Annotated in this window: 112 protein-coding genes (1 of these 112 only partly in view); 39 read left to right on the top strand and 73 right to left on the bottom strand. The window is 65.4% G+C overall.

Features of this window, described 5'->3' with window-relative positions; genetic code table 11:
* The 13 genes from EUU22_RS09230 to EUU22_RS09300 all read right to left on the bottom strand — a co-directional run.
* A partial coding sequence (locus tag EUU22_RS09230; protein WP_165351127.1) for a hypothetical protein occupies nucleotides 1-240 on the bottom strand: 240 nt, incomplete at its 3' end.
* Nucleotides 233-646, bottom strand: coding sequence for a helix-turn-helix domain-containing protein (locus EUU22_RS09235; RefSeq protein ID WP_129331741.1), 414 nt, complete (start codon nucleotides 644-646; stop codon nucleotides 233-235). The genes EUU22_RS09235 and EUU22_RS09230, both read right to left, overlap by 8 nt.
* Before the next feature lie 403 nt (nucleotides 647-1,049).
* Complete coding sequence (locus EUU22_RS09240; RefSeq protein WP_129331742.1) at nucleotides 1,050-2,015, bottom strand: threonine/serine dehydratase family protein; 966 nt, start codon at nucleotides 2,013-2,015, stop codon at nucleotides 1,050-1,052.
* Between the two features lie 5 nt (nucleotides 2,016-2,020).
* Nucleotides 2,021-3,013: an ornithine cyclodeaminase family protein gene (locus tag EUU22_RS09245; RefSeq protein ID WP_129331743.1), complete on the bottom strand. Its 993-nt coding sequence runs from the start codon at nucleotides 3,011-3,013 to the stop codon at nucleotides 2,021-2,023.
* A gap of 380 nt (nucleotides 3,014-3,393) precedes the next feature.
* Nucleotides 3,394-3,822 carry a Ros/MucR family transcriptional regulator gene (locus tag EUU22_RS09255; protein ID WP_129331744.1) on the bottom strand — a complete coding sequence of 143 codons (429 nt, stop codon included), beginning with the start codon at nucleotides 3,820-3,822 and terminating at the stop codon, nucleotides 3,394-3,396.
* Nucleotides 3,823-4,250: 428 nt separating this feature from the next.
* Nucleotides 4,251-4,586 (bottom strand): monovalent cation/H(+) antiporter subunit G, encoded by a 336-nt coding sequence (mnhG, locus tag EUU22_RS09260; protein WP_129331745.1) that lies wholly within the window; start codon nucleotides 4,584-4,586, stop codon nucleotides 4,251-4,253.
* Entirely contained in the window at nucleotides 4,583-4,963 is a 381-nt protein-coding gene (locus EUU22_RS09265; RefSeq protein ID WP_129331746.1) for a cation:proton antiporter, read from the bottom strand. The genes mnhG and EUU22_RS09265 overlap by 4 nt, the downstream gene beginning before the upstream one ends.
* Nucleotides 4,960-5,433, bottom strand: a complete 474-nt coding sequence (locus EUU22_RS09270; RefSeq protein WP_129331747.1) for a Na+/H+ antiporter subunit E — start codon at nucleotides 5,431-5,433, stop codon at nucleotides 4,960-4,962. The genes EUU22_RS09265 and EUU22_RS09270 overlap by 4 nt, the downstream gene beginning before the upstream one ends.
* Nucleotides 5,430-7,013 (bottom strand): Na+/H+ antiporter subunit D, encoded by a 1,584-nt coding sequence (locus EUU22_RS09275; protein WP_129331748.1) that lies wholly within the window; start codon nucleotides 7,011-7,013, stop codon nucleotides 5,430-5,432. The genes EUU22_RS09270 and EUU22_RS09275 overlap by 4 nt, the downstream gene beginning before the upstream one ends.
* Nucleotides 7,014-7,230: 217 nt before the next feature.
* Nucleotides 7,231-7,608 (bottom strand): Na+/H+ antiporter subunit C, encoded by a 378-nt coding sequence (locus tag EUU22_RS09285; RefSeq protein ID WP_129331750.1) that lies wholly within the window; start codon nucleotides 7,606-7,608, stop codon nucleotides 7,231-7,233.
* Nucleotides 7,608-8,027 (bottom strand): Na+/H+ antiporter subunit B, encoded by a 420-nt coding sequence (locus EUU22_RS09290; RefSeq protein WP_129331751.1) that lies wholly within the window; start codon nucleotides 8,025-8,027, stop codon nucleotides 7,608-7,610. The genes EUU22_RS09285 and EUU22_RS09290 overlap by 1 nt, the downstream gene beginning before the upstream one ends.
* A 235-nt stretch (nucleotides 8,028-8,262) precedes the next feature.
* Nucleotides 8,263-10,671, bottom strand: coding sequence for a putative monovalent cation/H+ antiporter subunit A (locus EUU22_RS09295; RefSeq protein WP_129331752.1), 2,409 nt, complete (start codon nucleotides 10,669-10,671; stop codon nucleotides 8,263-8,265).
* A 271-nt stretch (nucleotides 10,672-10,942) separates the two neighbouring features.
* Entirely contained in the window at nucleotides 10,943-12,286 is a 1,344-nt protein-coding gene (locus EUU22_RS09300; RefSeq protein WP_129331753.1) for a ferredoxin reductase family protein, read from the bottom strand.
* A 213-nt stretch (nucleotides 12,287-12,499) separates the two neighbouring features.
* Between EUU22_RS09300 and msrB the strand changes: the two genes are divergently transcribed.
* On the top strand, nucleotides 12,500-12,913 hold the full coding sequence (gene msrB / locus EUU22_RS09305) for a peptide-methionine (R)-S-oxide reductase MsrB (protein ID WP_129331754.1): 414 nt from the start codon (nucleotides 12,500-12,502) through the stop codon (nucleotides 12,911-12,913).
* A 38-nt stretch (nucleotides 12,914-12,951) separates the two neighbouring features.
* Here msrB and EUU22_RS09310 read toward each other — a convergent pair whose 3' ends face one another.
* Entirely contained in the window at nucleotides 12,952-13,320 is a 369-nt protein-coding gene (locus EUU22_RS09310; protein WP_129331755.1) for a Pepco domain-containing protein, read from the bottom strand.
* Nucleotides 13,321-13,577: 257 nt separating this feature from the next.
* Between EUU22_RS09310 and EUU22_RS09315 the strand changes: the two genes are divergently transcribed.
* Complete coding sequence (locus tag EUU22_RS09315; RefSeq protein ID WP_129331756.1) at nucleotides 13,578-14,543, top strand: hypothetical protein; 966 nt, start codon at nucleotides 13,578-13,580, stop codon at nucleotides 14,541-14,543.
* Between the two features lie 7 nt (nucleotides 14,544-14,550).
* Here the strand turns inward: EUU22_RS09315 and EUU22_RS09320 are convergent, their stop codons facing one another.
* Entirely contained in the window at nucleotides 14,551-15,414 is an 864-nt protein-coding gene (locus EUU22_RS09320; protein ID WP_129331757.1) for a DMT family transporter, read from the bottom strand.
* Nucleotides 15,415-15,529: 115 nt separating this feature from the next.
* On the opposite strand from EUU22_RS09320, the gene EUU22_RS09325 reads away from it, so the two are divergent.
* Nucleotides 15,530-16,957 (top strand): aminotransferase-like domain-containing protein, encoded by a 1,428-nt coding sequence (locus EUU22_RS09325; protein WP_129331758.1) that lies wholly within the window; start codon nucleotides 15,530-15,532, stop codon nucleotides 16,955-16,957.
* A 132-nt stretch (nucleotides 16,958-17,089) separates the two neighbouring features.
* Here EUU22_RS09325 and EUU22_RS09330 read toward each other — a convergent pair whose 3' ends face one another.
* The 3 genes from EUU22_RS09330 to xylF all read right to left on the bottom strand — a co-directional run bounded on the left by EUU22_RS09330 (nucleotide 17,090) and on the right by xylF (nucleotide 20,488).
* Nucleotides 17,090-17,875 (bottom strand): ATP-binding cassette domain-containing protein, encoded by a 786-nt coding sequence (locus tag EUU22_RS09330; RefSeq protein WP_129331759.1) that lies wholly within the window; start codon nucleotides 17,873-17,875, stop codon nucleotides 17,090-17,092.
* A gap of 14 nt (nucleotides 17,876-17,889) precedes the next feature.
* On the bottom strand, nucleotides 17,890-19,215 hold the full coding sequence (locus EUU22_RS09335; protein ID WP_129331760.1) for a sugar ABC transporter permease: 1,326 nt from the start codon (nucleotides 19,213-19,215) through the stop codon (nucleotides 17,890-17,892).
* 235 nt (nucleotides 19,216-19,450) lie between these two features.
* The gene (gene xylF / locus EUU22_RS09340; protein ID WP_129331761.1) at nucleotides 19,451-20,488 is read right to left on the bottom strand and encodes a D-xylose ABC transporter substrate-binding protein; all 1,038 of its coding nucleotides are present in this window, start codon (nucleotides 20,486-20,488) and stop codon (nucleotides 19,451-19,453) included.
* A gap of 244 nt (nucleotides 20,489-20,732) precedes the next feature.
* Between xylF and EUU22_RS09345 the strand changes: the two genes are divergently transcribed.
* The 3 genes from EUU22_RS09345 (at nucleotide 20,733) to tam (ending at nucleotide 23,546) form a co-directional block, all read left to right on the top strand.
* A complete protein-coding gene (locus EUU22_RS09345) occupies nucleotides 20,733-21,959 on the top strand; it encodes an ROK family transcriptional regulator (RefSeq protein WP_129331762.1) in 1,227 nt (408 codons plus the stop codon).
* Between the two features lie 163 nt (nucleotides 21,960-22,122).
* A complete protein-coding gene (locus tag EUU22_RS09350; protein ID WP_129331763.1) occupies nucleotides 22,123-22,773 on the top strand; it encodes a haloacid dehalogenase type II in 651 nt (216 codons plus the stop codon).
* 2 nt (nucleotides 22,774-22,775) lie between these two features.
* Nucleotides 22,776-23,546, top strand: a complete 771-nt coding sequence (gene tam, locus EUU22_RS09355) for a trans-aconitate 2-methyltransferase (RefSeq protein ID WP_129331764.1) — start codon at nucleotides 22,776-22,778, stop codon at nucleotides 23,544-23,546.
* 572 nt (nucleotides 23,547-24,118) lie between these two features.
* On the opposite strand, the gene EUU22_RS09360 is transcribed toward tam, so the two are convergent.
* Nucleotides 24,119-26,911 (bottom strand): EAL domain-containing protein, encoded by a 2,793-nt coding sequence (locus tag EUU22_RS09360; RefSeq protein WP_129331765.1) that lies wholly within the window; start codon nucleotides 26,909-26,911, stop codon nucleotides 24,119-24,121.
* 5 nt (nucleotides 26,912-26,916) lie between these two features.
* Complete coding sequence (locus tag EUU22_RS09365) at nucleotides 26,917-28,044, bottom strand: FecR domain-containing protein (RefSeq protein ID WP_245484947.1); 1,128 nt, start codon at nucleotides 28,042-28,044, stop codon at nucleotides 26,917-26,919.
* A 279-nt stretch (nucleotides 28,045-28,323) separates the two neighbouring features.
* Here EUU22_RS09365 and EUU22_RS09370 point away from each other — a divergent pair, with 279 nt between their 5' ends.
* Nucleotides 28,324-29,148 carry an aldo/keto reductase gene (locus EUU22_RS09370; protein WP_129331767.1) on the top strand — a complete coding sequence of 275 codons (825 nt, stop codon included), beginning with the start codon at nucleotides 28,324-28,326 and terminating at the stop codon, nucleotides 29,146-29,148.
* 47 nt (nucleotides 29,149-29,195) lie between these two features.
* Here EUU22_RS09370 and EUU22_RS09375 read toward each other — a convergent pair whose 3' ends face one another.
* From EUU22_RS09375 to EUU22_RS09385, 4 genes are all read right to left on the bottom strand, one after another.
* Nucleotides 29,196-29,690 (bottom strand): hypothetical protein, encoded by a 495-nt coding sequence (locus EUU22_RS09375; protein WP_129331768.1) that lies wholly within the window; start codon nucleotides 29,688-29,690, stop codon nucleotides 29,196-29,198.
* 113 nt (nucleotides 29,691-29,803) lie between these two features.
* Nucleotides 29,804-31,213 (bottom strand): P-loop ATPase, Sll1717 family, encoded by a 1,410-nt coding sequence (locus tag EUU22_RS09380; RefSeq protein ID WP_129331769.1) that lies wholly within the window; start codon nucleotides 31,211-31,213, stop codon nucleotides 29,804-29,806.
* 567 nt (nucleotides 31,214-31,780) lie between these two features.
* Nucleotides 31,781-31,996: a hypothetical protein gene (locus EUU22_RS25245; protein WP_165351128.1), complete on the bottom strand. Its 216-nt coding sequence runs from the start codon at nucleotides 31,994-31,996 to the stop codon at nucleotides 31,781-31,783.
* Between the two features lie 12 nt (nucleotides 31,997-32,008).
* A complete protein-coding gene (locus EUU22_RS09385) occupies nucleotides 32,009-32,398 on the bottom strand; it encodes a hypothetical protein (protein WP_129331770.1) in 390 nt (129 codons plus the stop codon).
* 231 nt (nucleotides 32,399-32,629) lie between these two features.
* Here EUU22_RS09385 and EUU22_RS09390 point away from each other — a divergent pair, with 231 nt between their 5' ends.
* Nucleotides 32,630-34,186: a helicase HerA-like C-terminal domain-containing protein gene (locus tag EUU22_RS09390; protein WP_129331771.1), complete on the top strand. Its 1,557-nt coding sequence runs from the start codon at nucleotides 32,630-32,632 to the stop codon at nucleotides 34,184-34,186.
* Between the two features lie 20 nt (nucleotides 34,187-34,206).
* On the opposite strand, the gene EUU22_RS09395 is transcribed toward EUU22_RS09390, so the two are convergent.
* The 5 genes from EUU22_RS09395 to EUU22_RS09415 all read right to left on the bottom strand — a co-directional run bounded on the left by EUU22_RS09395 (nucleotide 34,207) and on the right by EUU22_RS09415 (nucleotide 37,865).
* Nucleotides 34,207-34,560, bottom strand: a complete 354-nt coding sequence (locus EUU22_RS09395) for a hypothetical protein (protein WP_129331772.1) — start codon at nucleotides 34,558-34,560, stop codon at nucleotides 34,207-34,209.
* Nucleotides 34,557-35,450, bottom strand: coding sequence for a D-alanine--D-alanine ligase family protein (locus tag EUU22_RS09400; protein WP_129331773.1), 894 nt, complete (start codon nucleotides 35,448-35,450; stop codon nucleotides 34,557-34,559). Before EUU22_RS09400 ends, EUU22_RS09395 begins: the two co-directional genes overlap by 4 nt.
* Nucleotides 35,447-36,286 (bottom strand): hypothetical protein, encoded by an 840-nt coding sequence (locus EUU22_RS09405; RefSeq protein ID WP_129331774.1) that lies wholly within the window; start codon nucleotides 36,284-36,286, stop codon nucleotides 35,447-35,449. The genes EUU22_RS09400 and EUU22_RS09405 overlap by 4 nt, the downstream gene beginning before the upstream one ends.
* Nucleotides 36,287-36,294: 8 nt before the next feature.
* Entirely contained in the window at nucleotides 36,295-36,678 is a 384-nt protein-coding gene (locus EUU22_RS09410) for a hypothetical protein (protein ID WP_129331775.1), read from the bottom strand.
* 119 nt (nucleotides 36,679-36,797) lie between these two features.
* The gene (locus EUU22_RS09415) at nucleotides 36,798-37,865 is read right to left on the bottom strand and encodes an acyltransferase family protein (RefSeq protein ID WP_165351129.1); all 1,068 of its coding nucleotides are present in this window, start codon (nucleotides 37,863-37,865) and stop codon (nucleotides 36,798-36,800) included.
* A gap of 220 nt (nucleotides 37,866-38,085) precedes the next feature.
* Between EUU22_RS09415 and EUU22_RS09420 the strand changes: the two genes are divergently transcribed.
* Both EUU22_RS09420 and groL read left to right on the top strand, forming a co-directional pair.
* Nucleotides 38,086-38,625 (top strand): HXXEE domain-containing protein, encoded by a 540-nt coding sequence (locus tag EUU22_RS09420; protein WP_129331777.1) that lies wholly within the window; start codon nucleotides 38,086-38,088, stop codon nucleotides 38,623-38,625.
* A 135-nt stretch (nucleotides 38,626-38,760) separates the two neighbouring features.
* Nucleotides 38,761-40,380 carry a chaperonin GroEL gene (gene groL / locus EUU22_RS09425; RefSeq protein WP_129331778.1) on the top strand — a complete coding sequence of 540 codons (1,620 nt, stop codon included), beginning with the start codon at nucleotides 38,761-38,763 and terminating at the stop codon, nucleotides 40,378-40,380.
* A gap of 5 nt (nucleotides 40,381-40,385) precedes the next feature.
* Here groL and EUU22_RS09430 read toward each other — a convergent pair whose 3' ends face one another.
* Nucleotides 40,386-40,628: a hypothetical protein gene (locus tag EUU22_RS09430; protein WP_129331779.1), complete on the bottom strand. Its 243-nt coding sequence runs from the start codon at nucleotides 40,626-40,628 to the stop codon at nucleotides 40,386-40,388.
* A gap of 143 nt (nucleotides 40,629-40,771) precedes the next feature.
* On the opposite strand from EUU22_RS09430, the gene EUU22_RS09435 reads away from it, so the two are divergent.
* Entirely contained in the window at nucleotides 40,772-41,452 is a 681-nt protein-coding gene (locus EUU22_RS09435) for a phosphatase PAP2 family protein (protein ID WP_129331780.1), read from the top strand.
* Nucleotides 41,453-41,662: 210 nt separating this feature from the next.
* Here the strand turns inward: EUU22_RS09435 and EUU22_RS09440 are convergent, their stop codons facing one another.
* The 3 genes from EUU22_RS09440 to EUU22_RS09450 are packed head-to-tail and all read right to left on the bottom strand — an operon-like array spanning nucleotide 41,663 to nucleotide 43,741.
* Nucleotides 41,663-42,448, bottom strand: a complete 786-nt coding sequence (locus EUU22_RS09440; protein ID WP_129331781.1) for a VOC family protein — start codon at nucleotides 42,446-42,448, stop codon at nucleotides 41,663-41,665.
* A 24-nt stretch (nucleotides 42,449-42,472) separates the two neighbouring features.
* Complete coding sequence (locus EUU22_RS09445) at nucleotides 42,473-42,961, bottom strand: DUF1579 domain-containing protein (protein WP_129331926.1); 489 nt, start codon at nucleotides 42,959-42,961, stop codon at nucleotides 42,473-42,475.
* A 57-nt stretch (nucleotides 42,962-43,018) separates the two neighbouring features.
* Nucleotides 43,019-43,741, bottom strand: a complete 723-nt coding sequence (locus EUU22_RS09450) for a DUF899 domain-containing protein (protein WP_129331782.1) — start codon at nucleotides 43,739-43,741, stop codon at nucleotides 43,019-43,021.
* A 68-nt stretch (nucleotides 43,742-43,809) separates the two neighbouring features.
* Between EUU22_RS09450 and EUU22_RS09455 the strand changes: the two genes are divergently transcribed.
* On the top strand, nucleotides 43,810-44,265 hold the full coding sequence (locus EUU22_RS09455) for a MarR family winged helix-turn-helix transcriptional regulator (protein WP_129331783.1): 456 nt from the start codon (nucleotides 43,810-43,812) through the stop codon (nucleotides 44,263-44,265).
* A gap of 8 nt (nucleotides 44,266-44,273) precedes the next feature.
* On the opposite strand, the gene EUU22_RS09460 is transcribed toward EUU22_RS09455, so the two are convergent.
* The 3 genes from EUU22_RS09460 to EUU22_RS09470 all read right to left on the bottom strand — a co-directional run bounded on the left by EUU22_RS09460 (nucleotide 44,274) and on the right by EUU22_RS09470 (nucleotide 45,971).
* Nucleotides 44,274-45,038 carry an RES family NAD+ phosphorylase gene (locus EUU22_RS09460; RefSeq protein WP_129331784.1) on the bottom strand — a complete coding sequence of 255 codons (765 nt, stop codon included), beginning with the start codon at nucleotides 45,036-45,038 and terminating at the stop codon, nucleotides 44,274-44,276.
* Entirely contained in the window at nucleotides 44,998-45,381 is a 384-nt protein-coding gene (locus tag EUU22_RS09465; protein ID WP_129331785.1) for an MbcA/ParS/Xre antitoxin family protein, read from the bottom strand. Before EUU22_RS09465 ends, EUU22_RS09460 begins: the two co-directional genes overlap by 41 nt.
* A gap of 167 nt (nucleotides 45,382-45,548) precedes the next feature.
* Entirely contained in the window at nucleotides 45,549-45,971 is a 423-nt protein-coding gene (locus EUU22_RS09470; protein ID WP_129331786.1) for an organic hydroperoxide resistance protein, read from the bottom strand.
* A gap of 177 nt (nucleotides 45,972-46,148) precedes the next feature.
* Between EUU22_RS09470 and EUU22_RS09475 the strand changes: the two genes are divergently transcribed.
* Nucleotides 46,149-46,598 (top strand): MarR family winged helix-turn-helix transcriptional regulator, encoded by a 450-nt coding sequence (locus tag EUU22_RS09475; RefSeq protein ID WP_129331787.1) that lies wholly within the window; start codon nucleotides 46,149-46,151, stop codon nucleotides 46,596-46,598.
* A gap of 122 nt (nucleotides 46,599-46,720) precedes the next feature.
* Here the strand turns inward: EUU22_RS09475 and EUU22_RS09480 are convergent, their stop codons facing one another.
* Complete coding sequence (locus tag EUU22_RS09480; RefSeq protein ID WP_129331788.1) at nucleotides 46,721-47,476, bottom strand: SDR family NAD(P)-dependent oxidoreductase; 756 nt, start codon at nucleotides 47,474-47,476, stop codon at nucleotides 46,721-46,723.
* A 140-nt stretch (nucleotides 47,477-47,616) separates the two neighbouring features.
* Between EUU22_RS09480 and EUU22_RS09485 the strand changes: the two genes are divergently transcribed.
* The gene (locus EUU22_RS09485; RefSeq protein ID WP_129331927.1) at nucleotides 47,617-48,534 is read left to right on the top strand and encodes an AraC family transcriptional regulator; all 918 of its coding nucleotides are present in this window, start codon (nucleotides 47,617-47,619) and stop codon (nucleotides 48,532-48,534) included.
* A gap of 60 nt (nucleotides 48,535-48,594) precedes the next feature.
* Here the strand turns inward: EUU22_RS09485 and EUU22_RS09490 are convergent, their stop codons facing one another.
* The 8 genes from EUU22_RS09490 to EUU22_RS09525 form a co-directional block, all read right to left on the bottom strand.
* Nucleotides 48,595-49,215, bottom strand: a complete 621-nt coding sequence (locus EUU22_RS09490; protein WP_129331789.1) for a hypothetical protein — start codon at nucleotides 49,213-49,215, stop codon at nucleotides 48,595-48,597.
* A gap of 403 nt (nucleotides 49,216-49,618) precedes the next feature.
* Nucleotides 49,619-50,005, bottom strand: a complete 387-nt coding sequence (locus EUU22_RS09495) for a RidA family protein (RefSeq protein ID WP_129331790.1) — start codon at nucleotides 50,003-50,005, stop codon at nucleotides 49,619-49,621.
* Nucleotides 50,006-50,032: 27 nt separating this feature from the next.
* Nucleotides 50,033-50,245 carry a helix-turn-helix domain-containing protein gene (locus EUU22_RS09500; RefSeq protein ID WP_205687886.1) on the bottom strand — a complete coding sequence of 71 codons (213 nt, stop codon included), beginning with the start codon at nucleotides 50,243-50,245 and terminating at the stop codon, nucleotides 50,033-50,035.
* A gap of 281 nt (nucleotides 50,246-50,526) precedes the next feature.
* Nucleotides 50,527-50,829, bottom strand: coding sequence for a type II toxin-antitoxin system RelE/ParE family toxin (locus tag EUU22_RS09505; protein ID WP_129331791.1), 303 nt, complete (start codon nucleotides 50,827-50,829; stop codon nucleotides 50,527-50,529).
* Nucleotides 50,830-50,833: 4 nt separating this feature from the next.
* Nucleotides 50,834-51,085: a type II toxin-antitoxin system ParD family antitoxin gene (locus EUU22_RS09510; RefSeq protein ID WP_129331792.1), complete on the bottom strand. Its 252-nt coding sequence runs from the start codon at nucleotides 51,083-51,085 to the stop codon at nucleotides 50,834-50,836.
* 110 nt (nucleotides 51,086-51,195) lie between these two features.
* Complete coding sequence (locus tag EUU22_RS09515; protein ID WP_129331793.1) at nucleotides 51,196-51,918, bottom strand: L,D-transpeptidase; 723 nt, start codon at nucleotides 51,916-51,918, stop codon at nucleotides 51,196-51,198.
* Between the two features lie 173 nt (nucleotides 51,919-52,091).
* Entirely contained in the window at nucleotides 52,092-52,904 is an 813-nt protein-coding gene (locus EUU22_RS09520; protein WP_129331928.1) for a L,D-transpeptidase, read from the bottom strand.
* 268 nt (nucleotides 52,905-53,172) lie between these two features.
* On the bottom strand, nucleotides 53,173-53,373 hold the full coding sequence (locus EUU22_RS09525) for a hypothetical protein (protein WP_129331794.1): 201 nt from the start codon (nucleotides 53,371-53,373) through the stop codon (nucleotides 53,173-53,175).
* 190 nt (nucleotides 53,374-53,563) lie between these two features.
* Here EUU22_RS09525 and EUU22_RS09530 point away from each other — a divergent pair, with 190 nt between their 5' ends.
* Complete coding sequence (locus EUU22_RS09530; RefSeq protein ID WP_129331795.1) at nucleotides 53,564-54,934, top strand: TIGR03808 family TAT-translocated repetitive protein; 1,371 nt, start codon at nucleotides 53,564-53,566, stop codon at nucleotides 54,932-54,934.
* Nucleotides 54,935-54,937: 3 nt separating this feature from the next.
* Here EUU22_RS09530 and EUU22_RS09535 read toward each other — a convergent pair whose 3' ends face one another.
* Nucleotides 54,938-55,480 carry a DUF2087 domain-containing protein gene (locus EUU22_RS09535; RefSeq protein WP_129331796.1) on the bottom strand — a complete coding sequence of 181 codons (543 nt, stop codon included), beginning with the start codon at nucleotides 55,478-55,480 and terminating at the stop codon, nucleotides 54,938-54,940.
* A gap of 305 nt (nucleotides 55,481-55,785) precedes the next feature.
* On the opposite strand from EUU22_RS09535, the gene EUU22_RS09540 reads away from it, so the two are divergent.
* Complete coding sequence (locus tag EUU22_RS09540) at nucleotides 55,786-56,442, top strand: glutathione S-transferase family protein (protein WP_129331797.1); 657 nt, start codon at nucleotides 55,786-55,788, stop codon at nucleotides 56,440-56,442.
* Nucleotides 56,443-56,521: 79 nt separating this feature from the next.
* Nucleotides 56,522-56,941 (top strand): VOC family protein, encoded by a 420-nt coding sequence (locus EUU22_RS09545; protein ID WP_129331798.1) that lies wholly within the window; start codon nucleotides 56,522-56,524, stop codon nucleotides 56,939-56,941.
* Nucleotides 56,942-57,293: 352 nt separating this feature from the next.
* Here the strand turns inward: EUU22_RS09545 and EUU22_RS09550 are convergent, their stop codons facing one another.
* On the bottom strand, nucleotides 57,294-57,650 hold the full coding sequence (locus tag EUU22_RS09550) for a DUF4406 domain-containing protein (RefSeq protein WP_129331929.1): 357 nt from the start codon (nucleotides 57,648-57,650) through the stop codon (nucleotides 57,294-57,296).
* A 127-nt stretch (nucleotides 57,651-57,777) separates the two neighbouring features.
* On the opposite strand from EUU22_RS09550, the gene EUU22_RS09555 reads away from it, so the two are divergent.
* Both EUU22_RS09555 and EUU22_RS09560 read left to right on the top strand, forming a co-directional pair.
* Nucleotides 57,778-58,530, top strand: a complete 753-nt coding sequence (locus EUU22_RS09555) for a DeoR/GlpR family DNA-binding transcription regulator (RefSeq protein ID WP_129331930.1) — start codon at nucleotides 57,778-57,780, stop codon at nucleotides 58,528-58,530.
* A 167-nt stretch (nucleotides 58,531-58,697) separates the two neighbouring features.
* Nucleotides 58,698-58,925: an Imm32 family immunity protein gene (locus EUU22_RS09560; protein WP_129331799.1), complete on the top strand. Its 228-nt coding sequence runs from the start codon at nucleotides 58,698-58,700 to the stop codon at nucleotides 58,923-58,925.
* A gap of 203 nt (nucleotides 58,926-59,128) precedes the next feature.
* Here EUU22_RS09560 and EUU22_RS09565 read toward each other — a convergent pair whose 3' ends face one another.
* A complete protein-coding gene (locus EUU22_RS09565; protein ID WP_129331800.1) occupies nucleotides 59,129-59,518 on the bottom strand; it encodes a DUF302 domain-containing protein in 390 nt (129 codons plus the stop codon).
* A gap of 101 nt (nucleotides 59,519-59,619) precedes the next feature.
* On the bottom strand, nucleotides 59,620-60,660 hold the full coding sequence (locus EUU22_RS09570) for a zinc-dependent alcohol dehydrogenase family protein (protein WP_129331801.1): 1,041 nt from the start codon (nucleotides 60,658-60,660) through the stop codon (nucleotides 59,620-59,622).
* Between the two features lie 146 nt (nucleotides 60,661-60,806).
* Between EUU22_RS09570 and EUU22_RS09575 the strand changes: the two genes are divergently transcribed.
* Together EUU22_RS09575 and EUU22_RS09580 are read left to right on the top strand one after the other, a co-directional pair.
* Nucleotides 60,807-61,691 carry a branched-chain amino acid aminotransferase gene (locus tag EUU22_RS09575; RefSeq protein WP_129331802.1) on the top strand — a complete coding sequence of 295 codons (885 nt, stop codon included), beginning with the start codon at nucleotides 60,807-60,809 and terminating at the stop codon, nucleotides 61,689-61,691.
* A gap of 562 nt (nucleotides 61,692-62,253) precedes the next feature.
* Nucleotides 62,254-63,381, top strand: coding sequence for an NAD(P)/FAD-dependent oxidoreductase (locus EUU22_RS09580; RefSeq protein WP_129331803.1), 1,128 nt, complete (start codon nucleotides 62,254-62,256; stop codon nucleotides 63,379-63,381).
* A gap of 400 nt (nucleotides 63,382-63,781) precedes the next feature.
* Here the strand turns inward: EUU22_RS09580 and EUU22_RS09590 are convergent, their stop codons facing one another.
* The 5 genes from EUU22_RS09590 to EUU22_RS09610 all read right to left on the bottom strand — a co-directional run bounded on the left by EUU22_RS09590 (nucleotide 63,782) and on the right by EUU22_RS09610 (nucleotide 70,802).
* Entirely contained in the window at nucleotides 63,782-64,789 is a 1,008-nt protein-coding gene (locus tag EUU22_RS09590; protein ID WP_129331805.1) for an asparaginase, read from the bottom strand.
* Between the two features lie 343 nt (nucleotides 64,790-65,132).
* The gene (locus tag EUU22_RS09595; protein ID WP_129331806.1) at nucleotides 65,133-67,058 is read right to left on the bottom strand and encodes an O-linked N-acetylglucosamine transferase, SPINDLY family protein; all 1,926 of its coding nucleotides are present in this window, start codon (nucleotides 67,056-67,058) and stop codon (nucleotides 65,133-65,135) included.
* A gap of 166 nt (nucleotides 67,059-67,224) precedes the next feature.
* Nucleotides 67,225-68,226 (bottom strand): NAD(P)H-quinone oxidoreductase, encoded by a 1,002-nt coding sequence (locus EUU22_RS09600; RefSeq protein WP_165351130.1) that lies wholly within the window; start codon nucleotides 68,224-68,226, stop codon nucleotides 67,225-67,227.
* A 111-nt stretch (nucleotides 68,227-68,337) separates the two neighbouring features.
* Nucleotides 68,338-70,146 carry a GGDEF domain-containing protein gene (locus EUU22_RS09605; protein WP_129331807.1) on the bottom strand — a complete coding sequence of 603 codons (1,809 nt, stop codon included), beginning with the start codon at nucleotides 70,144-70,146 and terminating at the stop codon, nucleotides 68,338-68,340.
* A 107-nt stretch (nucleotides 70,147-70,253) separates the two neighbouring features.
* The gene (locus tag EUU22_RS09610; RefSeq protein ID WP_129331808.1) at nucleotides 70,254-70,802 is read right to left on the bottom strand and encodes an HdeD family acid-resistance protein; all 549 of its coding nucleotides are present in this window, start codon (nucleotides 70,800-70,802) and stop codon (nucleotides 70,254-70,256) included.
* A 207-nt stretch (nucleotides 70,803-71,009) separates the two neighbouring features.
* On the opposite strand from EUU22_RS09610, the gene betI reads away from it, so the two are divergent.
* Both betI and betB read left to right on the top strand, forming a co-directional pair.
* Nucleotides 71,010-71,642, top strand: a complete 633-nt coding sequence (betI, locus tag EUU22_RS09615) for a transcriptional regulator BetI (RefSeq protein ID WP_129331809.1) — start codon at nucleotides 71,010-71,012, stop codon at nucleotides 71,640-71,642.
* Between the two features lie 106 nt (nucleotides 71,643-71,748).
* Nucleotides 71,749-73,212 carry a betaine-aldehyde dehydrogenase gene (gene betB / locus EUU22_RS09620; protein WP_129331810.1) on the top strand — a complete coding sequence of 488 codons (1,464 nt, stop codon included), beginning with the start codon at nucleotides 71,749-71,751 and terminating at the stop codon, nucleotides 73,210-73,212.
* 26 nt (nucleotides 73,213-73,238) lie between these two features.
* Here the strand turns inward: betB and EUU22_RS09625 are convergent, their stop codons facing one another.
* Nucleotides 73,239-73,568: a hypothetical protein gene (locus tag EUU22_RS09625; RefSeq protein WP_129331811.1), complete on the bottom strand. Its 330-nt coding sequence runs from the start codon at nucleotides 73,566-73,568 to the stop codon at nucleotides 73,239-73,241.
* Nucleotides 73,569-73,678: 110 nt separating this feature from the next.
* On the bottom strand, nucleotides 73,679-74,047 hold the full coding sequence (locus tag EUU22_RS09630; protein WP_129331812.1) for a hypothetical protein: 369 nt from the start codon (nucleotides 74,045-74,047) through the stop codon (nucleotides 73,679-73,681).
* A gap of 130 nt (nucleotides 74,048-74,177) precedes the next feature.
* Here EUU22_RS09630 and betA point away from each other — a divergent pair, with 130 nt between their 5' ends.
* Nucleotides 74,178-75,830 carry a choline dehydrogenase gene (gene betA, locus EUU22_RS09635; protein WP_129331813.1) on the top strand — a complete coding sequence of 551 codons (1,653 nt, stop codon included), beginning with the start codon at nucleotides 74,178-74,180 and terminating at the stop codon, nucleotides 75,828-75,830.
* A gap of 30 nt (nucleotides 75,831-75,860) precedes the next feature.
* On the opposite strand, the gene EUU22_RS09640 is transcribed toward betA, so the two are convergent.
* Complete coding sequence (locus EUU22_RS09640; RefSeq protein ID WP_129331814.1) at nucleotides 75,861-76,940, bottom strand: endonuclease/exonuclease/phosphatase family protein; 1,080 nt, start codon at nucleotides 76,938-76,940, stop codon at nucleotides 75,861-75,863.
* 440 nt (nucleotides 76,941-77,380) lie between these two features.
* Between EUU22_RS09640 and EUU22_RS09645 the strand changes: the two genes are divergently transcribed.
* The 3 genes from EUU22_RS09645 (at nucleotide 77,381) to EUU22_RS09655 (ending at nucleotide 80,363) form a co-directional block, all read left to right on the top strand.
* Complete coding sequence (locus EUU22_RS09645) at nucleotides 77,381-78,415, top strand: TRAP transporter substrate-binding protein (RefSeq protein ID WP_129331815.1); 1,035 nt, start codon at nucleotides 77,381-77,383, stop codon at nucleotides 78,413-78,415.
* 98 nt (nucleotides 78,416-78,513) lie between these two features.
* Nucleotides 78,514-79,053 carry a TRAP transporter small permease gene (locus tag EUU22_RS09650; RefSeq protein ID WP_129331816.1) on the top strand — a complete coding sequence of 180 codons (540 nt, stop codon included), beginning with the start codon at nucleotides 78,514-78,516 and terminating at the stop codon, nucleotides 79,051-79,053.
* Entirely contained in the window at nucleotides 79,053-80,363 is a 1,311-nt protein-coding gene (locus tag EUU22_RS09655) for a TRAP transporter large permease (protein WP_129331817.1), read from the top strand. The genes EUU22_RS09650 and EUU22_RS09655 overlap by 1 nt, the downstream gene beginning before the upstream one ends.
* Before the next feature lie 18 nt (nucleotides 80,364-80,381).
* Here the strand turns inward: EUU22_RS09655 and EUU22_RS09660 are convergent, their stop codons facing one another.
* The 5 genes from EUU22_RS09660 to EUU22_RS09680 form a co-directional block, all read right to left on the bottom strand.
* Nucleotides 80,382-81,416 carry a sulfate/molybdate ABC transporter ATP-binding protein gene (locus EUU22_RS09660; RefSeq protein ID WP_129331818.1) on the bottom strand — a complete coding sequence of 345 codons (1,035 nt, stop codon included), beginning with the start codon at nucleotides 81,414-81,416 and terminating at the stop codon, nucleotides 80,382-80,384.
* A 13-nt stretch (nucleotides 81,417-81,429) separates the two neighbouring features.
* Nucleotides 81,430-82,302, bottom strand: a complete 873-nt coding sequence (gene cysW / locus EUU22_RS09665) for a sulfate ABC transporter permease subunit CysW (RefSeq protein WP_129331819.1) — start codon at nucleotides 82,300-82,302, stop codon at nucleotides 81,430-81,432.
* The gene (gene cysT, locus EUU22_RS09670) at nucleotides 82,292-83,128 is read right to left on the bottom strand and encodes a sulfate ABC transporter permease subunit CysT (protein ID WP_165351131.1); all 837 of its coding nucleotides are present in this window, start codon (nucleotides 83,126-83,128) and stop codon (nucleotides 82,292-82,294) included. Before cysT ends, cysW begins: the two co-directional genes overlap by 11 nt.
* 110 nt (nucleotides 83,129-83,238) lie before the next feature.
* Entirely contained in the window at nucleotides 83,239-84,261 is a 1,023-nt protein-coding gene (locus tag EUU22_RS09675; protein ID WP_129331821.1) for a sulfate ABC transporter substrate-binding protein, read from the bottom strand.
* A gap of 270 nt (nucleotides 84,262-84,531) precedes the next feature.
* On the bottom strand, nucleotides 84,532-84,966 hold the full coding sequence (locus tag EUU22_RS09680; RefSeq protein ID WP_129331932.1) for an RrF2 family transcriptional regulator: 435 nt from the start codon (nucleotides 84,964-84,966) through the stop codon (nucleotides 84,532-84,534).
* Between the two features lie 289 nt (nucleotides 84,967-85,255).
* On the opposite strand from EUU22_RS09680, the gene EUU22_RS09685 reads away from it, so the two are divergent.
* From EUU22_RS09685 to cysN, 3 genes are all read left to right on the top strand, one after another.
* Nucleotides 85,256-86,005 carry a phosphoadenylyl-sulfate reductase gene (locus EUU22_RS09685; RefSeq protein ID WP_129331822.1) on the top strand — a complete coding sequence of 250 codons (750 nt, stop codon included), beginning with the start codon at nucleotides 85,256-85,258 and terminating at the stop codon, nucleotides 86,003-86,005.
* A gap of 168 nt (nucleotides 86,006-86,173) precedes the next feature.
* Nucleotides 86,174-87,130 carry a sulfate adenylyltransferase subunit CysD gene (cysD, locus tag EUU22_RS09690; protein ID WP_112687509.1) on the top strand — a complete coding sequence of 319 codons (957 nt, stop codon included), beginning with the start codon at nucleotides 86,174-86,176 and terminating at the stop codon, nucleotides 87,128-87,130.
* Nucleotide 87,131: 1 nt separating this feature from the next.
* Complete coding sequence (cysN, locus tag EUU22_RS09695) at nucleotides 87,132-88,613, top strand: sulfate adenylyltransferase subunit CysN (RefSeq protein WP_129331823.1); 1,482 nt, start codon at nucleotides 87,132-87,134, stop codon at nucleotides 88,611-88,613.
* A 66-nt stretch (nucleotides 88,614-88,679) separates the two neighbouring features.
* Here cysN and EUU22_RS09700 read toward each other — a convergent pair whose 3' ends face one another.
* Nucleotides 88,680-89,216, bottom strand: a complete 537-nt coding sequence (locus EUU22_RS09700) for a dihydrofolate reductase family protein (RefSeq protein ID WP_129331824.1) — start codon at nucleotides 89,214-89,216, stop codon at nucleotides 88,680-88,682.
* Between the two features lie 46 nt (nucleotides 89,217-89,262).
* Between EUU22_RS09700 and EUU22_RS09705 the strand changes: the two genes are divergently transcribed.
* Nucleotides 89,263-89,817 carry a TetR/AcrR family transcriptional regulator gene (locus EUU22_RS09705; protein ID WP_129331825.1) on the top strand — a complete coding sequence of 185 codons (555 nt, stop codon included), beginning with the start codon at nucleotides 89,263-89,265 and terminating at the stop codon, nucleotides 89,815-89,817.
* Nucleotides 89,818-89,953: 136 nt separating this feature from the next.
* Nucleotides 89,954-90,451, top strand: a complete 498-nt coding sequence (locus tag EUU22_RS09710) for a DUF2165 family protein (RefSeq protein WP_129331826.1) — start codon at nucleotides 89,954-89,956, stop codon at nucleotides 90,449-90,451.
* 27 nt (nucleotides 90,452-90,478) lie between these two features.
* Here EUU22_RS09710 and EUU22_RS09715 read toward each other — a convergent pair whose 3' ends face one another.
* From EUU22_RS09715 to nirK, 5 genes are all read right to left on the bottom strand, one after another.
* Entirely contained in the window at nucleotides 90,479-91,723 is a 1,245-nt protein-coding gene (locus EUU22_RS09715; protein WP_165351132.1) for a GGDEF domain-containing protein, read from the bottom strand.
* Nucleotides 91,724-92,169: 446 nt separating this feature from the next.
* A complete protein-coding gene (locus EUU22_RS09720) occupies nucleotides 92,170-92,607 on the bottom strand; it encodes a pseudoazurin (protein WP_129331828.1) in 438 nt (145 codons plus the stop codon).
* A 144-nt stretch (nucleotides 92,608-92,751) separates the two neighbouring features.
* Entirely contained in the window at nucleotides 92,752-93,450 is a 699-nt protein-coding gene (locus EUU22_RS09725) for a Crp/Fnr family transcriptional regulator (RefSeq protein WP_245484950.1), read from the bottom strand.
* A gap of 170 nt (nucleotides 93,451-93,620) precedes the next feature.
* On the bottom strand, nucleotides 93,621-94,538 hold the full coding sequence (locus EUU22_RS09730; RefSeq protein ID WP_129331829.1) for an SUMF1/EgtB/PvdO family nonheme iron enzyme: 918 nt from the start codon (nucleotides 94,536-94,538) through the stop codon (nucleotides 93,621-93,623).
* Between the two features lie 79 nt (nucleotides 94,539-94,617).
* Complete coding sequence (gene nirK, locus EUU22_RS09735) at nucleotides 94,618-95,751, bottom strand: copper-containing nitrite reductase (RefSeq protein WP_129331830.1); 1,134 nt, start codon at nucleotides 95,749-95,751, stop codon at nucleotides 94,618-94,620.
* A gap of 316 nt (nucleotides 95,752-96,067) precedes the next feature.
* Here nirK and EUU22_RS09740 point away from each other — a divergent pair, with 316 nt between their 5' ends.
* Together EUU22_RS09740 and EUU22_RS09745 are read left to right on the top strand one after the other, a co-directional pair.
* Nucleotides 96,068-97,291, top strand: coding sequence for an NnrS family protein (locus EUU22_RS09740; RefSeq protein ID WP_129331831.1), 1,224 nt, complete (start codon nucleotides 96,068-96,070; stop codon nucleotides 97,289-97,291).
* A gap of 271 nt (nucleotides 97,292-97,562) precedes the next feature.
* Nucleotides 97,563-97,991, top strand: coding sequence for an RrF2 family transcriptional regulator (locus EUU22_RS09745; RefSeq protein ID WP_129331832.1), 429 nt, complete (start codon nucleotides 97,563-97,565; stop codon nucleotides 97,989-97,991).
* A 12-nt stretch (nucleotides 97,992-98,003) separates the two neighbouring features.
* Here EUU22_RS09745 and EUU22_RS09750 read toward each other — a convergent pair whose 3' ends face one another.
* The 5 genes from EUU22_RS09750 to EUU22_RS09770 all read right to left on the bottom strand — a co-directional run bounded on the left by EUU22_RS09750 (nucleotide 98,004) and on the right by EUU22_RS09770 (nucleotide 101,527).
* Entirely contained in the window at nucleotides 98,004-98,321 is a 318-nt protein-coding gene (locus EUU22_RS09750) for a metal-sulfur cluster assembly factor (protein WP_129331833.1), read from the bottom strand.
* Nucleotides 98,322-98,326: 5 nt separating this feature from the next.
* Nucleotides 98,327-98,845: a DUF2249 domain-containing protein gene (locus tag EUU22_RS09755; protein ID WP_129331834.1), complete on the bottom strand. Its 519-nt coding sequence runs from the start codon at nucleotides 98,843-98,845 to the stop codon at nucleotides 98,327-98,329.
* Nucleotides 98,826-100,205 (bottom strand): hypothetical protein, encoded by a 1,380-nt coding sequence (locus tag EUU22_RS09760; RefSeq protein ID WP_129331835.1) that lies wholly within the window; start codon nucleotides 100,203-100,205, stop codon nucleotides 98,826-98,828. The genes EUU22_RS09755 and EUU22_RS09760 overlap by 20 nt, the downstream gene beginning before the upstream one ends.
* 41 nt (nucleotides 100,206-100,246) lie before the next feature.
* Nucleotides 100,247-100,528: a DUF2249 domain-containing protein gene (locus EUU22_RS09765; protein WP_129331836.1), complete on the bottom strand. Its 282-nt coding sequence runs from the start codon at nucleotides 100,526-100,528 to the stop codon at nucleotides 100,247-100,249.
* A gap of 144 nt (nucleotides 100,529-100,672) precedes the next feature.
* Nucleotides 100,673-101,527 (bottom strand): ferritin-like domain-containing protein, encoded by an 855-nt coding sequence (locus tag EUU22_RS09770; protein WP_129331837.1) that lies wholly within the window; start codon nucleotides 101,525-101,527, stop codon nucleotides 100,673-100,675.
* 173 nt (nucleotides 101,528-101,700) lie between these two features.
* Between EUU22_RS09770 and EUU22_RS09775 the strand changes: the two genes are divergently transcribed.
* The 5 genes in view from EUU22_RS09775 to EUU22_RS09795 are tightly spaced (at most 23 nt apart) and all read left to right on the top strand, a layout consistent with a single transcriptional unit that may run on beyond the window.
* Nucleotides 101,701-103,989 carry a regulatory protein NosR gene (locus tag EUU22_RS09775; RefSeq protein ID WP_129331838.1) on the top strand — a complete coding sequence of 763 codons (2,289 nt, stop codon included), beginning with the start codon at nucleotides 101,701-101,703 and terminating at the stop codon, nucleotides 103,987-103,989.
* Nucleotides 103,990-104,012: 23 nt separating this feature from the next.
* Nucleotides 104,013-105,932, top strand: coding sequence for a TAT-dependent nitrous-oxide reductase (nosZ, locus tag EUU22_RS09780; protein WP_129331839.1), 1,920 nt, complete (start codon nucleotides 104,013-104,015; stop codon nucleotides 105,930-105,932).
* The gene (locus EUU22_RS09785) at nucleotides 105,929-107,320 is read left to right on the top strand and encodes a nitrous oxide reductase family maturation protein NosD (RefSeq protein ID WP_439329131.1); all 1,392 of its coding nucleotides are present in this window, start codon (nucleotides 105,929-105,931) and stop codon (nucleotides 107,318-107,320) included. The genes nosZ and EUU22_RS09785 overlap by 4 nt, the downstream gene beginning before the upstream one ends.
* Nucleotides 107,317-108,231: an ABC transporter ATP-binding protein gene (locus tag EUU22_RS09790; RefSeq protein ID WP_129331841.1), complete on the top strand. Its 915-nt coding sequence runs from the start codon at nucleotides 107,317-107,319 to the stop codon at nucleotides 108,229-108,231. The genes EUU22_RS09785 and EUU22_RS09790 overlap by 4 nt, the downstream gene beginning before the upstream one ends.
* Nucleotides 108,228-108,774 carry the 5' portion of an ABC transporter permease subunit gene (locus EUU22_RS09795; protein WP_129331842.1) on the top strand. Its footprint extends 281 nt past the window's final position, so the window shows 547 of its 828 coding nt (coding positions 1-547); its start codon is at nucleotides 108,228-108,230; its stop codon lies beyond the right edge, outside the window. The genes EUU22_RS09790 and EUU22_RS09795 overlap by 4 nt, the downstream gene beginning before the upstream one ends.

Here is a 108,774-nt window from a genome sequence, read left to right on the forward strand (position 1 = left end):
GCCCGCGGTCTCCTCAAGCGCCTCGTTGCCGGCGACGATCGCGCGACCGCGGCGCTTGAGGAGACCGCGGGCGACGGCGAGCCGCAGGAGCCGCTCGGAAAGCGCGATCTCGCCGCCGCTGCCGGAAAGACGGCAGGCGCCGCCCTCTTCGCCCGCGATCCGCATCGGCCCGGAAAGGGCAAGCCGCATCAGCCGCGCGAGCGCCTTGCGCTCTGCCGGCACCAGATTGCCGTCAGCCATGCAGGAGGCCTCCGGACGTCAGGAAAAAGCTTGCCGTCAGCCGCTCGGCAGCGCCGACGAAATCGTCATAGGCACGGTTCTCGCGCCGCTCCTCGACGGTGCGGCAGGCATGCGAGACGGTGGTGCGGTCGGCGCCGAAGGCGACGGCGACATGCTGCATCGGGATCTGCAGGACGACGTGGCTGACATACATCGCAATCTGGCGGATGTGTTGGACCGAGCGGCGACGGTCGCGGCCGGCCCTGCCCCCGTCGCCGGCGAAGGCGAGCAGCTCCGCCACCACCTGCCGCACCATCATGCAGCGGAAACGCAAATCCTGCCGCTCGGCGGAAGACAGCAACGCCCCCGGATCCGGCGGCCGCGGCGCCGGCTGATACTCGACGGGAACGACTTCCTGTGACAGCATGGGGCTCTCCTCACGATATAGGTTTTTATTCCTATATCCTTTTAGCCCAACTCGCTGGCGGGAAAACCACAGGAATCGGGGGGAGGTGTGTTTTTCGCGATGTCAGGGAGCGGAGACGACGAGCGGTTGGGGGCCGGGGGGACATCTGGCGTGGCTTCAGAGCGGCAGCTTTGCGCCTTCGTTTCGGACGCTCCGACAGCTTTGGCATCCGCCCGAAAGCGGACATCGGGTTGAAGGCATCTTGGCAACTAAACGATGGGGAGCGGTCGTCGCCAAGCTGATCGCCGAATGACGTGTTCGGGCCGCGTTCCGGCCCGGCAGAGTCTTGCTTGGCCATGAGGATCGCAGACGTTCAACTGCGATCGAGGTGGTGAACCGACCGAAGCTGAAACTGCTTACCCCGCTACATTGTGTATATCTCGGCAAGGTCGCATAGATCCCAGTTCCCGCCGGACAACACCGCACAGACTTTTTCATCGGGCTCGACGTCTATGCTGCCCGCCAACAGTGCTCCGATGCCAATCGAGGCGGCAGGTTCAGCGATCAACTTCGCATCCTTGGCAAGAGCACGTATCCCGGCGATGATGTGCTCGTCTTCAACAAGAACAATCTCGTCCACATATTTTTCGATGATCGGATACGGGTTTTGACCCGGAACGCTTATCCTCAAGCCATCAGCAATGGTGTTCTTCAAGGGAAGCGAAGTGCGCTCCTTGTTGAGCCGGCTGTAAAAATACTTCGGTGTCAAGGCAGGCTCTGCGCCGATGACGCGAACCGAGGGTTTCGTTTCCTTTATGGCGGTCGCGATTCCCGAGATCAGGCCTCCGCCGCCGACGGGAACGATGACCGTATCTACATCGTCCAGGTCCTGCAGTATTTCAGATCCGATCGTTCCCTGACCGGCCATCACGATGGGGTCTTCAAAAGCGTGAACAGCCGCGTATTTGTTTTCTTCCGCGATTTCATACACCCTTTTCCATCTGGCGGCGGTATCGCCGTCGAAAAGAACGACTTCCGCCCCGAGGGCTTTTGTATTTTCGATCTTGATCTTTGGCGTGGTGACCGGAAGAACCAATATCGCTTTTACGCCCAGCATTCTGGCGGCATAAGCGAGCCCCTGGGCATGGTTGCCTGACGAGGTCGCAATGATGCCGTTTGCGATCTCTTCTCTCGAGAGCGAGAGAGCCTTGTTCAGGGCGCCGCGGATTTTGAAGGCACCAGTGATCTGCAGGGTTTCGGGTTTGAGATAGAGCTGACAGCCAGCGGCTTTCTCGATTTTGTCCGCACGCAATAGCGGCGTATGCCTGACGTGCGGTTTCAGCCGTTCCTGAGCTTCACGGATGTCCTGGATGGTTGGGTAATTGCGCATAGTAATCACTCAAAGAACTGAAAGAACGTGCCGACGTTATTGGCTATTGCATTCTGATAGATTTTGCTGGCTGTGGTATTGTCTTGTATGGCCATCCCCGTGGAATCGAAAATCGTGATTTCGTCATCACTTTCTCGTCCCGGCTTCCTTCCCAACAGTACCTCGCCAATTTCGCCATGGATGTCGTCTTTGGCGATGATGTTTTCATTCAGCGGGTGCCAGGTCTCGCCCTTTTCTGTGCATTGCGAGATCGAGTCGACGATGATTTTCGCGTTCCTGAAGAGTTCCGGATCCAGCTCCTGCTTGCCGCGCTGATCTGTGCCGATGGCAACGATGTGTGTGCCGGGCTTCACCCAATCCGCTTCCACAAGCGACCCTTTCCCGCGGGTCGTCGTAATCAAGATATCGGCCTGCTCAACGGCTTCTTTTTTGGAGCTTGCGACGGTGACGGGGATGCCGAACTCGCTTTCGATATCGGTCTTGTATTGGGAAAGCGTGTCCGGGTTACTGTCCCAAGCGTGGATCTCTTCAATTTTCATGATCTGGTTGATCGCCCGGATTTGCATTCTTGCCTGATTTCCTGTGCCGATCGATGCGATCGTTCCGGCGTTCTTCCTGGCCAGGGCTTTGACGGAGACGGCTCCAGCCGCCCCCGTTCTGAGGCCTGTGATCAAGCTCCCATCCATGACGCAAATCAACGCACAGCTCCTGGCATCAAACAGCAGAATGGTCCCCATGCCACTCGGCACGCCGTGTGCTGTCGGGTTATTAATGAACCCTCCGGAAGATGCTTTCATGGAGAGCACTTCATCGGCTTTGTGGTAACCAATCTTGAAGTCAATCTCCCCACGGGACGATGGGAGATGCATCCCTATATAATCAGGTTGTACCACCTGATCGCTGTTAAAGGCTTTGTATGCCTCCTCCACAGCGTCGATGACTTCTGTCATACCGATCAGCCGCCTTACTTCATCTTTCTTAAGCAGCAGCGTTTTCATGCATGACCTCTCGATTTTTGGCTTCATGGGATGCATCGGCACGGCACACCCTGTACCGCAATCACCGTAGTGGGAGAGCAGGGGGACTAGTGGCCGCATTCGCCGCGACCTGAAGCAGATTGTTCTGTATCGCATAGGGGCTTTGGCAGTGAGTTGCGGCAGGCATCTTTCCGAGCCTTGGCGTCAGCGCGCAGGCTTCGCCACGCACGACGAGGGATAAGTTCGAAGGCTGGAGCATTTCCCCTTCCCCTTCCCCTCCCCCTCCCCCTCACCCGCCCAACAAAAAACCCGGCCCCGCGCACGGCGGAACCGGGTCTCGAAAACCAAACCTCCGGCCACCCCTTCGGGACCGGAAAGGTCTTTCTGTGATCGCGGCGGGCTTAGCGGCCGCGCTTGCGGCGCTGGCCGAGGCCCATTTCCTTGGCGAGGCGCGAGCGGGCTTCCGCGTAGGCCGGGGCCACCATCGGGTAGTCGACCGGCAGGTCCCACTTCTCGCGGTATTCTTCCGGCGAAAGGTTGTGATGGGTCATCAGGTGCCGCTTCAGCGACTTGAAGGCGCCGCCGCATTCCAGGCAGATGATCTGGTCGTCCTGCACGGACTTGCGCACCGAAACCGCCGGCTTCGGCTTTTCGACGACGGCAGCGACGGGCGCCGGAGCAGTCGTGTTGCTCAGGGCCGCATGCACGTCGGCGATCAGGTTCGGAAGGTCGCCGACCGGGACCACGTGATTGCTGACGTAGGCCGCGACGATGTCGGCCGTCAATTCCACGAAAAGGTCATGGCCGGAACCATGGGCGGAATCATTCATTGTCATTCTCCTGTTCAACATGTCTTGCCAAGCGCCGCCCTCATGGCCGGCCGCCACTCACCCAGCAAACCAGAACATGACCGCCGATACCGCCCTGTTGAAACAACATGAAACCCACCCCTAGATTTCGAGTGGCAACGTCGGTCCCGCCTGTCTGGAAATGATGTTCCGGCATAGAGGCTGCATTAGAAAACCCACCTATTGCAGTATTCCTGCAAAAATAACTTGCGGAAGATTTCCTGCACAACCTCGGAACGCCAGTTCTCAAGACCAGTGCTCGACTTCAGCGATTATCATTGTTTGGCCGAATATCCAATTACTATTTTTACCCGTTTGTGGCAGTCGAAATTCCGCACTATTTCAGAGGAACTGCGACGCTTGTGCTTTCGCACTGCAATGGAACCGCAGAATCCGCGGTGGAAAGTGCGTCACGAACCGTCTTTCTTCAGATCATCGCAGACGGACATCCGCGTCAGGGGATAACCGACCTTGTGGGCGGCGCGCGCCAGCAGGTGCGCGGAGACCGGCGCCGTCAGGATGAAGAAGAAGAAGGCGGCGAGCGCGCGGGCGAGTGTCGCGACATCGCCGGCATGCAGGCCGACGGCGAGCAGCAGCAGGCCGGAGCCGACGGTGCCCGCCTTCGAGGCGGCGTGCATGCGGGTGTAGAGGTCGGGCAGCCGGTTGATGCCGATCGCGGCGATCAGCGCGAAGAGCGACCCGCCGACGATCAGCGCCGCGGTGACGAGGGCAAAGAGCACGCTCATGCCTTGCCTCCCTTCACGGCCGGTTTCTTCGTCTTCTTGCCGGCCTTTGCGCCCGCCGCCTTGCCGGCTTCTTTCGGGGGCCTTACCGCCTCGCCGACCAGTCCGCGGGTCAGGATGAAGCGGGCGAAGGCGACCGTCGTCAGGAAGCCGACGAGGCCGAGCGAGATCGCGATGTCGATATAGAGCGTGTAGCCGGTGCGGATCGCGAAGGCGGCGATGAAGCCGAGCACGATGCCGACCAGCATGTCGAGCGCCAGCACCCGGTCGGGCAGCGTCGGGCCGACGACCACGCGGAACACGGTGAGGATGAAGGCGACGCCGAGCACGATCAGCGCGAAGGTGCAGGCCGCCTGGATGATGGCTTCGGGTGCCGTCATTCGAAAGCCTCCCTGATCTTGCGTTCGAAGCCGTCGGCGATGTCGCGGCGGGCGGCGTCCGGGTCGGAACAATCGATGGCGTGGACGTAGAGCGTCTTGCGGTCCTCCGAGACGTCGACGGAGAGCGTGCCCGGCGTCAGCGTGATGAGGTTGGCGAGCAGCGTGATCTCGAAATCGCGCGTCACCGTCAGCGGATAGGCGAAGATGCCGGGCTGAATGTCGACCTTCGGCGAGACGACCATGACCGCCACCTTCCAGGCCGATTTCGCCAGCTCGACGAAGAACAGCCAGGCGAGTGAGGCGACGCGGAAGGAGCGGGTCAGATAGCCGGTGCCGTTGACCTGCTCGCGGATGAGACCGAGCGTCAACGTCGACAGCACGAAGCCGAAGATCAGGTTGTGCAGGCTCGCGCTGCCGGTCACCGCCGCCCAGACGATCGCCATCAGGAGGTTGATCGCATAGAGGATCATTGCGCGCCTCCTTCGGGGAAGACGGACTGGAAGTAGGCGGCGGGGTTTGAAAGCCCCTCGGCGGCGGTCCGGGTCCAGCCGATCAACTGATCGGGGAAGAGGCCGAACCAGACGACCAGCGCGGACAGGAGAAGGATCGGCGCGAGTGCCGAAAACCGCGGCGTTTCGACCGGCGGCGCAAGCGCGATCGTCTCCATCGTCACCGGCACGGCCTCCGGCGCCGGCCGCCAGTACGCAAGCAGGAAGACCCGCCCGAAGGCGATGGTAATGAGAAAACCGGAAAGGAGGATCGAACCCGCCAGCCACCAGGCGCCGGTGTCGATCGCCGCCTTGACCAGCAGCGCCTTCGGCCAGAAACCGGAAAGCGGCGGCAGGCCGCTCGCGGCGAAGAAGAGGGTGAGCGACAGCGCGGCGAAACCCGGCGCCTTCGCATAGAGACCGCTCAGGCCCGCAAGCGAGAAGCTGCCACCGATCCGCGCGGCCTCGCCGGCCAGAAGGTAGAGCGTCGTCATCAGCACGATCGAATGCAGCGCATAGAAGATCGCCGCCGAAAGCCCCGGATTGCCGCCGATCGCGACACCGGCCAGCATGTTGCCGATGCCGGCGATGACGACGAAGCCGAGCATGCGGCGGATGTCGGCCTGGGCGAGCGCGCCCATGGCACCGAGCACCATGGTGGCCGCGGCGGCGATGCCGACCACCAGGGCGAGCGCCTCTGCTTCGACCGGGAAGAGCATGACCATGGTGCGCAGCAGCGCGTAGACGCCGACCTTGGTGAGCAGGCCGGCGAAGAGCGCCGAAACCACGATGCGCGGCGTGTGGTAGGAGGCGGGCAGCCAGAAATTGACCGGAAAGGCCGCGGCCTTCATGCCGAAGGCGAGCACGAAGAGCGCGCCGAGCGTCATCAGCGGCGCGGTGCCGCGATGCTCGGCCGCCTTGCGGGCGATATCGGCCATGTTGAGCGTGCCGAAGATCGCGTAGAGATAGCCGACGGCGATCAGGAAGAGCGTGGTGCCGACGAGGTTCAGCACCGAATATTTGAGCGCCCCGTCGATCTGCTCGCGCTCGGAACCGAGGATCAGGAGGCCGAAGGAGGAGATCAGCAGCACCTCGAACCAGACATAGAGATTGAAGATGTCGCCCGTCAGGAAGGCGCCGGAGACGCCGGCCATCAGCACCATCAGGAAGGGATAGAAGCCGTAGCGCCGGCCGCTGACATTGATGTCCTTAGTCGCGTAAATGGCGCCGGCGAGCGCCACCACCGCGGCGGTGAGCGCAAAGAGCGCACCGGCGACGTCGACGGTAAAGGCGATGCCGAAGGGCGGCAGCCAGCGCCCCATCATCATCGTCACCGGACCGCCGGCGAGCACCCGCCCAAGCAGCAGGAGATCGACGGCGACGAGGATCGAAAGGCCGATGATCGCGACGATCGCATGGAGCCGGATCGCATGGCGCATCATCATCAGCGCCGCACCGAAGCCGAGCGAGAGTGCGACCGGCAGGATCACCAGCCACTGGTCCGCCGCAGCGGGCGCCATGACCCAGGCCCGGGCGAGATCGACGGAGGAGGACGCGGCCATCAGAAAAAGACCCCCTCTGGCCTGCCGGCCATCTCCCCCACAAGGGGGGAGAGACTACGGGGCACGCTCCCCGCCAAACCGTCAAGCCTCCTCGGGGGCAACACTTTCAAGGCGTGCATTTTGAACTCGGCGCCGGCGGCGCGGCGGTCTCCCCCCTTGTGGGGGAGATGGCCGGCAGGCCAGAGGGGGATCAGATAAGGCACAGGCATCATCACACTCAGTATCCCATCGGCGGCAGCGGCGGATTTTCCGGCTCGGCCACGCGCATCTCGTCGGTGTCGTCCGTCCCGAGGTCCTGGTAAGCGCGGTAGGTGAGCACCAGCAGGAAGCAGAAGAAGGAGAAGGAAATCACGATCGCCGTCAGGATGAGCGCCTGCGGCAGCGGATTGGCCGCACCCGCGGCAAGCGTCTCCGATCCCTCGGGAATGATCGGCGGCACGGCGGCGGTGAGGCGTCCGGTGGTGAAGAGCAGGAGGTTCACCGCATTGCCGAGGATCGCGATGCCGAGCAGCACGCGCACGATGCGCTTCGACATCATGAGGTAGAGCGCGACGGCGAAGAAGATGCCGACGAGGCCGGAAAACAGCGCTTCCATCAGTCGTTTTCCCTTTCCTCGAGCGCCAGCGCGATGGAGGTGATCGCCCCCACCACGACGAGATAGACGCCGACGTCGAAGGACATGACGGTGGCGAGCGGCACCTCGACCCCGAAGACGTTCGGATAGATCCAGAGCCCGGTCATGAAGGGCACGCCGACGGCGGCGGAGAGGAAGCCGGAGAGGCAGGCGAGCATGAGGCCCGCGCCGGCGATCGACATCGGGTGGAACCAGAGCGCGCGCCGCACCGCCTGCACCCCGAAGGCGATGCCGTAGATGGCGAAGGCGGAGGCGGCGATCAGCCCGCCGATGAAGCCGCCGCCCGGCTCATTGTGGCCGCGCAAGAGCACGAAGATCGAAAAGAGGATCATCAGCGCGGTGAGGAACGGCGCGACGGTGCGGAAGATCAGCGTGTTCATGGACGTCCCCCTTTGCGGCCGGTCTCGCGCAAGCGCACCCCTCTCTGCCCTGCCGGGCATCTCCCCCACAAGGGGGGAGAGCGGAATACGGCAAGCATCGGCGCTCTCCGCAGATAGGACATACAATCATGCTGAGGGCACACAGGACGGACAGAGGCCAAGAGTGCGTGCGCCACTCTCCCCCCTTGTGGGGGAGATGTCGGCGCAGCCGACAGAGGGGGGTGAAGCACAGTCGTCATGCCTTGCCCTCCTTCGCGGCGCGTTTCTTCGACGGCGGCTTTGCCGGCTCGACGGGCGAGACGACGGCGGCGGTGACCGGCGGGACGGGCGCGATGCGGATGCGGATCAGCGCCAGGATCGCAAGCCCGGTGATCATCACCACCGAAATCTCGCCGAGCGTATCGGTACCGCGGAAGTCGACGATGATGACGTTCACGACATTGGCGCCGTGGGCGATGACCTTCGAATAGGCGTTGAAGAAATCGGTGAGCGCGGTGTCGAAGGAGAGCTGCGTCGTCTTCAGCAGAAGCAGCGCGAAGCCGAGGCCGCAGGCGATCGCGATGCTGCCGTCGACCACAAGCTGACGCGGCGGCCGGTGATCGGAGGGCGAGAGCCGGAGCCGCGTCATGACCAGCGCCAGGATGACGACCGAGAGCGTCTCGACCATGAACTGGGTGAACGAGAGGTCCGGCGCACCGAAGAGCAGGAAGATGACGGCGACGGCAAAGCCCTGGATGCCGAGCGAGACGATCGCCGTCAGCCGGTCGCCGGCCATCAGCACCGCGACGAGGCCGATGATGGCGATCACGAAGAAGGTAAGCTGGTGGAAGCCGACATCGGCCGGCCAGGCGGGCATCGCCGGCAGCTCGCCGTAGATGAAGGGCGGCACCAGCAGCACGACGGCAAGCAGAATGAAGGTCGCCGTGACGTAAACGTCGAGGCGGCCGTCCTGCACGACCCGCGTCACGCGGAAGGAAAGACGCACGAGGCCGCGGATGAAGGCGTCGAAGCCGCGATCCGGCCCCGGCCCGACGAGTTCGAGCAGACGTGCCACGCCGCCGCGGACGGACGCGAGCGAAAGATAGAGGCCGACGCCGATCGCGATCGTCAGGACGGAAAGCGCAAGCGGCACGCCGATATGCGGCGCGAGGCCGATGGTGACCGTCTCGGCCTCGCCGGCGACGGCGCTCGCCATCGGCGAGGAAACGTAACGGTGCGACAGGCCGGAGAGCACGGCGGCGGCAAGGCCGGAAAGCGCAAGCACCGCCGGTCCGAGCCAGAGCAGCGCCGGGCCTTCATGGGCATGTTTCGGCGTCTTGACCTCGGGCCCGAGGAACGGTTTCAGCGCCACCGCGAAGGCGACGGCGAACATCAGCGCGTTGCCGGCGACGGCAACGGCGGTGAAGAGGATGGCGCGGGGATCGCCGCCGGCGAGTGCCGCATAGATCTCCTCCTTGGCGAGGAAGCCGAAGAAGGGCGGCAGGCCGGCCATCGAGAGCGCGGCAAGCACCGCGGCGGCGAAGGTGACCGGCATCGCCTTCCTCAATCCCCCGAGTCTCGTCACGTCACGGGTGCCGGACTCGTGGTCGATCAGGCCGGCGACCATGAAGAGCGCACCCTTGAACATCGAATGGGCGACGAGATAGAGCACCGCCGCCTCGACCGCATAGGGCGAGCCGAAGCCGGTCAGCATCACGAGAAGGCCGAGGGAAGCGACGGTCGTATAGGCGAGCATCAGCTTCAGGTCCGTCTGGCGCACCGCCAGCAGCCCGCCGACCATGAGCGTCACGCCGCCGAAGAGCGGCAGCAGCAGTTCCCAGGCGGGCGTCGCCCCCATCACCGGATTGAGCCGCATCAGCAGATAGACGCCGGCCTTCACCATGGTCGCCGAATGCAGGTAGGCGGAGACCGGCGTCGGCGCCTCCATGGCGTTCGGCAGCCAGAAATGGAAGGGAAACTGCGCCGACTTGGTGAAGGCGCCGCCGAGCACCAGCAAGAGTGCCGCCGCATAGAACGGGCTTTCGCGCAGCACGTCGCCGCCATGGACAAGCAGCGAAAGCCGGGTGACGCCGGACATGTCCCACAGGAAGAACAGCCCGGCCAGAAGAAGGAGCCCGCCGCCGCCGGTCACCACCAGCGCCTGCAGCGCCGCCCGGCGCGAGGCCTCGCGGGCATGGTCGAAGCCGATCAGCAGGAAGGAGGTGATCGAGGTCAGCTCCCAGAAGACGAAGAGCATCAGGAAGCTGTCGGCGACGACGACGCCGAGCATCGAGCCCATGAACATCAGGATGAAGGAGAAGAACCGGCCCTGCTGCGGGTGGCCCTTCATGTAGCCGCCGGAATAAAGCACGATCAGCGTGCCGATGCCGGTGATCAGCAGCGCGAAGGTGAGCGACAGCCCGTCGAGGAACCAGGAGAAGGTGAGATCGAGGCTCGGCACCCAGGCATAGCCGCCGGTGACCGCCCGGCCGTCCGCGACCTCCGGCAGGAAACCGGCGAAATGGACGAAGGCGAAACCCGGGACGAGCGCCAGCAGCCAGGCGGCGTTGTGCCCGAGACGGGCCGTGAGAACGGGCGCGAGTGCTGCGCCGGCAAAGGGCAGAAGCATTGCGAGCAATGTCAGGCCGGCTCCATCCACGGGCATCTGTTCTCCTTCTTCCGCAGCAGCGGCGCGGCCGTGGGGCCGACGCCGGAGTGCCATCCCTGTTAGGGCAAAGACGCCCCCGCCTCAAGGGCGAAGGACCAACGGCGGCGACGCGCCGCCGGGCCATTCGCGCGGCAGTGTTGGAAAATGCGCCCGGCAATGCAAGCGGGCGGCGGCTGATGCGGCCGGTCAAAACTCCGTTATCCCCCGGAAATCGGCGGGCCGGGACGAGCCGAAGCGGCGGGCGGGCGATCGCCGGAACCACCCGTCGTCACCGCATCGAGAAGAGTTCCTGATGGAAGCGCTTCTTCGCGTCGAATCCCTGGCCGGCGAAGTCGCGCTTCAGGGCATCGGCAAAGCCGACGGGACCGCAGAACCAGATGCTCGCCTCCCGCCAGTCGGGCACCGCCGCGCGGATTCGCTCGCCGGTCAGCAGGCCGTCGCGGGCGTCGACGAGGATATGCAGGCGGACACCGGCGGCCGCGGCATCGGCCGTCAGCCGCGCAAACGCCTCCTCGTCGAGTTCGCTTGAGGAGTGGAAGAGGTCGATCGCCTGGCCGGCACGGCCGTCGGGCTGCGCCGCGAGGTATTTCATCCGGGCGATGAAGGGCGTAATGCCGATGCCGCCGCCGATCCAGATCTGGCGGGGACATCCGTCGTCGAAGGTGAAGCGGCCATAGGGACCCTCGACCCGCACCTCCTGGCCGACGGCGAGCGTATCCGGGAGACGGCTCGTGTAATCGCCGAGCGCCTTGGTGATGAAGGTGATGCTGCGGTCGGTGGCATTCCACGCCGAGGCAATGGTGAAGGGATGCGCGCCCTCACCCTTGTCCGAGGTGACGAAGGCGAACTGGCCGGGCTCGTGGCCGCACCAGCCGGGCTCCATCGCCATGCCGATCTCGAGCGCCCGGACGCCGGGATAGGCCGTGAGCGTAGTGATCTTGCCCAAGGCCTGCCGGCTGATCCCCACACGCCGCAGGAGGACGATGACGGCGGCGACGGTGCCGGACACGAGGAGTACGGCGAGCACGACGCCGAGCGGCTGCGTCCAGTAGCCGAATTCGGCGAGCACCACGGTGTGGAAGGCGAGCACGAGATAGGTGACGGCGAGCAGCCGATGGGTCTTGAAGAACCACCAGTAGGAGAAGCGCGAGACGAGCGCCAGCACGATCAAAAGGACGGAGATGTAGAAGGCCCATTCGCCGAGGCCCTCGGCGGGATCGCGCAGGCCGACGAGGAACTCCTGGACGGGATTTTCGAGCGGCGGCCGCTCGGGCCGCTCGGGCCGCGCGACAAGGCCGAGCTCGATCGCCCAGCCCGCGCCTTCGAACCAGAGCCAGTGGGCGAGCGAAAACACGAGCGCGGAAATGCCGAGCCACTTGTGCAGGCGATACATCTTGTCGAGGCCGCCGAGCCAGGTTTCCGGCCAGCCGGGCCGGAGCGCCAGGACGAGCGCGATGCTCATCGCGCCGATGGCGAGGACGCCGCTGTACTGGATCATCGCGGCGCGCAGCGCGAAGAGGTTTTCCGACTGGAAGACGTCCGGCTCGGCGGCGAGCCAGAGCAGGCTCAACAGGACCAGTATTCCCCACAAGGCAAGCTTGATACTGCGCATGGCACGCTTCCCCTCTTGGCGGAAGAGACCGCCAGCCGGAACCGGAGGGGGAGTGCCCCCTCGGCTTCCCCCGGCCCGTCTCCCCGACTGCGGATGAGTCCGCACATCTCCTTATACAGGCAAAGCGCGCCGACGCCGAGGGAGGAGGTGCGAGCACAATTGTCGCGGCGGCTCCGGCGCCCTATCTTGGCAAGAGGAACAGGGAGACGAGCGATGACCAACGACGTGACGACGACCCGGATCGAAAAGACCGACGAGGAGTGGCGCGGGCAGCTGACGGCGGAGCAGTACCATATCCTGCGCGAGCACGGCACCGAACGGCCCTTCACCGGCCCCTACTGGAACACCTTCCAGCGCGGGCTCTACCGCTGCGCGGCCTGCGACACGCCGCTCTTCCGCTCCGACACCAAGTTCGACGCCGGCTGCGGCTGGCCGAGCTATTTCGCACCCGTCCGTCCCGGCGCGCTGACCGAACACCGCGACACCTCGCACGGCATGGTGCGCACCGAAATCCGCTGCGGCACCTGCGGCGGCCACCTCGGCCACGTCTTCCCCGACGGCCCCAAGCCGACCGGCCTGCGCTACTGCATCAACGGCCACGCGATGGTGTTCGAGCCGGAGGGGTGAGGGGGACGCTTCGGCTTCCAGCGACCACCCCGGCCCTTTTACGTCGAGGCAAGCTCTCCCGATCCCTTCGGCTTCAGCTTGAAGGTGATGCTCGCTTCGGCGCCGGCTTCGGCGATGAAGAGGAGTTCGCCGGAGGCACTCAGCGTGAAGCCGACTTCGATCTCCTCGACGTGCCAGCCTTCGGCACGCTCGGAGACGGTGGCGCCGAGGCCGACCAGCGTGTCGACGGTGCCGCGCCATTGTTCCACGACCTTGTCGGCGCCGACCCGGGCGATGCCGCCGACGGCGGTGGCGAACCCCTTGGTCAGCACCTGTTCGCCGATCTCCTCGCGGGAGAGCATCGGGGCGAACGCCGGCGCCTTTTCAGGAACGAAGATCGAGATTTCGAAATGCTTTTCTTTCGGCACCGGATTTTCCTCCTGCCGGGTTTGCGGAGACGTCAATTATCTCCAGTTGCAATCATTACCGCGAAAATCCCTGCAATTGCATCCGCATCTATTCACGGGTTTCCGCCGGCAGGACCGGAGGCCGGTCGAGCGAGCCGTCCCCGCCACATTTCCGCTGCATTGGCGGACGAGCGTTGCGGACGCAGCGGCACGGGAGGGCCGGCCTGTCCGCCTATCCCGTCACCGAACCTCATTGCATTTTGCAAGAAGGACCGCGGATGCTCGACGCCGAACACTCCACTCCCCAAGACCTCGAATGGGTCGCCCGCAACGGCGGCCTTGCGAGCCGCATTGCGGCGCGCATCCCGACCTACCTCGCCGACCTCAAGGAAAATCCCGCCTGGCTCGCCATGTTCGTGCTCGCCCGCACCATGCCGGCGCGCAAGGCGCACTGGCTGACGGCGCGGCCGGCGCCGCCGGAGAGCGGGGCGGAAAGCTCGATGTTCGGCGACCTGCCGGCCGAGACGATCGCCGCAAAGATCCGCCGCGACGGCATCTTCACCGGCCTCAGGTTGCCGACGGAAATCCATGAGGAGATCGGCCGCTTCGCCCGCGAAACGCCCTGCTTCGGCAATTTCGAACGGCGGCTCGAATTCCTCGCCGACGAGCACGGCGAGGCCGAGGCGCGCTTCGGCCGGTCGATCCTGAGCGGCCACCATTTCGAGCGGGTGCTCTCCTGCGAGGCGGCGCTCGCCGTGCAGCGCGACCCGCTATTGAAGGCGGTGGCGCAGCACTATCTCGGCGGCCAGGCGCAACAGGTCACGCTCCGCACCTGGTGGAGCTTCCCGGCGGCGGGCGCGAGCGAGGCGGACCTGAACCGGCTGTCGTTCAAGTACCATTTCGATCTCGACGACTGGCGGATGCTGAAATTCTTCTTCTACATCAACGATGTCGGCGTCGATGCGGGCCCGCATGTCTATATCCGCGAGAGCCATCGACGCCGCCGGCTGAAGCACCAGCTGACGCCGGTGGTCGGCCATCCGGCCGACGAGGTGCTCGCCTATTACGGCCGCGACGCGGTGATGACGCTGACCGGCCCGGCCGGCACCGGCTTCGTCGAGGACCCCTTCGGCTTCCACATGGGAACGCTGCCGAGATCACGCCCGCGGCTGATGATGGAAGTGGCCTACGGTGTCTCGAAACCCTCGCGCCGGCGCTATCACGGCGAGCCGGTGATCCGCTGACGCCACCTCAGCGGGCGAATTTCCGCGCCGCCGCGACACAGCCGACCACGCCGGTGGTGACGGCGAGCATCAACGGGCTCACCTCTTCCCCGAGCAGGAGGCCGGCGAGCGTCAGTCCGAGGAAGGGCTGCAAGAGCTGCAGCTGGCCGACGGCGGCGATGCCGCCCTGCGCGAGCCCGCGATACCAGAAGACGAAGCCGATCAGCATGCTGAAGAGCGAGACATAGGCGAGCCCGCCCCAGGCGGCCGGGCTGACGCCGGCAAAGCTCTGCGGCAGCCACAGCACCAGAACCGCCGCCATCACCGGCAGCGACAGGACGAGCGCCCAGGAGATGACCTGCCAGCCGCCGAGCCGGCGCGAAAGCGCCGCCCCTTCCGCATAGCCGAGGCCGCAGACGAGGACCGCCGCCAGCATCAAGAGGTCGCCGGTCGAGGTGGCACCGAGCCCCTGCCCCGCGGCAAAGCCGGCGATCAGCAGGCTGCCGAGGCCGGAAAACAGCCAGAAGAGCGGCCGCGGCCGCTCGCCGCCACGCAAGACCCCGAAGATCGCCGTCGCAAGCGGCAGGAGCCCGATGAAGACCACCGAGCGGGCGGAGGTGACGGTCTCCAGCGCATAGGCCGTCAGCAGCGGAAAGCCGACGACCACGCCGAGCGCCACCACGGCAAGCGGCAGGAGGTCACCCGAAGCCGGCCGTTTCTGGCGGAGCGCCAGCAGCAGCGCCAAGGCCAGCCCGCCGGCAATCGCCGCACGCGCAACCGTCAGGAAGACCGGGTCGAAGCCGGTGACGGCAAGCCGCGTCGCCGGCAGCGAGCCGCTGAAGATCGCCACCCCCGCCATTCCATTCATCAAGCCGCTGCGTGTCGCCTGCATCCGAAATCGTTCCTTTCCGCTGATCCTGACGGTCTTTTGCGATGTGCGGGCTGGAAGAACCAGAGACGGTGCAGTACAATCTGCTGAAACTGTTATGGCATGGCGAGCAATACGGATGGATGTTTCCAGCGCGGCGGAGAAGACCGCAGGCACGCGCATCGGCCAGGTGATGGCGGCGGTGAAGGCGCGGATCGCGGCGCGCAGCCTGACGCCGGGGGCGAAGCTTCCCTCGGTGAGAGGCTTCGCGCGCAGCCAGCAGGTCTCGGTCTCGACCGTCGTCGAAGCCTATGAGCGGCTGGCGGCGGAGGGGTTGATCCGTTCGCGCCCGGGCGCCGGCTTCTTCGTCGCGGCACCGCTCGCACCGCTCTCGCTTGCCGAAATCGGGCCGCGGCTCGATCGCGAAATCGACCCGCTCTGGGTGTCGCGCCAGTCGCTCGAAAGCGGCGAGACGGTCGCCAAGCCCGGCTGCGGCTGGCTGCCGCCGTCGTGGATGCCGCAGGCGGCACTCGCCAAGGCGCTCAGGGCCGCCGCCCGCGGGCCGGAGGCAGGCCTTTCCGACTACGGCACGCCGCTCGGGCTTGCGGGGCTGCGCCAGCTTCTCGCGCGGCGGCTTGCCGATGCCGGCGTGACGGCGCCGCCGGACCAGATCATGCTCACCGACTCCGGCACGCAGGCGATCGACCTCGTCTGCCGCTTTTTGCTGGAGCCGGGCGACACGGTGCTGGTCGACGATCCCTGCTATTTCAATTTCATCGCCCTTCTGCGCGCCCACCGGGTGCGCATCGTCGGTGTACCCTATACGCCCGAGGGGCCGGACATCGCCCGGTTCGGCGAGGCGCTCGCCGAGCACCGGCCGCGGCTCTACATCACCAATTCGGCGATCCACAACCCGACGGGCGCGACACTCTCGCCGGTCGTCGCGCACCGGCTGCTGAAGCTCGCCGACGCGGCCGGGCTGACGATCGTCGAGGACGACATCTTCGCCGATTTCGAGGAGGCGCCTTCGCCGCGGCTCGCCGCCTTCGACGGGCTCGACCGGGTGATCGCGATCGGCAGCTTTTCCAAGACGCTCTCCGCCTCGGTGCGCTGCGGCTTCATTGCCGCCAGGCCGGACTGGATCGAGGCGCTGACGGACTTGAAGATCGCCACCAGCTTCGGCGGCGGACGGCTTTCCTCCGAACTCGTGCTGTCGCTCCTGACTGACGGCAGCTACCGCAAGCATGTCGAGGCGCTCCGGGTGCGGCTCTCCGCGGCCCGCGAGCGCGTCGGCCGGCGGCTCATGGCGGCGGGGCTCGAACCGTGGATTACGCCGAAGGCCGGCATGTTCCTCTGGTGCCGGCTGCCGGAGGGGCTGGATGCCGCCGGGATCGCCCGCACCTGCCTCGAAGACGGCGTGATCCTGGCACCCGGCAACGCCTTCAGCGTGTCGCAGACGGCGGGGCGCTTCCTGCGTTTCAACGTCGCGCAGTCGGAAGACCCGCGCATCTTCCCCTCGCTCACCGCCGCGATGACGCGGGCCGCCGGGCGGGCGGCGGAGGCCTAGGACCGGACCGCCGCAAGGCGACCCGAAACGAAGACACCGGCCTTCCCGAAACGGGAAGACCGGTGCTGCGGCTTCTCCCCCGAGGGGGAGCGCGGCGGGGCGGGGCGCCCCTCGGCCCCGCCCCGAAAGGCGTCAGGTCGTCTGCATCGCCCCCGGCCCGGGGATTGCGGCCGGCGGGCACTTGCCGAGGATGATCATGCCGAGCACCTCGTCCTTGGTGACATCCTGAGTGCGGGCTTCCCCCACCACCTTGCCGTTCTTCATGACGAAGACGCGGTCGGCGAGATCGAAGACGTCGTGGATGTCGTGGCTGATCAGGAAGATGCCGAGGCCCTCCCGCTTCAGCTGCTGGATCAGCTCGCCGACCTGGGCGGTCTCCTGCGGCCCGAGTGCGGCCGTCGGCTCGTCCATGATCAGGATGCGGGCGTCGAAGAGGATCGCACGCGCGATCGCCACCGACTGCCGCTGGCCGCCGGAGAGCGCCTTCACCGGCTCCTTGAAGCGGCGGAAGTTGGGGTTGAGCCGCCCCATCACCTCTCGGGCCTTCGCCTCCATCGCCACGTCATCGAGCGTGCCCCAGGCGGTGCGGAGTTCCCGGCCGAGATAGAGGTTGGCGGCGGCGTCGACGTTGTCGGCGACGGCGAGCGTCTGGTAGATCGTCTCGATGCCGTATTTCTTGGCATCGCGCGGGTTGTTGATATCGGCCTGTTCGCCGTCGATCAGGATCTCGCCGTCATCGCGCCGGTAGGCGCCGGAGAGGATCTTGATCAGCGTCGACTTGCCGGCGCCGTTATGGCCGAGCAGTGCCACGACCTCGCCGGGATAGAGATCGACCGAGGCGTTCTCGACCGCGTGGATGCCGCCGAACGAGATGGAAACATTCTTCATTTCCACCAGCGGAGTGCGTTTGTCTGACATGAGCGTACTCCTTCTTACTTGGCGCGGGCGCGATAGACGGTGTCGAGCCAGACGGCGACGACGAGGACCACACCGACGACGATGCGCTGGAACGGGCTGTCGATGCCGAGGAGCACCATGCCGGACTGCAGCGACTGCATGACCAGCGCGCCGATCATGGCACCCGCGATCGTGCCGACGCCGCCGGCGAGCGAGGTGCCGCCGATGACCGCCGCGGCGATGGTGTAGAGCTCGTCGAGCTCGCCCTGCGCATTGGTCGCGGCGTTGAGGCGGGCGGTCGAGATCGCCGCGGCGACGGCGCAGAGGATGCCCATCAGCGTGAAGATCCGGACCGTCACCCAGCGGGTCTTGATGCCGGCGAGTTCGGCGGCCTCCGGGTTGCCGCCGATCGCGAAGACGTAGCGGCCGAAGCGCAGGCGCGTCGAGATGAAGGTCATGACGATGCCGACGACAACGGCGATCAGCACCGGAATGGCGATGCCGTGCGAGATCAGGAGGCCGCCCTCAGGCCAGGCGATGCCGTTGGCATCGGCGTATTTGCGGGCGATGTTGGTCGGCCAGTAGTAGTTGTTGGCGATCGCGACGGCGCCGAGCACCAGCACGCAGCCGAGCACCGAGAGGAAATACTCGGCCCAGACCGGGCGCAACGGAAAGCCGAACCGCTTGCGCTGCTTGCGCGAATTCAGGATGGCGGCGACGATCGCGAGGCACGCGACGAGGCCGACGATCCAGCTCGCCGTGGCGCCGATCGAGCCTTCGGTGCCGCCGCCCATCAGGCGGAAGGTGGCATCCATCGGGGCGACCGTCTGGCCGGAGGTGACGAACCAGGTGGCGCCGCGCCAGACGAGCAGTCCGCCGAGCGTGACGATGAAGGCGGGCACGTTCAAAAAGGCGATGATCGCGCCGTGGAGGGCGCCGATCGCCGCACCGACGATCATGCCGGAGGCGAGCGTCAGGATCCAGATCGCCGGATGCTCGAGGCCGAGATATTGCGGCAGGATCTTCGCCTGCATGACCCCCATGACCATGCCGCAGAAGCCGAGCACGGAGCCGACCGAAAGGTCGATGTTGCGGGTGACGATGATCAGCACCATGCCGCTCGCCATGACGGCGACCGAGGAGGTCTGCACGGTCAGGTTCCACAGGTTGCGCGGTTTCAGGAACAGGCCGTCGACGAGGCCGCCGGTCATGACCTGGAAACCGAGCCAGATGAGCACGAGTGCGCCGACCATGCCGAGGAGACGGGTGTCGATCTCGGTTGCCCGGAAGAAGCGCTTCACCGCGCTTTCATTGGCGTTTCGCGCGGGATTACTCTGGGTAGCATGTGTGATGTCGGCCATGTACGTGCCTTCTCCCCACTTGTTCTTAAAGAGCCGCCGTCCATGCGGCCGGAGGCCGAAGCGTGATGCGGCTGGTCTGATGATACGGTCCGGATCGCGTACGGCCTGCTCCCCCGAGCGGCCGACGAAAACGACTGCGGACGCCATTGTCCGCCTCGCACCGACCTTGTGCAAGCGCCGCAACGGGGTGCGTCGCGGCGCTTGTGAAGGTTCGGATCACACCGCGTGCGGGTGCTTACTTGCAGGCGGCGACGTCGCCCTTGACGCCCTGGCAGGCTTCGTCCTTGGAGATCCAGCCGGCGTCGATGACGACGTTCAGGTTGTCCTTGGTGATCGGAAGCGGAGCGAGGAAGACCGACTGCATGGCGACGCCCTTCGGGCCGCCGTTGAAGGAGGTGACGCCTTCGATTTCGGTCATCTTCTTGCCGCCGGCGAGTTCGACCGCGATTTCAGCGGCGCGCTTGCCGAGTTCGCGGCTGTCCTTCCAGACGGATACGGTCTGGGTGCCGAGAGCGACGCGGTTCAGCGCCGCCTTGTCGGCATCCTGGCCGGAGACCGGAACGGAACCGGCGAGGCCCTGGGCGTCGAGGGCAGCGACCGCACCGCCGGCGGTGCCGTCGTTCGAGGCGACGACCGCGTCGACCTTGTTGTCGTTGGCGGTCAGGAACTGCTCCATGTTCTTCTGGGCGATTTCCGGCTTCCAGCCGTCGGTATAGGCCTCACCGACGTTCTTGATCTTGCCGGCGTCGACGGCTTCCTTCAGCACTTCCATCTGGCCTGCGAACAGGAAGTCCGCGTTCGGGTCGGAGGACGAGCCCTTGATGAAGACGTAGTTGCCTTCCGGCTTCACCTTGAACACTTCGCGGGCCTGCATGCGGCCGACTTCCTTGTTGTCGAAGGTGATGTAGAAGGCATCCGGGTTCTCGATCAGGCGGTCGTAGCCGACGACCGGAATGCCTTCCGCGACGGCCTTTTCGATGGCCGGGCCGATGGCGTCGGAATCCTGGGCGAGAACGATGAGCGCGTTGGCGCCCTGGGAGATCAGGCTTTCGATGTCGGTGAGCTGCTTGGCGGCAGAGGACTGCGCGTCAGCGGAAATGTACTTGTCGCCGGATGCTTCGAGCGCGGCCTTGATTGCCGCCTCGTCGGTCTTCCAGCGCTCTTCCTGGAAGTTCGACCAGGAAACGCCGACGACCAGGTCCTTGGCGGCGGCGGCGGAATGCATGGATACGATGACGGCAGCGCATGCCATCAGCTTCGAAATGGACTTCATGTAAGCCTCCCTGTTGGATGCAGGCCGGCGGTGGAACTCCCTCCCCCCCTCTCAGCCCTGCGGAAATCACTGTCTCGTCTGCCGGTCTCACCGGTTTTTCTCGACAGTCGAGAAAATAACTGGCAGAAGATTCTCCAGCTGTCAACAGCCCCCGTCCGACAAGGGCGAGGGCTTGCCAAGAAGCCGGCCGGATGCTTTGGGAGGAGCATGTGCTGCAGACGACCGACATGACCGGAAAGCCTCCATGCTGACGAAGTCCAGCACCGAGATGGTGCGTCAGCAGAACAGCGTGCTCGTCCTGTCATCGCTCCGGCGCCACGGGCCGCTCGCCCACACCGACATCGCGGCGACGACCGGGCTTGCTTCCGCGACTGTCTCGGCGATCACTGCCGACCTCGAGCGGACCGGCGCGCTCGAACGCCACGAGCAGCACGTCTCCGGCGGACGCGGCCGGCCGCGGGTGCTCTTCGCCCGAAAGCGCGACCACCGCTACCTGATCACGGTGCGGATCTCCTCCGATACGCTGCAATATTCGCTCGCCGACTATACCGGCACGCTGATCGACCGCTTCGACGAGCCGCGCGACGAGGCGGGTCCCTCGACCGCCCAGTTCGTCGCCGCCTTCCGCGAGGCGGTGCTCAGGCTGATGCGCCGCTCCGGCCTCGACGCCGACCGCATCGCGGCGATCTCGATCAGCAGCAAGGGCCTCGTCGACCCCGACGGCTCGCGGCTCCTCTGGTCGCCGGTCTTCGGCTACGAAGAGATCGATTTTTCCGCCGCGCTCGCCCTTCCGCCGTCGATGCGGGTCCGGCTCAACAACGAGACACCGCTGGTGGCGCAGGCGCTCGCAAGACGGGCCGACCGGGACGGCGACGCCCCCTTCCGCTCGCTCGCCGCACTCTCGCTCGGCCATTCGATCGGCCTCGGCGTCGCCCGTCGGGGCGCGAGCGGCGACATCGAGGTGAGCGCGCCGAATTTCGGGCACATGCTGAACGCCGCCGACGGCAAGCTCTGTCGCTGCGGCTCGCGCGGCTGCATCGAGGCGTCGGCCGGCTTCTACGGCATCCTCAGGACCGCCTTCGAAGTGCCGCCGGACACGATTCCCGCGAAGTTCGTGCCGCTCGCCGAGATGGACAAGATCGCGCTCCGGGCCCGCCAGGGCCACCGCATGTCGGAATACGCCTTCCGCCAGGCGGGGCTCGCGATCGGCCAGGGGCTTTCGCGGATGCTGAGCCTCTTCGGGGACATGCCGGTGGCGATCGCCGGCCACGGCACGCGCTACATGGACCTCCTGTCGCGCGGGCTGGAAGAAGGGCTGCAGCAGTCGCTGCACGTGCGCATCTACGGCACGCCGAAGATCACCGTCGTCGCCGACGAGGCGACGCTCGTCTTCGAGGGCCATGTCGAACGGGCGCTCGCCGAGATCGACCACGACGTGGCGGGCCTGAGGGTCGAAGAGGCGCAAGCGTAAAAGCGCCCTGAACAACGGCGGCTGCGGCCTCTCGCGGCCTTGCCCCCGCCTGTATCCGGACGTAAGACTTGCCACACGGAATGATCGTCCTGTTCCCGTGATTCCCGCCGCACCTGCGGCCGGCGGAAACGGTACGGGCGGCGACGTCACCGGAGGAGGACCGATGTCCACGGCAGCTTATGTCTTCGACGCCTACGGCACCCTGTTCGACGTGCATGCCGCGGTGCGCCGCCATGCCGAACGGGCCGGGCCGGACTACCAGATCTTCTCCGAAATGTGGCGGGCGAAACAGCTCGAATATTCCTGGGTGCGCACGCTGATGGGCGCCTACCGCGATTTCTGGAGCCTGACGGAAGAGGCGCTCGACTACACCTTCGAGCGTTTTCCCGGCGTCGACCGGAGACTCAGGGCCGACCTGCTCGCCGCCTACTGGACGCTCGACTGCTATCCGGAAGTGCCGGCGGTGCTGAAGGACTTGAAGGCACGCGGCGCGAAGGTGGCAATCCTCTCCAACGGCTCGCCGCTGATGCTCGCCGCGGCGGTGAAGAACGCCGCGCTCGAAACGGTGATCGATGACGTCTTTTCCGTCGATACGCTCGGGCTCTACAAGACCGCGCCCGCCGTCTACGAGATCGTCACCACCACCTACCGGCTCTATCCCGACGCGGTCTCCTTCCAGTCGTCGAACCGCTGGGATGCCGCCGGCGCCAAAAAATTCGGCTTCCGCACCGTCTGGCTGAACCGCAGCCGCATGCCGGACGAGTACCGGGATTTTCCGCCCGACCTCATCCTGCCCTCGCTCGAAAGCCTCTGATCATGGCGTGGTCGGCGGAACAATACCTGCAATTCGAAGACGAGCGGACACGGCCCGCGCGCGACCTGCTGGCGCATGTGCCGCTCGCCCAGGCGAAGCGCGCCTACGACCTCGGCTGTGGGCCGGGAAACTCGACCGCGCTCATTGTCGAGCGCTTCGGCGGCCACGCGGTCACCGGGCTCGACAGCGATGCCGACATGCTGGCGAAGGCCCGCGCGCGGCTGCCGGAAACGCCCTTCGTCGCCGCCGATCTCTCGACCTGGGAGCCGCCGCACGACGTCGATCTCTTCTATGCCAACGCCGTGCTGCAATGGCTGCCGGGCCATCTGGCCCTGATGGAGCGGCTGATGGCGCACCTGGCGCCGGGTGGCGTGCTCGCCGTGCAGATGCCGGACAATCTCGACGAGCCCTGCCACCGCGCGATGGAGGCGACGGGGGCTGCCGGCCCGTGGCGTGCGCTCTTCGCCGGCGGCCGCATCCGCCGCACGCCGCTCCCCCCACCCGCCGCCTATTACGACCGGCTGTCGCCCCATGCGCGCCGCGTCGACCTGTGGCACACGGACTATTACCACCCGATGGAAAGCGCCGAAGCGATCGTCGAATGGGTGAAGGGCACGGGGCTTCGCCCCTATCTCGATGCCGCGGGCGCAGAACATCGCGACGCCTTCCTCGCGGACTACACCGCGCGCATCGAGCAGGCCTATCCGCCGATGGCGGACGGCCGGCGGCTCCTGCGCTTTCCCCGGCTCTTCGTCGTCGCCGTGCAGGCGTGAGGGGGATTCGATGGTTGGGCGCCGCCTCCCCCCTTGCGGGGGAGGACGAAAAATCGAGGGATTAGGCGCGCGCAAGCCGCCTAAACCTCAGATTTTTCAGGTGGGGGGCTCGGTTCGTCCGGCACGCCTGACGAAGCCCCTCTCTTGCGAAATCTGAGGTTTAGCCCCTCATGGGCTAAGCCCTCCTTCGCCTTCGCGCGGCGTCGCGCTCAGGCCTCCGTTCGCTGAAATCGATTCACTGGATCGATTTCTGGCCTTCGGCCATCGCTCCGAAGTCTCCCCCGCAAGGGGGGAGATGGAGCGCCTTGCCACCCTCCCCCTCTTCGCCTCGCCTTCGCAGACCACTTTCGCGCCGACAGACCTCTGGCCGAGCTTTTCGGCAATCTGCGGCGGACACGCCCATTCGTCATGCCGGCCTCCGAGTCGGCATCCAGCGCGATCAAGTCCTTGATCGCAAAAGGACTCTTTCACGGCGCAGACGCGCCGTTACTGGACCCCGGATCAGGTCCGGGGTGACGGAGGATGTGGAGCCGCATCAAATAAGACGGGCCTTTCAGCGACCGTGGAAAACCTCACGCCCGCTTGCGGTCGGGCACGCGGGCGGCGGCGAGGCGGATGTCTTCGCCGGGCTGCGGCTTGCCGAAATAGTAGCCCTGCCCTTCCTCGCAGCCCAAGGCGGCGAGGATCTGCCATTCCGCCTCGCCTTCGATCCCTTCGCAGACGACACGCGCGCCGAAGCCGGCGGCGAGCGACTTGACGGCGCCGACGATGGTCAGGCTCGCCGGGTCGGTCGCGAGCCGGCGGACGAAGGACTGGTCGATCTTGATGAAATCGAGCGGGAAGCGGGCGAGATAGCCGAGCGAGGAATAGCCGGTGCCGAAGTCATCGAGCGCGATCTTCACGCCGAGGGCGCGCAGTGCGGCGAGCTGGGCGAGGATCTCGTCGGAAACGTCGAGGAAGGCCGATTCGGTGATTTCGAGGTGCAGGCGTTCGGGCGAAAGGCCGCTTTCGGCGAGCGCCTTCCGGACGACCGTGACCATGTCCATGCGGGTGAACTGCAGCGGCGAGACGTTGACCGAGACGCTCAGGTGTTCCGGCCAGCCGGTCGCCTGCCGGCAGGCTTCCTCGACCACAAAAGCGCCGAGCGGACAGATGAAGCCGCTCGCCTCGGCGATCTCGATGAATTCGAAGGGCGGGACGACGCCGAATTCCGGATGGCGCCAGCGCACCAGCGCCTCGGCCCCGGTGAGATGGCCGTCCGCGAGGGCCACCTGCGGCTGGTAGAGGAGGAAGAACTGGCCGGCGGCGAGCGCGCCCTTCATTTCCGCCTCCAGCGCGCGGGCGCGGATCTGGCGGCGTGCCTCGTCGGAATCATGGAGGCTGTAGCCGGAGCCGGCGCTCTTGCGGGCGTGGTCGAGCGCGGCTTCCGCCCCGGCGACGAGGCCGGCGGCATCGCGCCCCTCGCCCGAGACGCAGATGCCGATGCGGGCACCGATCTCGGCGACCGAAGGACCAAGCACGAAGGCGCGCGACAGAAGGCCGATGAGGTGCTCGGCGAATTCGGTCGGCGGCATGGCGAGCGCGACTGACGGCACGGCGATCGAGAAGCCGTCGCCTTCGCTGCGGGCGATCAGCGCGCCGCGCGGCGCGTTCTCCCTGAGCCGCGTCACCAACGCCTTCAGGAGATCGTCGCCGGTCGAGCGGCCGAGGACCATGTTGATCGCGGCGAAACGATGGAGGTTGATCGCGAAGACCGACCAGTCGTCGCAAGGTGCCGCATCCATGCGGCGGACGAGCTCGTCGCGGCGAAGCGCACCGGTCAGTTCGTCATACTGGGAGAGCGCCTTCAGCTTTTCCGCGTAGGCGCGCCTGGCGGTCACGTCGCGGACGGTGACGCAGGTGACGAAGGGACGCTCGGCCGGTTCGCCCGCCTCTTCCGCCGTTTCGAGGAGCGACACGGCGACATGGCCCTCGAGATAGCGGCTGGCGCCGGCCTCCCGCAATTCCAGTTCGAAGTCGACGGGGAGCGCTCCCGCCTCGCCCTTCTGACGGCGGGCCCTTTCGAGTGCGGCCTGCATCGGCAGCGGTGCGGCCGCGGAAAAATCGGCAAGAAGTGCACGGTAGAGGCCGGCGCCGAAGATCGTTTCGGCGGAACGGCTGACCTCGACGAGGCGGCCCTCATGGTCGAGGATCACCACGCCGTCGACGCTGTCGTCGATCACGCGGCGCAGAAGCGTCTGCGAATTGCGGCTTTCGAGTTGGGCGAGTGCGGCGAGCCAGTTGCCGACGTCGACATGCTCGATCAGGTAGAGCAACAGGCCGGTCGCCAGCACGAGCTGGATGCCCGCGGTCGGCAGGACGAGCGAATAGCGCTGCTGCAGATAGAAGGCTGCAGCCTCCACGCCGGCGGCCGTCAGCCCGAGCAGCGGCAGCAGCAGCCAGCCGGTGAGCCGCCGGCTGGAGCGGATCGACAGGACGATGAGGCCGGCGATGACGAGCGCATAGGCGGTCGGATCGAGTGGCACGGGAACGCGATCCTGCGAAAGCGTCTCGGCGCCGAGGATATGCAGCATGGGGCCGCCGAGCAGGCCATAGACGGGGACGGCGAAGACGTCCTTCAGCTCGGTCGCATAGGCGCCGACGACGACCGAGCGGCCCGAGAGCGCCTCCGCCGGCACCCGGCCGGAAAGCAGATCGGAAACGGAAAAAATCGGCACGCTCGCCGGCGAGATCGAGAAATCGATGCCGAAGTTTGCCGCGCTCGGCTCCGGCTCCCCGGCAAGGAGCGCCGCGACCGACTGTGCCACCTGCCCGTCGAGCATCACGCCATGGGGCAGGCCGCGGACGACGCCGTCGGGATCGGCGGCGACATTGGCCGCGGCGAGCCAGGCATTCGCCTCGAACTCGGGGAGCGGCCGCGAGACGACCGTCTCCGGCGTATCGCCGCCGGCGGAGCGGTATTGCACGAAGGCCGGAAGCACGACGCCGCCACCGGCATCGGCGAGCGCCTTGGCCAGCCGATCGTCGGCCGCAGCGGTGGAGCGGGTGCTGAAATCGATGTCGAGGAAGATGTCGGCGGCGCCGGCTGCGGCCAGCCGGTCGACGACCTCGGCATGGACGTCGCGCGGCCAGGGCCAGACGCCGATTTGATCGAGGCTGCGCTTGTCGATGGCGACGAAGACGAACTTGCCGCCCGCCGCGCGCGGCGCCGCCGCCGCACGCCATTCGGTGAGGAAGAGATCGATGCCCTTCAGGATGCCGAGCGGGGGCAGCGCCAGCGGCATGACGAGAAGAAGGAGCGCGGTGAGCACACTATAGGTGCCCGCCCGTCCCAGTCTCCGTATCAGCCTGCGCAGTGCCCCCATGATCGTCAGCCGCGTTTCGGAGGCTTCTTGCCGTGGCCGCCATGATCGTCGTCACCGCCCTTGTCGCCGTGGCCGCCATGGTCGCCGCCCTTGTCGCCATGGTCGTCGTCGTGGCCGCCTTTGCCGCCGTGGTCGTCGTGGCCGCCCTTGTCGCCACCATGTCCGCCGCCGTTGCCACCACCATTGCCGCCGGCGTTTCCGCCGCCATTGCCGCCGGTGTTTCCACCGCCGTTGCCGTTGCCGCCGGTATTGCCACCACCATTGCCGTTGCCGCCGGCGTTGCCACCACCGTTACCGCCGGTGTTGCCGCCACCATTGCCGTTGCCGCCGGTATTGCCGTTGCCGCCGGTGTTACCGCCAGTATTGCCACCGGTATTGCCGTTGCCGCCCGCGTTGCCGGTATTTCCGCCGGCATTGCCTCCGGTGCTACCCTTGCCGCCGCCTGCATTGCCATTGGCCGCATTGCCGTTGCCGGTCGTGGTTGCGGCCTCGTCGCCGCCGGTGTTGGCGGTGTTGCCGGTATTGTCGTCCGTGTTCGTCTTCTCAGCCGCCGCAGCGATGGCATCCGGGGTCTTCGGACCGAGCACGGCGACCTTGGGCGACGCCGGCGGAACGGAGACCACCGCGTGTTTCGGCCCGACGCCGGCGACCTGCATGGCCCTGCGGCTCTTCGGATCGACGGTGACCTTCTGGCCGGGGCTCACATGGGTCTGCTCGCCGCGGGCGAAGCCGGTGACCTCGACGAGGCCGCGCTCGACGCTGACCGACGCCGTCTTGCGGTCGACCTTGACCTCGAACTTCGTGCCCTTGACGACCGCCGCCAGGAACGGCGTCTGCACGGCGGTGTGCGGCTTGCCCCGCGTCTCGATGTCGAAGAGCATCGCGCCGTATTGCTGGGCGACCTCGGTCTTGCGCGTGAAGAAGCCGGACGTGGTGATCGAGGCGAGGCTGTTCGGCTGGAAGGTGATGCTTTCCTTGTTGCGCGTGAGGACGAGACGCCCGCGCGCGCCGGTGACGACCAGCGCCTTGTTCGGGATCACCGTGCCCACCGTGACGGCGGTCCAGCTCTTGTTGTCGAGCGTGTACTGCACCGGCTGGCTCACCTTGGCGGCGACCCACTCGGCGGCGCTCACGGCACCCGCGGACACGAGAAAAAGGAACAAAACGGAAAAAAATCTGGCCGAAAGAGACATAAACATCACTCCAATCTCACAGGCATTGGAGGTAAAGCCCCTTAATCTTCAGTGAAGAAAAGCGGGCTTCGGCGAACCTGCTTAAAACGGCGTAAACGGAACCTTTCGCATTCTCGCGAAGTCTCGCCCCTGACGGGCGGACGGCCTTGATCCGGCGGCCGAAAACCGCGACCATGGCCCCTTCCCGCCCGATGCCGCCGCAAGATGAGGGAGAAGCCCATGCAGATCGTTTCCGCCAACGGCGCATCCATTCCCGCCCTCGGCTTCGGCACCTTCCGGATGCCCGGCCCCGACGTGATCCGCATCCTGCCGCTCGCGCTCAAGACCGGCTTCCGCCACGTCGACACCGCGCAGATTTACGGCAACGAGGCGGAGGTGGGCGACGTGATCGCCACCTCCGGCATTCCCCGCGAGGAGATCTTCCTCACCACCAAGGTCTGGGTGGACCGCTTCGCGCGGAAGGACTTCCTGCCCTCCGTCGACGAGAGCCTCAAAAAGCTCCGGACTGACTATGTCGACCTGCTGCTCCTGCACTGGCCGAAGAGCCCGGTGCCGCTCGCCGAGCAGATCGGCTGCCTGAACGCGGTGGTGAAGGCCGGCAAGGTGCGCCATATCGGGGTCAGCAACTACAATTGCGCGCTGATGGGCGAGGCGGTGGCGCTTTCGCAAGCGCCGATCGTCACCAACCAGATCGAATACCACCCTTATCTCGACCAGACGGCGGTCATCGCCGCCGCCCGCTCCTACGGCATGGCGATCACCGCCTACTATGCGATGGCCGACGGGCGCGTGACGAAGGAGCCGCTCCTGCAGGATATCGGCGCCCGCCACGGCAAGACGGCGGCGCAGGTGGCGCTGCGCTGGCTCGTGCAGCAGCAGGGCGTGGTGGCGCTCACCAAGACGGCGACGGAAAACCGCGTCGCCGAAAACTTCGCCATCTTCGACTTCCACCTCGACGCGCAGGAGATGGACGCGATCTCCGCGCTTACCCGCCCGGATGGGAGGATTGTCAGCCCGGGGCATCTGGCGCCCGAGTGGGATTGAGGGGGAATGCCGCGGAGTATCAGAACGGTGCTACGCCAACCAAAGCATCACATGTAGCTTCTTGCAAAGTCGCGACCAACACGCGCTAGCGCAATAAACGACGGCGCCATCGTCAATGCCAGTCCGGATGAAAAAAGAAGAAACACGATAATTCTAAATGCGCACCTCGACCTGTCTTTTGTTTCAAAAAAATTTCGCAAGGTGAATAATTTCGCCGCCTGTTGCGGCTGGCTACCAACACCTGCCGAAATCGCATTTTTGTAGAGCTTAGCCTCTTCTTCTACAACCGACCCCAATTCGACATGCTGCAAGATAAACTGCAACTTATGAGATATTTCCGACGCCGTGACAATCGATTGTGTCCGCTCAACATAGTCGTCCGCCGAACTGAATCTTTTCGCGATTTCCGGCGAGGTTACTTGAAATATAAATGAGCCGAACCCAAATAAAAATAGACCAAAATACAACAAATAAAAACCAATTCCTAGTTTCAATTCGGAATTGACACCCATTCCGGTGAATGGCGAAATGAACTTCGCCACACTATCCTGCAGAAGTAAAATGTATCCTATAAACGGCATCAATATTGAAAATTTAGAGACAGGAGATCTGCCGATGGCACCAAGGGCTGACCACGTAATCTCGCAACAAAGCCTCATAACTCCAATGCATCCAAGATAGCGTTGACGTTTTCCGGTTGCAGCGCCCAACGATAAGCTGGGTGTATTTCCCAACCGTAGCCGAAATCAACAATTTCATGACCCAGAAAGCGCGATTCCTCGAAATACTTTCTTACAATATTACCATCACTCTCCACTTTTCGAGCAGTTATAAAATCAATTTTATACAAAAATTGTATTAACGCACGCGAACTAACCGCCTTACCATTCGTAAACGTAAAGTTATTCTGCTGAATAATATTCGTAAGCTTCCTAGACAGCTGATCGGTTGTAAACGTATAACTAGTCGCCGTTCTACGCTCCATCTTTGTTGGCTTCATAGCAAGAAGCAAACGCTCAATCTGTGGCAACTCACTCTTGAATTCGTTTATAATATCCTGCAAGCGTTCTTGCGAATACATTTCAAAAATGCCATTTAGATCTTGCGACGATATGATACTGGCACCACGCTTATTTGCGCTCTTCGCCGCAAGCCGAAATAGCTTCACTAGGTCACGTGGTCTCGCCCGTGTCAACGAAAGCAGAATTTTGTGAACCGGCCGATCCTCCCACTTACCCTTTCCGGAAAACCGAGGCTCAATAACTTCCTTCAGTATAAGACTGGTAATCTGTCCTTGATCAAGCTTATCAATAGCCTGCTGCGTGTACTCTAGTTTGAAGAACGTAGCAATTCTCTTGGCAATGACCCGGAGAATGTCATCATTAATCCACCTCAGCCAAATGACATTTCCTTCAATCTTGTCCGTTGACTCGTCCGACGTCCGAACCAAGAAATATACGTCACTTCTAAGTCCGATTCGGAATCGGATGCGTGGGTGCTTCCCCCCTATATCGCGGATAGCGTTTAGCAGAGCCGAAATATTTGTGATGTCTTCAGGGTTCGCTTTCCATCCGCGGTCTATGTCATCAATATAAATATTGATCGAGCGGACGTCCCCGTTCTCTAACCTCTTTTCGTCTAGCCACTTTACGATTAACTCAGCAAGAGAATTAGCGGAGGCATTTTCCAGCTCAGGGAGCTGATTGAGCATTGCTTTTTCAAATAATGCGCCGAGTATTTCCCTTAAGATTCCTGTTTTCCAAACCGAAATTTTGCGAACGAATTGGTCGTTTGGGTTGGTATCTGTCTGCACATTGAGCAATGCGTCCGGCTGCAACCAGACACAGGGAATATGCGCCTCTACGTCTGACAGATAAGCCCGCTTAAGAAGCGCGCTTTTGCCGACTCCTTTGTGACCAACAAGAACCCGCACAGGCAAGTTAGACGTCAGGGAGTCATAAGCCATGTTCCTATAGAAATATTCCTTCAGGCGTTCATCGTCCTCATTTTCCGCATCATCCGCGCCAAATATTTGTTGTATCGTTGCATCGTCAAATGTGTGCACCTGAGGACCTCAGATTCATCGTTCAACATCACTCGTTATAGATAATGCAATTCTTGCTTGAAGCACAACCGATTGTGTATCTTAGTGCGACAATTTGAATGTGCATTCCTTCATCCCGCAAGACTTTCGCGCAGTATTCCGCAGACTTCACAACGTTGCCCGCTCCCAAAATACGTGGGACCGCTCCAACGGTAAGCATTCACGCGGCGCGACCGCCCCAAAAGGACAAACCGCCGGATCGCTCCGCGTGGCAGTCGGGAGATCTTTCGGTATCCCTTCACGATACGAACTCCGCAGTTCGCGGCGCGGTCCGGGAATGCCCTCTTCTCCCCGGCGAGGAGAAGTGCCGAGCGAATGCGAGGCGGTGAGGAGGCCACTCGGCTGAACGTCCAAACGCCCCATCATCCGGCGCTACGCGCCACCTGACCGGCCCTTCGCCCGAGCTCAGGGCGTTCGTCGCTGCAATCGATTCACTGGATCGATTGCCCGGCTTCGCCGGCTGCTCCTCACCCCCGATGGGGAGAAGAGGAACGGACGCCGCTTGGCCGGCTCCCACTGCCGGAAACGTCACCGCCAATGGTTCGCCTCCACCTCCTCCGTCACTCCGGCCCGCGAGCCGGAGTCCAGCAGCGGCGCGTCCGCGCCGCGAAAGACTCCTCTCGCGATCAAGGACTTGATCGCGCTGGATGCCGGGTCGAGCCCGGCATGACGGTGGGTTTGTGCTTGCGCGTCCCCCAAAACAAAAAAACCGCCGGATCGCTCCGGCGGTCTCTTCAAATCCATGCGCTGATCAGATCAGACGAACTGGCTCAACCCCGGGACAGAGGCGACGACTTCGTCGACGACGTCGGAGCCGGCGTATTCGCGGGCGGCGGCGATGGTTTCCTTCGAGAGCGAGGTGATCTCGCCCATGCCGAGGCCGAGCGACATCAGCTGCTGGCCGAGGCCCATGATGCCACCGCCGCCGATCGCGCTCAGCAGCCCGCCGATGAGGCCCTTGCCCTCGCCTTCGCCGTTATACTTGGCGACGAGGTCGACGGCGCCGGGGATCGCTTCGATCATCTTGGCGACCGGGCCGTCGGCCGCCTCGCGCTGGAGGAAGCCCAGCATCATGCCGACCGCCTTTTCGGCGACATCCGCGTCGATGCCGACATTGGTGGCGATGCGGTTTACGAGTTCATTCATGGTCTGCCTCCGTTTGAAATTCTGACGTGAACGTCAACGTAATTAATTCCGCCTGCGAACTCAAGCGCCGGGGCCGCTCCCCACAGGCTTTTTCGCCGCGCCCCTGCCCCCCGCGCCGGAGACGTGCCGGGCTGTTGTCATGTTCCATACTATCCTTATAGTTACAACCTGTTGTTTGGATGAATGCGGCAATGCCGGGCGCTGCCCGCCGCCCGCGAAAGACGAGGCCCCATGCTTGTTGACGGAAAGCTCTTCATCGGCGCCAGCCGCAACCCCGACGACAGCCTCAACAAGCCGGAATATCTGGAGCTGAAGTTCGGCAATCGCCACGGGCTGGTGACCGGGGCGACTGGCACCGGCAAGACGGTGACGCTGCAGATCCTCGCGGAGAGCTTCTCCGAGGCCGGAGTGCCGGTCTTCTGCGCCGACATCAAGGGCGATCTTTCCGGCATCGCGGTGAAGGGCGAGGCGAAGGACTTTCTGCTGAAACGCGCCGAGACGATCGGGCTTTCGCCCTACGAGTTCCGTGCCGCGCCGGTGATCTTCTGGGATCTCTACGGCGAACAGGGCCACCGGGTGCGCACCACCATCGCCGAGATGGGGCCGCTCCTGCTCTCGCGGCTGATGGACGCCTCGGAGGCGCAGGAGGGCGTCCTGAACATCGCCTTCAAGATCGCCGACCAGGGCGGGCTGCCGCTTCTCGATCTGAAAGACCTGCAGGCGCTGCTCACCTACATGGGCGAGCATGCGAGCGAGCTTTCGAGCCAGTTCGGGCTGATCTCCAAGGCCTCCGTCGGCTCGCTGCAGCGGGGGCTCTTGATCCTCGAGCAGCAGGGGGCGGAGAACTTCTTCGGCGAGCCGGCGCTTTCGATCTCCGACATCATGCGCACGACGAGCGACGGCCGCGGCATGATCTCGGTGCTCGCCGCCGACAAGCTGATGATGAACCCGAGGCTTTACGCCACCTTCCTGCTCTGGCTCCTCTCCGAACTCTTCGAGGAGCTGCCGGAGGTGGGTGATCCGGAAAAACCGCGGCTCGTCTTCTTCTTCGACGAGGCGCACCTCCTCTTCGACGACGCGCCGAAGGTGCTCGTCGACCGCATCGAGCAGGTGGTTCGCCTCATCCGCTCCAAGGGCGTTGGCGTCTATTTCGTCACCCAGAACCCGCTCGACGTGCCGGAAACGGTGCTCGCGCAGCTCGGCAACCGCGTGCAACATGCACTGCGCGCCTATACGCCGCGCGAGCAGAAGGCGGTGAAGACGGCGGCCGAGACTTTCCGCCCCAACCCCGCCTTCGACTGCGAAACCGCGATCACCGCGCTCGGCACCGGCGAGGCGCTGGTCTCGACCCTGGAGGGCAAGGGCATTCCCTCGATGGTCGAGCGCACGCTCATCCGCCCGCCGGCCTCGCGGCTCGGACCGATCACGCCGGCCGAGCGCCAGCAGCTGATGGCGACAAGCCCGGTTTCCGGCCTCTACGACCGCGATGCCGACCGGGAATCGGCCTACGAGATCCTCACCGAACGGGCACGCAAGGCGGCCGAGGCGGAAGCCGCCCGCCGTGCGGAGGAAGAGGGCAAGGAGAATGCCGGTGGCCGCTGGACTCTGCCGGGCTTCGGCGACGAGACCGAAGAGGGCACCAAGACGGCGAAGAACGGCACCCGCCGCAGCTCCGGCTACCAGCGGGAATCGGTGCTGGAGGCGGCGATGAAGAGCGCGGCGCGCTCGGTCGCGACATCGGTCGGCCGGGCGCTGGTGCGCGGCATCCTCGGCAGTTTGAAACGATAGCAGGCGTCGGGTCTTCGGCCTCAGTCGAGATTGCCGTAGACCACCTCGTCGCCGCCGATATGGTGGCTGCCGCCGACATTGCCGTAGACCTTGGCATCGCCCTCGACGACGGCATGGCCGTGGAGGCGGCCGTGGATCGCCGCACGGCCGCGGGCGACGGCGGAGCCGGAGATGACACCGTAGACCTGGGCGGCGTCCTCGATCCGCGCCTCGCCATAGGCGAGCGAATCCCCGTGCAGCCAGCACGTGCCGGCCTGCGACAGGTTCTTTTCCGACTGGACGAAGCCGCCGCTTGCGCCGTCCGCGCGGACGATGCGGTGGAGGATTTCGCCGCTTTCGAGCCTGCGGGTCTCATCGGTGATCCGGTATTTCATGGCACCCTCGACAATCGGTTGTAGAGACGGGTCGTGATACTCTCCTCGCCCCAGAGGGCGAGATCGTAGCCGTGGTAGCCGGGCATCGGGTTCACCTCGATGACGAAGGGGCCCTCCCCGGTCAGGATGAGGTCGATGCCGGAAAAGCGCAGCCCTTCCGCCTCGGTCAGGTCGCAGAGGTCGGCGGCAAGTGCCGCATCGATCACCGCCGGGCGCATCTCGGCGCCGCCCTCCTTGCGGTAGTCGAGCGCGGTCGTCACCACCTCGACCGTAAAGCAGACGCCGTCGAGCACATGCACCCGGAATTCCCGGCCGCGGAGCCGCGCCTGCGACAGCACGGGCTCGGCGACTCCGGAGAGCGTGTCGCCGTCAAGGACGAAGCTCGGGGCGGAGCTGCAGTTCTTGACGACCCGGCCGGCAAGCGCATGGCGCGTCGTCATCAGCGTCGGCGGCAATTGCGCCACCCGGCGCGGCACCGCCGCGAGCGCGGCGACATGGAAGGGCTTGCACCAGTTGGTGCTCCGCTCCCCGGCACGGATCACGTTCGGGTGGGCATCGCAAAGGGCGGCGAGGACGGCGCGCAGGGCGACGTCGCCGGCATCGGCGCTCCAGCCGTCGCGGATGTAGACGCCCGGCGCCGCCGCCATCCATTCGGCGAGCACGGCGAGTGGAAGCCTGCCCTCCGCCACCGCCTCGATCGTCACCCAGCGCAGCGGCAGGCCCTCATCGGTGACCCGCTTGTGAAAGCCGGCGGCCGTCGGATCGCCGCTGACGCTGATGACGAAGGGCGCACCGGTCGCTTGCGCCCCGAAATCCTCGGGCGGCGCGTCTTCGGACTGCCGCGCCCGGCCCATGCGATCCGTCCAACCGTCGCGAAAGAGCACCGTCATCGGCTCACCATGTCGGCCAGGGCATCGGCGAGGCTCTCGCCCGCCGGCCCCTCCAGAAGATCCGGGGAAAGCTGCGGGACGACCGACCAGAAGACCGGTCGCCCGAGATAGCTGAAGACCAGTTCGCCGTAATCGATGCCGAAGAGGTGTCGCACGGCGGCGACCAGCGCCGCGACTTCTCCAAGCGCCCGGTCCGGCAGGTGCATCGCTACCAGACGGTCGCCCTCGGGGCGGAAAAGCGTGAGCACATCGCCGGCGAAGGCGCAGCACGCCGCCGCGCCACGGGGGCTTTGCACCGCCAGCCGGACCTCCCCCTCGCCGTCGTCGACACGCCGCAGCGAGCGGTCGTAGAGGCGGGAAAGGCGAAGCCAGCCGTCGGGAAGCGGCCCGCCGTCATGGACCTGCCATTGCGGACAGGCGAGCCCCGCCCGCGCGCAGCGTGCCCATTGTTCCGGCAGCGAGATCATATAGGAACACGCGCTGCCGGAGGTGCCGCGGTTCAGCGGATTGCCGCAGGCCATGCGCAGCATGTGCAGGACGGCCGCCTTCTCGCTGGCGGAAAAGATGTCGTCCGACACGCGCGCCTCGTGGCTTGCAAGCGTGCCGGCGACCTGCCTGAGGAAAACCGGCCGCATGGCACCCCGCGGGCGGATCCAGCCCTCCCCCGCCGCCGGATCGCCGACCGGGACATGGATGTCGCCGAGGACGATCGCGTCGGTATCGAGGGAGAGGCTTGCGAGGCCCCGCCGGGCGAGGCTTTCACGCAGGAGCCGTTCGAGCGGCTCCCCGAGGTTCAACAGCAGGACAATCCGCTCGTCGCCGGGCCCGTCGCGCATCGCGGGTTTCAGATCTTCGCGTGCCCGCCGAGGGTGAAGGCACCCGCCTCGACGCCCGGATCGGCGGCGACGAGGTCCTTGATCTCGCCTTCGTCCTTCAGCGACAGGACGAAATGCACCGAGCCGTCGGGAAGCCGCGTTACCGAATCCACGAGACCGTAGTCGGAAGCCGCCTGCCAATACTCGTCGCTCTTACGCAGGAGGTCGGCGGATGCGTCCGGCTTCTGCTTCAGGTCGACGCGGAAGAAGTGTCGCTTGAAATCCGTTCGACCCTTGCCGAACCGCTCCATGGGGAGGCTGATCGCCTCGATCCCGGCGAGCCGGGCGGCATCGTCCTTGCCTTCCTTGCCGTCGCTGCCGCCTTCCTTGCCTTCACTGCTGAGTATCGACATGACCGTGCCCTCCGTTTCGACTGATGAAGGCATAGCAAACAAGTCAAAGTGCGTAAACTTTTTAGTTGTATTAGCTTTTCATTTATCAATTTTCACGAGTCTTTTTTTCCAAGCGCACCTCACGACGGGCGGCGGTCGAGGGCCGGGGCGAGCGGCTGCAGGAGGCGATAGAGCCGCGCTCTCAAGGCCGGCATGGCCGAGCGCTCCGCCAGCACGTGGTAGGCGAAGGCGAAGGCGAGGATGCCGGCGACGACGAGGAGGATCGCAACCGCCGGGTGAACCAGAGCAGCGAGCGGCGGGATCGCGACATAGCCGACATGCTGGTGGACGAGATAGAGCGGATAGGTGGCGCCGCCGGCGAGCTTCAGCGGTCCCCAGAAGCGGCGCGGCAGGTCCATGCGGGCGATGAGCACGAAGAGTGCCGCCCCGCCGAGGACGGCTGTCGCGATCACCGGGCGCGACAGCGCGCTTCCATATTCGGCCTCGAACCAGGGTGCGGCGCTGAGCGAGGTGAAGACCCCGTAGGACAGCGACAGGGCGAGGAGCGCGAGCCGCGTTGGCGTGACGCCCTTGCCGAGCCGCTGGAGGGCGATGCCGGCGACGAAGAAGCCGCTGTATTCGGTAATCAGCGCATCCTGCAGCAGACGGACCTGGAAGAAGGCCTCGTTGGCGAAGGAGAGCGCCAGCCAGCCGAAGGCGATCGTCTCGATGTCGTCCAGCCGCCGAATGACGAGCAGCAGGAAGATCCAGCCGTAGAAGACGAGTTCGAGCACGATCGACCAGTAGGCACCGTCGACGAAGGGTTCGCCGAGCAGCAGCGAGAAGACCATGAGATTGGCGCCGTACTGCTCGAGGCTGACCTCGAAGCGCGGATTGGCGGCGATGACCACGACGAGCGCGGTAACCGTCATCATCACCATGAAGGTCGGATAGATGCGCACGAAGCGCGAGACGAAGAATTCGAGCGGCGTGCGGCCTTCCACCGAATAGAGGATCACGAAGCCGCTGATGATGAAGAAGATGCTGACGCCGAGATAGCCGTAGGCCGCAGCACGCTCAAGCATCTCCGGCAGCGGCACCTGCGGCAGGTCGCCGGCGGCCTCGCCGCGGAAGAGGAAATGGAAGCCGACCACGGCCATCGCGGCGAGAAACCGCAGCCCGTCGAGCCCGAAGAGGTGCTTTTCCATGATCCTGAAGCCCCCGGCCGCAATCCGCGCCGCGCACGGGCGCATTCCCCCGCCCCTTCTTTAGCGAGGGAATGTTAACAATCTACTTCTGGTGGAAAAAGCGAAATACGGAACCCCGGCCGCAACCTCTGCGACAGGAAGCCGCTCGGGGCAGGCGTGCCGGGCGGAAGCGCTTGCGCTATGATCGTGGCCAAAGACGAGGGGCGGGAGAGTCGGGGCGATGACGAACGACATGCTGATGGGGTTGCTGCCCGTCGTCTTCATGCTGCACGAGTTCGAGGAAATCGTCATGCTGAAGCCGTGGCTGGCGAAGAACGGCGCGGCACTGGAGCGCCGCTTTCCGGCCGTCGCGGCGCGGGTCCTGCCGCTCTACGGCAACCTCTCGACCTCGGCCTTCACCGTCGCGGTCCTGGAGGAGTTCCTCATCCTGACGGTACTCACCTATGCGGCGATCGCCTTCGGTCTCCACGATCTCTGGGCGGGCCTGCTCGTCGCCTTCCTTTTCCATCTTCTCGTCCATGTCGGCCAGACGATCCTCTGGCGCGGCTATTGCCCCTTCATCATCACCAGCCTGCTCGTGCTCCCCTATTGCCTCTACGCGCTCTTCGCCCTCGCCCGCTCGGGCGCGATTTCGCCCGCCCCGACGGCCGCCTGGTCGGTTGCGGCAACGGTCCTCGTCTATCTCAACCTCTGGCTGGCGCTCCGCCTCGCCCGCCGCTTCGAGGCGTGGATCGGACACGACTTCGCGCCCCGTAGCTGACGACGGCTCTCACCCGAACCTGATCAGGATCAATGTTCTTCGAAGAAGCCTAATGTTATAAGGTGCTGATGAAGCAGACTTTCCCGCAGCCGCCGGCGTCGGGCCCGCCCGGCCGGCATTTCGAGGACGTCCGGCATGGCGCATAAACAGGTTCTCTTTCGTGACGAGGCCCGCGCGAAAATCCTGCGCGGAGCGACCCTTCTCGCCGACGCGGTGCGCATCACGCTCGGCCCGCGCTCGAAATCGGTGCTGATCGAGAAAAAGTGGGGCGTGCCGGTCGTCTGCAACGACGGCGTTACGATCGCCAAGGAATTCGACCTCAAGGACCCCGAGGAGAACCTCGGGGCCCGCATGCTCCGGGAGGCGGCTGAAAAGACCGGCGACATGGTCGGCGACGGCACCAGCACCGCCACCATCCTCGCCCATGCGATCTTTTCCGAGGGGCTTCGCAACGTGGTCGCGGGCGCGAGCGCGGTCGACATCAAGCGCGGCCTCGACCGGGCGACGAAATGCACGGTCGAGGCGCTGAAGACACTGTCGCGACCGGTCGCCACGACACTCGAAAAGCAGCAGGTGGCGGCGATCTCCGCCCATAACGACGAGGCGATCGGGGCGCTGATCGCCGAGGCGATCGAGAAGGTCGGCGACGACGGCGTCATCACCGTCGAGGAGGCGAAGACGACGGAAACCCACCTCAACGTCGTCGAGGGGATGCAGTTCGATCGCGGCTACATCTCGCCCTATTTCATCACCAGCGCGGAGGACATGGAAGCCGTGCTCGAAGACGCCCGCATCCTCCTCTTCGACCGCAAGATTTCGGCGCTGATGGACCTCGTGCCGCTGCTCGAACAGATCGCCAAGTCGGGCCGGCCGCTGCTGGTGATCGCCGAGGACATCGAGGGCGAGGCGCTCGCGACCCTCATCGTCAACCAGATCCGCGGCACCTTCCACAACTGCGCGGTCAAGGCGCCGGGCTTCGGCGACCGGCGCAAGGCGATGCTGGAGGATATCGCGGTGCTGACCGGCGCCCAGGTGATTTCCGAGGAGATGGGCGCCAAGCTCGAAAACGTGACGCTCGCCGAACTCGGCTCGGCTGCCCGCGTCGTCATCGACAAGGAGACGACGACGATCGTCGGCGGCGCCGGCGATCCGGCGCGGATCAAGGGCCGCATCGAGGAAATCCGCCGCCAGATCGACAAGACCACCAGCGACTACGACAAGGAGAAGCTGGAGGAGCGGCTCGCCAAGCTCTCCGGCGGCGTCGCCGTCATCCGCGTCGGGGCGCCAGCGGAGGCGGAAATGAAGGCGAAGAAGGACGCGATCGAGGACGCGATCAACGCCACCAAGGCAGCGGTCGCCGAAGGCATCGTGCCGGGTGGCGGGCTGGCGCTCCTGCGCTGCGTCGGCGCGGTCGTCGCGGAAGAGCAGAAATGCGAGGGCGACGAGCGCACCGGCGTGCAGATCCTCAAGCGCGCGCTGGAGGCCCCTGCCCGGCAGATCGCCCTCAACTCGGCGGTGGACGACGGCGTCGTCGTCGAGCGGATGCTGCAGGGCTCCGGCGCCATGGGCTTCGACGCCGGCCGCAGGCTCTATGTCGACCTGATGGAAGCGGGCATCATCGATCCGACCAAGGTGGTGCGGATCGCGCTCGAAAACGCCGTCTCCGTCGCCAGCGTGCTGCTGCTCACCGAGGCGACGATGACCGAGGTGCGCGAGCCGGCGAAGCCGCCGGAGTCGGAGATGGGCGGGGTGTGAGGCCGTCAGACCTTGCGGCGACGCCATGAGGTGAAGAGCGCGATGCCGACGCCGATGAGCAAGCCCGGCAGCGCCATGGCGACGGCGGCGGTGGCGGCTCCCATTTCGCAGCCGCCGGAATCGCCCGGCGTGCCGCAGCGCGGATCGAAGAGGTAGCCGAGCGACAGCGCCAGGATGCCGGTCAGGATCGGCAGGCCGATCAGGCCGACAAGCCCGAAGGCCACAGATTTCGCGATCGTCTTCAGCATGCCCGTTCATCCCCCTCGCCGTGAACGCAAAGACATAGCGCAATTCCACCCGCCCGTGAACGGCAGGCGCCAGCCCGGCCTTGACCTGCCGGCCATAAGCCGCCATCTCCACCTCGACACGGGAAGAGAAAACGAGGAGACGGATGGCCTTTCGCATCAACAACGGTTCGCTCTACCCCTATGTCGCCGGCGCTATCATCGCCGGCCTGCTTGCCGCCTTCGGCATGATCGCCGACGAGGTGAGCGAGGGCGAGACGCTCGCCCTCGACGAGGGCGTGCTGATGGCGCTGCGTGCACCCGGCGATCCGGCAGACCCGATCGGCCCGGCCTGGCTCGAGGAGGCCGCCCGCGACGTGACCGCGCTCGGCAGCTTCTCGGTGCTGACCATTCTCGTGCTGGTCGTCGTCATCCATCTCTTCCTGATCGGACGGCAGCGGACCGGCTGGTTCGTCGCCTTCTCGGTGATCGGCGGGACGATCCTGAGCACGACGCTCAAATCCTTCTACGACCGCCCCCGCCCGGAGCTCACCGGCATCGCCCGCGTCTTCACCGCGAGCTTCCCGAGTGGGCATGCGACGATCTCGGCCGTCGTCTACCTGACGCTCGGGGCGCTGCTTGCCGAAATGGCGGAGCGCACCAGCCAGAAGGTGCTCTACCTCGGCTCGGCGATCTTCCTCACCGTCATCATCGGCGCAAGCCGCGTCTATCTCGGCGTCCACTACCCGACCGACGTCATCGCCGGCTGGTCGATCGGCGCCGGCTGGGCACTCGCCTGGACGCTCGCCGCCCATCTGGTGCGCAAGCGGATGAAGACGGAGGGGTGAGGAGACGACGCTGCGCCCTCTTCTACGTCATCCCGGACTTGATCCGGGATCCAGCGCGATCAAGTCCTTGATCGCGAAAGAGTCCTTCACGGCGCAGACGCGCCGTGGCTGGACCCCGGATCAAGTCCGGGGTGACGGAGGATGTGGAAACGCACCGGCGCCGCGCTCTTTGTCCCCGATGAGAGGCGGCCCACGCCACCTCCCCCGGCGTCAGCGTTTGCCCGCGACGAGTGCGAAGAAGGCGCCCTGCGGATCGCGGCACTGGGTCACCCAGGCGCCGCCGGGAACCTCCATCGGGGCGGACAGGACCGTGCCGCCGGCGTCGGTCACCCGTTTCATCGCCGCGTCGATCTCCGGGACGACGAAGTAGAAGCTCCAGAAGGGGTGCGGTATGTCCGGCGTTTTGGTCATGATGCCACCGATGTCCCTGCCCTCATGGGCGAAGAGCTGGTAGACGCCCATTGCGCCCATGTCGTAGGGTTCGCCCTTCGTCCAGCCGAACATGCGGGCGTAGAAGTCGAAGGCCTCGTTGCCGTCGCCGGCCATCAGTTCGTGCCAGCCGACGGTTCCGGGCGACATCGGCGGCGGCTCCTCCGGCATCGGCCCTTCCGGCATGTTCGGCTTGAAGACGTTGAGGGCGGCGCCGTGCGGATCGGCCACCGTGGCGAAGCGGCCGATGTTCGGAATGTCGGTTCCCGGCATCAGGACGCGGCCGCCGTTTTCGGCAAATTCGCGCGCCTTGGCATCGACGTCGTCGACGGCGACATAGCCCCACCACTGCGGCATCAACCCGTTTTCCGCCATTTGCGGGGTGATCCCCATGAGCCCGGCCGAACCCATTTCACGCCCCGGTATGTTGAAGACGGTGTAGGCGTCTCCCTGCGGTGTGGCGTTGTCGAACGCCTTCGCTTCCCAGCCGATCACGTCCCGGTAGAACGCGGCGGCGGCCGGGACGTCATTGGTCATCAGCTCGTACCAGACGAATTTGCCTTGCATTGTCTTTTCCTTCTTCGGGGGTGCTCAGGATTGTCTCTGCATTTCGCTCGTCATGAAGGTCTGGAAAGTGCCGTCGGGCTGGCGGACGCTGGCCGTGAAGCGGCGAGTGTTGTCGTCGACGAAGGTGATGGCGTCGTGGTAGATCGCCGTCTTCGTCGGATCGGTGAAGTCCGGCCCCTCCGCCTCGAGCGTCAGGGTCCTGCCGTCGGGCTCGATCCAGCCCTTGTAGACCCAGAGCTTGGTCATCATCGAGCCGACCCAGGTGCCGACATAGTGGCCGGCCTGCGGATCGTAGCCGAGCGTCATCATGACGGAACCCAGACGCCCGTCCGGCATCTTGCCGCGGCTCTCGCCGACATACCAGAGGCCGTCGAACGTGCGGACCGTCTCGATCCAGCGGTCATCGGGGCTCTCGGGTCCGCAATCCTCGTTGCCGGTCGCCGAGGTGACGACCCAGTCGCCGAGAAGTCTTTCGAGAAAGTGGTGTTCCTGCTGCGGTACGGCGAATTCCATCATGGCCTCATCCTCCTCGATGGGGTTTCACAAAAGATGCCTGCAGATATGAACGGCTCAGGACGCGGCGGCGCGCGGCTTGCCGTCGTACTCGTCATGGCGACGGACGAAATCCATCGTCGTCCTCTCGTTGCGCCCCTTCGGCGCCCGGTCGAGGATCATCAGCGTGCCGATCAGTTCTTCCGGACCCCGCGCATAGCTCGAATAGGTATGGAAGACGGTGCCGTCGGCATCGCGGTAGAAGGCACTCAAGCCCGGAAGCTCGGTGCCGGCATCTTCCGCCGGCATTGCGGTGAAATTATAGAAGACCTTGCCGGAGGCGAGCTCCTCCGGATCGAAGGACACGTGATAGTCGCGGTTGAAGTCGGTGCCGAAGGACGACACCCACGGGAAGTGCCAGCCCATGCGGCGCTTGTAGGCCTCGATCTTTTCGAGCGGCGCGCGGGAAACGGCGACCAGCGTCACGTCGTGGTGGTTCAAATGCGGCAGCGTGCCGTCCAGATGATCGGCGATGAAAGAGCAGCCGGTGCAGCCCGCCTGCCAGTCCGGGCCGAGCATGAAGTGGTAAATCATCAGCTGGCTGCGACCGTCGAACAGCGCGGCGAGCGTCTTCGGCCCCGACGGCGTGTCGAAAACGTAGTCCTTGTCGACCTTGACCCAGGGCAAGGCCATGCGCTCGGCATTCAGCCGGTCGCGCAGATGCGTCGCCTCCTTTTCCTTCAGCAGAATGGCGCGGCGCGCCTCCAGCCATTCTTCGCGGGATACGACAGGATGTTCCATGATCTTCTCCTCCTCCGGATGGTCGTGGTTTTGCTTGACATTTACGTTGATATCAACATATTTAGCACATGTCAAATCAGCCTGCGATTCCTTTTTCGACCACCCTTCATGTCCGCGACACATGCCTCTGCCTCCATGCCCAGCGCGCCGCACGCGCACTGGCGCGGCGCTTCGATGCCGCCTTCAAGCCGCTCGGGCTGACGAACGGCCAGTTTTCCCTGATGATGGCGCTGAACCGCCCGGAGCCGCCGCCGATGGGGCCGGTCGCGGCCCTGCTCGCGATGGACCGCACGACGCTGACGGCGGCGCTGAAGCCGCTCACCCAGCGCGGATGGATCACGATCGTGGCGGACGAGAAGGATCGCCGCGGCAAGCGGCTGAAACTGACGGAAGCGGGCATGGCCGTGCTCGTCGAGGCGATGCCGATCTGGCGGCGCGAGCACGACGAACTGGAGGCAGGCCTCGGCACCGACCCGCAGGTCCTGCGCCAGGGGTTGATCGAGGTGGCAACCGCCAGTGAATAGCGCCTCGCCTACGCGCTCCGGAAGCGGGACAGGCGGGGATCGGCGGCGAAATCGGCGACGGTGAAGCCGAGCCGGCTCTGCGGGAACTCACAGAGCGCCTGCACACCTGCCCGACCGAGACGAATGTGCCAGGTCTGGCGTTCGACGGGTTCGCGGGCGGCGAAGGCGAGCGCGCTCAAAAGTGCGATGTTCATGCCGCCCTTCGGATCACGCACTGAGCGGTAGAGGATCGCCTGCCCGTCTGCCGCGCGGGCGGCGTCCGCGAGCGCCTGGCAGGCCTCGTAGGAGACCGGATCCTCCCAGGCGGCGGCATCGCGCGAAAGCGGCGGCGCGGTCAGGTCGAGCGCCCGCGTTGTCGTGACGAGCGCGGAAAAGGCGGTGTATTCCGCGGCATTGGCGGGCAGCGGCGTTTCGGGCGATTCGGCGAAGAAGAGCAGCCGGTAGAAGGCCATTTCGGCAAGCGCCGTCGTCACGCTTTCGGCGGCGTAGAAGACACCGAGGGTGCGGCCGGCGCGGCGGAAGCGCGAGCCCTTCGGATAGACGGCGCCGTAGCGGAACGGTGTGGCGAGGAGATAATCGAGGCCGGCGCATTCCGGCGGCAGCGCGGGCTTGGTTTCTTCGAGCAGGCTTTCGAGCAGCGATTGTTCCTCGACCGTGTCAACGAGCTTCATCGTCGAGACCTGGTGCTGCGCCTCGACGAGCCGCCACCACGCGCCCGAGACGGCGCGGAACTCAGACGAGAGCGCGACGGGCGTCCAGATAGGCAAGGACATCGACGAGCCCGGAAACGGTGAGGATCTTCTGTGCCGGCACGGCGCCGAGCGCCGTGTTCTCGTTGCGCAGCCAGTTGCGCGCCACCGCCTCGTCGCCGCCGGTGATCGCATCGAGCGAGCGGAAGACGCGAATGAAGAGGAGCGCCAGCTCGAAGGGCTTGCTGCCGCGCTCCAGCCGGAAATCGAGCCGCTTCATGCGCGAGACGCTCGCCTCGGAGAGGCCGAGCACGGCGGCGAGCGTGCGGGCGCTGAGGCCGAGCCGGTCGGCGGCATTGACCACGGCCTTGGTGACGACCGTGGCCTCGGAGGCGGGCGCGGAGGGTTTTTCCAGAGCTTCCAGCATGATCCCATTCCTTTCTCTGGAAGAAATATAATCAATTTCTTTCCCAAGACAAGGAGAAAGGGTATTTCCGGCGGGAAACACCCTTTTCAAAACCATCACGTCAAGCACCGGACGGCCCCGCGCGGGACCGCCCTGCCCTTGATCCGGACCGGCTGCCGCCGTCCGCCTTATTCGACGCTGACCGGAACCTCGGTCGAGGTGCGCATGGCGTGGCTGTAGGGGCAGACGATATGGGCGGCGGCGACCAGACGTTCGGCGACGGCGCGTTCGACGCCCGGAACGTTGACGGAAAGCGCGACCTCGATGTGGAAGCCGGTACCGTCGTCGCGCGGGCCGATGCCGACGCGGGCCGTGACCTTGGTGTCTTCCGGGATCTTCACCTTTTCCTTGCCGGCGACGGCCTTCAGCGCGCCGAGGAAGCAGGCGGAATAGCCGGCGGCGAACATCTGTTCCGGATTGGTGCCGGTGGCGCCGTCGCCGCCGAGTTCCTTCGGCACGGTCAGCACCACGTCGAGAACGCCGTTGTCGGAAACGGCGCGGCCGGCGCGGCCGCCGGTGGCGGAAGCCTGCGCGGTATAGAGAATGCTCATGTCCTTGCTCCTTGTCTTCGGGTTTGCCAGCATTTATATATCGAACAATTGAATTGCGTGCAATTGATTTTTGCACGTTGCAGCCCCGGCGCAAAATTGAGAGAATGGGCCGGGGAAAACGGGACCGATCGTTCGGACCGAACGGATCAGGGGGCCGATCTGCGGATCGGTGAAATCATGCAGGACAAGAAGGCCATAAAAGGACCGCGTCTCGACAACCAGCTCTGCTTCGCCATCTATGGCGCCGCACACGCCTTCAACCGGGCCTACAAGCCGCTGCTCGAGCCGCTCGGCCTCACCTACCCGCAATATCTGGTGATGATGGTGCTCTGGGAGAACGACGCCCAGTCGGTGAAGGCGATCGGCGAGCGCCTGGGGCTTGATTCCGGCACGCTCTCACCGCTGCTGAAACGCCTGCAGCAGGCCGGCTATGTCGCCCGCGAGCGCTCGTCCGGCGACGAACGGCAGGTGATCATCTCGCTGACGGAGACCGGCGCCGCCCTGCAGCAGAAGGCCGCAAACGTCATGCAATCCATCGGCATCGCGACCGGCTGCACCCGCGAGGAGATCGAAACCATGCGCGAGAGGCTGCACGCACTCCGCCGGCAGCTTGCGCCGGAGGAGTAGAGGGCGGCAGCGGCGGGTGTCATGTAGCAGGCGCGGCCGGAGATCGCTTCGGGGCCGGTTCCGGGCGGTTTTTCGGGACGGAGGATGCCGGGTGCCGTTTACGCAGCACCCGGCGTCACGAGTCAGATGGTCTGACCGCCCGATACCTCGACGCGCTGGCCGGTGACCCAGCGGTTGTCAGGGCCGAGCAGGCTCGCCACCATCGGGCCGATATCATCGGGCACGCCGACGCGGCCGAGTGCGGTCATGCCGGCGAAGGCCGTGTTATAATCCGGGATGTCACGTACCGCGCCGCCCAGGAAGTCGGTTTCGATCGCGCCCGGCGCCACGGCATTTGCGGTGATGCCGCGGCTGCCTAATTCCCTCGCCATGTAGACCGTCAGGATTTCGACCGCACCCTTGGCGGCCGAGTAGGCCGAGAAGCCGGGGAACGACACGCGGGTCAGGCCCGACGAGAAGTTTATGATGCGGCCGCCATCCGCCAGCACCGGCAACAGCGCCTGCGTCAGGAAGAACACGCCCTTGACGTGGACATCGAACAGCATGTCGAACTGTTCTTCGGTGGTGGTGGCGAAGTCGGCCATTTCTCCATGCCCGGCATTGTTGACGAGGTGGTCGAACGTGTCGCGCCGCCATGTGGTCGTCAGCGCGGTTCGCAACGTCTCGACGAATGCCGGAAAGGACGAGACCTTGCTCGTGTCGAGCTGCAGCGCGACAGCCTTGCGGCCCAGCGCCTCGATGTCGGCGACGACGGCCTCGGCCTCGTCCTTGCGGCTGCGATAGGTCAGGATCACATCGCCGCCGTGGCGAGCGATGCTGATGGCGGTGTTGCGGCCGAGGCCACGGCTACCGCCGGTTACGAGTGAAATGCTGGTCATAGATGCCTCCGTTGCTGTGACATTCTTATGCAACGGACCGGCCGCGCGGTGTTGCGCGATCCTCCCGAATTCTTGCCTGATTATCCTGCCCTATTGCCGGCCGTATTGCCGGAACGTCCTGCATGCCGTATCAATCTTCGATGACCGATCCCCTCCTGGACCATGCCCGTCGCTACGCCGACGCCCATGTCGACCCCGCCGGCGTTGCCGCGACACCGGTCGCGGGGATGGCGATCCTGCGCGAAACCGCACCGACGATGCTGCAATTCGCCGTTTCCAAGCCCTTGGTGGCGCTCGTCCTGCAGGGCAGCAAGCGTGTGACGATGGGAAACCGCAGCTTCGATTTCGGCGCCGGCGAATCGCTGCTGATCACCACCGATGTCCCAACCGTCAGCCAGATCACGACCGCCAGCAAGGTCTTGCCTTATTATTCGATCGTCTTCGAACTCGACCCCGTGATCATCGGCGATCTGGTCGATCAGATCGGCCCGGTCCCGTTCGAAGCGGACCGGCCGGTCCGCGTCGATCCGACCGAAACGGAAATTGCCGATGCGGCGTTGCGCCTCGTCCGGCTCATCGATCGGCCCGCGGCGCTGGCGGTACTCGGCGAACAGTTGCGCCGCGAGTTGCACTATTGGCTGCTCGCCGGCCGTCACGGCGGCGCCATCCGCGCGCTGGGCGTGACCGACAGCCATGCGCAACGCATCGCCCGTGCCGTTGCCTTGCTCCGCGACCATTACGCCGAGCCGGTGCGGGTCGAAGCGCTGGCGGCGGCGGCGGGCATGAGCCTGTCGGCCTTCCACGTTCACTTCCGCGCCATCACATCGCTGACGCCGCTGCAGTTTCAGAAGCAGCTTCGGCTCATCGAGGCCCGACGCCGGATGCTGGCGCAAGGCGAAGCGATCAGCGATGCGGCCTACGGCGTCGGTTACGAGAGCGTCCCGCAATTCACCCGCGAGTATGGCCGCATGTTCGGACAACCGCCTGCGCGTGATATCCGGCGAGCGCGCGCCGGAGGAATGATGGGCGGAGGTCTCGGCGGGTTTTTGCGGGATTGAGAGGCGGGTGCCGACGACGGTTCTTGGGGGCCGAAGGCGGACTTCACGCGCAAAGAGGAGCTACGTTGCATTTGCGTCCAATGAAGAAACGAAGCGATCGAATACATCGATATCGTAGCGGAGTTCATTATTCAAAATGGCATCGGTCGGCAGCCCATCGTCTGGCAAGGTCCACCGCACCCGGCGTCCGACAGCCGCATCCAGTCGTGCATACCACTGAATAAGGAATGGTTGTAACCGAACGTGCAAGTCGAAACGGTCGCGCACGCGCGAGGTGTCGCCCTCGCATTGCTGCTTAGCGATCAAGGGGTCGATGACTTTGACGAAATAGGCATCTGCGAATCCAAGCCGCTTTTCCAGGAGTGCTCGTCTGGTCGCCTGAAGCTGGAGTTCCCACTGACATTTCGGGAGTTCTCCGACCCGGCAAAGGCACCAGGAATAGTGAAGCTTCAAGGGGTCTGTATCGCATATGGCACAACCCTTCTCGCGTTCCCTCTGGAGCGCATCGCTCCATCGTTTGGCATTCCAGTCCGTCCAGTATTGAGCGGTTGCTATCCCGGTCAGCGGTTGAGCTTTTCGATCAGCCGGGAACGTCTCGGGAATCAGGTATGGCGCGCCGTGCGATCTGCACCAAGTCGTCTTACCAGCCGCGCTGATGCCTTCGATGACAACAATCATCATGGACCTCTTGGTTGCCTGACTATACGAAGACAATTCCTTCGTCCGCGATACGGCTCAGGTCCGCCCCCGACGCAAAGCGGCCGACGCCGCGCCGGCAGTTGGCGTTGGAGGAGTAGAGGCGGCCGCGGCGGGTATCTGCGGGGTTGGGGGCAGATGTCGAGCAGGGCGGCTTTGGGTCCGCAAGTGGAAGTTCTGCTACCAGGCCAACACCACGCGAAGCGAACATCATCGTTCTTATCGCCAGAGTTCGGCTTTGGCCCGAAGATCAGATCGTTGTAAAACTCGGTCGCGAAACTTCGACTTTTGCGACGGAGATACACCTGATGTTGCATGTGACTTTGATCGCTATTTGGCACAGATTATCGGCGCTATGCGGCAGCGTGGGACGGCCTGATCGTTCCTCTCATGCGACCGCGATCACCTCTATCTCGACCAGCCATTCGGGCACGAGGGTTTCGGCGACGATGGCGGTTGTTGGAATACGACGATCGCCCAAAGCCTCAATGCGCGCAGTCTGGTTTGCCTCGGCGTAGGAGGCGTTGCGCAAGTAGCTGGTCAACCGCGCGATGTTGTCTGTCGTCATGTTGGCTTCGGCAAGGATTCTCCGGATATTGGACCAGATTAGCGATAGCTGTTCTTCAAGGCTTTCCGGAGCTTTGCCCTCGGCATCGAGCCCCATCGTTCCGCTAACGAACAGAAAACGTGCCGCACCGCTCACCTCCATCGCATGTACATAGTCGTCGGTTGCGGGGTAAATACCGTCGCGTGGGTTCCTCGGCGTCATCTGCATGGCGCGTGTCCTTTCAATTTCTGGGCATCAGCGCACGACAGAAGCATCGGCCAGAGCCCAATATAGGGTGGATCGGTGTACTCGTAGCAGTTCGGTGACGAAGGCAACCGGCTTATTGCCATCGCCGATGAGTTGGCGCGCGTACGCGATCTGTTCGCGCGTCAGAACCGGCGACCGCCCGAACTTCACGCCGTGCGCTTTCGCCTCGATCCTGCTGGCACTGGAGCGTTCCGCGATCAAGCCTCACTCGAAATGGACGCGATTCTTCGGCCGTGGCCTTGTGGGGTAAGCGGAATTTTGCTTCAGCCGCCCTTGTTGTCAAGCGTCCAACGAAGCCAGCTTCTGCCCACATCAATCATGACCGCTACTGGCGCATAGGAGGCATCGCGCGACAGGTGAGCAATGTCCGCTTTCAAGCCCCATGGTAACAATATCTATGACTAACGTGGGGTACAACGCTTCCGACACCACACCGGTATCGCTCGGCGGCGTTTGTTGCCTGATTTCGGATATCCTCCCCTTCAGCCGTCGAAATCCTGCGGCTTGACGTCTTGCGCCCCGTGCATCACCCGGAGGATCACGACGCGATCGGGGTAGGTGCGAAAATAGATGCACCGGCCGCGATAGGGAAAACCTCGTAGACCTTCGAGAATGTGGTCGCGGGGAGACCCGGTGAAACCGACCTCCGCGATCCATGCAATCTTGGCGGTGAGGTCTGACAGGAACTCTCGGGCGTAGTGCGGGCTGCTCGTCGCGATATAACGCCTCATCCTCCGCAGATCTTCGATCGCGAGGGGAGCGACTGTCAGACGTTTCGCGCTAATGGCCCTAGCCTTCGTTCATCACGTCTTCGAGGATTGCGGCACCGGTCGCATATTCCTTGCCCCGGCCCGCGGCGATCTCCGCATCGGCGGCGCTGATCTCCTGTCGCAGAGAACGAAGATTCAATTCGTAATCCGCCAGCATGCGGATTCCGGCCTGAACCGCTTCGGTCTCCGTGCCGAAGCGGCCGCTTCGCACCAGATCGGCGAGGATGCCGTCATAGGTCTCGCCGAGAGAGAAGGTTTTCGTGCGCGCCATGGGTCTCACTCCTTCCCTTCAATATACATGGAGGCCCGGCAATTCCGCAAGTTTCTGCCGGTCGCCCCCCTCAGGACCGCTCCTCCCCGGCCCCGCAGCCCGAAACGGTCCTACTGCCAGACGACGACGCGGGCCTTGTTCGGTACGCGGTCGTAGAGGTCGATGATGTCCTGGTTCATCAGGCGCACGCAGCCGGAGGAGACCGCCTTGCCGATCGACTGCCATTCCGGCGAGCCGTGCAGGCGGTAGAGCGTGTCCTCGCCGTTCTGGAAGATGTAGAGCGCGCGGGCGCCGAGCGGGTTCTTGAGGCCGGGCGGCATGCCGCCGTTGTCGGCCGAATATTTCGCAAGTTCCGGCTGGCGGGCGATCATTTCCCCCGGCGGCGTCCATTTCGGCCATTTCTGGCGCCACTGGATGACGCCGGTGCCCTGCCAGGCGAAGCCCTCGCGGCCGATGCCGACACCGTAGCGCATCGCGGTGCCGCCCGATTCGACGAGGTAGAGGAAGCGCGAGGGCGTATCGACGACGATGGTGCCCGGCGGCTGGCCGGTCGGGTCGATGACCCGCTGGCGATAATAGCGCGGGTCGATCCGCTCGTAGGGCACGGCAGGGATGACGAAGCCGCCGTCGACCATTTCGCCGTACATCGCCGCGACCTCGGCCGAGCCGGCGGCGGGCGGACGGGCAATGGTCATCGGCCCGCCATAGGCCGGCGCCGCGGCGTAGGGGCGATTGTAGGAGCCGGAGGAGGCGCAGCCCGCAAGCAGGCTTGCGGCGCCGACGCCGGAGAGGGAAAGAAAGGCGCGCCGAGAGAGGGAACCGGGACGTGTCATGGGGGAATCGGGCTTCCTGTGCAGTTTCGGGTTCGGGAAACGATTAAAGCGGTGAAACCCTAAACGTTCCCCTTACGCCATGTTGTGACATGACGAGTCGCTAAAAGACATACACGGTGATGCCGCAGGAAGTATTCACTTTTGCGCGATGGCGCGGAGAGCGGCCGTCGCGATCAGAGGACGACGATCGGGGCCTTGCCGCCGACGCGGTCGTAGAGATCGATGATGTCCTGGTTGAACATCCGCACGCAGCCGGACGAGGTCGCCCTGCCGACGGACTGCCAGTCCGGCGTGCCGTGGACACGGTAGAGCGTGTCCTTGCCGTCCTGGTAGATGTAGAGGGCGCGGGCGCCGAGCGGATTGTTGAGGCCGGCCTCCAGCCCGCCTTCGGAGGCGGAGAAGGGGCGCAGGTCCGGCTGGCGCGACACCATCTCGCCGCTCGGGGTCCAGCGCGGCCATTTCTGCTTGAGCGCGATGACGCCGCGTCCCGACCAGGAGAAGCCGGCGCGGCCGAGCCCGACGCCATAGCGGATCGCCTTGCCGCCCGGCTCGACGAAATAGAGAAAGTGCGCCTTGGTATCGACGACGATGGTGCCCGGCGTCTCCGAGGTCGGATAATCGACCTCCTCGCGCAGGTAGCGCCGGTCGACGCGGTCGAGCGGGATCGGCGGCAGCGTATGGCCCTCGTCGCGCATGATCCCGTACATCGTGCGATGGACGGGATTGGTGACGGGGAGCCCGTAGGTCTGGTGGAACTGGGTGGAGTAGAGACGCTGCTGCGGCACCGGCTGCTTCTCGGCCGGCGGCACGCGGGCTGGCTCGTTCCAGACCGGCGCCACCTCGTCCTGGAAGACCTCGATGTTCATGCGGCTGGTATCGGTCACGAAAAGGCAGCCGCCCAGCGCCGACAGCATCGCCACGCCGGCGACGAGGCCGCCGACGCGCCGCAAGATCCCGACCTTCGAAGAAATAGCCTTTGACACCATGGTCCACCGCTTCATGCCGCTCAGATTTGCGGCACCCTGCCAGACGCGGCTGGCGCGAAGCTGTCGTCACGACCGGTGGCGGCGACGACCCGTGGTCCGAATGAAGGACCGACTTATACTTGAAACTACTTCACAAGAATAAAAAAACTCCGGCCGGCCGGCGACGTCGGTCGCGGCCAGCCGGAGCCAGCAGTGGCGCGCCCAAGGGTCCGCCGACACCTGACCGCCGCTCGGTGTCGACAGGCGCGCCTTGCTTCCCCCTTAGGGATCAGGCCATCGGCGGCTTCAGCGCCGTATAGATCTTCTTGCCCAGAACCGCCGAGATCGGCAATGCCAGCACGCAGCCGGCGGCGAAGGCACCGGCGATCTGCCAGCGTTCCATCATGCCGAGCGAAAGAACAGCCGTCACAGCAGCGCCGGCCAGCGCCGTCGCGACAAGAATATAGAGGACCGCAGAAAGACGAAACATTTATGACCTCCGTCAAATATCACGCATCCGAGACTATTACTGCGAGGGTGAGGCGCATTGATCTAGAACAAACGGTGCCGGCGTCTGGCCGCCCGCGAAGCCGCAAATCGCCCTTGTCGCCCTGCGGCAAGTTCGCGCATGATCGCGCCGCCGCAAGGCGGGGAAAAAGACGGAAGACAGGCGGGGCGCGATGGCGACGAGACGCGAGGTGATCACCGGGCTCATGGGCGGGGCGCTTGCCGCCGCGATCGGCGGCCGGCGGGCGGGCGCCGCCTCCAATGTGGCGGGCACCGAGCTGCGCGGCTCGATCGACGCCGCCGGGGCCGGCATCCTGCCCGGCGCCTCCGACAATTTGAGCCGGCGCATGCAGGCGCTTCTCGACGAGGCGGCGGAGAAGGGGCTGGAGGTCTTCCTGCCACCCGGCAACTACAGCGTCTCCAATCTCACCCTGCCGGACGGCACCCGGCTTTCCGGCGTGCCCGGCGCCACCCGCCTCTCCTATGGCGGTGACGGCCACCTGATCACCGCTGCCGACGCGGCGCGCATCGACATCGCCGACATCGTGCTCGACGGCGCCAACCGATGGCTCGGCGACCATACCGAGGCGCTTCTTTCCTTCCGCAACGTCGCCGACCTCCGGATCGTCAATTGCGAGATCGCCGGCAGCCGCAAGCATGCGGTCTCGCTGGAGCGCTGCGGCGGGCGGATCGCGGACAACCGCATCACCGGGGCGGCGCTCGCCGCGCTGATCTCGCACGAGGGCAAGGCGCTCTCCGTCACCGGCAACCACATTTCCGACTGCGGCAACGGCGGCATTCTCGTGCATCGCTGGACGAAGGGCGCCGACGAGGCCGTGATCTCCGGCAACCGCATCGCCCGGATCGCCGCCAACGACGGCGGCACCGGGCAGAACGGCAACGGCATCAATCTCTTCCGCGCCGACAACGTGATCGTTTCCGACAACCACGTCTCCGACTGCGCCTTCTCGGCGATCCGCGCCAACTCCTCCTCGGACGTACAGATCACCGGCAACCAGTGCCTGCGCTCCGGCGAGACGGCGATCTTCGTCGAGTTCGCCTTCGAGGGGGCGATCGTCTCTTCCAACCTCGTCGACGGCGCGGCGAACGGCATCGTCGCGGTCAATTTCAACGAGGGCGGGCGGCTTGCGAGCGTCAGCGCCAACGTGATCCGCCACCTCTCGCTCAAAGGCCCCTACGTCAACGACGAGGCGGGCTTCGGCATCGGCATCTCGGCCGAGGCGGATACGGCGATCTCCGGCAACGTGATCGAGAACGCCCCGCGCGCCGGGTTGATGATCGGCTGGGGCCCCTACATGCGTAACGTGGTGGCGAGCGGCAACATCATCCGCAACGCGCCGGTCGGCATCGCCGTCTCGGTGGTCGAGGGGGTCGGCACGGCGATGCTCTCGGGCAATCTGATCTCCGGCGCGAAGGACGGCGCAATCGTCGGCTACCGCTGGAAGGACCGGGCGACCGGCGACCTCGTCGCCGGCGGCGACGCCCCCGACCATCTGGTGGTCGAGGGCAACCGCGCATTCTGAGCGTCAGGCGCCGGGTGCGCGGGCGCCGCGGATCAGCGCCAGCGCCTCCGGCGGCGGCCGTTGCTCGATACGGCGGTAGACGCGGCAGTCGGCCGTGCGGTCGAGGAGCTTCCGGTTGAACATCTCCCGGCGCAAGAGCACATGATCGCCGAAGGCATGCGCCGCCTTGAGGATGTCGTTGACCTCGCGCTCGGAGAGGTCGCGATCGGTCGGAACGCGCGCCCAGAGCCGCCAGAGGCAGAGCTGCTGGATCACCGTGCGCGCCGGCCAGCGCATGAGCATGCCGTCTGCGTCGAAGCAGCGGGCGGCATCCTCGACGCGGCGGAAATCGACCGCTTCCGGCTCCGGTTGCGGCGCCTCCAGGCGCTCGCGGGCGGCGTCGGAGGCCTTCAGATGCTGGAAGTTGCGGTAGCCGGCAGCGCGCGCAAGAATGTTGAGCAGTTCGACATGGCCCGGCTTGTCCTCGCGAGCGTGGATTTCCCGCTTCAGCAGGCGGGCGAGCGCCGATACGTCCGGCGCCTGATAGGGGAGCGATATTCGCGACATCGTCTTTTCCTCGATATCGTGCCGTCAGAAACTGATTATGCCGGAGGCCACCGTCTTTCCGACACGGCACGGGAAAAGTGTCGGTCGTGATTGTCTGTGAAGCAGGTTTAGCACTCGGTGAGGAGCGGTGACGCCTGGGTGAACTGCGGACCCTGGCCGATGAAATACGCCGTTCGGCCCTTCCCTGTCAACGTTCGGCAGGACGGCGGAATCTTGCGGGCAGCCGCAGAAGCCCGCTTCAAGCGCCGCGTCTTTGCCATTAGGCTCGGCTTCGTCCCGCCCATCCCCACAGGAGGTTACCGCGCATGCTCAAGATCTACGGCGTCTACAAATCGAGGGCGACGCGCCCGCTCTGGCTTGCCGGCGAACTCGGTCTCGCCTTCGAGCACGTGCCGGTCCTGCAGGCCCGCAAGCTCGACGACCCGCTAGCCGGAGACGCGCAGATCAACACCCGCACGCCCGCCTTTCTCGAGCTCTGCCCGATGGGCGTCATCCCGGCGATCGAGGATGACGGTCTGGTGCTCTTCGAGAGCATGGCGATCAACCTCTACCTCGCCAAGAAGCACGGCGGGCCGCTGGCGCCTACCGATCTCCGCGAAGACGCGCTGATGACGCAGTGGTCGTTCTTCGGCGCCACCGAGATCGAGACGAACGCGCTGAAAATTTCGTCGGCCGCCGCCGAGGGCCGGCTCGAAAGCAGCAGGGACGAGGTGGAGGCGGCAGCGCGCCTCCTCAAGCGGCCCTTCGCCGTGCTCGAACGGCATTTTGCCGACAACGACTATCTGGTCGGCGGCCGCTTCACCGTCGCCGACATCAACCTCGCCGAGATCGTCCGCTACGCGCAGGCGTACACGCCGCTCTTCGACGCGCATCCGAAGCTCAAAGCCTGGCTCGCGCGCTGCCAGTCGCGTGCCGCGTTCAAGGCGATGTGGGAAAGAAGGCTTTCCGAGCCGACGCCCTGACGGCGACTGTCCCGCCCCGCTTGCATGGCGGCGGGAAGACGCTAGGCTTGCGGGCGGAACAGACTTCGGAGGAGGATCCATGCGCCCGTTTCATCTGGCTTTTCCCGTCACCGACCTCGAGGCGACGCGGCATTTCTACGGCACCGTGCTCGGCTGCCGGATCGGCCGTGAAAGCCCCGGCAAGTGGATCGATTTCGACCTCTTCGGGCACCAGATGTCGGCGCACCTGCGCTCCGAAATGCCGAAGGACACGGCGACCGGCTCGGTCGACGGCGACACCGTGCCGATCCCGCATTTCGGGGTGATCCTCGGCACCGACGACTTCGTCGCGCTGGCGCGCCGGCTCGAGGCCGATCCCGAGACCCGCTGGGGGCTGAAACCGAAGCTCCGCTTCGAGGGACAGGCCGGCGAGCAGCGCACCATGTTCGTCTTCGACCCCTCCGGCAACGCGCTGGAATTCAAGGCCTTCACCGACGACCTCGCCATCTTCGCCGTGTGACGGGGGGAGCCGGCGGGGGACGCTCGACGGGCAATGTCCATCGCGCGGGAGACCCTATGGGCGAGGGAAGAGTCTCTTCGACGAAGCAAACACTTTGCCGTCATGCCGGCCTTGAGCCGGCATCCAGCGGCGCGATGTCCATCGCGCGGGAGGGCTCTTTGGGCGCGGAAGCAACGGAAGAGTCTTTTCGGCTCGCGGACGCTCGCCGGCTGGACCCCGGATCAAGTCCGGGGTGACGGAGAAGGAGAGCCTGCGCCCTTCTTGCTGCCCCTCATCCGATTGCCGGCACCTTTGCAACGTCCCAAACGCAGCGATGGTCGCGATCCGTCCCGACCTCTTCTTTCTCGGCCTCTCAGGCGCAGCCCGGCACGTCTTCCAGCCTGTACCAGACCGGAATGCCGCGTTCCGTGGCGATCCGCACGTCGTTGTCCGCGCCCTTCGAGGCGCCGGGCAGGCGCAGCACCCCCTCGCACAATTGCAGCAGCCGGCCCGCGACGGGATGGAAGATTTCCTCGTAGAGGTCGTCGCCGACCGTCTTGCCGCCGGCGGCATGCCAGACCGGCAGCGCCACCCATTCGCCGATCATCGGCACATGCCCCGCCCTGAACAGCGCGTGGGACGGCGCCTCCAGACGCTTCAGGTTCTCCGCCATCTTCGCCGGATCGTCGCCGGTGCCGGAGCGATAGGGGCCGGCAATCAGGATCAGCATGTTCATCTCCATGGTTTGTTCCAGCCTGCGTCCTGCAGGCTGCACGATATTGCGTGTTTTTGCTGGATTGTCGAATCGATTCACGTAATATCGCGAGTATTCACGGCTAAACATGCAGGACCATGCAATGCTCGGCAGTCAACGCAGAACCCATATCCTCGAGACGCTACGGCGCGAGGGCCAGGCGCTGGCAAGCGCACTGGCGCGCGAACTCGACGTTTCGGAAGACACGATCCGCCGCGACATGCGCGACATGGCGGCTGCGGGGCTCTTAAGGCGCGTGCATGGCGGCGCCCTCCCCGTCGCCCCCGACCTGCCGGACCTCACCGCCCGCCGCGGCGTGGAAAACGAGGCCAAGGCGGCGCTCGGGGCGCGGGCGGCAGCGCTGGTTCAACCGGGGCAGATGGTTTTTCTCGACGGCGGCACGACGACGGCCGCCATCGCCCGGCATCTGCCGCGCGACATGCCGCTCGTCGTCGCGACCCATTCGCCGACGATCGCCGCCGAGTTCGAGCACCACGCGATGGTCGAGGTGGTGCTGATCGGCGGGCGGCTCTACAAGCACTCGATGGTGTGCCTCGGCGCGCGGGCGATCGCCGCCATCGACGCGATCCGTCCCGACATTTTCTTCCTCGGCGTCACCGCCGTTCACCCGCGGCTCGGCCTGACCACCGGCGACTTCGAGGAGGCGGCGATCAAGCGGCATATCCTCGGGGCGAGCGCCAGGACCTATGTGGCGGTCACGGAGGAGAAGCTGGACGCGATCTCTCCCTGCCGGATCGCGCCGCTCGATGCGCTGGCCGGACTGATCGTGCCGCACGGGATCGAGGCAGAACGGCTGGCGCCCTATCGCGAGGCCGGGGCCGTGGTGATGGCGTGAGGGACGCAGAGAAGGCGCCGCGAAAACACAAGCTTCGCCGATGAGCACTACTGACGCTTCTCGACCGCTTTAAGAATCGGCTAGGAATTCTGATCGGTGCGGTCCTAATCTGGTGATCGACGGTATCTGGCCGGTAGCCGGTGCGGGAATGGACACAGGGTTTCGACATGATACTGACCGTGGAAAAAGAAAAGTGCGACGACGGCGAAATCGCCATCTGCTTCAATCACGAAGGGCTGGAACTGCTGATCTCCAAGCTGATGAAGCTCCGTGGTGGACCGGATCATCTGCATTTGATGACCCCTGCATGGGCAGGGAGCGAGCTGACCGAAGAAGGCCGGGGCGGACCTCGCTATGAGGTCTGCAACAGCTTGAGGCTCGTGCACCTGCCGTGAGGCGCGAGCGTTTCGCACCGGTGTGCGATCTACCGGTCAAGCCGATGACGACTGGCATCCAGCGGCGCGATATCCATCGTGCGGGAGGTCGCAGGGACGCGAACGGCCGGCTAGAGAAGAATCTCTCCGGTTCGCGACACGCCGGCTCCGCCTATTGATGCTGCGCTCAAGGGGCGAAAAGGCCAGTCCATGCGCCGCCGCCCTCAGATGCCCTCGACGGCGGTCTTCAGCATGTCGCGGACCTGGCCCGCGACGGATTTCAGCGAAGGATTGGGGATCGCCTCCATCGAGGCCACGGGGTCGATCGCGCTCACCATGACCGAGGCCGGGCCGGTGCGGCGCACGATGACGTTGCAGGGAAGCATGGCGCCGACCTTCGGTTCGAGGCCGATCGCCTGGTGTGCCATGGTCGGGTTGCAGGCGCCGAGGATCAGATAGTCGTCGACGTCCTTGTCGAGCTTCTTCTTCAGCGTCGCCTTGACGTCGATTTCGGTCAGGACGCCGAAACCCTGCGCGGAAAGGGCCGCGCGCGTCTTCTCCACCACCTTCGCGAAATCCTCGCCCTCGAACGTCCGGTCGATCGTGTAGGCCATGTCTTCCTCCTTTGCGGTCATCGGACGGCGATTGAACACGCCGAACCCGGCCGCTTTGCGGCAGACCGGTCCATCGCGGCGGCGAGCGGGAAGGCAGTCGCTCAGAACCGCGTGATCACGCTGATGCCGAGGTCGGCCGCACGGTCCATCGCGACGAGCGCCGGCACGGCCTCTTCCAGCGAAATCTCCCGGCCGATCAACCGCCTGGGGTCGAGCTTGCCGGCGGCCGTCATGCCGAGCATCGCGTCGTAGCGCCAGGCCTGCATGCCGTGGCTGCCGTAGATTTCGAGTTCGTGGCCGATCACCTGCGCCATCGGGATCTGAGGCGTCGCATGCTCGCCGAGCATCAGGCCGACCTGCACGTGACGGCCACGGCGGCGCAAGTTCTTGATCGAGTTGAAGCAGGTGACGGGCGAGCCGAGCGCATCGATCGAGGCATGCGCGCCACCTTGCGTGATCTCGCGCACAGCGCCGGCGACATCGTCGGTCTCGCGCGCGTTGATCGCGGCGACCGCCCCGAGCTTGCGGGCGAAGGCGAGCTTCTCTTCCGAAATGTCGATCGCGATCGGATTGGCGCCGAGGGCCGCGGCGATCATGATCGCCGAGAGCCCGACGCCGCCGCAGCCATGCACCGCCACCCATTCGCCGCCCTTTACCCGCGCCTGGTCGGCGACCGCCCGGAACGAGGTCGCAAAGCGGCAGCCGAGGCTGGCGGCGGTGGCGAAATCCATCTCTTCCGGCAGATGGACGAGGTTCTGGTCGGCATAGTCGATCGCCACGTATTCGGCGAACGAACCCCAGTGGGTGAAGCCCGGCTGGAACTGCGCCTCGCAGACCTGCTGGTTGCCGGAGCGGCACTCGCCGCAGCGGCCGCAGCCGGAGACGAAGGGCACGGTCACCCGGTCGCCGACCTTGTAGCGCATCACCCCACGGCCGGTGGCGGCGATCACGCCGGCGAGCTCGTGGCCCGGCACATGCGGCAGGCGGATGTCGGGATCGTGACCCATCCAGCCGTGCCAGTCGCTGCGGCAGAGCCCGGACGCCTCGACCTTGATGACGACGCCGTTCTCCGTCGGGGTCGGGTCGGGAAGCACCCGGATCTCCGGCGTCTTCTCGAAGGCTTCGTAATACATGGCTCTCATTGGTCAGCTCCTGCGCATTTTGGCGCGCAACCTACCGCAAGACGTGGGCATGGTGGCATGACTATTTTTGATGTACCCATTCACCCCAATTCTGCTTTTTCCGGATAAATCGGAAGGACTGAAAGACAGGAAACGAGGAGAAGCCGATGGCTGTCGATACTTCCGCCCGCACGCCCACATGGACCTTCGTCGACGGCGAGTGGATCGCCGGCAACCCGCCGCTGATCGGGCCGGTGTCGCATGCGATGTGGCTCGGTTCGACGGTGTTCGACGGCGCGCGCTGGTTCGACGGCATCGCCCCCGATCTCGACCTCCATTGCCGGCGCGTCAACCGCTCGGCGGTCGCCATGGGCATGGCGGCGACCGTTCCGGCGGAAGAGATCGAGCGGCTGGCGCTCGAAGGGGTGAAGAAATTCGACGGCAAGACGGCGATCTACATCAAGCCGATGTACTGGGCCGAGCATGGCCAGGCGGGCTCGGTCGTCGCTCCCGATGCTGCCTCGACGCGCTTTGCGCTCTGCCTTTTCGAGGCGCCGATGCACACCGCAAAGCCGCATTCGCTGACGCTTTCGCCCTATCGCCGGCCGACGCCGGAATGCGCGATGACCGACGCCAAGACCGGCAGCCTCTACCCGAATTCCGGCCGTATGATCGTCGAGGCGCGCGCCCGCGGCTTCGACAACGCGCTGGTGCGCGACATGAACGGCAATGTCGCCGAGACCGCCTCCTCGAACGTCTTCATGGTGAAGGACGGCGTCGTCTTCACGCCGGCCGCCAACCGCACCTTCCTCGCCGGCATCACCCGCGCGCGGGTGATCGGCCTCCTGCGCGAGGCGGGCCATGACGTGCGCGAGGCGACGCTCTCGGTCGAGGACTTCATGGGCGCCGACGAGATCTTCACCACCGGCAACTATTCCAAGGTCGCCCCGGTCAACCGCCTCGACGACCGCGAACTGCAGGAAGGGCCGGTCGCCCGCAAGGCGCTCGAACTCTACATGGACTGGGCCTACGGTCGGAAGGCCGCCGCCTGAGGGCTGGCCTGCCGCGATTTGATCTCCCCCCTTGTGGGGAGATATCAGCGTAGCTGACAGAGGGGGGGTGAATCCCCAATCTCGACGTTTGCAGTGATACCCCCTCTGCCCTGCCGGGCATCTCCCCCACAAGGGGGGAGATCGACCCGTGACTGCCGCCGCGCCGGCCGTTTCCTCTCTCCGCACGCGGGGAAAGGGCAAAGGAGAGCGGGCACCCCTCCCAACCGCCGTCATGCCGGGCTCGACCCGGCATCCAGCCGCGCGATGTCCATCGCGCGGGGAGGCTCCTTCACCTTCATCGACATGCGTTCTTTCGGCTCGCCGACGCTCGCCGGCTGGATGCCGGATCAGGTCCGGCATGACGGAGGCGATGCATGTCCACCCTCGAGGGGAACGCCGACGTAGCCGACAGAGGGGGTGCCCCTCTGCCCTGCCGGGCATCTCCCCCACAAGGGGGAGATCGACCCGGGACTGCCGCCCGGCTCCCTGTGGCGAAGCGCCTCTTTCCAGAAATAATAAATCTTCATATATATGAAGAAACGTTATTTCTCTGGAGGTTGCTGTGGCCAAAATCACCGTTCTCGGCTCCGGTTTCGGGGCGCTCACCACCATCCGCGAACTGCGTCGCCGGGGCGTCGAGGACGAGATTACGGTGATCTCGCCGCGTGACGAGCTGCATTACCTGCCGAGCTCGATCTGGCTGCCGGCCGGCCTGCGCAAGGGCAGCGCGCTCAAGATGCCACTCGGCAACTTCTTCGTCCGCCACCGGGTGCGCCACGTGATGGCTTCCGTAACCGGTCTTGCCGAGGGCGGTCGCAAGGTGCTGACCGATGCCGGCGAGTTTTCGAGCGACCAGCTGGTGATCGCGACCGGCGGCCGCTTCATCCGCAAGCTCCCCGGCATCGAGCACGCGCTCGTCCCCTGCGAGGGCATCGCCGTCGGCGAGGAGATCACCCGCCGGCTCGACGGCATGTCCGGCGGCACGATCGCCGTCGGTTTTGCCGCCAATCCGAACGAGCAGTCCGCCGTCCGCGGCGGGCCGATGTTCGAGTTCCTCTTCATCATCGACACGCTGCTGCGGCGTCAGGGCCGGCGCGACCGCTTCAAGCTCGTCTTCTTCAGCCCGGCGGCGCGGCCCGGACAGCGCCTCGGCGACAAGGCGGTCGACGGGCTGCTTGCCGAAATGGCCCGCCGCGGCATCGAGACCCGGCTCGGCCACAAGATGGTGCGCTTCGAGGCCGACAGGGTGGTGACCGAGGGCGGCGAGTTTCCCGCCGACCTCATCCTCTTCATGCCGGGGCTCACCGGCCCCGCCTGGCTCTCCGGGGCCGACCTGCCGCTCTCGCCGGGCGGCATGATCGAGGCCGACGAGAAGTGCCGCGTGCCGGGCCGGCGGGGCGTCTGGGTGGTCGGCGACAGCGGCAGCTTCAAGGGGCCGGACTGGATGCCGAAGCAGGCGCACCAGGCAGACCTGCAGGCGAAGGCCGCCGCCGCCAACATCGCCGCGGTCCTCAAAGACCGTCCGCCACAGACGGACTTCAAGCCGGAGCTCATCTGCATCGTCGACACGCTCGACAGCGGCATCCTCGTCTATCGCAGCACGACCCGCGGCTTCGTCACGCCGCAGCTCAAGGTCTTCCACTGGCTGAAACGCGCCTTCGAGCGGCACTATCTGAGGGCTTATCGGTAGGGGGGGTACCAGACCGATCTCCCCCATTGAGGGGGAGGGTAATCGCATATGGGATCGCTGTGGCGGCTCCGGGCTCCCTCTTCTCCCCTCGGGGAGAACAGCTTTTGCGCTTCGCGCCCCCTCATCCGGCCCTGCGGGCCACCTTCTCCCCGCTGGGGAGAAGAGACAAGCGGCGCCGCGCCGACCGTTCTCTCTGCTCCCCGTCGGGAAAGGGCAGAGGTCGTGACGCGCCATGCATCCTCCGTCATGCCGGGCTCGACCCGGCATCCAGCCGCGCGATGTCCATCGCGCGGGGAGACTCTTTGGGCGCGACGGCAAGGAAAGAGTCTCTTCGGCTCGCGGACGCTCGCCCGCTGGTTCCCGGCTCAAGGCCGGGATGACGGAGTGAGGTGCTCGAGCCTCACGAAAACAACGCGTCCGTCACCCGCACGTCGCCGACATGCAGGCCGTTCCAGTTGCGCATGGCGTGGTTGGCCATCGCGAGCAGCGCCGCCTCTTCCGCGCTGTCCTTGTCAAACTGGCGGGCGAGCAGTGCGGCGACCATGGCCTCGGCGGCGCGGGCGGAGCCGTCCTCACACTTGACGGCGATCGACACGCCGGTCTCCGGGATCAGCGCGCAGAACACGCCCTCGGCCCCGGTCTTGGCGAAGATCCGGCCCGGCGCCACCTGCATCAGCTTCGTGCAGAGGCGCTTGGTGCCGGCGACATAGAAAGGCTCGGCCATGCAGGCCTCGATGAGCCGGCGGGAGGCGGCGGCGCGGGCGGCACCGAGCCCCCTGCCCGTCGCCATCTTCGAAAAACCGCGGGCGAGCGAGACGAGCGGCACGGCATAGGTCGGGATCGAGCAGCCGTCGGTGCCGCAATTGTCGCGGCCAAGCGGCGCGCCGGTCAGATCCGCCATGACGGCGCGGATTTCCGCCTGCAGCGGATGGTCGTAGCCGACATAGCCCTTCGGATCGAAGCCCATGTGGCAGCAGGCGCAAACGAAGCCCGAATGCTTGCCGGAACAATTGTTGTGAAGGGCCGTGGGCTTGTCGAGCGTGCGGGCCTGATGGATGAGGGTCGCCTGGTCGAAGGACCAGTGGGCGCCGCATTCGAGCGTCTCGACGCTGCGCCCGGCGCGGGCAAGCATGGCCGCCGCGGTCTCGACATGGGCGTCCTCGCCGGAATGGGAGGAGCAGGCGAGCGCCAGTTCGCGATTGCCGAAGCCATAGGCATCGGCCGCCCCACTCTCGACCAGCGGCAGCGCCTGCATGGCCTTGCAGGCCGAACGCGGGAAGGTCGGCGCCTCGATGTCGCCCACCGCGGTGATCAGGTCTCCCTCGCCATCGACCACGACGGCGATGCCGCGATGGCGGCTTTCGACACGGTTGCCACGGGTGACTTCGACGGTGACTGGGTTCGACATGGCAGCTCTCGATCCTGTTTCGACTGCCGTCGTTGATAGACCATCCGGCCGCGCGATGCACCGGGAAGGCATACCCCAAAAAACAAAAAAGGACCGCGCGAGGCGGTCCTTCCATGAGTTTGGTCCGCTGAAGGACCCGGATCGGCGTATCGCCGCTCCGATCAAAGCTCGGATCAGGCCGAGGGCTGCCCCGTCGTGACCGACGCCTTGACCAAGCCCTTCATGCAAACCGAAATCCCACTAGACATCGGATCACCTCCCTTCGTTACGTTGACGTTGGATTGAAGATAGGAGCGGAACCGCGGCGTTACAAGCGCAAATGCCAAAAGAAGCGCTCCGCCCCTTACGGACCGTGGAACGGTGCCGTGCGCGGCGGATCGGCGGGGACGTCGATATGGTCGGGCGGAAGCCCCGCCCGCGCCCGCGCCGCCATCATCTCGTAGCCGCGTTCGAGATGGCGGGTGAAGCGCTCGCCGTCGAAGAGTGGGCGCATGAAACGCCCGGCATCGAGGCGCTGGCGAAGCCCGGTCAGCGCAAAGGGATCGCGGGCGAGCGTGACTGCGGTATCGACGAAGGCGCGGTCGTCTTCGGCGACGAGTTCCGGCAGGCCGGCGGCGAGAAGGAGGCTCGCCGACGTGCGGGCGGAGAAGGACCGCCCGCGGACGGTGACGAGCGGCAGGCCCGCCCAGAGCAGGTCGGCGGTCGTCGCGCCGCCGTTGAAGGGAAGCGTGTCGAGGCCGAGATCGGCAAGCGGCAGGCGGTCGAGATGGGCCGCCCCCGGCTTGCGCTCGGCGAAGAAGACACGCGGGCGCGCAACGCCCTGCGCCTCCAGCGCGGCGAGCAGGTTGCGTCTGGCAAGCGGCAGCGGGCAGAGCACCCAGAGAACCGAATCCGGCGCCGCCCGCAGCACCTCGGCCCAGAGGGCGAGCGTGCGCGGGGTGATCTTGTAGGGGGCGTTGAAGGCGCCGAAAACGAAGGCATCCTCGGGCAGGCCGGCATCCTCGCGCTCCATGAAGGCCGGCAGCGGCCGCGCCCGCCAGTCGTTCGCCTGGTAGGTCTCCGGCAGGCGGCAGAGCATCTCACCGTAGAAGGGCTTGCTCGTCTCCGGCGTCACCACGGGATCGGTGATCGCATAGTCGAGGTCGACGCCGGTGACGCTGCCCGGATAGCCGAGATAGGTCGCCTTCACCGGGGCGCGGCAGAGATTGACGATGCCGAGGCGGGCACCCATCGTGTGCCCCTTCAGGTCGACGAGGATGTCGATCCGCTCGGCGTCGATGCGTTCGGCAGCCGCAGCGTCGCTGAGCTCTCCGACCGGGATCACCGCCCGGCGCAGGTGTTCCGGCCACTCCTCCTGCTTCGCGGCAGCATGGGGCTCGGTATAGGAGAAGAGGCGAAGATCGAAACGCTCCGAATCGTGCGAGGCCATCGCCCGCAGGAAGAGCGTCATCATCGGATGACAGTAGAAATCGTTGGAGAGATAGCCGATGCGGATCTTTTCACCGGGCGAGGAAAAGGCCCGACGCCTGCCGTGTCCGGCGGAGGGGCGCGTCACGGCATAGCCCGCCGTTTCCAGCGAAGGACGCGCATTGAGCGCCTCGTCCTCGCTCCAGATGAGGCGGGTGAGCGCCCGCTCGCGGGCAAGCAGGCCCGCCGAAAACGGCGCGTCGGGCTCCTTCATCAGCGCCTCGTGCCGGGCCATGGTGGCGAAATCCAGCACCTCCCGGGCGACGGCGAAACGGGAGGTGTTGAGGAACCAGTTCCACGGGCTCGCCTTCAGGCCCTCGTCGAGCTCGCGGCAGAGTTCCTCGAAGCGGCCGGTCAGCCGGTGATGGTTGACGATGAAGGCGAGATGGCGGTCGATCCGGCGGTCGAGACGGTCGAGCAGCGGCTCCATGTCCTGCAGCCGGCCGCGGCTGAAGAAGGCGCTCGCCACCGCGAAGGCGAGCTCGCGGTCCTCCGGATTGAGGCCGGCCGCACGCGCGCCGACCGGAAGGATGCGGTCCGTCGCGCCCTCGGCGGCATAGAGCGTGACCGCACGTCTCAGGCATTGCGCGGCGGTTGGCGTGTCCGACGCATCCGCCGCCCGCACGAAGGCGTCGGCCGCCTCGATGCGCTCGCCCATCTTCAGGCGGATGTCGCCGATCAGGCGAAGCAGCGACCCGTCCTGCCCGCCCGATGTGGCGAGCGCCTCACCGGCTTTCGCCAAGGCCGAGCGGAACCGCCCCGCCTCGAACTCGCGAACTGCCTGTGAGAATGCCTCCGTCATGCGTCACCGCTCCCTGTGCCATGGCTCCCGGTGTCATGCCCGACACTCCCCCGCCTGCGGGAAGGCGTCAAGCACTCGTCTGCAACGGCATCGTTGCAGCTCTCTGCGAAACCGGACATGACAGGCCTTCGGCGGAGCGTCGACACCTCCGGTTGCGGCCTGGGTATCAGGGAAGCTTCAGGATGATCTTGCCGATGTGCCGGCTCGATTCCATCAGCCGGTGCGCCTCGGCGACATCGGCGAAGGGCAGGACGCTGTGGATCACCGGGGTGACGGTGCCGGCCTCGAGCAGCGGCCAGACCTCGGCGACGAGTTCGTCGCGAATGCCGCGCTTTTCCTCGGCCGTGCGCGGGCGCATGGTCGAGCCGGTGATCGTCAGGCGCTTCACCATGATCGGGGTGAGATCGAGCTTTTCGACCGTGGAACCGCCGAGGAAGGCGATGATCGACAGGCACCCGTCCTTGGCGAGGCAGGCGAGGTTCTTTTCGAAATAGCGCGCCCCGATCATGTCGAGAACTGTATCCACGCCGCGCTTGCCGGTCTCGGCGCGGATGACCTCGACGAAATCCTCCTCGCGGTAGTTGATGGCGCGCCTGGCGCCGAGCCGCACGCAGGCCTCGCACTTCTCCGCCGAACCGGCGGTCGCGAAAACCTCGGCGCCGAAGGCTTTTGCGAGCTGGATCGCCGTCGTGCCGATGCCGCTGGTGCCGCCGTGGATCAGCACGGTCTCGCCCTCGGTCAAGCCGGCCATCTGGAAGAGGTTCGCCCAGACGGTGAAGAAGGTTTCGGGAAGTGCGGCGGCCTGCACCGCGTCGAAGCCCGTGGGCCAGGGCAGCGCCTGCCCGGCCGGCACGGCGCAATATTCGGCATAGCCGCCACCGTTCGCGAGCGCGCAGACCTTGTCGCCGATCTCGAATTCCTCGACGCCGTGACCGAGCGCCACGACCTCGCCGGCGACCTCCAGCCCGAGCACGGGGCTCGCGCCCTTCGGCGGCGGATAGATGCCCTGCCGCTGGGCGACGTCCGGCCGGTTGACGCCGGTCGCCTCGACACGGACCAGGATATCGCCCGGCCCGAGGCTCGGCAGCGCCGAGGAACCGAGCACCATCACCTCCGGCGGGCCGTAGGACGGCAGGTCGACAAAGCACATCGATGCGGGCAGCGTCATGGCGGCAACTCCTCTTTGCACTCACTGGCAATGGCATAGAGCAGCACGCCTGTGGTGAAAAGGAGGCTCATTGCCGCGGCAGGCGACAAGCCGAGGGTGGAACGGCGCGCGTCAGCCGCCGTATCCGCCGAAAACCTCGATCGCGAGGCCGCTCTCGCTTTCCTTGGCGCGCTTCTTGATGCCGGCGATCTCGGCGCTGACGCGCTGGATATCCTCGATGACGAGGTCCGCCGGCAGTTCGAGCACGCCGATCGAGCAGCGCATCAGCGGGAAGTCGCGCTCCCTGCCCTGCCGGTCGTGGCCGCGGATCATGCCGGCCGCCCGGTCCTCGGCCGAATAGAGCTCTGCGGCGTCGGCGTGAAAATCCGAGAGCAGCCGGTCGAGGATTTCGGTCAGCTCCTCGCGGGTCCAGTCGCGGACGCCGATGAAGAAATCGTCGCCGCCGACATGGCCGAGGAAATCGCCCTCCGAGAAGAAATAGCGGCGCAGCAATGCGGCGAAGAGCGTGATCGCGTGATCGCCGAGGTGGAAGCCGTAATGATCGTTGAAGGGCTTGAAGTTGTCAAAGTCGCAGTAGCAGAGGTGGCGGACATCGTCGCCGTCGCGGGCGGCGTCCTGCATGAAGTCGCGGATCGCGCGGTTGCCGGGAAGCCCGGTCAAGGGGTTCTGGTCCTGGGCGATCTGCAACTGCTTCTCGTTGATGACGCGGATCAGCGAGGCGGCCGAGACGACGCCGGCATAGCGCATGTTCTCGGTGAGGATGACGCAGTCCGATCCTTCCATGTTGGCGAAGATCGACATCAGCCGCTCGGCGTCGGCGTCGAGGCCGACGATCGGCGCGCGCTCGACGAAATTGGCGACGGAACGCTCGTAGACCTTGTTCTTCAGGAGGTCGCGGCCGAAGGGCCGGTAGATGAATTCCTTGAGCGGTGCCTCGCAGATGATGCCGCGCGGCTCGTTGTTGGCGTTCAGCACCGGAAAGAACGACTGCTGCGGATTGCGCCGGAAGAGATCGAAGACGCTGTCGATACCTTCATGCTCGTAGACCGTCGGCAGAAGCTCGATCTGCCGGCGGATCAGGATCTCGTCCAGCGACTGGCTACTGCGGCGGGCCTTGCCGACATCCTGCAGGTGGTGGAAGGAGGGCTTGAGCTCGGCAATCAGGGTCGACGGCCGGGCGATGTACCAGCCCTGGACGAGGTCGACGCCGAATTCGCGGCAGGCGAGGAACTCGCCCTCCGTCTCGATGCCTTCGGCGATCACCCGGACGCCGAGCACGTGGGAGAAACTGACGATGTTGCGGACGAGGTGGCGCTTGCGCGGGTTCTCGTCGAGGCCGGCGATGAAATGGCGGTCGATCTTCACGTAGTCGATCGGGAAGTCGCAGAGCAGCTTCATCTCGCCGTGGCCGACGCCGAAATCGTCGATCGCGAGCTTGAAGCCCGAGCGGCGCATGCGCGCGACGAGTTCGGCGAATTGCGGGACGCTCGTATTGTCGAAGCGTTCGGAAAGCTCGAAGCAGACGGAGGACGGCGGGATATTGGCCTTGCGCAGGTGTTCGAGCAGCGTGTCGAGCAACTGGTCGCCGTGCGGGATCAGCCGGACGTCGAGATTGAGGAAGAGCGTGTGGCCGGCGAAATTCGGCACCGCCGAGAACTTTGCCAGCGCCCGGCTTGCGACCATCTGCTCGAAGGCGAGGAGATCGCCCGCACTTTCCGCCTGGTCGAGCATTTCGAGCGGCGAGTTGAAGCCGAGGCGCTCGTGGCCGCGCATCAGGCTCTCATAGCCGAAGACCTCCCCGGTGCCGATCTCCACGATCGGCTGCAGGGCGTTTTCGACGACGAGTTTCGCAAGCGTCAGCAATTGATCCTTGGCGAAGCGGCGCACATTCCCCGCTTCCGTGGCAACGCTGGCGATCATGTGAGTTTTCTCCGAGCAAGGCCTTGTTCTTTTGGCCGGAAGGCTCGGGGAAATTCGTCAAGAAACCCTTTCCCGAAGATGACAATTAGATGAAACTTTAGTGGCGGTCAGGCGCGGATCGCAAGCGCCAGCGCAATCATCGACCAGCCCTGCATCAGGAGGTCGATGGCGAGGAAGAGGCCGAGCACCCAGAGGCTGTTCACCGGCCAGCCCATGGCAATGACGAAGCCGGCGAGGATGGTCACCGCACCGCTGAAGGCGAGCCAGCGCCAGCCGCTCGTGCCCTTGAGCTTCAAGCCCGCCCAGAGACGGAAGATGCCCGCAGCGATGAGTGCCAGCCCGATCAGCAGCGTGAGCACGGCGGAGGCCAGCAGCGGGTTCTGGAAGGTCATGATGCCGGCGAGCGTATAGAGAACACCGCTCAGCGCCCAGAAGAGCACCGCCTCCCAGCCCTTCACCTGGAAGGCGTGGATGAGGTGCAGGACGCCGCCGACCAGCATCAGCGCGCCGATGTAATAGACCGAGGCGATGGTCGCGAGGAAGAGATTGGCAAGAGCAAGGCCCCCGAGGATCAGCGTGATCACGCCGAGGGCGAGAAGCCAGCCCCATTTGGCGCGCAGTTCGGGGAAACGGACAGGCCCGAGATCGTCAATCATGGCAGCACCCTCCTGTGTCTCCGCGACGATAGCACCGGGCGCGGGCAAAGTCATTGAAAGAGTTGCAGGACCAGGCTGTGGACAACCGACAGGACGGGCGCGGTGCGCTGCCCTTCCCGGCTCCGGTCGAGTTGCCGCCGAGCGGTCAGATTTTTGTTGATTGATCAGTCAATCAAAAATAAAATCGCGAAAATTCTGGAGAGAGCAATGCCCAAGGTCGGAATGGAGCCGGTGCGCCGCAAGGCGCTTGTCGACGCCGCACTCCGGGCGATCGGCCATCATGGATCGCTTGCCGTGACCATGTCGGAGATCGCCCGCGAGGCCGGCGTGTCGCCGGCGCTTGCGCATCACTATTTCGGCAGCAAGGACCAGCTGCTGATCGCGACGATCCGCAACCTGCTGCAGGCGCTCCATCGCGATGCGGCCGAGGCACTCCGCCGCGCGCAGACGCCGCGCGAGCGGGTTTCGGCAGTGATCCGGGTCAGCTTCCACGCCGACCAGTTCGCCCCCGAGACGGTCGCCGCCTGGCTCGCCTTCTATTCGGAGGCGCAGCGCTCCGAAGAGGTGCGCCGGCTGCTTGCGCTCTATGCGCGGCGGCTGCACTCCAACCTGATGTCCGGCCTTCTGCCGCTCTGCCCCGTCGATGACGCAAGCCGCATCGCCGACGGCGCGGCCGCGATGATCGACGGGCTCTACATCCGGCAATCTCTGAAAGCCGCGCCGCTGTCGATTGATGCCTCCGTCGCGCTCGTCGAGGACTATGTGGCGGGGCAGCTCGCCTCCCACCCTCCCCTCGAGGGGGAGGGTCGGACCGCAGGTCCGGGGTGGGGTGAGCCGTAATGACCGCAGCGAAGCCTGAGACCGAGATCACCCCCACCCGCCGCTTCGCGGCGACCTCCCCCCTCGAGGGGGAGGTGGAAGCCACCACCCCGTCAGGAGACAGGACATGAAAGCCCAACCGAAAGCCTCCCACTTCATCGACGGGGAATATGTCGAGGATACCGGCGGCACCGTCATCGAGAGCATCTACCCGGCGACCGGCGAGGTGATCGCAAGGCTGCACGCCGCGACGCCGGCGATCGTCGAGAAGGCGATCGCCTCGGCCAAGCGCGCGCAGAAGGAATGGGCCTCGTGGAGCCCGACGGCGCGCGGGCGCGTCTTGAAGAAGGCCGCCGAGATCATGCGCGAGCGCAATCGTGAACTCTCCGAGCTTGAAACGCTCGACACCGGCAAGCCGATCCAGGAGACGATCGTCGCCGACCCGACCTCCGGGGCCGACAGCTTCGAGTTCTTCGGCGGCATCGCCGCAACGGCGCTGAACGGCAGCCAGATTCCGCTCGGCTCCGACTGGGCCTACACCAAGCGGGTGCCGCTCGGCGTCGTCGTCGGCATCGGCGCCTGGAACTATCCCCAGCAGATCGCCTGCTGGAAGGGCGCGCCGGCGCTGGCCGCCGGCAATGCCATGGTGTTCAAACCGTCGGAGGTGACCCCGCTCGGGGCGCTGAAGATCGCCGAAATCCTGATCGAGGCCGGACTTCCGAAGGGCGTCTACAACGTCATCCAGGGCGACCGCGACACCGGTCCGCTGCTCGTCAGCCATCCGGACGTCGCCAAGGTGTCGCTGACCGGCTCGGTGCCGACCGGCCGCAAGGTGGCGGGCGCTGCCGCGGCACAGCTGAAGCACGTCACCATGGAACTCGGCGGCAAGTCGCCGCTGATCATCTTCGACGACGCCGACGTGGAAAGCGCGATCTCCGGCGCCATGCTCGCCAACTTCTATTCGACCGGCCAGGTCTGCTCGAACGGCACACGGGTCTTCGTGCACACGGGCATCAAGGACAAGTTCCTGGCCCGGCTCAAGGAACGGACCGAGGCGATCGCGATCGGCGACCCGCAGGACGAGGCGACCCAGATGGGGCCGCTCGTTTCCTGGGCGCAGCGCGAGAAGGTGCTCGGCTACATCGCCAAGGGCAAGGCCGAGGGCGCCACGCTCGTCACCGGCGGCGGCATTCCGAACAACGTCTCCGGCGAAGGTTACTTCGTCCAGCCGACCGTATTTGCCGACGTGACCGACGACATGACGATCGCCAGGGAAGAGATCTTCGGCCCGGTGATGTGCGTGCTCGACTTCGACGATGAGGCGGATGTGATCGCGCGGGCCAACGCCACCGAATTCGGCCTCGCCGGCGGTGTCTTCACCGCCGACATCTCCCGTGCACACCGGGTGGTCGACGAACTCGAAGCCGGCACGCTCTGGATCAACACCTACAATCTCTGCCCGGTCGAGATGCCGTTCGGCGGATCGAAGCAATCCGGCTTCGGGCGCGAGAATTCAGCCGCCGCGCTGGAGCACTATACCGAGCTGAAGACGGTCTATGTCGGCATGGGCAAGTGCGAGGCACCGTATTGATAACGTCTAGCCGGACAGCTGGCATCTCAATCGAGATGCCTCTCCCGTTGCCGCTTGCGCTGCATGTGGCTTTCGAAGACGAGCGTGCTGCAGACAGCACAGGCTCCTACGGAAGAGAGCAGACCGATGCCGGTAACCTCGTGTATCAGAAGGCCCAAGAACACGCCGACCGCGAAGAAGCGTGCCCGAAGCCGCCACATTCGCATTCTGTAAAAAATGGAGCGGACTTCGCGGCGATCCCGGTAGATGTTCCTGCCGGTGGCCGCCTGTTCTCGACGGCGCGACGCATCAGCTTCGGTAAGCTCCATGTTTTTGAGGCGATTAATGAGCTTGCTGGTGAAGCGCTCGTTGGCCATGCGTCTTTATCCAACCTCAACTTCCAGTCTAGCCAAGCAACTCCTGGCCTCACATCATGACAAACACCGCCGGCTTCGAAAAATCTAGCTACAGTCTGATGTTTGTTGCGTTACCGCGTGCTCTTCCAAGTGGCAAAGGTCACCAAGGCAGCGGTTACCACATAGAAGATGTGCAGGATCTTGCCGGCCACATAGACCAAGAGACCGCAGGCCACAGCCAGCCAGATGACGAAAAGCAGGCCGGACACGTGGCCAGCCAGCACGCCAAGCAGAACGAATGCATAGATCGCCGCGGCGGCGAGCAGATGCTTCCAAAATCCCCGTCGCATCCCTCGCGAGAAGTCGTTCCAGAAGTCGTGCACAAACGTGCTTCTGGCCGGCGGCGCATTCCGCATGCGCTTATCCTCGTCGGCCAGCCGGGCATGCTCGATCACGCTCAGCTTTCGCAGCAGTTTATCCTGAAAGCCTTCCTCGGCCATTCGATGCGCACAACCTTTGATACGACTGTCCCAAAGAGGTCGCATCGACACTTCGAAATTTCAACCGACACACGTCATCCGGCGCTGAAAATTTCAACCATGCCTAACAGAGCTTAAGCGGGCCAACACCATGCAGAACGCAGACTACATCATCATCGGTTCCGGGTCGGCCGGATCGGCCATGGCCTATCGCTTGTCGGAAGACGGCAAGCACACCGTCATGGTGCTCGAATACGGCGGGTCGGACGCCGGGCCGTTCATCCAGATGCCGGCGGCGCTCGCCTGGCCGATGAGCATGAAGCGCTACAACTGGGGCTATCTCTCCGAGCCCGAGCCGAACCTCAACAACCGGCGCATCACCGCGCCGCGCGGCAAGGTGATCGGCGGCTCGTCCTCGATCAACGGCATGGTCTATGTGCGCGGCTCGGCGGAAGACTTCACCCGCTGGGAAGAGGCCGGCGCCAAGGGTTGGGGCTATGCCGACGTGCTGCCCTACTTCAAGCGCATGGAAAATTCCCACGGCGGCCAGGAAGGCTGGCGCGGCACCGACGGACCGCTGCATGTGCAGCGCGGGCCGGTAAAGAACCCGCTGTTCAAGGCCTTCGTCGAGGCGGGCAAGCAGGCCGGCTTCGAAACCACGGACGACTATAACGGCGAGAAGCAGGAAGGCTTCGGCCTGATGGAGCAGACCATCTGGAAGTCGCGCCGCTGGTCCGCCGCCAATGCCTATCTCAAACCCGCACTGAAGCGGCCGAATGTCGAACTGGTGCGCTGCTTCGCCCGCAAGATCATGATCGAAAACGGCCGCGCTGTCGGCGTTGAGATCGAGCGCGCCGGCAGAACAGAGGTGGTGCGCGCCAACCGCGAGGTGATCGTCTCGGCATCGGCCTTCAATTCGCCGAAGCTCCTGATGCTCTCCGGCATCGGCCCGGCGGCGCATCTGAAGGAAATGGGCATCGAGGTCGTCGCCGACCGTCCGGGCGTCGGCGCCAACCTCATGGATCATATGGAGTTCTATTTCCAGCAGGTCGCGACGAAGCCGGTCTCGCTCTATTCGTGGCTGCCGTGGTTCTGGCAGGGGGTCGCGGGCGCGCAATGGCTGTTCTCCGGCACCGGCCTCGGCGCCTCGAACCAGTTCGAGAGCTGCGCCTTCGTGCGCTCGGCGCCGGGCGTGAAACAACCGGACATCCAGTATCACTTCCTCCCGGTCGCCATCTCCTACGACGGCAAGGCGGCGGCGAAGAGCCACGGCTTCCAGGTGCATGTCGGCTACAACCACTCCAAATCGCGCGGCGCGGTGACGCTGCGCTCGCCCGACCCGATGGACGATCCGGTGATCCGCTTCAACTACATGAGCACCGAGGAAGACTGGGTGAAGTTCCGCCATTGCGTGCGGCTGACCCGCGAGATCTTCGGGCAGAAGGCGTTCGACGACTATCGCGGCTCAGAAATCCAACCCGGAGAGCATGTGCAGACGGACGAGCAAATCGACGCCTTCCTGCGCGAACACCTGGAAAGCGCCTACCATCCCTGCGGCACGAACAAGATGGGATCGAAGGACGACCCGATGTCGGTGGTCGATCCGGAATGCCGGGTGATCGGCGTCGAGGGCCTGCGTGTCGCGGATTCGTCGATCTTCCCGGACATCACCTACGGCAACCTCAACGGGCCGTCGATCATGACCGGGGAGAAGGCCTCCGACCATATCCTCGGCAAGCAGCCCCTGCCCCGCTCCAACCAAGAACCGTGGATCAATCCGCGCTGGGAGACGAGCGACCGCTGACCGCTCGCGGGGCTGCGCGGCCGCCGGTTCTCAGAGGTCGAGTTCGACCCAGAGCGCGGCATGGTCGGAAGCCGCGAGCTTCCAGCTGGTGATGCCGGGGAAGGAGCTCTCGGCACCGCCGGTGATCTCGTCGAGGCCGGCGATGCCGCGGCGCTCGAAGCCCGCCCGCTTGACGAAGGGCTTCAGCGCATCCGAAACGAGGATGTAGTCGATCGCGTTGCGCTCGTGCTTCTTGCCGTAATAGTAGGTCCAGCGATCGTCTGCCGGCCAGTCGAGGACATCGAGGACATTGGTGAGTTCCGGGGCGGCGAGAAGCGGCTCCAGCGGGCCGCTGTCCGGCTCGTCGTTGAAGTCACCGGCGACCAGGACGAGGTCCTTCGAAAGGTCGTAGCGGGTCTTCAGGATCTGAGCGACCTCCTTCGCCTGGCGCATGCGCTTGTGGTCCGAGACGGCCGGCGTCGCGTCCTTCGCCTTGAAATGGTTGACCAGGATGTAGAGCGACCGCCCGTCGATGTCGATCTCCACTTCGAGGCAATCGCGGGAGAAGATGACCCCTTCGGAATCCCGCGCGAAGACATTGGTCTTCGCCGTCCTGATCGGATAGAGGGCGCGGCTTGCGAGCGCCACGTCGATGCCGCGCGGATCGTTGCCGTCGACGACGATCTTGTCCTTGAACCACGAGTTCAGGATGTCGGTGTTGAACCGGGCCAGCGTGCCGGCGCTCTCGACCTCGACGAAGCACTGGATGTCCGGCTCGACCTCCTTGATCACCTTGCCGGTGAACCGGATCTGCTCCTCGCTGAAGCGCTCGCGTTCGAGGTCGACGAAGCCGTCCCAGTCCTCCCGCCCCTTGGCGATCAGGTCGCCGTCCGCCGTCAAGATGTTGCGGCCGACCCGCGAGGAGCGGATGTTGATGGTCACGTAGTCCTTGAGCTCGACGTAGAGCGCCCGGATCTCGTCGGCATACGGACGGTAGTTGCGCATGTCGAGCAGTTCGGAAAGCCGGTTGACGCGCTTCAGTATCTCCGCCGCCTGCGCATGGTCCGCCATGTTGAGAACCTTCGGACGCGAGAACAGATTTTCGACATTGAATGTACTGACGACAACCATCGTGCGTTTCCCCTAGCTTGGTACACAACACCCCTGCCGCCTAGCAGAGCACAACTAAAGCGGAAATATAACCCCAAGATTCCGGTAGTGGTTGTCGCATCCCGAAAGCGTCGCGAAGGCAACGGTCCGCGCCGCGACGAACGCGCTTGTGGTCCCATCCACTGGCGCCGCCAGCCGCGGCCGCAACGAGGTCCGTCAGGAGAAGCCAGAAGCACAACGGTAGGTAAAACGCCCTGAAAGGCGGTTTTTCATACCAGAACAGTTATGATTTCGGATCATAACGTTATTTGATGACGCGGCGGACTTCTGCAAGCATGATCATCAGGAGGATTGCCGGGAAACGGCGGTTCCGTGCGGGCACAGCTTGCGGCACGGCACCGGCAACAGGGAGAGAACCGGAATCCGCTTTGCGCCATGTCCGCATGCTTTGGGAGGAGAACATGCTTCACAAGACCATTATGACCGGGCTCGCCGGTCTCGCACTCACGCTGTCCGCCACCGCGTCCTTTGCGGCGGATGTCGTCCTCAGGCTGCACCAGATGCTGCCGCCGCAGGCGACCATTCCCGCCAAGGTGCTGACCCCCTGGGCGGAGAAGGTCAAGGCCGATTCGGGCGGCCGCATCGAGGTCGAGCTCTATCCGGCGATGCAGCTCGGCGGCAAGCCGTCCGAACTCGTCGACCAGGTGAAGGACGGTGTCGTCGACCTGATCTGGACCGTCATCGGCTATACGCCCGGCCGCTTCCCGAAATCGGAGGCCTTCGAACTGCCCTTCATGGTGACGACGGGCGAGGCGAGCTCGCTCGCCTTCTACGACTACTACGAAAAGCACCTGAAGGACGAATTGCAGGACTACCATGTGCTGGCCGTCCATACCCACGGCCCCGGCCTCATCCACACGATCGGCTCCAAGCCGGTGAAATCACTCGAGGACATGAACGGGCTGAAGCTGCGCGGCACCTCCAAGGTCGTCAACCAGATGCTCGAGGCGATGGGCGCCTCGGCGATCGGCATGCCGGTGACGGCGGTTCCGGAGAGCCTGTCGAAGAGCGTCATCGACGGCACCGTCGTTCCGTGGGAGGTGACGCCGGCGATCAAGATTGCCGAACTCGCACCGAACCACACCGCCTTTTCCGGCAAGAACGGCCTTTATACCGGCACCTTCCTGTTCGCGATGAACAAGGACAGCTATGATGCCCTCCCGGACGACCTCAAGAAGGTGATCGACGACAATTCCGGACGAGAGCTCGCCCGGCAGTTCGGCGTCGCCATGGATCAGGGTGACATCCGCGGCAAGGAGATCGCCGACAAGGCCGGCAACACGACGATCACCCTCGACGAGGCGGAGACCGCCCGCTGGCGGACCGCCGGCGAGAGCGTGACCAAGGCGTGGATCGCCGACATGGACGCCAAGGGCCTCGACGGCACGACGCTCTACAACGACGCCGTTGCGCTGATCGACCAGTACAGCAAGTAAGCTGCGGCGGGCCGGGATCGCCACGGCGGCATCCCGGCCCTATTCTTTTCGCATCACAGGTACCGATCGTCCGGATCGAGGAAGACATCGGGGGAGACATGGCCATCGAAACCAATTCCACATTCGGGCGCTGGGAACGCCGGGCCGGACGGCTCGCGACCACGCTCGTCGTCTTCGGCGGCGCCTGCCTCGTCCTCGCCTGCCTCCTCACCGGCCTTTCGATCGCCGGCAGCCTGACCGTCCGCCCGCTTCCCGGCGAGATCGAACTCGTCGAGGCGCTCTGCGGGCTGGCGGTCTTCGCCTTCCTGCCCTATTGCCAGCTGAAGCGCGGCCATGTCGGCGTCGATCTCGTCATGAGCGCCTTCGGCGGCAAGGCGATGGACTACGCCCAGCTTGCCGGCGATCTCATCGTCGCCGTGCTCTTTGCGGTGCTCACCTGGCGGCACGGCATCGGGTTTCTCGACAAGTACGCCAACGGCGAGACGACCCCGCTGCTGCTGCTTCCCGTCTGGTGGGGCTTTGCCGCCGCCTTCGTGCTGATGCTCGCCAATCTCCTCATCTGTCCCTTCGTCGTCGCCGCCGATCTTCGGTCGCTCCGCCACGGCAACACGATCGTCGTCTCCATGGGTAGCCACTGATGAGCAGCGTCGAAATCGGTCTCTGGTCCTTTCCGGTCCTCATTCTCCTCATCTTCATGCGCGTTCCGATCGCCGCGGCCATGCTCGGCACCGGCGTCGTCGGAACCTACATCGTGCTCGGCAAGTGGACGCCGATCCTCTCGCAGATGAAGGCGATCTCCTGGGCAACGAACGCCAACTACTCGCTGTCGATCATCCCGCTCTTCCTGCTGATGGGCCAGTTCGCCGCCCGGGGCGGCATGAGCCAGGCACTGTTCAACGCCGCGGCCGCCTTTCTCGGGCACCGCAAGGGCGGCGTCGCGATGGCGGCCGTCGGCGCCTGCGCCGGCTTCGGCTCCATCTGCGGCTCCTCGCTCGCGACCGCCGCGACCATGGCGCAGGTGGCGCTGCCGGAGCTGAAGCGCAACGGCTATTCGGGGGGGCTTGCAAGCGCGACGCTCGCCGCCGGCGGCACGCTCGGCATCCTCATTCCGCCTTCCGTCGTGCTCGTCATCTATGCGATCCTCGCCGAGCAGAACATCGCCAAGCTCTTCCTCGCCGCCTTCGTGCCGGGACTGCTCGCCGCCTTCTCCTATCTGGTGGTGATTGCGATCTACGTGCGGGTGAAGCCCGAAAGCGCCGGCCACGCCGCGCGCATCCCCTGGGCCGAGCGGGTTCCGGCGCTCATCGCCGTCTGGCCGGTCGCGGCGATCTTCTTCCTCGTCGTCGGCGGCATCTATCTCGGCTGGTTCACGCCGACGCAGGCCGCCGCGATCGGCGCCGGCGGCGCGGGCCTCGTCGCCTGGGCGAAGGGTGGCCTCGACCGCAGGTCGCTGCTCGCCTGCTTCAAGGACACGGCGGTTTCGACCGGCATGATCTTCTTCATCGTGCTCGGCGCCTCGGTGTTCAACTCCTTCCTCGCCTTCTCCCGCCTGCCGCAGGTGGGGGCGGAATGGGTGACAGCGCAGGGATTTGCCCCGATGACGGTGCTCGTCATCATCCTGGTGCTCTACATCATCTTCGGCTGCATCATGGATTCGCTGTCGATGATCGTGCTCACCGTGCCGATCTTCTTCCCGATCGTCACCGCCATGGACTTCGGCCTCAGCCCTGAACATTTCGCGATCTGGTTCGGTATCCTGGTGCTGATGGTCGCCGAGATCGGCATGATTACCCCACCGGTCGGGCTCAACCTCTTCATCATCTCGGGCATGGCAAGGGACGTCGAAATCCGCGAGACCTACCGCGGGATCGTGCCGTTCGTGACGGCCGACCTGCTGCGCATCGTCGTCCTCACGGCCTTTCCGATCATTTCGATCTTCCTGGTGTGAGCTCGTCCCCGCCTGCCGCTACCGGAACAGCTTCCAGTGCTGCAGGCGGAAGCGGATATCGCCGCCGACGGCGACATTGGCCTCCAGCGGTACCTCGATCTCGATGTGGTGCCCGGTGCCGTTGGTCGAGATGTCGACTTCGGCGATGCGGGTGCCGGCGAGACGCCGGCTCGCGATCACCCGGCCGCGAAGCGCATCGCCGTCGGCGACGACCACGACGTCCTGCGGGCGGAAGAAGATGCTGCCCTCGCCATCCGGCCCGTCGTCACTGATCCCGATCCGCTTGCCCTCGAAGAGCACGGCGCCATCCTTGACCGAGACCGGCAGGCTGGAGGAATCGCCGATGAAGGAGAAGACGAAGGGGCTGTTCGGGCGGTCGTAGACGTCGTCCGCCGTGCCGACCTGCTCGATCGTCCCCTGGCTCATCACCACCACGCGGTCGGCGAGTTCGAGCGCCTCCTCCTGGTCGTGGGTGACGAAGAAGGTGGTGTGGCCGGTGCGGTCGTGGAACTCCTTCAGCCAGCGGCGAAGCTCCTTGCGGACCTTGGCGTCGAGTGCGCCGAAGGGCTCGTCGAGCAGCAGGACGGTCGGTTCGATCGCCATGGCGCGGGCGAGCGCCACGCGCTGGCGCTGGCCGCCGGAAAGCTGGGCGGGATAGCGCTTGTCGAGCCCGCTCAGGTGCACCATGTCAAGGAGATCGGAGACGCGACGGCGGATTTCGGCAGCCGGCGGGCGGGTGGCGCCGGGGCGTACCTTGAGGCCGAAGGCGACGTTTTCGGCGACCGTCATGTGGCGGAAGAGCGCGTAGTGCTGGAAGACGAAGCCGATATGGCGCTCCTGCACGCTCTTCAGCGAGGCATCCTCGTCGCCGAAGAAGATCTGGCCCGCGGTCGGCTGTTCAAGCCCGGCGATCAGGCGCAGGAGCGTCGTCTTGCCGGAGCCGGAGGGGCCGAGGAGCGCGATCAACTCACCGGAGCCGACGGAAAGCGAAACGTCGTGCAGAGCCGGGAACTGTCCGAATTCCTTGCGGATATTGGTGATGGTGACATCCATTCACGAAGGCCTTTCAATGTTTGCGGCTGGCTGCAATTTCCTCGCCGTAGTGCAGCTCCAGAATGGTCTTGAGCGCGAGCGTGACGAGGGCGAGCAGGGCGAGAAGCGTCGAGACGGCGAAGGCCGCGACGAAATTGTATTCGTTGTAGAGAACCTCGATGTGGAGCGGCATGGTCTCGGTCAGTCCGCGGACATGGCCGGAGACGACCGAGACGGCGCCGAACTCGCCCATCGCGCGGGCGTTGCAGAGGAGCACGCCGTAGAGCAGGCCCCACTTGATGTTCGGGAGCGTTACATAGCGGAAGGTCTGCCAGCCGGTGGCGCCGAGCGAGATCGCCGCCTCCTCGTCGCCGGCGCCCTGCTGTTCCATCAGCGGGATCAGTTCGCGGGCGATGAAGGGGAAGGTGACGAAGACGGTGGCGAGCACGATGCCCGGCACGGCGAAGATGATCTCGACGCCGTGGCTCTTGAGCCAGGGGCCGACGAGGCTCTGCGACCCGAAGAGCAGCACGTAGACGAGGCCGGAAATGACCGGCGAGATCGAGAACGGCAGGTCGATCAGCGTGGTCAGGAAGGCCTTGCCGCGAAACTCGAACTTGGCGATCGCCCAGGCGGCGGCAATGCCGAAGACGAGGTTCAGCGGCACGGCGATCGCCGCGACGGTGAGCGTCAGCCGGATCGCCGAGAGTGCGTCCGGCTCGGCAAGGGCCGCGACGAACTCGGACGTGCCCTTGCGGAAGGCCTCGACGAAGACGAGGACGAGCGGCAGCAGGACGACGAGGGCCATGAAGGCGACTGCAACGGCGGTGAGCACGAAGCGCCAGCCGGCGGTCTCGCTGGCCGCCTCGTGGAAGGAGGCGCGGGTTTCGGCGGCTTTAGCGGACATTGGTGTACCTCCGGCGGCTCCACATCTGCAGAAGATTGATCAGCAGCAGCATGGCGAAGGAGATGATCAGCATGATGCAGGCGATCGAGGTGGCGCCGGCATAGTTGAACTCCTCCAGCCGGATGACGATCAGCAGCGGCGCGATCTCCGAAACGTAGGGGATGTTGCCGGCGATGAAAATGACCGAGCCGTATTCGCCGACGGCGCGTGCGAAGGCGAGCGCGAAACCGGTGAGGATCGCCGGTACGAGACCGGGCAGGATGACACGGGCGATCGTCTGGAAGCGGTTCGCCCCCAACGTCGCGGCGACCTCCTCGACCTCGCGGTCGATCTCCTGCATGACCGGCTGGACGGTCCGCACGACGAAGGGCAAGCCGACGAAGACGAGCGCCACGACGATGCCGAGCGGCGTGAAGGCGATCTTGATGCCGAGCGGCGCAAACAGCGAACCAACCCAGCCCTTCGGCGCGTAGAGCGCGGCGAGCGAGATGCCGGCGACCGCCGTCGGAAGCGCAAACGGCAAGTCGATGATCGCGTCGAGCAGGCGGCGGCCGGGAAATTCGTAGCGCACCAGCACCCAGGCGGTGACGACGCCGAAGACGGCGTTGATCGACGCGGCGATGAGCGAGCAGCCGAAGCTCACCTTCAGCGCCTGCAGCGTGCGTTCGTCGAGGGCGATGGCGACGAATTCGTCCCAGCCGAGCGAGGCCGAGCGCCAGACGAGCGCCGCGAGCGGGATCAGGATGATCGCCGTCAGGTAAAAGATCGTATAGCCGAGCGTCAGGCCGAAGCCCGGCAAGATGCTCGGCTGTCGCCAGTTCTTCATGAATTTTCCCGCCATCGCCCCGTCGTGTCTTCTATCATGCCTTCAATTCATCCGGCGACAAGCCCCGGCCTTCGGAAGGCCGGGGCTTGCCGATTGGGGAGGATCGCCGGTTATCTGGCGGGCTTGTAGATCTGGTCGAAGATGCCGCCGTCGCCGAAGTGGGTCGGCTGCGCCTTGGCCCAGCCGCCGAAGATCGGGTCGTCGATCGTGACGAGATCGAGCTTCGGCAGCGTCAGCTGGTCGGCGGGAACGAGCTCCGGCTTCGAGGGGCGATAGAAGTGCTTGGCGGCGAGCGCCTGGCCTTCGGGCGAGTAGAGATATTCGAGGTAGGCCTCGGCCTGCTTGCGGGTACCCTTGGCGTCGACGTTTCCGTCGACGACGGTCACCGGCGGCTCGGCGAGGATCGAGAGCTTCGGCACGACGATATCGAAGGCGTCGTCGCCGAATTCCTTGGCCGCCAGATAGGCCTCGTTCTCCCAGGCGATCAGCACGTCGCCGATCTCGCGCTGGGCGAAGGTGACGGTGGAACCGCGGGCGCCGGTGTCGAGGACGGGGGTGCGCCGGAAGATCTCGGCGACATATTCCTTGATCTTCGCTTCGTCACCGCCGAATTCCTTGTGGGCCCAGGCCCAGGCGGCGAGGTAGTTCCAGCGGGCGCCGCCGGAGGTCTTCGGGTTCGGGGTGACGATCTGGACGTCGCCCTTCACCAGGTCGCCCCAGTCGTGGATGCCTTTCGGATTGCCCTTGCGGACGAGGAAGACGATCGTCGAGGTGTAAGGCGAGGAATTGTTCGGCAAGCGCTTGCGCCAGTCGGCCGGGATCTTGCCGGTGTTCTTCGCGATCGCGTCGATGTCGCCTTCGAGCGCCAGCGTCACGACGTCGGCGTCGAGGCCGTCGATCACCGCGCGGGCCTGCTTGCCCGAGCCGCCGTGGGACTGCTGGACGGTGACGTCCTCGCCGGTCTCGTCCTTCCAGTGCTTGGCGAAGGCGGTGTTGTATTCCTTGTAGAACTCACGCGTCGGATCATAGGAGACGTTGAGCAGCGTCGTGTCGGCGAAGGCCGGGGCCATCGTTCCCGCCGTCAGCGACAGGCCGATCAGAAAACCGCTCAGATGTTTCAGGAATGTGGTCATCACAGCTGTCCCTCTCATGTGATTTCGGCTTAACACTACTTAGCCGGTAGACTTAGTCAACATGACCGGAAGAACTCGCAAAAGTCTTTCTCTTGCGGCATTTCCAACGCAAAAGCCGTTCTGCCGAAAGCCACCTGCGGACGGCAAATCGTCTGCCGCAAGCGCTTGCGATGGAATGAAAGAACTATGCCCACACGGCCGGATGGCGGGCAATGACAGGAATCAAAGACATGCGGGTGCGGCCGCACGCCCCCGGCAGACCGCCAGCCATCATACGGTTGCGGCGACGTCCTCGACACGGACGCCATCGGCGAGCGTCGCCTCGAAGAGGATGCGGCGGGTGGCATCCGCCACATGCGCAAAGACCCGACGGATCTCGCAATCGGCCTCGCCGTTGCAGTCCTCGCACTTGCGGTAGGCGGTGATCGATAGGCACGGCAGCGGCGCGATCGGTCCGTCAATCAGCCGCAAGACCTCGCCATAGGTTACCTCGGCCGCGGGTTTCAAAAGCAGGTAGCCGCCCTGCTTGCCGCGGCGGCTGACGACGATGCCGCTACGCTTCAGCTCGAGCAGGATCTGTTCGAGGAACTTCTTCGGGATCGCCTGCTGCTCGGCGATGTCGGAAATCTGCACGGGCTCGCCGGCCGGCGCGCGCGCCAGCATCGAGAGCGCCCTCAGCGCGTATTTCGCCCTTTGCGAGATCATCGCGTGCCGCTTCCCGTCATCCGCATCCGGCCGCGGCGTCGTTCCGGAATCTCCGGCGTCGCGGTCCTCGCGGTCACTAAACCACAAAGCCGTAAAATACAATTTCGCCATCAAGATTTGTCAGACCGGGCGAACAGAGCGATGATGATGCCGAGCGGCGGCTTTTCTGCGTATCGTGCCGCGCAGAGAGATATTTGCTCCCGCCCGCGCATCATTCGAAATGCATGTTTCTGTCCGTACCCGTGAATTCTTGAGATACTGCCGGCAATTAGAACAGCAGGATTGCGAGATGACGACCCGCCACCAGGAAGACCAGGCCCGCAGCCTCGACCAGGAACTCGCCGCCCTCGATCTCGCCGGGCGGCTTGCGCTCGTCGGACAGCTGGGCGGCCGCGCCGTCTTTACGACCAGCCTCGGCATCGAGGACCAGGTGATTACCGCCGTGATCGGCACCGGGCGCCTGCCGATCGAGGTTTCGACGCTCGAGACCGGCCGGCTCTTTCCCGAAACGGTGGCTCTGATCGCCGAGACGGAAGAGCGCTTCGGCATCGAGATCCGGCGCTTTCACCCCGAGCAGGCGGATATCGACGCCTATGCGGAGAAATACGGCCTGAACGGCTTCTACGAGAGCGTCGAGGCCCGCCACGCCTGCTGTCACGTGCGCAAGCTGAAGCCGCTCGCCCGCGCGCTCGAAGGGGCCGCCGTCTGGGTGACCGGGCTTCGCCGCGGCCAGTCCGGCAACCGCGCCGCGACGCCGTTTGCCGAATACGACGCCGAGCGCAACCTCATCAAGGTCAACCCCCTCGCCGACTGGTCGATCGAGGAGATCAAGGCCTTCGTCGAGGAAGAGGCGGTGCCGGTCAATCCGCTGCACGCCCGCGGCTATCCCTCGATCGGCTGCGAGCCGTGCACGCGGGCGATCAAGCCCGGCGAGAGCGAACGCGCCGGCCGCTGGTGGTGGGAGAACGACGAGAAGCGCGAATGCGGGCTGCATGTGCCGGAAACGGCGGAGGCGAGCTCCATTCCGATTAGGACCTAACGGAAAAATTGCCCCTCACCCTCACCCTCTCCCCGCGAGCGGGGCGAGGGGACGGAGACGGCGCGGCAAGGCCCTTCTCCCCGCCTGCGGGGAGAAGGTGGCGGCAGCCGGATGAGGGGCTCAAGGGAAAAGATGGACCGGGCGGCGCCCGGAGGAAAGCAAGAAGCAATGCACGTACATACATCCGAGTTCGATCCGCATTCGAAGGATCCCGTCACCAAGCCGCCGCTCGATCCGCACCTGAAGGCGCTGGAGAACGAGGCGATCCACATCTTCCGCGAGGTCGCGGCGGAGTTCGACAAGCCGGTCATGCTCTATTCGATCGGCAAGGATTCCTCCGTCCTGCTGCATCTCGCCCGCAAGGCCTTCTATCCCGGCCGCGTGCCCTTCCCGCTGCTGCACGTCAACACCGGCTGGAAGTTTGCGGAAATGATCGCCTTCCGTGACGAGATGGTGGAGCGCTACGACCTCGACCTCATCGAACACATCAATCCGCGCGGCGCGGCCGAAGGCATCTCGCCCTTCAGCCACGGCTCGGCGCTCTACACCGACATCATGAAGACCGAGGCGCTGCGCCAGGCGCTCGACGCCGGCAAGTTCGACGCGGCCTTCGGCGGCGCGCGGCGCGACGAGGAAGCCTCGCGCGCCAAGGAGCGCATCTACTCCTTCCGCACGCCGGACCACCGCTGGGACCCGCGCAACCAGCGGCCGGAGCTCTGGAACCTCTACAACGGCATGATCCGCCGCGGCGAAAGCGTGCGCGCCTTCCCGCTCTCCAACTGGACCGAGGTCGACATCTGGCGCTACATCCAGGCGGAGAACATCCCGCTGGTGCCGCTCTACTTCGCCAAGAAGCGCCCCTTCGTCGAGCGCGACGGCATGATGATCCTCGCCGAGGACCCGCGCCTCGAACTGCTGCCCGGCGAAGTTCGCCAGGAAGGCATGATCCGTTTCCGCACGCTCGGCTGCTTCCCGCTGACGGGCGCCATCCGCAGCCACGCGACCACGCTCGAAGACGTGATCGCCGAGCTCGAAATCGCAACCGTGTCCGAGCGCCAGGGCCGGGCCATCGACCGCGACCAGTCGGGATCGATGGAAAAGAAGAAACGCGAAGGATATTTCTGAGATGACCGCAAGCGCCCTCGCAACCGCTACCGCCACCGCCCTTCCCGAGATTCATCCGGAAGCCGTCCGGCGCGACTCGCGCCCGCTGCGCCTCATCACCTGCGGCTCGGTGGACGACGGCAAGTCTACCCTGATCGGCCGGCTTCTCTGGGATACCAAGGCGGTCAAGGAAGACCAGGCGGCGACGCTCCACCGCGACAGTGGCAAGCAGAACGACCTCGGCCTGCCCGACTTCGCGCTGCTTCTCGACGGCCTGCAGGCCGAGCGCGAACAGGGGATCACCATCGACGTCGCCTACCGCTATTTCTCGTCCGAGAAGCGCTCCTTCATCGTCGCCGACACCCCCGGCCACGAGCAGTATACCCGCAACATGGCGACCGGCGCCTCGACCGCCGATCTCGCCGTGCTGCTCGTCGACGCCCGCGCCGGCCTTCTCGAACAGACCCGCCGGCACGCCACCATCGCCTCGCTGATGGGCATCAAGCAGTTCGTGCTGGCGGTCAACAAGATCGACCTCACCAATTACGACAAGGCCGGCTTCGAACAGATCGCCCACGACTTCAAGGCGCTGGCGCTCTCGCTCGGCGTGCGCCAGGTGACGGCGATCCCGATGTCGGCGCTCAAAGGCGAAAACGTCGTCTATTCCGGCCAGGCGGTGATGCCCTGGTATGACGGCCCGACGCTCATCGAAACGCTCGAGCTTGCGACCCAGCGCTCCAACCAGACGACCGGCTTCCGCCTTCCGGTGCAGCGCGTCTGCCGCCCCGGCGAGAGCTTCCGCGGCTACCAGGGCACGGTTGCCGGTGGCTCGGTGAAGCCCGGCGACAGCGTCGCGATCCTGCCCTCCGGACAGGTCGCCAACGTCAAGCAGATCGTCACCTTCGACCTCGTACGCAATGCCGCGGTCTCTGGCGATGCGATCACGCTGGTGCTCGACCGCCAGGTCGACGTCTCGCGCGGCGACCTGATCGTCTCGGTCGATGCACAGCCGCAGACGGGGCTCGCCTTCGACGCCCAGCTCGTCGCGCTGCAGCCGGAAGGCATCCAGCCCGGCAAGCGCTACTGGCTGAAGGCCGGCGCGCGCCGCCAGCGCGTACAGGTGCTGCCGGTGAGCCAGCTCGACCTTCACAGCGGCAAGTGGAACCCGGCCGAAAGCCTGTCGATGAACGCCATCGGCAAGGTGCATCTCGCCTTCGACGAGCTGGCGATGTTCGACCCCTACGAGCAGAACCGCGCGACCGGCGCCTTCATCCTGATCGATCCCGACACCAACAACACGGTGGCCGGCGGCATGATCACGGCGAAGCGCGCCGATCTTTCCGGCCTCAATGCCGGCGAGGCGCGGGTGATCCTGTCGCTGCCGGCGGACCTCGCCGACCAGTTGATGGCGACCGAGCTTCTCGCAAGCCGCCGCGACGAGGTCGAAAGCCGCCGGCTGACGACCGCCGCCGCCCGCGATTTCATCGACGGCATCGACGGCTGATCTCTCCCGATATCTCCGCTTACCTCCCGCCCGCCCCCTCACGGGGGCGGTTTTTTTCGTCCGGCCCTAAGCCGCCCGAGGCATCCGGTAATGCAGCCGAACGCAACCGCGGTCCATCGCCTCTGCGCTGACGAGTTCCAGGCTCGCGCGGAAACCGGTCGGCGGGAAAAGCGGCTGGCCGCCGCCGATCAGTTCCGGCATCACGTAGATCTCGATTTCGTCGAGCGCCCCGCGCTCGATGAACGCCATCTGGAGCTGCCCGCCGCCGAGCATCCAGACGTCGCCGTCGTCCAGCGCCCGGAGCTCCGCGATGAGCTCGTCGACGTCGCTGCGGACGGTGAGCGGACCCTTCGGATCGTCGATCGGCCGCGAGGTGACGACGATCACCCGTTGTTCGGAATATGGCCATGGCGCCGGCTCTTTCGCGAGGAAATCATAGGTCTTCCGCCCCATGACGACGGTGCGGATGCGCTTCAGGAAGAGCGTGTAGTCGTGCTCGCCGAGGTCCATGCCGTCGTACTTGTAGAGCCAGTCGAGACTGTCGTCCCCCGAGACGATCATGCCGTCGAGACTGGTCGCGATATATCCGAGGATTCTGGCCATGTTTGCTCTCTTGATTTATAAACGAACGTACATTTATAAATAGGGCATGGCCCGACACAAGTCCATTCCCGACGAGCAGGTGCTCGACCGTCTCTTCGACGTCATCGTCGAGACGGGCCCGGACGGGCTGACCTTCGCGAAGGGCGCGGCGACCACAGGCCTCTCCCCCGCCTCTCTCGTGCAGCGCTACGGCAACCGGGAACGGCTCGTCGAGGCGATCCTGCTGCACGCCTGGGACAAGCTCGACGCCGAAACGGCCGTAGCCGACGCCGAGGAAGCGGTGACCCCGCAGGGCGCGGTCGACCTCCTTATGCGGCTGATGCCTCCGGAATCGGCCGAGCGCGACGCGACCGACGGGCTCCTGCTGCTCCGGGAAGACATCCGCAATCCGAAACTCCGTGCCCGCGGCGCCGCCTGGGGTCACGCGGTTGCCGAGGCCCTTGGCCGTCGCCTTTCCGACGACGGGGAGAAGGGAAGACGGCTGGGATGGCAGATGGCCGCCGTGTGGCAGGGCGCCCATATCTGGTGGGCTTTCACGCGAACGGAGCCGGCGGAACGCGCCATCCGGCGGATGCTGGTCGAGTGGCTCGAGCGGCTCTGACACCGCGCGGCGACAAATGCCGTTACGCGCTCATCGATCCCGGCGGGATTCCAAGAGATTTTTGTCCGGCGAGGTCACAAACGGCAGGGCTCGTTCGTCATAGGGGCATGAAACCTCAACGACAGGAAACGCTCCGATGACCCAGTTCGCCTCGCTCCTTCTCCTCAAGACCGTGCTTCTCTCCGGGCTCGCCCTCTGGCTCTCGGTCGTCGTCGTCAACAACCTGACGGCCTTCCGGGGCGGCGTCTTTTCCGTCGGCTCGATGATGGCGATGCAGCTCTTCGATCAGGCCCCGGCCATCAGCACGCCTCTTCTCTCCCGACGCGTCACGTCCGAAGGCTGGCACCGGCTGGTCTACGGCTTCGTCGTCATCGTGGAGATCGTCGTCGCGCTCTTGCTCGTTTACGCCGCCCTCGCCTCGCTCGGGGCCTTCCTTGGCTATGCGGATGCGACGGCCGCCATCGGCTACGCCAACCTCGCGCTTGCGGGCTTCGTGGCGATGGGCCTCATCATGCTCGTCGGCGGCGCGTGGTTTGCCTATTACATCCGACAGGAGGGCGCGCAGATCACCCATTTCGCGCTGATCGGCCTCGGCCTCGCCGCCGGCCTCGTCATCAACATCCCGACCCCATGATGGGGCCGGATCGACAACTCGCCGGCCTCAGGCGGGACGGGAATGCAGGGTCCGGCCGGCCACGGCGCCGGCCTGGTCGCTGGCGCCTCCCCGCCCTGCCGATGCGGCCAGGGCTCCCGGCAGTTGCATGGCGCGGACGCAGTTGCGGCCCTCGGCTTTCGCCAGATAGAGCATGGTGTCGGCCGAGGCGAGGAGAAGATCGAGGGGCGCGATCCTCTCGCCCTTCACCGCGACGCCGATACTGACGGTGACGGAGAGCGTCCTGCCCTCGAAGGGGATCGCCTGCCGCCCGACTGCCTCCCGGAAGGCATCGGCGACGGTGCGCGCCTGCTCCAGCCCCGCGCCGGGAAGAAGGCAGGCGAATTCCTCGCCGCCGAAGCGCGCGACGACGGCATTTTCCGGCATGTGCCGGCGCAGCAGTTCCGAAAAGGCGACCAGCACGCGGTCGCCGGCGAGATGACCATCGGTGTCGTTGACGGCCTTGAAGTGGTCGAGGTCGCAGAGCAGCATCGCGCTCGGCCCACCCGGCCGCGCAAGCATCGCCTCCGTCTTCGCGATGAAGGAGCGGCGGTTGTCGAGGCCCGTCAGCGCGTCGGTTTCCGCGGCGATCCGGTAGCGGCGCTCCGAGCGGTCCCTGGCGAGCATGGCGAGCGAGAACATGCCGAACATGTTGGAGAGCGCCGAAAGCAGCGACAGGGCGACGAACCAGAGCGCATAGTGTTCCTGCGCATCAACCGGCGGCGCCACGAAGAGGGCGAAGGGAATGCGAGCGAGCCAGAGCAGCGCGTGGCCGAGATTGATCCCGCAGGCGAGCGCGCGGGACGGCAGCGGCTCGCGGCGCCCGCCGCGATAGACCTCCCAGGCGGCAAGCCCGTTATACGTGCCGAAGATTACGGCGGCAAAGACCGCACGGAACACCGTCGAGTCCTGGAAAAGGGGCAGCGGGTAGATGGCGAGGCTCAAGAGCGCGCCGGCAAAGGCCATGAGGTAGTTCGGCCGGCGATTTTCGAAGACGGCAAAGGCGCTCCAGAAGAGGCCGATGCCGGCAAACGCGATCGGAAAACCGAGCCCGGTCGACAGCCAGAACGGCACGACGAGACGCAGGCCGTGCAGGACCGCACCGACGATGCCGGCGACCGAGGCGAGCCCGAGCATGGCGGAAGCCTTGTTGCTGCGGTCATGCCACCAGATGCCCAGCGAAATGATGGCGACGACCAGCGTGCCGAGGGCATAGACGACCATGATGGTCGGCAGGTGTAGAAATTGCTCCAATATCGCAGTCCGGCTCATTCAAATAGACCGGCATTCTGCGCGCGATGCGTGGAAAATCCGTTAAATCCTCGTTTTTCGCCAGTTCCGGCAAGGTAATACTTCAGGGAACGTGCTCTTCTCTCGAAGGCACCTTATGTTGCCCGTCGACAAAACTTGCATTCCAAGGTTCGGCGGTCTGCCCCCCGCAAACACAAGGCTGCCGTCATGCCGGCCTCCGAGCCGGCATCCTGTGCGATCAAGTCCTTGATCGCAAAGGGACTCTTTCACGGCGCGGACGCGCCTTTGCAGGACCCCGGCTCAAGGCCGGGGTGACGGAGGAGGTGGGCGCGCTCTGGTCGCGGCGGTCGTCCTCGGCAGTCGCGCGCCGAAACGGAAAAAGCCCGCGGGGTTCGCGGGCTTTCTCCTCCTCTGCGCTGCCCCGGGGGCGTTGGGGCGCGCTGCTCGCCTCAGAGCTGAGCCAGTTCCTTCTCGATCTTTTCCTGGGCCTTCTTCGGCGCCTTGACGCTCTTGATCTGATCGACATTGGCCGGGGCGTCACCGACGACGACCAAGGCGACCATGCCCATGCTGAAATGCGGGTTGCACTTGATCACGTAGGCGCCCGGCGTGGTGAAGGTGACCTTGACCGTCTCGTTGATCTTGCCCTTGAACGCCTCGGCGCCTTCCGGGATCATGCCCTTGACCGTCTCGGCGTTGTGGCCCTTGTCGGTGGGAAGGAAGGTGACGGTGTCGCCGGGCGCGACCTTGGTCAGCGCGGGTTCGAACACCATGACGCCGTCCTTGCCCTTGTTGAGCATGTGGACCTCGAAATCGGCGGCCAGAGCGGGGGTGCCGAGGGCGGTCAGCAGGGCGGCGCCGATGAGGTACTTGGTAGCGGAACGCATGTCATTCTCCTTGTTGCAGGGACATCCCGGGGTGGATGCCGTTGCCCTTTCCTTAGGCCGGAGGCGCACCTCCATCTTTGACGTAACGCAAATTAGATTCATTCGGAATGAATCTTTTACGGCAAAAGGAAAGAGAGGCCTGCGCTATTTGTCGCGGCCTTCCGCGAGTTGCGCGAGCTTCTGCGGATCGAGCACCACGAGACGCTGGCGGCCGCCCTCGACGAGGCCGCGGGACTCCCAGCCGCTCAGGATGCGGGACACCGTGTGGAGCGTCGTTCCCGTCATCTCGGCGATGTCCTGGCGGGAGATCTGGAAGTCGATGCGGATGCCGCCGCCCTCCGGCTTTCCGGCCCGTTTGGTGAGCCGCAACACCGTGTGGGCGACGCGGCGCTCGACCTCCTCGGTCGACATTTCCCGCAGGCGGGTGTGCGCTTCCTCGAGCCTTTCGCCGATCGTCTGCATGGCACTCACCGCCAGTCCGGGGTTCTGTTCCACGAAGACCGGCCAGAGTTCGGTAGCCCAGGCGAGCACGATCGACTCCGCCGCGGCGACCGCCGTGCCCGGATAGTCGCTCCGCCGGAGCGCCTTAGCGAAGCCGAAGAGATCGCCCGGGTGGACCACCCTGACGATGATCTGCTGGCCGTCGGGCGTGACCTGCATCACCTTCAGCCGGCCGTGCAGCAGCAGATAGAAATGGGTCGCAGCATCGCCCTGCTCGAACACCGACCCCCCCTGCGGGACGCGACGGGAATTGGCGAAGGCGAGAAGCTTGTCCAGGTCCGCATCGCCCATCTTCTCGAAGAGCGAAAGCGACCTGACGAGTGTCCGGTCTATGGCAGCCACGGTATCCTCGAACGGTGGATGACTTTCGACCGTTATACCCGTATCGAGAAGGGGGGCAAAGCCGGGACGGCGATTTTCGGAGTCTTTCTCTCCGGTTTTCAACGCCTTTGCGACACGGTGCCGTGGACGCTTTGTCGCAGGGTGAGAACGGGAGGGCCGCACGGCGCGGCTCAGCTTTCGAAAGCCGTCCCGCGGGTCAGCGCCCTGAGGAGCGGCGCATACCAGCGGCCGTCGCGAACGAGGCGGAAGCCGAGATTGTCGGGCGGCGTGCCGACCGAGCAGCCGCCGCTCTTCGGGTCGCGGATGAAGGAGCTCATCGGCGCGCGGTGCTTGCCCTCCGTCAGGTAGATGCCGCAGGCGCTGACCTCGCTGAGCACCTTGCCGTCGCCGTCGACATTGACGCGCGTGTCGCAGGTCGTCGTCCATTCCCAGACATTGCCGGCGAGATCGGCGATGCCGAACTCGTTCTCGCCGAAGGTGCCGAGCGGCCGGGCGAGCGGATTGCGGGCCGCCTTGCGGGCGGCTTCCCGCTCGTAGTCGGCAATCCAGCGCAGTGCCGGGTTGCGGCTGTCGGCATCGACGCCGAGCGCGTCGTCGGAGCCGCGCGAGCCGGCGGCGAAGGCCCATTGCTCGGCGGTCGGCAGGCGCCAGACGCTGCCGGTCCTCTCCGACAGCCAGCGGGCATAGGCGGCCGCATCGTCATAGCTGATACCCGTCGCCGGCACGTCCCCCGTCGGCGCATCGGCCGTCGGGTCGGTCGCCGCGCAGGCGCCGTCCATGACGCAGCGCGCGTAGTCGGCGGCGGTGACCTGGTATTTCATGATTTCCAGCGGCGCATCGGCGGTTGCCGTCACCATCGGCGCGTCGACGGCAAAGCCGTTGCGCAGGTAATCGACGGGACTGCGGTAGCTGAAGGTTCGCGGCGCGACGACCACCGTCTCGGGTGCGGCAATGCCGGCCGTCGCCGGCTCGCTGCCGATCATCCCGGAGCTCACGCCGACGGCGGAAGCGAGTGCGGCGAGAATGAGCGCCGGAAGAGCGAGCGAGGTGACGGAAGCGGCGGCGGGTTTGTGAAGTGTCGTTGCCATGATCCTGTCCTTTCCACCCGCCGCGGAGGAAATCCGCGGCAGGCTGTCGTCACGGGGCCGAGGCCCCGGGCCCGGTCCGTCAGATCGACGCGCCCGGCTTGACCGACGTCATCAGGTCGTCGTTCCACTCGCCGGTGACCTTGAAGTGGGCGGCAGCGCCGAGTTCGAAGGCCTCGATGAGGTTGTGGTTGACGTAGGCGTAGATGCCCGGCTGCAGGAAGGTGTAGAGCGCCGCCGCCGCTGCACCGCCGGGGATGAACCAGGTTTCCTGGTCGACGTCCGGCGGATTGTTGAACTTGCCGCCCGCCCAGACATAGTCTCCGTGGCCGCCGATCAGGTGCGGACGGGTGTCGCGGTTCGCCTGCGAATGGACGATCAGCACCTTTTCGCCGACCGCTGCGGTGAGCGCCTTGTCGCCGGTCAGCGCACCGACGGCGCCATTGAAGACGACGTGGGTCGGAGTGAGCTTGCGCATGACTTCCAGCGTGTCGACATAGGCATCGCCGGGGTTTTCGTACGTCTTGAAGTTGCCCTTCTCGTCGCGCGGGACGTAGAAGTCCTGTTCGCCGACATAGTAGACCTTGTCATAGGTGATGTCGTTGCCCTTGGCGTCCTTCAGGCCGTCGCGCGGCAGCACCATGATCGCGCCGTTCATGCCCGAGGTGACGTGCCACGGAACCATTCCGGGAGGTGCGCAGTGATAGACGAAGACGCCGGCGCGGGTCGCCTTGAAGCGCAGGATCGTGCTTTCGCCCGGATTGATCTCGGTCAGCGCACCGCCGCCCAGCGCGCCGGTGGCGGCATGGAAGTCGATGTTGTGCTGCAGGGTATTGGTTTCCGGGTTGATGAGCGTGAGTTCGACATAGTCGCCCTCGTGGACGACCATCAGCGGGCCGGGAACCGAACCGTTGAAGGTCATCGCCTGAACCTCGGTGCCCTGGTCGTCGATAACGAGCTTCTTTTCGTGAATGGTCATCGTGAACTCGACGATCTTCGGGCCGCCCTCGGCCTTCTGGGTGTGGGCGTGAACGAAGGGCGGTGCGACCAGCTCGGCCTTGACCCGCGGCAGGGCATTGATGTCAACCGCCGCAGGCTTCGTCGCCGGCTGGTTGGCGCGCGCGGCCGTACCATTGGCGACCAACGTGCCGACAGCGCCCGTCAAAGCCGCACCGGCCAAAACGGCGCGGCGCGAAAGTTGAAACTGGTCGGTCATCTTCGTTCTCCTTGAAAACTGCCGCGACGCTTTCCGTCCGGCCATGACCTTTCTTAAAACGCCTCCCCGTCGCCTTCTTTGCTGCAAAGCAAACATATTTGAATAGTCGAAATCATTTCTTGACGTTGTCGAGATAAAGACTTCGACACGTACCATTTCGACTTGTTTTTTATTTCAGGTGCGACAATATTTCCCATGCATCGGCGCAGGGCGATTGATCTAGATCAATGACGGCCCCATAATTGCGTTTTCGCAAAGAAGCAGGCGACCAAGTGCCCTAGGGCTGAACGGGTTCACGCAATCCGGAGCTAGACCCATGAACGACATTCCCCACGAGCCCCGCACCGGCCGCGCCGTGCCGCGCGGACTGGCGCAGACCGGCCCCGTCCTCTTTTCCTATGGCTTCCGGCCCTTCTTTCTCGGCGCCGGCGTGTGGGCCGTCGCGGCGATGACGCTCTGGATCGGCGCGCTGGTGTCCGGCTGGCCGATCGGCGGCGACTACGGCGCACCGCACTGGCACGCGCACGAGATGCTCTTCGGCTTCGCGCCCGCGGTGCTTGCAGGCTTCCTGATGACCGCCGTGCCGAACTGGACCGGACGCCTGCCTGTCTCGGGACCGCCGCTGATGGTTCTCTTCTCGATCTGGGTCGCCGGGCGGATCGCGATGCTCTCGCCCGATCTCCTCGGCGTGCCGCTCGCGGCGGCCATCGACGCGCTCTTCCTGCCCGCCCTGCTCTTCATCAATGCCCGCGAGATCATCGCCGGCCGCAAGTGGCGCGACCTCAAGGTGCTCGGTGGCCTCGCCGCGCTTGCGCTTGCCAACATCTTCTTCCACCGGATGGTCATCATCGGCGTCCACGACGGCTTCGCCGACCGGCTCGCCGTCTCGGCCTATGTGATGCTGATCATGATCATCGGCGGCCGCATCGTGCCGAGCTTCACCCGCAACTGGCTGAACAAGGCGGGCCGGACCGTCTTTCCGGTGCCGTTCAACCGCTTCGACAGCATCGCGATCACCTCCGGCGGCGTGGCGCTGGCGGCATGGATTTTCGAGCCGGCCCATCCGGTGACCGCGCTCGCCGCGGCACTCGCCGCCGGCCTGCACGTCGCACGCCTCTCCCGCTGGCGCGGCTGGGAGACCTGGGCGGAGAAACTGCTCGTCATCCTGCATGTCGGCTACGCCTTCGTGCCGCTCGGCTTCCTCGGCATTGCGCTCGGCGCCGCCGGCGTCATCGACGATTTCTCGGTGCTGCACATTCTCACCGTCGGCGCGATCGGCGTGATGATGCTCGCGGTCACCACCCGCGTGACCCGCGGGCACACCGGCCGCCAGCTCAGCGCCTCCACGACGACGGCGCTCTCCTATCTTTCGCTGATCGCCGCGGCGGTCCTGCGGCCGCTCGCCGACCTGCTGCCGGATCTCTACGAACCGATGCTCGCGATGGCGGGCCTCGCCTGGATCGTCGCCTTCAGCCTCTTCCTTCTCGAGCATGGACCGATGCTGCTCACCGTCCGGCGCACGCCGCTCGGCGCCGGCTAGAACGGCGGCTTTCCCTCCGGCGTCTACAGGGAGATCGACGGAGGCACCGGACTAGGTCGCAGACTCATAATCATCCGTGAAGGACCGCGGCGAGGCCGCCGCGGACCCTCGACCCCCAAGCCTCTGGCGCGAAATATCTTTTCGTCGGATGACCGATGCGGCGACCGATTCTTGCGCCCGCACGCCGCGACATATAGCATCATGGATATTCATAGATGCATTTCCGCATCACCATATATAATGGTGCGATGCACAACCGACTGCCGACGCCATGCAACTGACGACCTTTTCCGACTATTCGATGCGGCTGATGATGATGGCCGCCGCTCATCCCGAGCGGCTGGTGACCATCGAGGAAACCGCCAAAGCCTACGACATTTCTCGCGCGCACCTGATGAAGGTCGCGAACCTTTTGACGCGACAGGGCTTTCTGGAAGCGGTGCGCGGACGCACCGGCGGGTTGCGGCTCGCGCGGCCGCCGGAGGAGATCCGGCTCGGTGCGCTGGTGCGGGTGACGGAAACCGATTTCGCCATCGTCGAGTGCTTCGCGGCCGGCAACAAGTGCAGGATCACCGCGCCCTGCCGCCTGAAGGGCGTGCTCGGCGAGGCGCTGGAGGCCTTTCTCGCGGTGCTCGACCGCTACACGCTCGCCGACCTCGCGCTGCGACCGGAGGATTTCGGCATCGTCCAGGCCGCCTGACGGCAGCCCTTTTCAGAACCGCATTGCCGCGGCGCTCGCCATCAGGTCCGGCGACCACGGCGGCTCGTAGGTGAGATCGATCTCGACACAAGAGACGCCTTCCACACCGCGCACGCACGCCTCGACCGCCTCCGTGAGAAAGCTCGTCGCGGGGCATCCCTTCGTCGTCGTCGTCATCGTCACCCGCACGGCGCCCGCCGGCGAGACGACGATGCCGTAGATCAGGCCGAGGTCGACGATATTCTCGCCGAGTTCCGGATCGATCACCGTGCGCAGGCGCTCGTCGATGACGAATGCAAGACGATCGCTGTCTATCTGGTCGCTGTTCATGGCCGTCACCCCAGGCGCGGTCCGATGCGCACGAGCAGGCGGTAGACCGCACCGTCCTCGCTGAGATTGCCGGCCCACTGGTGGCCGCGCTTCTTCAGCTCCGGAAACAGGAAAACAGGTTCGCGCGAAAGCAGCGCGAAGAGCACCTCGCCCGGCTCCATCTTCTCCGTCGCCGCGAGCACGCGCACCATCGGCTCCGGCGGATCGAGATCGGCGAGGTCGAGATAGCGTTCGGGCTCCGGCCAGGCGGCCGGTTCGTCGGCGTCCTCGGAAACGTCGGCGTCGGATGCGCCGACCGTGGGCGTGAAGAGCACCTCCCAGTCGCCGCCGTCGATTTCACGATCGATATGGTCGTAGCCGCGGCCGGCCATGACCTGGAACAGCGGCACCGGACGGAAGGTTGCGAGAAGCCGCAACGACTGCCCGGTCCCGAGCGACTGGACGGCCTGCATGATGGCCTGGAAGGGTTCGCCGCCGTTCTTCAGGATCGGGCGGACATCGAGTTCATAGGGCGGCAGGGCCATGGTGACCTCCTCGGGGCATGTGGGGAAGGAAGAGATTGGGGCGGACGGCGCCCTGCGGGTGGCGCAGGGCGGACGAGACGTGCGCGAGCCGGCGGGCAAGCGCGAATTCGTAGACGAGGCCGATCGTCGCGAAGAGCATGCCGAACGCCGCGATCCGGAAAAGACCGGCATGGGAGAAGAGGATCGCAAGCGTGGCGACAGCCACGCTGCCGCCGAAGAGCGCGAACCAGGCGACGGCATTGCGCTCGTCGGCGAGGTCCTGCACCCGCGGGGTGGGCGCCCGCCCGAGAACCGGACCGTAGCATTCGAGCCAGGTCATGAAGGGAATGATCTTGTAGAGCTGGGCAAGCCCGAGAAAGGTCAGCCAGCCGAAGGCCGCAAGGAAGACCAGCGCGCCGATGAGCGCATCCGAGAGGCCGAAGAGGAACGCCCCCGCCGACAGCGGGACGGTGGCGAAAAGGCCGGCCAGCGCGACGATCGTCATGCGGCTGTTGAGTTCCATGGTCCTGCGCTTGCGCCTGCGGTAGATTTCGACGGCATCGCCACCGTAAACCGCAATCGCGGCGAGGCCAAGAAGCAGGGCCGCGACCAGAAGGCCGGTCACGCCCGTCTCCCAGGCGATTGCGACCGGGGCCGCGGTTGCGACCAGAAACAGCGCCATGCCGCCGGCGCCGAGCACGAAGCGATTCGTGCCCTTTTCCTTTTCCGGCGACAGCATGAACATCGGCAGCAGCCGGTAGCTGACGCCGATGGCGGTGAAGCTCAGCCAGCCGGCAAGCCCGAGGATCGCGTGAAGCGGAACGCCGCTCACCACCAGTCCGGCCATGGCGCCGTCGGCCGTGATGCCGGCGAGCGTCAGAGCAAAACAGCCCCCGAGCAGGGTCGTCGCGGCGAGCGCGGCAAGCCCGCCGGCGACGAAGCGGGCGGGAAGCGGCAGCGGCCGCGCCCGCCAGAGGGTGACGGCGAGGATGCCGACGAGGGTGGAAAAACCGGCGGCGAGCAAGAGGGCGCCAGACGGGAGTGCGAGGCCCACGAAACGCCCGCCGCCGGAAAGATCGGCAAAGCCGAACAGAAGTGCGAGAAGGCCCGCGACGATCAGCAGAAGCGACGGCAGGGCGAAGCGCTCGCCGCAGAGCGGGCGGGCGACGAGAACGGGGACGAATTGCAGGAGGGCGCCCGCCATCAGCAGCGAGAGCCAGCCGATGGCGACGACGTGCACGAGGAGCAGCGTTTCCGGGGCGGCGATCTCGGCGGACGGAAAACCGTAGCCGAGCACCATCATGACCTCCCCGCCGATGAGGAAGGAGAGCGCCGTGGCGAAGAAGGACATGGTCCAGCGGGACAGTGTTGTACCGGGCATTTCGACCTCACCCCGAAAACGGCAATGCTCAGCGCCGGTCGTCAGTGGCCGCCGCAGGTGCAGACGTGGTCCTCGACATGCGCGTTGACGCGACCAATCTCGACACGCCAGACGTCCGGACCTTCCTCGATGTAGTCCCAGGAGAACTGGCCCGGATAGCGGGTCTCAAGATGGTAATGCAGCGGTCGCGGCGCATGGTCGGCGACGACGATGAAGGAATCGCCGAGCTTCAGCGAGCCGACCATCTCGAAGATCGCCGGATGGCGCAGATGGGGTGGAATGGTACGGACATCGATTTGCGGCTTGGAGATTGCGTCTGACATGGACATTCCTTGTGTGCTTCGGCCACCCGAGGGTCTGTCCCGGCAGGCGGCGGCCGACGCGCTTCCGGGCATGCCCGAACCTAGGCCAAGGCGGCCGCGGCCAAGTTGTCGAAACGCAAATAATTCGCCGAATGGCACCTTCCTTCAGTGGGACGGCAGGCCGCGAAGCGTCTGCAGGCACCGGACGACGTCGCCGGCGAATGTCTGGGCGCGGATGCGCTCCTCCTCCGGCTTGCTGCGTTCGGCAAGGTCGAGATAGGCGTCGAGAATGAGTTCGCAGAGCGGCACCAGCCGGTCGCGCACGGTGTCCGGCACCCGTTCGAGAATCGGCGTCTCGGCCGCCGGCGTGCGGGAAAGATGGGCCGCCCGCGCCTGTGCCTCGTGGGCGAAGACGCGCAGCCGCCCACCACGCTCGCCGCCGGAAAGTGCTGCCCGGCTCTCCAGATGGTCGGCGAGCCGCATTTCGAGCGCCGCCAGATCGCCCGGACCGCAATCGGCCTCGATCCGGCGAAGCTGATGGAAGGCCTGCCGCCGCTCGCGCCTGAGCGTCGCGACATGGCCGAGCTCCTCCATCGCCATCCGCTCCGCGGCCTCGCGGATCTCGTCGCTCGGCGCGTGGGCGGCGACGTAGGTCCAGAAGACGAAGGCGCGTTCCTCGTTGCGCACCGCCATCGAGAAGGCGCGGTAGGAATTGAGAAGTTCCGGCGCGACCAGCGCCGCCCCTTCGTCGTCGAACAACGGCTCCGGCAGCGGTGCAACCGGCGGCACCTTTTCGTGCCTTGCCTCGACCCAGCGATCGACATTGCCGAGATGGCCGCGTTCCTCGGCGGTCAGCCGGTCAAAAACCTCGGCGAGATCGGGACGCCCCTCGGCGCGCATGCGCTCGGCCAGCGCCAGATAGCCGTCGATCGCCTCCTTTTCCATGGCACGGGCAAGCGCCAGCAATTCGCCCATGGAGGATACGGCCCACGGCTCTTCGGTATTGCTCCAGCTGTTCATTTTAAACGGTTCTCCTCATGGCGGCGGAGGGCGGAAGCGCCCTCACGGATCGGCTTTCGAACTATGATTAAAAGATACATCTGTTATAGTTGATTTGAATCAAAGAGTTTCACGATCGGCGTTTATAAACCGTCGCTTGACCGCACGGCAGACGAAGAAAGAGGCCGAAAAGCATGCTCTCGCATTCAGACTCTTCCCTGATTTCCCGTCTTCTCGTCTTCTGGTTCATTCTTCTCTCCGCTTTTCTGGCGCCGGCCTTCTCCCCGCAAGCCGGACAGCTCGCCACCTTCCTCGACAAGGTGCAGCCCTCCGAACTCTTCGAGGGCGCAGACCGATTCGGTGCGCCGGTCGGCGAGCCGCCGGTCGCCCCGGTGATGCGCGGCGAGGAATTGCTCGGCTATGCCTACCTCAATTCCGACGTCACCAGTTCCGTCGGCTATTCCGGCAAACCGATCCAGATCGTCGTCGGCATCGACCGGCAGGGTGTCCTGCGCGGGCTGAAGCTCGTCGCGCACAAGGAACCGATCGTGCTGATCGGCATTCCCGAAGCCAAGGTGGTCGCCTCGCTCAACGCCTTCATCGGCCGTGACATGGGCAAGGTCGCCGCCGGCGCGGAACGCCCGCCGCAGGCCGACATCGTCAGCGGCGCGACGGTCACGGTGCTGGTCATGGGTGACAGCGTCGTCCGCTCCGCCGTGCAGCTCATCCGCAGCGGTCGGCTCGCCGGCGAAGGTACTGCCGCCGCCGCGGCCGCAACCGCCGAAATCCGCAAGCTCGACATGTCCAAGACCGGGACGGCCGACTGGCAGACGCTTCTCGGCGACGGCTCCGTGCGCAGCCTGCGGCTGACGGTCGGCGAGGTGAGCGACGCGTTCCGCCAGGCGGGGCAACCGGCCGCCGCCGACCATCCGGAGACGCACAAGCCCGAGGACCGTTTCATCGACCTCTACGTCGCCCCCGTCAGCGTGCCGCTCATCGGCCGCTCGCTTCTCGGCGACAGCGGATACGAGCGCCTGGCCTCGCGGCTGAAGCCCGGCCAGTCGGCGATCATCGTCGCCGGCGACGGCGCCTATTCCTTCAAGGGCTCCGGCTATGTTCGCGGCGGCATCTTCGACCGCATCGAGCTTCTGCAGAACGGCCAGGGCTTGCGCTTCCGCGACCGCGACCATCAGCGCCTGCCGGTCCTTGCGGCCGCCGGAGCGCCGCGACTACGCGAAATCGCCCTCTTCGTGATCCCCGAGCAGTTCGCCTTCGACGTGACCTCACCCTTCGAGCTGCAGCTCCTCGTCCAGCGCGGCGCCGGCGGCCGCGAGAAGGCGGTCATGCCCTACAATCTCGGCTACACGTTGCCGGATTCCTACGTCACCATCGAGAAAGCGCCGCCGGCGCAGGACGCCCCCCCTGCCCCGACGCCGCAAGCCGCGCCGGCGGGCGAAGCACCCCCTTTGAACCCGATTGCCAGCGAACAGCCCCTCTGGGTGAAGATGTGGCAGATGAACACGGTGTCGATCGCCATAACGGCTGCCGCACTGCTCGTGCTGACCGCGATCTTCTTCTTCCAGGACTGGCTGGTCAAACGTCCGGTCCTGTTCGCCTGGGTCCGGCGCGGCTACCTCTTGTTCACGCTCGTCTGGCTCGGCTGGTACGCCAACGCCCAGCTCTCGGTCGTCAACGTCTTCACCTTCTTCAACGCGCTGATCTCCGGCTTCAGCTGGGAGTTCTTCCTCTCCGCGCCGCTGATCTTCATCCTGTGGGGGGCGGTCGCCGCTTCACTGCTCTTCTGGGGTCGCGGGCCGTTCTGCGGCTGGCTCTGCCCCTTCGGCGCACTGCAGGAGCTGACGAACACGGTCGCCAAGTGGCTGAAGGTGCCGCAGATCACCCTGCCCTGGGGCCTGCACGAGCGGCTCTGGCCGATCAAGTACATGATCTTCCTCGGCCTCTTCGGCCTGTCGCTCTATTCGGTGGCACTTGCCGAGGTCTATGCCGAGGTCGAGCCCTTCAAGACGGCGATCATCCTGAAATTCGTCCGCGACTGGCCCTTCGTCGTCTTCGCGGTGGCGCTGCTGATCGCCGGCCTCTTCATCGAGCGCTTCTACTGCCGCTATCTCTGTCCGCTCGGTGCGGCACTCGCGATCCCCGGGCGCATCCGCATGTTCGAATGGCTGAAGCGGTGGCCGGAATGCGGCTCGCCCTGCCAGCGCTGCGCCAAGGAATGTCCGGTGCAGTCGATCCATCCGGAAGGGCAGATCAACGTCAACGAGTGCATCTACTGCATGCACTGCCAGGAACTCTACCACGACGACCACCGCTGTCCGCACATGATCCAGGTGCGGCTGAAGCGGGAAAAGTTCATGGCGCTCTCCACCCCTTCCTCGCGCGGCGAGGCACCGGCGAAGACGCGCGTGACCCACAACGGCGAACCGATCGCTCCCGCGGGCGGCGCCGGTGCAAATCCGAACTGACCAACCACCCAAGGAGAGGTAGTATGTCAAACGAAGAGAAAATGCGCCTGAACAGACGCCAGATGCTCGGCACCACGGCGATCGCAGCGGCGGCCGGCGCGGCAAGCGTCAGCGGCGCGCTGACGCTGACCGGCGGCACCGCGACACCCGCCAAGGCCCAGGAAGCGGCCGGCGGCAACACCTACGAGGTGAAGCCCGGCGAGCTGGATGAATACTACGCCTTCTTCTCGAGCGGCCAGACGGGTGAAGTGCGCGTCGTCGGCGTGCCGTCCATGCGCGAGATGATGCGCATTCCGGTCTTCAACCGCTGCAGCGCGACGGGCTGGGGCCTCACCAACGAGAGCCGCAAGGTGCTGACCGAGGGACTGCTGCCGGAAACCCGGGAATTCCTGGCGGACATGGGCGGCATCTACATGAACGGCGACCTGCACCATCCGCATCCGTCGCAGACGGACGGGACCTATGACGGCCGCTATCTCTTCGCCAACGACAAGGCGAACACCCGCGTTTGCCGCATCCGTCTCGACGTGATGAAGTGCGACAAGATCATCCAGCTGCCGAACCAGCACACCGTCCACGGCCTGCGCGTGCAGAAGTATCCGCGTACCGGCTACGTCTTCGCGAACGGTGAAGACCGCGTGCCGATCCCGAACGACGGCAAGATTCTCAACGACCACAAGCAGTATCACGCGATCTTCTCGGCGATCGACGGCGACACGATGAAGGTCGCCTGGCAGATCAAGGTCGACGGCAACCTCGACAACGTCGACGCCGACTACCAGGGCAAGTACGCTTTCGCCACCTGCTACAACTCCGAAGAGGGCGTGAACCTCGCCGAGATGATGGCGAGCGAGCAGGACTGGGTCGTCGTCTTCAACCTGAAGCGCATCGAGGAAGCCGTGGCCAAGGGCGACTTCCAGGAACTGGGCGGCGTGCCCGTTCTCGACGGCCGTCACGGCTCGCCCTACACACGCTACATCCCGGTCTCGAACAGCCCGCACGGCATCAACACCGCGCCGGACGGTATCCACGTCGTGGCGAACGGCAAGCTTTCGCCGACCGTCACGGTCTTTGACGTTCGCAAGTTCGACGACCTGTTCGACGACAAGATTGAGCCGCGCGACTGCGTCGTCGCCGAGCCGGAACTCGGCCTCGGCCCGCTGCACACTGCCTATGACGGCCGTGGCAACGCCTACACCACGCTGTTCATCGACAGCCAGGTCTGCAAGTGGAACATCGAGGACGCCAAGAAGGCCTATGCCGGCGAGAAGGTCGATCCGATCCGCCAGAAGCTCGACGTCCACTACCAGCCGGGCCACAACCACAGCTCGATGGGCCAGACCAAGGAAGCCGACGGCAAGTGGCTTGTGTCGCTCAACAAGTTCTCCAAGGACCGCTACCTGAACGTCGGCCCGCTGAAGCCGGAGAACGACCAGCTGATCGACATTTCCGGCGACGAGATGGTGATCGTCCACGACAACCCGACCTTCGCCGAGCCGCATGACGCGACGCTGGTCCACGCCTCGAAGATCAACCCGGTGAGCATCTGGAAGCGCGACGACCCGTTCTTCGCCGATGCGGTGGCCCAGGCGAAGGCCGACGGCGTCGACCTGCTGGCCGACAGCACGGTCATCCGCGACGGCGACAAGGTCCGCGTCTACATGACCTCCTCGGCACCGGCCTTCGGCCTCGAGGACTTCACGGTCAAGCAGGGCGACGAAGTCACCGTCTACGTCACCAATATCGACGAGGTCGAGGATCTGACGCACGGCTTCGCCATCGTCAACTACGGCATAAACATGGAGATCGGCCCGCAGGCGACCTCCTCGGTGACCTTCAAGGCGTCCAAGGCCGGCGTCTACTGGTACTACTGCTCGTGGTTCTGCCATGCGATGCACATGGAGATGAAGGGCCGCATGTTCGTCGAACCGAAGGCGGTATGATGATCCGCCTTTCCGCGGCAACACTGATCGGGATGGCGGCCTTCACGGCCGCCCTCCCACCTTTTGCCTTCGCTGCGGAGCTCAAGATTTCGCCGGCGGAGGATGCCGCCCTGCAGGCGGTGATCGACCGGGCGGCACCCGGCGACACGATCATGCTGCAGGCCGGGACCTATCGAGGTCCGGTCACCATAGGCAAACCGCTGACGCTTGCCGGTGAAGACGGCGCGGTGATCGCCGGCGCCGGCCGCGGCAGCGTCGTCACCGTCAACGCCGAGAACGTCACCGTCCGCAACCTTTCGATCACCGGATCGGGCCTGGACATCGCGGCCCTCGATTCCGGGGTCTTCGTCGCGCAGACGGCGACGGGCGCGGTCGTCGAGGACAACGAGATCACCGGCAACCTCTTCGGCATCTACCTGCACGGCGCCCGCGATTCCGTGGCGCGCGGCAACCGGATCGTCGGCCTGCAGGAAGGCCGCATGAGCGAGGCCGGCAACGGCGTCACCGTCTGGAACGCGCCCGGCGCCAAGGTGCTCGACAACGACATCCGCTTCGGCCGCGACGGCATCGCCACCAATGCCAGCAAGAACAACGTCTTCCGCGGCAACCGCTTCCGCGACCTGCGCTTTGCCGTGCACTACATGTACACCAACGACAGCGAAGTGAGCGACAACGTCTCGACCGGCAATTCGGTCGGCTACGCCATCATGTTCTCGCAACGGCTGAAGGTCACCGGCAACGTCTCCGACGGCGACCGCGACCACGGCCTGCTGCTGAACTCGGCCAACGGCTCCGTCATTACCGGCAACACGGTGATCGGCCGCATGCAGCCGATCGACCGCTGGCTCAGCGCCGGCACGCGCTCCGAACACGGCGTGCCGCAATCGAGCGAGGAGGATACCGTCAGCCTCGGCGGAACCCGGCTCGGGCCGGAGAAATGCGTCTTCATCTACAACGCCAACCGGAACCGTTTCGCCGACAACCTGTTCGAAGGCTGCGCGATCGGCATCCACTTCACCGCCGGCTCGGAGGGCAACCGCATGAGCGGCAATGCATTCATCGACAACCGCAACCAGGTCAAATACGTCGGCACCCGCTATCTCGACTGGTCGGAAGGCGGGCGCGGCAACTACTGGAGCGACAATCCGGCCTTCGACCTCGACGGCGACGGCATCGGCGACACGCCGTACCGGCCGAACGATCTCATCGACCGCGTGCTCTGGACCGCACCGCAGGCGAAGCTGCTGACCAGCAGCCCGGCGGTGCAGGTGATCCGCTGGGCGCAGGCGCAGTTTCCCGCCCTGCTGCCGGGCGGCGTGGTCGACAGCCGGCCGCTGATGACGCCGCCCGCCGCCATGCAGCCAGCCGGCAAGGGGGTGGTGCGATGACCGAAACCGTCAGCCTCTCCGCCGTCGGCAAGCGCTACGGCAAGGTAGACGCCGTGCGCGACGTTTCCTTCACCCTCGGCGCCGGCGAGACGATCGCGCTCGTCGGCCACAACGGCGCCGGCAAGACGACGCTCATCAAGATGATGCTCGGCCTCATCCGGCCGACGACCGGCACGGTGAACGTGCTCGGCGAGGACCCGTCGAGCGGCGATTTCGCGGTGCGCCGGCGGCTCGGCTATCTTCCGGAGAGCGTCTCCTTCCACATGGCGCTCACCGGCCGCGAGACGCTTTCCTTCTATGCGCGGCTGAAGCACGTCGACGAGGCGGAGATCCCCGGTCTCTTCGAGCGGGTGGGGCTCGCGCCGCTCGCCGCCGACCGGCCGGTCCGGACCTATTCCAAGGGCATGCGCCAGCGCCTCGGGCTCGCGCAGGCGCTGCTCGGAAAACCACGCATCCTGCTCCTCGACGAGCCGACGAGCGGCCTCGACCCGGCGCTCCGCCGCAGCTTCTACGATCTCATCGCCGAGCTGCGGGACAAGGGCACGACGGTGCTTCTTTCCTCGCACGCACTCACCGAACTCGAGGGCCGCGCCGACCGCGTCGTCATCGTCAACGACGGTGTGAAGATCGCCGACGGCACACTCGACGACCTGCGCCGCATCGCGCGCCTGCCGACGCGGATCAGCCTCAAGGTCGCGGAAGGCACCGAGAAGCCGCAGGGGATCAACGGCGCCACGCCGTGGAGGAACCTCGGAGACGGTGCTTTCGAAACGGACGTCGCGCCGGAGGAGAAGATCGCGCTGCTCCGGAAGGTGACGGCGACACCGACGGCGCTGAGCACCCTCAGCGTCGCCGAGCCGACGCTCGACGATCTTTACGCGCATTTCCTGAGAGGGCAGCAGAGACCATGACCAACCTATTGATCATCGCCCGCAAGGAAATCCAGGAGGGGCTCAGGAACCGCTGGGTGCTCGCGACCACGCTGCTGCTTGCGGCGCTTGCCCTGACGCTCACCTTTCTCGGCAGCGCCCCGACCGGTAATGTCGGCGCCGGGCGGCTCGACGTCGTCATCGTCTCGCTTGCGAGCCTGACGATCTTCCTCGTGCCGCTGATCGCGCTGCTGCTCTCCCACGATGCGATCGTCGGCGAGATGGAGCGCGGCACGATGCTCTTGCTCCTGAGCTACCCGATCGGGCGGCGCGAGGTGATCTTCGGCAAGTTCCTCGGGCATCTGGCGATCCTCGCCTTCGCGACCGTCTTCGGCTACGGCGCCGCCGCCGCGGCACTTGCGGCGACCGGCACGGCGATCGATGCCGAAAGCCTGCGCGCCTTCCTCGCGATGATCGCCTCGTCGGTGCTGCTCGGCGCCGTCTTCACGGCGATCGGCTACGTGGCGAGCGCGGTTTCGGGCGAGCGCAGCACCGCGGGCGGGATTGCCGTTGGCATCTGGCTGT

This window comes from Ciceribacter ferrooxidans (genome assembly GCF_004137355.1).
Classification (GTDB): domain Bacteria; phylum Pseudomonadota; class Alphaproteobacteria; order Rhizobiales; family Rhizobiaceae; genus Allorhizobium; species Allorhizobium ferrooxidans.

What these genes read in the sequence shown, in the direction of transcription:
- EUU22_RS09390 (WP_129331771.1), top strand. Translation starts at nt 32,630, where the DNA reads ATGCTTGTTGACGGAAAGCTCTTCATCGGCGCCAGCCGCAACCCCGAC.
- EUU22_RS09485 (WP_129331927.1), top strand. Translation starts at nt 47,617, where the DNA reads ATGACCGATCCCCTCCTGGACCATGCCCGTCGCTACGCCGACGCCCAT.
- EUU22_RS09370 (WP_129331767.1), top strand. Translation starts at nt 28,324, where the DNA reads ATGCAGATCGTTTCCGCCAACGGCGCATCCATTCCCGCCCTCGGCTTC.
- EUU22_RS09555 (WP_129331930.1), top strand. Translation starts at nt 57,778, where the DNA reads ATGCTCGGCAGTCAACGCAGAACCCATATCCTCGAGACGCTACGGCGC.
- EUU22_RS09680 (WP_129331932.1), bottom strand. Translation starts at nt 84,966, where the DNA reads ATGATCTCGCAAAGGGCGAAATACGCGCTGAGGGCGCTCTCGATGCTG.
- EUU22_RS09765 (WP_129331836.1), bottom strand. Translation starts at nt 100,528, where the DNA reads ATGTCAGACGCAATCTCCAAGCCGCAAATCGATGTCCGTACCATTCCA.
- cysD (WP_112687509.1), top strand. Translation starts at nt 86,174, where the DNA reads ATGCACGTACATACATCCGAGTTCGATCCGCATTCGAAGGATCCCGTC.
- EUU22_RS09235 (WP_129331741.1), bottom strand. Translation starts at nt 646, where the DNA reads ATGCTGTCACAGGAAGTCGTTCCCGTCGAGTATCAGCCGGCGCCGCGG.
- EUU22_RS09255 (WP_129331744.1), bottom strand. Translation starts at nt 3,822, where the DNA reads ATGAATGATTCCGCCCATGGTTCCGGCCATGACCTTTTCGTGGAATTG.
- EUU22_RS09630 (WP_129331812.1), bottom strand. Translation starts at nt 74,047, where the DNA reads ATGGCCGAGGAAGGCTTTCAGGATAAACTGCTGCGAAAGCTGAGCGTG.
- EUU22_RS09720 (WP_129331828.1), bottom strand. Translation starts at nt 92,607, where the DNA reads ATGCGTTCCGCTACCAAGTACCTCATCGGCGCCGCCCTGCTGACCGCC.
- EUU22_RS09450 (WP_129331782.1), bottom strand. Translation starts at nt 43,741, where the DNA reads ATGGAACATCCTGTCGTATCCCGCGAAGAATGGCTGGAGGCGCGCCGC.
- EUU22_RS09475 (WP_129331787.1), top strand. Translation starts at nt 46,149, where the DNA reads ATGCAGGACAAGAAGGCCATAAAAGGACCGCGTCTCGACAACCAGCTC.
- tam (WP_129331764.1), top strand. Translation starts at nt 22,776, where the DNA reads ATGGCGTGGTCGGCGGAACAATACCTGCAATTCGAAGACGAGCGGACA.
- EUU22_RS09645 (WP_129331815.1), top strand. Translation starts at nt 77,381, where the DNA reads ATGCTTCACAAGACCATTATGACCGGGCTCGCCGGTCTCGCACTCACG.
- xylF (WP_129331761.1), bottom strand. Translation starts at nt 20,488, where the DNA reads ATGAAGTCCATTTCGAAGCTGATGGCATGCGCTGCCGTCATCGTATCC.
- EUU22_RS09240 (WP_129331742.1), bottom strand. Translation starts at nt 2,015, where the DNA reads ATGCGCAATTACCCAACCATCCAGGACATCCGTGAAGCTCAGGAACGG.
- EUU22_RS09730 (WP_129331829.1), bottom strand. Translation starts at nt 94,538, where the DNA reads ATGGCAACGACACTTCACAAACCCGCCGCCGCTTCCGTCACCTCGCTC.
- mnhG (WP_129331745.1), bottom strand. Translation starts at nt 4,586, where the DNA reads ATGAGCGTGCTCTTTGCCCTCGTCACCGCGGCGCTGATCGTCGGCGGG.
- EUU22_RS09590 (WP_129331805.1), bottom strand. Translation starts at nt 64,789, where the DNA reads ATGTCGAACCCAGTCACCGTCGAAGTCACCCGTGGCAACCGTGTCGAA.
- EUU22_RS09540 (WP_129331797.1), top strand. Translation starts at nt 55,786, where the DNA reads ATGCTCAAGATCTACGGCGTCTACAAATCGAGGGCGACGCGCCCGCTC.
- EUU22_RS09465 (WP_129331785.1), bottom strand. Translation starts at nt 45,381, where the DNA reads ATGCTGGAAGCTCTGGAAAAACCCTCCGCGCCCGCCTCCGAGGCCACG.
- EUU22_RS09480 (WP_129331788.1), bottom strand. Translation starts at nt 47,476, where the DNA reads ATGACCAGCATTTCACTCGTAACCGGCGGTAGCCGTGGCCTCGGCCGC.
- EUU22_RS09360 (WP_129331765.1), bottom strand. Translation starts at nt 26,911, where the DNA reads ATGGGGGCACTGCGCAGGCTGATACGGAGACTGGGACGGGCGGGCACC.
- EUU22_RS09490 (WP_129331789.1), bottom strand. Translation starts at nt 49,215, where the DNA reads ATGATGATTGTTGTCATCGAAGGCATCAGCGCGGCTGGTAAGACGACT.
- EUU22_RS09315 (WP_129331756.1), top strand. Translation starts at nt 13,578, where the DNA reads ATGCTCGACGCCGAACACTCCACTCCCCAAGACCTCGAATGGGTCGCC.
- EUU22_RS09740 (WP_129331831.1), top strand. Translation starts at nt 96,068, where the DNA reads ATGAACGACATTCCCCACGAGCCCCGCACCGGCCGCGCCGTGCCGCGC.
- EUU22_RS09710 (WP_129331826.1), top strand. Translation starts at nt 89,954, where the DNA reads ATGACCCAGTTCGCCTCGCTCCTTCTCCTCAAGACCGTGCTTCTCTCC.
- EUU22_RS09345 (WP_129331762.1), top strand. Translation starts at nt 20,733, where the DNA reads ATGCTGACGAAGTCCAGCACCGAGATGGTGCGTCAGCAGAACAGCGTG.
- EUU22_RS09545 (WP_129331798.1), top strand. Translation starts at nt 56,522, where the DNA reads ATGCGCCCGTTTCATCTGGCTTTTCCCGTCACCGACCTCGAGGCGACG.
- EUU22_RS09515 (WP_129331793.1), bottom strand. Translation starts at nt 51,918, where the DNA reads ATGACACGTCCCGGTTCCCTCTCTCGGCGCGCCTTTCTTTCCCTCTCC.
- EUU22_RS09655 (WP_129331817.1), top strand. Translation starts at nt 79,053, where the DNA reads ATGAGCAGCGTCGAAATCGGTCTCTGGTCCTTTCCGGTCCTCATTCTC.
- EUU22_RS09685 (WP_129331822.1), top strand. Translation starts at nt 85,256, where the DNA reads ATGACGACCCGCCACCAGGAAGACCAGGCCCGCAGCCTCGACCAGGAA.
- cysN (WP_129331823.1), top strand. Translation starts at nt 87,132, where the DNA reads ATGACCGCAAGCGCCCTCGCAACCGCTACCGCCACCGCCCTTCCCGAG.
- EUU22_RS09785 (WP_439329131.1), top strand. Translation starts at nt 105,929, where the DNA reads ATGATGATCCGCCTTTCCGCGGCAACACTGATCGGGATGGCGGCCTTC.
- EUU22_RS09610 (WP_129331808.1), bottom strand. Translation starts at nt 70,802, where the DNA reads ATGATTGACGATCTCGGGCCTGTCCGTTTCCCCGAACTGCGCGCCAAA.
- betA (WP_129331813.1), top strand. Translation starts at nt 74,178, where the DNA reads ATGCAGAACGCAGACTACATCATCATCGGTTCCGGGTCGGCCGGATCG.
- EUU22_RS09455 (WP_129331783.1), top strand. Translation starts at nt 43,810, where the DNA reads ATGTCAAATCAGCCTGCGATTCCTTTTTCGACCACCCTTCATGTCCGC.
- EUU22_RS09775 (WP_129331838.1), top strand. Translation starts at nt 101,701, where the DNA reads ATGCTCTCGCATTCAGACTCTTCCCTGATTTCCCGTCTTCTCGTCTTC.
- EUU22_RS09415 (WP_165351129.1), bottom strand. Translation starts at nt 37,865, where the DNA reads ATGGAAAAGCACCTCTTCGGGCTCGACGGGCTGCGGTTTCTCGCCGCG.
- EUU22_RS09560 (WP_129331799.1), top strand. Translation starts at nt 58,698, where the DNA reads ATGATACTGACCGTGGAAAAAGAAAAGTGCGACGACGGCGAAATCGCC.
- EUU22_RS09755 (WP_129331834.1), bottom strand. Translation starts at nt 98,845, where the DNA reads ATGGCCCTGCCGCCCTATGAACTCGATGTCCGCCCGATCCTGAAGAAC.
- EUU22_RS09460 (WP_129331784.1), bottom strand. Translation starts at nt 45,038, where the DNA reads ATGTCCTTGCCTATCTGGACGCCCGTCGCGCTCTCGTCTGAGTTCCGC.
- EUU22_RS09605 (WP_129331807.1), bottom strand. Translation starts at nt 70,146, where the DNA reads ATGATCGCCAGCGTTGCCACGGAAGCGGGGAATGTGCGCCGCTTCGCC.
- EUU22_RS09330 (WP_129331759.1), bottom strand. Translation starts at nt 17,875, where the DNA reads ATGTCAGACAAACGCACTCCGCTGGTGGAAATGAAGAATGTTTCCATC.
- EUU22_RS09295 (WP_129331752.1), bottom strand. Translation starts at nt 10,671, where the DNA reads ATGCCCGTGGATGGAGCCGGCCTGACATTGCTCGCAATGCTTCTGCCC.
- EUU22_RS09400 (WP_129331773.1), bottom strand. Translation starts at nt 35,450, where the DNA reads ATGACGGTGCTCTTTCGCGACGGTTGGACGGATCGCATGGGCCGGGCG.
- EUU22_RS09650 (WP_129331816.1), top strand. Translation starts at nt 78,514, where the DNA reads ATGGCCATCGAAACCAATTCCACATTCGGGCGCTGGGAACGCCGGGCC.
- EUU22_RS09440 (WP_129331781.1), bottom strand. Translation starts at nt 42,448, where the DNA reads ATGCAAGGCAAATTCGTCTGGTACGAGCTGATGACCAATGACGTCCCG.
- EUU22_RS09530 (WP_129331795.1), top strand. Translation starts at nt 53,564, where the DNA reads ATGGCGACGAGACGCGAGGTGATCACCGGGCTCATGGGCGGGGCGCTT.
- EUU22_RS09625 (WP_129331811.1), bottom strand. Translation starts at nt 73,568, where the DNA reads ATGGCCAACGAGCGCTTCACCAGCAAGCTCATTAATCGCCTCAAAAAC.
- EUU22_RS09300 (WP_129331753.1), bottom strand. Translation starts at nt 12,286, where the DNA reads ATGCGCAGTATCAAGCTTGCCTTGTGGGGAATACTGGTCCTGTTGAGC.
- EUU22_RS09640 (WP_129331814.1), bottom strand. Translation starts at nt 76,940, where the DNA reads ATGGTTGTCGTCAGTACATTCAATGTCGAAAATCTGTTCTCGCGTCCG.
- groL (WP_129331778.1), top strand. Translation starts at nt 38,761, where the DNA reads ATGGCGCATAAACAGGTTCTCTTTCGTGACGAGGCCCGCGCGAAAATC.
- EUU22_RS09385 (WP_129331770.1), bottom strand. Translation starts at nt 32,398, where the DNA reads ATGAATGAACTCGTAAACCGCATCGCCACCAATGTCGGCATCGACGCG.
- EUU22_RS09275 (WP_129331748.1), bottom strand. Translation starts at nt 7,013, where the DNA reads ATGGCCGCGTCCTCCTCCGTCGATCTCGCCCGGGCCTGGGTCATGGCG.
- EUU22_RS09575 (WP_129331802.1), top strand. Translation starts at nt 60,807, where the DNA reads ATGGCTGTCGATACTTCCGCCCGCACGCCCACATGGACCTTCGTCGAC.
- EUU22_RS09405 (WP_129331774.1), bottom strand. Translation starts at nt 36,286, where the DNA reads ATGCGCGACGGGCCCGGCGACGAGCGGATTGTCCTGCTGTTGAACCTC.
- nirK (WP_129331830.1), bottom strand. Translation starts at nt 95,751, where the DNA reads ATGACCGACCAGTTTCAACTTTCGCGCCGCGCCGTTTTGGCCGGTGCG.
- EUU22_RS09790 (WP_129331841.1), top strand. Translation starts at nt 107,317, where the DNA reads ATGACCGAAACCGTCAGCCTCTCCGCCGTCGGCAAGCGCTACGGCAAG.
- EUU22_RS09495 (WP_129331790.1), bottom strand. Translation starts at nt 50,005, where the DNA reads ATGCAGATGACGCCGAGGAACCCACGCGACGGTATTTACCCCGCAACC.
- EUU22_RS09435 (WP_129331780.1), top strand. Translation starts at nt 40,772, where the DNA reads ATGGCCTTTCGCATCAACAACGGTTCGCTCTACCCCTATGTCGCCGGC.
- cysT (WP_165351131.1), bottom strand. Translation starts at nt 83,128, where the DNA reads ATGAAGAACTGGCGACAGCCGAGCATCTTGCCGGGCTTCGGCCTGACG.
- EUU22_RS09535 (WP_129331796.1), bottom strand. Translation starts at nt 55,480, where the DNA reads ATGTCGCGAATATCGCTCCCCTATCAGGCGCCGGACGTATCGGCGCTC.
- EUU22_RS09745 (WP_129331832.1), top strand. Translation starts at nt 97,563, where the DNA reads ATGCAACTGACGACCTTTTCCGACTATTCGATGCGGCTGATGATGATG.
- EUU22_RS09760 (WP_129331835.1), bottom strand. Translation starts at nt 100,205, where the DNA reads ATGCCCGGTACAACACTGTCCCGCTGGACCATGTCCTTCTTCGCCACG.
- EUU22_RS09570 (WP_129331801.1), bottom strand. Translation starts at nt 60,660, where the DNA reads ATGAGAGCCATGTATTACGAAGCCTTCGAGAAGACGCCGGAGATCCGG.
- EUU22_RS09660 (WP_129331818.1), bottom strand. Translation starts at nt 81,416, where the DNA reads ATGGATGTCACCATCACCAATATCCGCAAGGAATTCGGACAGTTCCCG.
- EUU22_RS09550 (WP_129331929.1), bottom strand. Translation starts at nt 57,650, where the DNA reads ATGCTGATCCTGATTGCCGGCCCCTATCGCTCCGGCACCGGCGACGAT.
- EUU22_RS09675 (WP_129331821.1), bottom strand. Translation starts at nt 84,261, where the DNA reads ATGACCACATTCCTGAAACATCTGAGCGGTTTTCTGATCGGCCTGTCG.
- EUU22_RS09445 (WP_129331926.1), bottom strand. Translation starts at nt 42,961, where the DNA reads ATGGAATTCGCCGTACCGCAGCAGGAACACCACTTTCTCGAAAGACTT.
- EUU22_RS09600 (WP_165351130.1), bottom strand. Translation starts at nt 68,226, where the DNA reads ATGACGCTGCCCGCATCGATGTGCTTTGTCGACCTGCCGTCCTACGGC.
- EUU22_RS09335 (WP_129331760.1), bottom strand. Translation starts at nt 19,215, where the DNA reads ATGGCCGACATCACACATGCTACCCAGAGTAATCCCGCGCGAAACGCC.
- EUU22_RS09595 (WP_129331806.1), bottom strand. Translation starts at nt 67,058, where the DNA reads ATGACGGAGGCATTCTCACAGGCAGTTCGCGAGTTCGAGGCGGGGCGG.
- EUU22_RS09420 (WP_129331777.1), top strand. Translation starts at nt 38,086, where the DNA reads ATGACGAACGACATGCTGATGGGGTTGCTGCCCGTCGTCTTCATGCTG.
- EUU22_RS09265 (WP_129331746.1), bottom strand. Translation starts at nt 4,963, where the DNA reads ATGACGGCACCCGAAGCCATCATCCAGGCGGCCTGCACCTTCGCGCTG.
- EUU22_RS09470 (WP_129331786.1), bottom strand. Translation starts at nt 45,971, where the DNA reads ATGAGCATTCTCTATACCGCGCAGGCTTCCGCCACCGGCGGCCGCGCC.
- EUU22_RS09525 (WP_129331794.1), bottom strand. Translation starts at nt 53,373, where the DNA reads ATGTTTCGTCTTTCTGCGGTCCTCTATATTCTTGTCGCGACGGCGCTG.
- EUU22_RS09705 (WP_129331825.1), top strand. Translation starts at nt 89,263, where the DNA reads ATGGCCCGACACAAGTCCATTCCCGACGAGCAGGTGCTCGACCGTCTC.
- EUU22_RS09750 (WP_129331833.1), bottom strand. Translation starts at nt 98,321, where the DNA reads ATGAACAGCGACCAGATAGACAGCGATCGTCTTGCATTCGTCATCGAC.
- EUU22_RS09520 (WP_129331928.1), bottom strand. Translation starts at nt 52,904, where the DNA reads ATGGTGTCAAAGGCTATTTCTTCGAAGGTCGGGATCTTGCGGCGCGTC.
- EUU22_RS25245 (WP_165351128.1), bottom strand. Translation starts at nt 31,996, where the DNA reads ATGGATTTGAAGAGACCGCCGGAGCGATCCGGCGGTTTTTTTGTTTTG.
- EUU22_RS09285 (WP_129331750.1), bottom strand. Translation starts at nt 7,608, where the DNA reads ATGGAAGCGCTGTTTTCCGGCCTCGTCGGCATCTTCTTCGCCGTCGCG.
- EUU22_RS09395 (WP_129331772.1), bottom strand. Translation starts at nt 34,560, where the DNA reads ATGAAATACCGGATCACCGATGAGACCCGCAGGCTCGAAAGCGGCGAA.
- cysW (WP_129331819.1), bottom strand. Translation starts at nt 82,302, where the DNA reads ATGTCCGCTAAAGCCGCCGAAACCCGCGCCTCCTTCCACGAGGCGGCC.
- EUU22_RS09325 (WP_129331758.1), top strand. Translation starts at nt 15,530, where the DNA reads ATGGATGTTTCCAGCGCGGCGGAGAAGACCGCAGGCACGCGCATCGGC.
- EUU22_RS09290 (WP_129331751.1), bottom strand. Translation starts at nt 8,027, where the DNA reads ATGAACACGCTGATCTTCCGCACCGTCGCGCCGTTCCTCACCGCGCTG.
- EUU22_RS09510 (WP_129331792.1), bottom strand. Translation starts at nt 51,085, where the DNA reads ATGGCGCGCACGAAAACCTTCTCTCTCGGCGAGACCTATGACGGCATC.
- betB (WP_129331810.1), top strand. Translation starts at nt 71,749, where the DNA reads ATGAAAGCCCAACCGAAAGCCTCCCACTTCATCGACGGGGAATATGTC.
- EUU22_RS09410 (WP_129331775.1), bottom strand. Translation starts at nt 36,678, where the DNA reads ATGTCGATACTCAGCAGTGAAGGCAAGGAAGGCGGCAGCGACGGCAAG.
- msrB (WP_129331754.1), top strand. Translation starts at nt 12,500, where the DNA reads ATGACCAACGACGTGACGACGACCCGGATCGAAAAGACCGACGAGGAG.
- nosZ (WP_129331839.1), top strand. Translation starts at nt 104,013, where the DNA reads ATGTCAAACGAAGAGAAAATGCGCCTGAACAGACGCCAGATGCTCGGC.
- EUU22_RS09770 (WP_129331837.1), bottom strand. Translation starts at nt 101,527, where the DNA reads ATGAACAGCTGGAGCAATACCGAAGAGCCGTGGGCCGTATCCTCCATG.
- EUU22_RS09430 (WP_129331779.1), bottom strand. Translation starts at nt 40,628, where the DNA reads ATGCTGAAGACGATCGCGAAATCTGTGGCCTTCGGGCTTGTCGGCCTG.
- EUU22_RS09320 (WP_129331757.1), bottom strand. Translation starts at nt 15,414, where the DNA reads ATGCAGGCGACACGCAGCGGCTTGATGAATGGAATGGCGGGGGTGGCG.
- EUU22_RS09245 (WP_129331743.1), bottom strand. Translation starts at nt 3,013, where the DNA reads ATGAAAACGCTGCTGCTTAAGAAAGATGAAGTAAGGCGGCTGATCGGT.
- EUU22_RS09270 (WP_129331747.1), bottom strand. Translation starts at nt 5,433, where the DNA reads ATGATCCTCTATGCGATCAACCTCCTGATGGCGATCGTCTGGGCGGCG.
- betI (WP_129331809.1), top strand. Translation starts at nt 71,010, where the DNA reads ATGCCCAAGGTCGGAATGGAGCCGGTGCGCCGCAAGGCGCTTGTCGAC.
- EUU22_RS09565 (WP_129331800.1), bottom strand. Translation starts at nt 59,518, where the DNA reads ATGGCCTACACGATCGACCGGACGTTCGAGGGCGAGGATTTCGCGAAG.
- EUU22_RS09700 (WP_129331824.1), bottom strand. Translation starts at nt 89,216, where the DNA reads ATGGCCAGAATCCTCGGATATATCGCGACCAGTCTCGACGGCATGATC.
- EUU22_RS09350 (WP_129331763.1), top strand. Translation starts at nt 22,123, where the DNA reads ATGTCCACGGCAGCTTATGTCTTCGACGCCTACGGCACCCTGTTCGAC.